General features: G+C 45.3%; 111 protein-coding genes (1 of these 111 cut by a window edge). 93 read left to right on the top strand and 18 right to left on the bottom strand.

Annotated features, from left to right (window positions below):
* Nucleotides 1-114 precede the first annotated feature (114 nt).
* From GWK09_RS07930 to GWK09_RS07785, 30 genes are all read left to right on the top strand, one after another.
* A complete protein-coding gene (locus tag GWK09_RS07930; protein ID WP_163692444.1) occupies nt 115-1,263 on the top strand; it encodes an erythromycin esterase family protein in 1,149 nt (382 codons plus the stop codon).
* 135 nt (nt 1,264-1,398) lie between these two features.
* Nucleotides 1,399-2,664 (top strand): phosphatidylserine decarboxylase, encoded by a 1,266-nt coding sequence (locus GWK09_RS07925; protein WP_204260380.1) that lies wholly within the window; start codon nt 1,399-1,401, stop codon nt 2,662-2,664.
* A 160-nt stretch (nt 2,665-2,824) separates the two neighbouring features.
* Nucleotides 2,825-3,580, top strand: a complete 756-nt coding sequence (locus GWK09_RS07920; RefSeq protein WP_163692443.1) for a hypothetical protein — start codon at nt 2,825-2,827, stop codon at nt 3,578-3,580.
* Between the two features lie 206 nt (nt 3,581-3,786).
* A complete protein-coding gene (locus GWK09_RS07915; protein WP_204260379.1) occupies nt 3,787-4,893 on the top strand; it encodes a DUF6090 family protein in 1,107 nt (368 codons plus the stop codon).
* 137 nt (nt 4,894-5,030) lie between these two features.
* Nucleotides 5,031-5,309, top strand: coding sequence for a DUF6958 family protein (locus tag GWK09_RS07910; RefSeq protein ID WP_163692441.1), 279 nt, complete (start codon nt 5,031-5,033; stop codon nt 5,307-5,309).
* Between the two features lie 147 nt (nt 5,310-5,456).
* Complete coding sequence (locus GWK09_RS07905) at nt 5,457-6,614, top strand: alpha/beta hydrolase (protein ID WP_163692440.1); 1,158 nt, start codon at nt 5,457-5,459, stop codon at nt 6,612-6,614.
* Nucleotides 6,615-6,689: 75 nt separating this feature from the next.
* Entirely contained in the window at nt 6,690-7,790 is a 1,101-nt protein-coding gene (locus GWK09_RS07900) for a serine hydrolase domain-containing protein (protein ID WP_163692439.1), read from the top strand.
* Between the two features lie 313 nt (nt 7,791-8,103).
* Complete coding sequence (locus GWK09_RS07895) at nt 8,104-9,219, top strand: Fic family protein (protein WP_163692438.1); 1,116 nt, start codon at nt 8,104-8,106, stop codon at nt 9,217-9,219.
* A 64-nt stretch (nt 9,220-9,283) separates the two neighbouring features.
* Nucleotides 9,284-10,156: a tetratricopeptide repeat protein gene (locus tag GWK09_RS07890; protein ID WP_163692437.1), complete on the top strand. Its 873-nt coding sequence runs from the start codon at nt 9,284-9,286 to the stop codon at nt 10,154-10,156.
* Between the two features lie 279 nt (nt 10,157-10,435).
* Entirely contained in the window at nt 10,436-11,200 is a 765-nt protein-coding gene (locus GWK09_RS07885; protein ID WP_283401214.1) for a hypothetical protein, read from the top strand.
* 296 nt (nt 11,201-11,496) lie between these two features.
* Nucleotides 11,497-11,901 carry a DUF4440 domain-containing protein gene (locus GWK09_RS07880; protein ID WP_163692436.1) on the top strand — a complete coding sequence of 135 codons (405 nt, stop codon included), beginning with the start codon at nt 11,497-11,499 and terminating at the stop codon, nt 11,899-11,901.
* A 163-nt stretch (nt 11,902-12,064) separates the two neighbouring features.
* Complete coding sequence (locus tag GWK09_RS07875; RefSeq protein WP_163692435.1) at nt 12,065-12,571, top strand: nuclear transport factor 2 family protein; 507 nt, start codon at nt 12,065-12,067, stop codon at nt 12,569-12,571.
* Nucleotides 12,572-13,348: 777 nt separating this feature from the next.
* Nucleotides 13,349-15,418 carry an adenylate/guanylate cyclase domain-containing protein gene (locus GWK09_RS07870; RefSeq protein WP_163692434.1) on the top strand — a complete coding sequence of 690 codons (2,070 nt, stop codon included), beginning with the start codon at nt 13,349-13,351 and terminating at the stop codon, nt 15,416-15,418.
* 770 nt (nt 15,419-16,188) lie between these two features.
* Nucleotides 16,189-16,731, top strand: a complete 543-nt coding sequence (locus GWK09_RS07865) for a hypothetical protein (RefSeq protein WP_163692433.1) — start codon at nt 16,189-16,191, stop codon at nt 16,729-16,731.
* 243 nt (nt 16,732-16,974) lie between these two features.
* On the top strand, nt 16,975-17,511 hold the full coding sequence (locus GWK09_RS07860) for a hypothetical protein (RefSeq protein WP_204260378.1): 537 nt from the start codon (nt 16,975-16,977) through the stop codon (nt 17,509-17,511).
* A gap of 282 nt (nt 17,512-17,793) precedes the next feature.
* Nucleotides 17,794-18,321 carry a DUF4199 family protein gene (locus GWK09_RS07855; RefSeq protein ID WP_163692432.1) on the top strand — a complete coding sequence of 176 codons (528 nt, stop codon included), beginning with the start codon at nt 17,794-17,796 and terminating at the stop codon, nt 18,319-18,321.
* Nucleotides 18,322-18,542: 221 nt separating this feature from the next.
* Complete coding sequence (locus GWK09_RS07850; protein WP_163692431.1) at nt 18,543-18,824, top strand: type II toxin-antitoxin system RelE/ParE family toxin; 282 nt, start codon at nt 18,543-18,545, stop codon at nt 18,822-18,824.
* Nucleotides 18,825-18,835: 11 nt separating this feature from the next.
* Nucleotides 18,836-19,138, top strand: coding sequence for a HigA family addiction module antitoxin (locus GWK09_RS07845; RefSeq protein WP_163692430.1), 303 nt, complete (start codon nt 18,836-18,838; stop codon nt 19,136-19,138).
* Nucleotides 19,139-19,425: 287 nt separating this feature from the next.
* Nucleotides 19,426-19,986 (top strand): helix-turn-helix domain-containing protein, encoded by a 561-nt coding sequence (locus tag GWK09_RS07840; protein WP_163692429.1) that lies wholly within the window; start codon nt 19,426-19,428, stop codon nt 19,984-19,986.
* A gap of 199 nt (nt 19,987-20,185) precedes the next feature.
* On the top strand, nt 20,186-20,902 hold the full coding sequence (locus GWK09_RS07835; protein ID WP_163692428.1) for an MBL fold metallo-hydrolase: 717 nt from the start codon (nt 20,186-20,188) through the stop codon (nt 20,900-20,902).
* Between the two features lie 202 nt (nt 20,903-21,104).
* Complete coding sequence (locus GWK09_RS07830) at nt 21,105-21,254, top strand: hypothetical protein (protein ID WP_163692427.1); 150 nt, start codon at nt 21,105-21,107, stop codon at nt 21,252-21,254.
* Between the two features lie 172 nt (nt 21,255-21,426).
* The gene (locus tag GWK09_RS07825) at nt 21,427-22,200 is read left to right on the top strand and encodes a tetratricopeptide repeat protein (protein ID WP_163692426.1); all 774 of its coding nucleotides are present in this window, start codon (nt 21,427-21,429) and stop codon (nt 22,198-22,200) included.
* Nucleotides 22,201-22,470: 270 nt separating this feature from the next.
* The gene (locus tag GWK09_RS07820) at nt 22,471-22,887 is read left to right on the top strand and encodes a hypothetical protein (protein WP_163692425.1); all 417 of its coding nucleotides are present in this window, start codon (nt 22,471-22,473) and stop codon (nt 22,885-22,887) included.
* Nucleotides 22,888-24,113: 1,226 nt separating this feature from the next.
* Entirely contained in the window at nt 24,114-24,674 is a 561-nt protein-coding gene (locus tag GWK09_RS07815; RefSeq protein WP_163692424.1) for a P-loop NTPase family protein, read from the top strand.
* Nucleotides 24,674-25,570, top strand: coding sequence for a GNAT family N-acetyltransferase (locus GWK09_RS07810; RefSeq protein WP_163692423.1), 897 nt, complete (start codon nt 24,674-24,676; stop codon nt 25,568-25,570). Before GWK09_RS07815 ends, GWK09_RS07810 begins: the two co-directional genes overlap by 1 nt.
* Before the next feature lie 193 nt (nt 25,571-25,763).
* Nucleotides 25,764-26,699: an alpha/beta hydrolase gene (locus GWK09_RS07805; RefSeq protein WP_163692422.1), complete on the top strand. Its 936-nt coding sequence runs from the start codon at nt 25,764-25,766 to the stop codon at nt 26,697-26,699.
* A gap of 182 nt (nt 26,700-26,881) precedes the next feature.
* A complete protein-coding gene (locus tag GWK09_RS07800) occupies nt 26,882-27,790 on the top strand; it encodes a retropepsin-like aspartic protease (protein ID WP_163692421.1) in 909 nt (302 codons plus the stop codon).
* A 185-nt stretch (nt 27,791-27,975) separates the two neighbouring features.
* On the top strand, nt 27,976-28,407 hold the full coding sequence (locus GWK09_RS07795) for a hypothetical protein (protein WP_204260377.1): 432 nt from the start codon (nt 27,976-27,978) through the stop codon (nt 28,405-28,407).
* A 279-nt stretch (nt 28,408-28,686) separates the two neighbouring features.
* The gene (locus GWK09_RS07790) at nt 28,687-30,111 is read left to right on the top strand and encodes an amidohydrolase family protein (RefSeq protein ID WP_163692419.1); all 1,425 of its coding nucleotides are present in this window, start codon (nt 28,687-28,689) and stop codon (nt 30,109-30,111) included.
* 226 nt (nt 30,112-30,337) lie between these two features.
* Nucleotides 30,338-30,817: a hypothetical protein gene (locus tag GWK09_RS07785; RefSeq protein ID WP_163692418.1), complete on the top strand. Its 480-nt coding sequence runs from the start codon at nt 30,338-30,340 to the stop codon at nt 30,815-30,817.
* An 84-nt stretch (nt 30,818-30,901) separates the two neighbouring features.
* On the opposite strand, the gene GWK09_RS07780 is transcribed toward GWK09_RS07785, so the two are convergent.
* Both GWK09_RS07780 and GWK09_RS14955 read right to left on the bottom strand, forming a co-directional pair.
* Nucleotides 30,902-31,918, bottom strand: coding sequence for a hypothetical protein (locus GWK09_RS07780; protein ID WP_204260376.1), 1,017 nt, complete (start codon nt 31,916-31,918; stop codon nt 30,902-30,904).
* An 83-nt stretch (nt 31,919-32,001) separates the two neighbouring features.
* Complete coding sequence (locus tag GWK09_RS14955) at nt 32,002-32,268, bottom strand: hypothetical protein (RefSeq protein ID WP_204260375.1); 267 nt, start codon at nt 32,266-32,268, stop codon at nt 32,002-32,004.
* Nucleotides 32,269-33,163: 895 nt separating this feature from the next.
* Between GWK09_RS14955 and GWK09_RS07775 the strand changes: the two genes are divergently transcribed.
* From GWK09_RS07775 to GWK09_RS07655, 26 genes are all read left to right on the top strand, one after another.
* On the top strand, nt 33,164-33,691 hold the full coding sequence (locus tag GWK09_RS07775; protein ID WP_163692417.1) for a hypothetical protein: 528 nt from the start codon (nt 33,164-33,166) through the stop codon (nt 33,689-33,691).
* Between the two features lie 420 nt (nt 33,692-34,111).
* Nucleotides 34,112-36,172, top strand: a complete 2,061-nt coding sequence (locus GWK09_RS07770) for a FlgO family outer membrane protein (protein ID WP_163692416.1) — start codon at nt 34,112-34,114, stop codon at nt 36,170-36,172.
* Between the two features lie 283 nt (nt 36,173-36,455).
* Nucleotides 36,456-36,974, top strand: a complete 519-nt coding sequence (locus GWK09_RS07765; RefSeq protein WP_163692415.1) for a hypothetical protein — start codon at nt 36,456-36,458, stop codon at nt 36,972-36,974.
* A gap of 170 nt (nt 36,975-37,144) precedes the next feature.
* A complete protein-coding gene (locus GWK09_RS07760; protein WP_204260374.1) occupies nt 37,145-37,648 on the top strand; it encodes a RidA family protein in 504 nt (167 codons plus the stop codon).
* Between the two features lie 202 nt (nt 37,649-37,850).
* Nucleotides 37,851-38,618, top strand: a complete 768-nt coding sequence (locus GWK09_RS07755; RefSeq protein ID WP_163692414.1) for a DUF6090 family protein — start codon at nt 37,851-37,853, stop codon at nt 38,616-38,618.
* A 147-nt stretch (nt 38,619-38,765) separates the two neighbouring features.
* Complete coding sequence (locus tag GWK09_RS07750) at nt 38,766-39,332, top strand: hypothetical protein (RefSeq protein WP_163692413.1); 567 nt, start codon at nt 38,766-38,768, stop codon at nt 39,330-39,332.
* Between the two features lie 152 nt (nt 39,333-39,484).
* The gene (locus GWK09_RS07745; RefSeq protein WP_163692412.1) at nt 39,485-39,922 is read left to right on the top strand and encodes a hypothetical protein; all 438 of its coding nucleotides are present in this window, start codon (nt 39,485-39,487) and stop codon (nt 39,920-39,922) included.
* Between the two features lie 141 nt (nt 39,923-40,063).
* The gene (locus GWK09_RS07740; protein WP_163692411.1) at nt 40,064-40,573 is read left to right on the top strand and encodes a hypothetical protein; all 510 of its coding nucleotides are present in this window, start codon (nt 40,064-40,066) and stop codon (nt 40,571-40,573) included.
* A 121-nt stretch (nt 40,574-40,694) separates the two neighbouring features.
* Nucleotides 40,695-41,231 (top strand): DUF2975 domain-containing protein, encoded by a 537-nt coding sequence (locus GWK09_RS07735; protein ID WP_163692410.1) that lies wholly within the window; start codon nt 40,695-40,697, stop codon nt 41,229-41,231.
* 3 nt (nt 41,232-41,234) lie between these two features.
* Nucleotides 41,235-41,438, top strand: coding sequence for a helix-turn-helix domain-containing protein (locus tag GWK09_RS07730; RefSeq protein WP_163692409.1), 204 nt, complete (start codon nt 41,235-41,237; stop codon nt 41,436-41,438).
* Between the two features lie 112 nt (nt 41,439-41,550).
* On the top strand, nt 41,551-41,946 hold the full coding sequence (locus GWK09_RS07725) for a VOC family protein (protein WP_163692408.1): 396 nt from the start codon (nt 41,551-41,553) through the stop codon (nt 41,944-41,946).
* Nucleotides 41,947-42,063: 117 nt separating this feature from the next.
* A complete protein-coding gene (locus GWK09_RS07720; protein ID WP_239530764.1) occupies nt 42,064-42,540 on the top strand; it encodes an ester cyclase in 477 nt (158 codons plus the stop codon).
* 80 nt (nt 42,541-42,620) lie between these two features.
* Entirely contained in the window at nt 42,621-43,028 is a 408-nt protein-coding gene (locus GWK09_RS07715) for a nuclear transport factor 2 family protein (protein WP_163692407.1), read from the top strand.
* Nucleotides 43,029-43,180: 152 nt separating this feature from the next.
* Nucleotides 43,181-43,702: a GNAT family N-acetyltransferase gene (locus GWK09_RS07710; protein ID WP_204260373.1), complete on the top strand. Its 522-nt coding sequence runs from the start codon at nt 43,181-43,183 to the stop codon at nt 43,700-43,702.
* 214 nt (nt 43,703-43,916) lie between these two features.
* Entirely contained in the window at nt 43,917-44,543 is a 627-nt protein-coding gene (locus GWK09_RS07705) for a Crp/Fnr family transcriptional regulator (RefSeq protein ID WP_163692406.1), read from the top strand.
* Nucleotides 44,544-44,620: 77 nt separating this feature from the next.
* A complete protein-coding gene (locus GWK09_RS07700) occupies nt 44,621-44,830 on the top strand; it encodes a YgaP family membrane protein (protein ID WP_163692405.1) in 210 nt (69 codons plus the stop codon).
* Between the two features lie 154 nt (nt 44,831-44,984).
* Nucleotides 44,985-45,446, top strand: coding sequence for a hypothetical protein (locus GWK09_RS07695; RefSeq protein ID WP_163692404.1), 462 nt, complete (start codon nt 44,985-44,987; stop codon nt 45,444-45,446).
* Between the two features lie 362 nt (nt 45,447-45,808).
* Entirely contained in the window at nt 45,809-46,261 is a 453-nt protein-coding gene (locus GWK09_RS07690; protein WP_163692403.1) for a YybH family protein, read from the top strand.
* Nucleotides 46,262-46,298: 37 nt separating this feature from the next.
* Nucleotides 46,299-46,457 carry a hypothetical protein gene (locus tag GWK09_RS14950; RefSeq protein ID WP_204260372.1) on the top strand — a complete coding sequence of 53 codons (159 nt, stop codon included), beginning with the start codon at nt 46,299-46,301 and terminating at the stop codon, nt 46,455-46,457.
* Nucleotides 46,458-46,590: 133 nt separating this feature from the next.
* Nucleotides 46,591-47,085, top strand: coding sequence for a hypothetical protein (locus GWK09_RS07685; protein WP_163692402.1), 495 nt, complete (start codon nt 46,591-46,593; stop codon nt 47,083-47,085).
* Nucleotides 47,086-47,120: 35 nt separating this feature from the next.
* Nucleotides 47,121-49,193: a CocE/NonD family hydrolase gene (locus GWK09_RS07680; protein WP_163692401.1), complete on the top strand. Its 2,073-nt coding sequence runs from the start codon at nt 47,121-47,123 to the stop codon at nt 49,191-49,193.
* Nucleotides 49,194-49,258: 65 nt separating this feature from the next.
* Nucleotides 49,259-49,585 (top strand): VOC family protein, encoded by a 327-nt coding sequence (locus GWK09_RS07675; protein WP_163692547.1) that lies wholly within the window; start codon nt 49,259-49,261, stop codon nt 49,583-49,585.
* Between the two features lie 365 nt (nt 49,586-49,950).
* On the top strand, nt 49,951-50,691 hold the full coding sequence (locus tag GWK09_RS07670) for an ion transporter (RefSeq protein WP_163692400.1): 741 nt from the start codon (nt 49,951-49,953) through the stop codon (nt 50,689-50,691).
* Between the two features lie 79 nt (nt 50,692-50,770).
* Nucleotides 50,771-51,727, top strand: coding sequence for an alpha/beta hydrolase family esterase (locus tag GWK09_RS07665; RefSeq protein WP_163692399.1), 957 nt, complete (start codon nt 50,771-50,773; stop codon nt 51,725-51,727).
* 134 nt (nt 51,728-51,861) lie between these two features.
* Nucleotides 51,862-52,317 (top strand): hypothetical protein, encoded by a 456-nt coding sequence (locus tag GWK09_RS07660; protein ID WP_163692398.1) that lies wholly within the window; start codon nt 51,862-51,864, stop codon nt 52,315-52,317.
* A 2-nt stretch (nt 52,318-52,319) separates the two neighbouring features.
* Nucleotides 52,320-52,514 carry a helix-turn-helix transcriptional regulator gene (locus tag GWK09_RS07655; RefSeq protein WP_163692397.1) on the top strand — a complete coding sequence of 65 codons (195 nt, stop codon included), beginning with the start codon at nt 52,320-52,322 and terminating at the stop codon, nt 52,512-52,514.
* Between the two features lie 8 nt (nt 52,515-52,522).
* Here GWK09_RS07655 and GWK09_RS07650 read toward each other — a convergent pair whose 3' ends face one another.
* Nucleotides 52,523-52,801, bottom strand: a complete 279-nt coding sequence (locus GWK09_RS07650; protein ID WP_163692396.1) for a hypothetical protein — start codon at nt 52,799-52,801, stop codon at nt 52,523-52,525.
* 146 nt (nt 52,802-52,947) lie between these two features.
* On the opposite strand from GWK09_RS07650, the gene GWK09_RS07645 reads away from it, so the two are divergent.
* The 3 genes from GWK09_RS07645 to GWK09_RS07635 are packed head-to-tail and all read left to right on the top strand — an operon-like array spanning nt 52,948 to nt 54,789.
* The gene (locus GWK09_RS07645; RefSeq protein WP_163692395.1) at nt 52,948-53,310 is read left to right on the top strand and encodes a fructose 1,6-bisphosphatase; all 363 of its coding nucleotides are present in this window, start codon (nt 52,948-52,950) and stop codon (nt 53,308-53,310) included.
* Nucleotides 53,311-53,320: 10 nt separating this feature from the next.
* Nucleotides 53,321-54,190: a hypothetical protein gene (locus tag GWK09_RS07640; protein ID WP_163692394.1), complete on the top strand. Its 870-nt coding sequence runs from the start codon at nt 53,321-53,323 to the stop codon at nt 54,188-54,190.
* A 56-nt stretch (nt 54,191-54,246) separates the two neighbouring features.
* The gene (locus GWK09_RS07635) at nt 54,247-54,789 is read left to right on the top strand and encodes a DUF4287 domain-containing protein (protein WP_163692393.1); all 543 of its coding nucleotides are present in this window, start codon (nt 54,247-54,249) and stop codon (nt 54,787-54,789) included.
* A 54-nt stretch (nt 54,790-54,843) separates the two neighbouring features.
* Here GWK09_RS07635 and GWK09_RS07630 read toward each other — a convergent pair whose 3' ends face one another.
* Nucleotides 54,844-55,548, bottom strand: a complete 705-nt coding sequence (locus GWK09_RS07630; RefSeq protein WP_163692392.1) for a hypothetical protein — start codon at nt 55,546-55,548, stop codon at nt 54,844-54,846.
* A 175-nt stretch (nt 55,549-55,723) separates the two neighbouring features.
* Between GWK09_RS07630 and GWK09_RS07625 the strand changes: the two genes are divergently transcribed.
* Nucleotides 55,724-56,686: an aminodeoxychorismate synthase component I gene (locus tag GWK09_RS07625; RefSeq protein WP_163692391.1), complete on the top strand. Its 963-nt coding sequence runs from the start codon at nt 55,724-55,726 to the stop codon at nt 56,684-56,686.
* A 49-nt stretch (nt 56,687-56,735) separates the two neighbouring features.
* The gene (locus tag GWK09_RS07620) at nt 56,736-57,248 is read left to right on the top strand and encodes an aminotransferase class IV (protein ID WP_204260371.1); all 513 of its coding nucleotides are present in this window, start codon (nt 56,736-56,738) and stop codon (nt 57,246-57,248) included.
* A gap of 17 nt (nt 57,249-57,265) precedes the next feature.
* Here GWK09_RS07620 and GWK09_RS07615 read toward each other — a convergent pair whose 3' ends face one another.
* Complete coding sequence (locus GWK09_RS07615; protein WP_163692389.1) at nt 57,266-58,834, bottom strand: glycoside hydrolase family 32 protein; 1,569 nt, start codon at nt 58,832-58,834, stop codon at nt 57,266-57,268.
* Between the two features lie 81 nt (nt 58,835-58,915).
* Between GWK09_RS07615 and GWK09_RS07610 the strand changes: the two genes are divergently transcribed.
* Genes GWK09_RS07610 through GWK09_RS07585 form a run of 6 tightly spaced genes read left to right on the top strand, consistent with a single transcriptional unit; the run spans nt 58,916 to nt 63,260 of the window.
* Complete coding sequence (locus GWK09_RS07610; protein ID WP_163692388.1) at nt 58,916-59,443, top strand: rhodanese-like domain-containing protein; 528 nt, start codon at nt 58,916-58,918, stop codon at nt 59,441-59,443.
* Nucleotides 59,427-60,047: a TIGR04282 family arsenosugar biosynthesis glycosyltransferase gene (locus tag GWK09_RS07605; RefSeq protein ID WP_163692387.1), complete on the top strand. Its 621-nt coding sequence runs from the start codon at nt 59,427-59,429 to the stop codon at nt 60,045-60,047. The genes GWK09_RS07610 and GWK09_RS07605 overlap by 17 nt, the downstream gene beginning before the upstream one ends.
* Nucleotides 60,044-60,859 (top strand): purine-nucleoside phosphorylase, encoded by an 816-nt coding sequence (locus tag GWK09_RS07600; RefSeq protein ID WP_163692386.1) that lies wholly within the window; start codon nt 60,044-60,046, stop codon nt 60,857-60,859. Before GWK09_RS07605 ends, GWK09_RS07600 begins: the two co-directional genes overlap by 4 nt.
* Nucleotides 60,856-61,821, top strand: coding sequence for an arsenosugar biosynthesis arsenite methyltransferase ArsM (gene arsM, locus GWK09_RS07595; RefSeq protein WP_163692385.1), 966 nt, complete (start codon nt 60,856-60,858; stop codon nt 61,819-61,821). The genes GWK09_RS07600 and arsM overlap by 4 nt, the downstream gene beginning before the upstream one ends.
* Nucleotides 61,822-61,831: 10 nt before the next feature.
* Nucleotides 61,832-62,560: a DUF547 domain-containing protein gene (locus tag GWK09_RS07590; RefSeq protein WP_163692384.1), complete on the top strand. Its 729-nt coding sequence runs from the start codon at nt 61,832-61,834 to the stop codon at nt 62,558-62,560.
* The gene (locus GWK09_RS07585; protein ID WP_163692383.1) at nt 62,547-63,260 is read left to right on the top strand and encodes a TIGR04283 family arsenosugar biosynthesis glycosyltransferase; all 714 of its coding nucleotides are present in this window, start codon (nt 62,547-62,549) and stop codon (nt 63,258-63,260) included. Before GWK09_RS07590 ends, GWK09_RS07585 begins: the two co-directional genes overlap by 14 nt.
* 3 nt (nt 63,261-63,263) lie before the next feature.
* Here the strand turns inward: GWK09_RS07585 and GWK09_RS07580 are convergent, their stop codons facing one another.
* Complete coding sequence (locus GWK09_RS07580) at nt 63,264-64,268, bottom strand: glycoside hydrolase family 113 (protein WP_163692382.1); 1,005 nt, start codon at nt 64,266-64,268, stop codon at nt 63,264-63,266.
* A 106-nt stretch (nt 64,269-64,374) separates the two neighbouring features.
* On the opposite strand from GWK09_RS07580, the gene GWK09_RS07575 reads away from it, so the two are divergent.
* The 15 genes from GWK09_RS07575 (at nt 64,375) to GWK09_RS07505 (ending at nt 80,604) form a co-directional block, all read left to right on the top strand.
* On the top strand, nt 64,375-65,733 hold the full coding sequence (locus GWK09_RS07575; protein ID WP_163692381.1) for an NAD(P)/FAD-dependent oxidoreductase: 1,359 nt from the start codon (nt 64,375-64,377) through the stop codon (nt 65,731-65,733).
* Between the two features lie 5 nt (nt 65,734-65,738).
* Entirely contained in the window at nt 65,739-67,319 is a 1,581-nt protein-coding gene (locus GWK09_RS07570) for a 4Fe-4S binding protein (RefSeq protein WP_163692380.1), read from the top strand.
* 46 nt (nt 67,320-67,365) lie between these two features.
* Nucleotides 67,366-68,055 carry a glycosyltransferase family 2 protein gene (locus GWK09_RS07565; protein ID WP_163692379.1) on the top strand — a complete coding sequence of 230 codons (690 nt, stop codon included), beginning with the start codon at nt 67,366-67,368 and terminating at the stop codon, nt 68,053-68,055.
* A 1-nt stretch (nt 68,056) separates the two neighbouring features.
* Entirely contained in the window at nt 68,057-69,541 is a 1,485-nt protein-coding gene (locus tag GWK09_RS07560) for a cellulose synthase family protein (RefSeq protein ID WP_163692378.1), read from the top strand.
* Nucleotides 69,542-69,679: 138 nt separating this feature from the next.
* Nucleotides 69,680-71,044, top strand: a complete 1,365-nt coding sequence (locus GWK09_RS07555; protein ID WP_163692377.1) for a mannosyltransferase — start codon at nt 69,680-69,682, stop codon at nt 71,042-71,044.
* A 215-nt stretch (nt 71,045-71,259) separates the two neighbouring features.
* Complete coding sequence (locus tag GWK09_RS07550) at nt 71,260-71,874, top strand: GNAT family N-acetyltransferase (RefSeq protein WP_163692376.1); 615 nt, start codon at nt 71,260-71,262, stop codon at nt 71,872-71,874.
* Nucleotide 71,875: 1 nt separating this feature from the next.
* Nucleotides 71,876-73,087, top strand: coding sequence for an argininosuccinate synthase (locus GWK09_RS07545; protein WP_163692375.1), 1,212 nt, complete (start codon nt 71,876-71,878; stop codon nt 73,085-73,087).
* On the top strand, nt 73,080-74,054 hold the full coding sequence (gene argC / locus GWK09_RS07540; protein ID WP_163692374.1) for an N-acetyl-gamma-glutamyl-phosphate reductase: 975 nt from the start codon (nt 73,080-73,082) through the stop codon (nt 74,052-74,054). Before GWK09_RS07545 ends, argC begins: the two co-directional genes overlap by 8 nt.
* Nucleotides 74,055-74,079: 25 nt before the next feature.
* Nucleotides 74,080-74,874 (top strand): pyrroline-5-carboxylate reductase, encoded by a 795-nt coding sequence (gene proC / locus GWK09_RS07535; protein WP_163692373.1) that lies wholly within the window; start codon nt 74,080-74,082, stop codon nt 74,872-74,874.
* 1 nt (nt 74,875) lies between these two features.
* The gene (locus tag GWK09_RS07530; RefSeq protein WP_163692372.1) at nt 74,876-76,003 is read left to right on the top strand and encodes an aspartate aminotransferase family protein; all 1,128 of its coding nucleotides are present in this window, start codon (nt 74,876-74,878) and stop codon (nt 76,001-76,003) included.
* Nucleotides 76,000-76,941: an N-acetylornithine carbamoyltransferase gene (locus tag GWK09_RS07525; RefSeq protein WP_163692371.1), complete on the top strand. Its 942-nt coding sequence runs from the start codon at nt 76,000-76,002 to the stop codon at nt 76,939-76,941. The genes GWK09_RS07530 and GWK09_RS07525 overlap by 4 nt, the downstream gene beginning before the upstream one ends.
* Nucleotides 76,938-77,717 carry an acetylglutamate kinase gene (gene argB / locus GWK09_RS07520; RefSeq protein ID WP_163692370.1) on the top strand — a complete coding sequence of 260 codons (780 nt, stop codon included), beginning with the start codon at nt 76,938-76,940 and terminating at the stop codon, nt 77,715-77,717. The genes GWK09_RS07525 and argB overlap by 4 nt, the downstream gene beginning before the upstream one ends.
* A complete protein-coding gene (locus tag GWK09_RS07515; protein ID WP_163692369.1) occupies nt 77,714-78,802 on the top strand; it encodes a M20 family metallo-hydrolase in 1,089 nt (362 codons plus the stop codon). Before argB ends, GWK09_RS07515 begins: the two co-directional genes overlap by 4 nt.
* 13 nt (nt 78,803-78,815) lie before the next feature.
* Nucleotides 78,816-80,099 carry an argininosuccinate lyase gene (gene argH, locus GWK09_RS07510; RefSeq protein ID WP_163692368.1) on the top strand — a complete coding sequence of 428 codons (1,284 nt, stop codon included), beginning with the start codon at nt 78,816-78,818 and terminating at the stop codon, nt 80,097-80,099.
* 70 nt (nt 80,100-80,169) lie between these two features.
* Nucleotides 80,170-80,604 carry a BLUF domain-containing protein gene (locus GWK09_RS07505; RefSeq protein WP_163692367.1) on the top strand — a complete coding sequence of 145 codons (435 nt, stop codon included), beginning with the start codon at nt 80,170-80,172 and terminating at the stop codon, nt 80,602-80,604.
* A 6-nt stretch (nt 80,605-80,610) separates the two neighbouring features.
* On the opposite strand, the gene GWK09_RS07500 is transcribed toward GWK09_RS07505, so the two are convergent.
* Genes GWK09_RS07500 through GWK09_RS07485 form a run of 4 tightly spaced genes read right to left on the bottom strand, consistent with a single transcriptional unit; the run spans nt 80,611 to nt 84,501 of the window.
* Nucleotides 80,611-81,453: a pseudouridine synthase gene (locus GWK09_RS07500; protein ID WP_163692366.1), complete on the bottom strand. Its 843-nt coding sequence runs from the start codon at nt 81,451-81,453 to the stop codon at nt 80,611-80,613.
* A 51-nt stretch (nt 81,454-81,504) separates the two neighbouring features.
* Nucleotides 81,505-82,410: a geranylgeranylglycerol-phosphate geranylgeranyltransferase gene (locus GWK09_RS07495; protein ID WP_163692365.1), complete on the bottom strand. Its 906-nt coding sequence runs from the start codon at nt 82,408-82,410 to the stop codon at nt 81,505-81,507.
* A 10-nt stretch (nt 82,411-82,420) separates the two neighbouring features.
* Nucleotides 82,421-83,359: a mevalonate kinase family protein gene (locus GWK09_RS07490; protein ID WP_163692364.1), complete on the bottom strand. Its 939-nt coding sequence runs from the start codon at nt 83,357-83,359 to the stop codon at nt 82,421-82,423.
* 47 nt (nt 83,360-83,406) lie between these two features.
* Entirely contained in the window at nt 83,407-84,501 is a 1,095-nt protein-coding gene (locus tag GWK09_RS07485) for a diphosphomevalonate/mevalonate 3,5-bisphosphate decarboxylase family protein (RefSeq protein WP_163692545.1), read from the bottom strand.
* Between the two features lie 97 nt (nt 84,502-84,598).
* On the opposite strand from GWK09_RS07485, the gene GWK09_RS07480 reads away from it, so the two are divergent.
* The 3 genes from GWK09_RS07480 to GWK09_RS07470 all read left to right on the top strand — a co-directional run bounded on the left by GWK09_RS07480 (nt 84,599) and on the right by GWK09_RS07470 (nt 87,435).
* On the top strand, nt 84,599-85,072 hold the full coding sequence (locus GWK09_RS07480; protein ID WP_163692363.1) for a TspO/MBR family protein: 474 nt from the start codon (nt 84,599-84,601) through the stop codon (nt 85,070-85,072).
* Between the two features lie 130 nt (nt 85,073-85,202).
* Nucleotides 85,203-86,699 (top strand): glycerol kinase GlpK, encoded by a 1,497-nt coding sequence (gene glpK, locus GWK09_RS07475; protein ID WP_163692362.1) that lies wholly within the window; start codon nt 85,203-85,205, stop codon nt 86,697-86,699.
* 10 nt (nt 86,700-86,709) lie between these two features.
* Entirely contained in the window at nt 86,710-87,435 is a 726-nt protein-coding gene (locus tag GWK09_RS07470; RefSeq protein ID WP_163692361.1) for an MIP/aquaporin family protein, read from the top strand.
* 7 nt (nt 87,436-87,442) lie between these two features.
* On the opposite strand, the gene GWK09_RS07465 is transcribed toward GWK09_RS07470, so the two are convergent.
* Together GWK09_RS07465 and GWK09_RS07460 are read right to left on the bottom strand one after the other, a co-directional pair.
* Nucleotides 87,443-88,729 carry a BaiN/RdsA family NAD(P)/FAD-dependent oxidoreductase gene (locus GWK09_RS07465; protein WP_163692360.1) on the bottom strand — a complete coding sequence of 429 codons (1,287 nt, stop codon included), beginning with the start codon at nt 88,727-88,729 and terminating at the stop codon, nt 87,443-87,445.
* Nucleotides 88,729-89,409, bottom strand: a complete 681-nt coding sequence (locus GWK09_RS07460) for a glycerophosphodiester phosphodiesterase (protein WP_239530747.1) — start codon at nt 89,407-89,409, stop codon at nt 88,729-88,731. The genes GWK09_RS07465 and GWK09_RS07460 overlap by 1 nt, the downstream gene beginning before the upstream one ends.
* A 258-nt stretch (nt 89,410-89,667) precedes the next feature.
* Here GWK09_RS07460 and GWK09_RS07455 point away from each other — a divergent pair, with 258 nt between their 5' ends.
* Entirely contained in the window at nt 89,668-90,096 is a 429-nt protein-coding gene (locus GWK09_RS07455) for a hypothetical protein (protein ID WP_163692358.1), read from the top strand.
* A gap of 17 nt (nt 90,097-90,113) precedes the next feature.
* Here GWK09_RS07455 and GWK09_RS07450 read toward each other — a convergent pair whose 3' ends face one another.
* The 5 genes from GWK09_RS07450 to GWK09_RS07430 form a co-directional block, all read right to left on the bottom strand.
* The gene (locus GWK09_RS07450) at nt 90,114-92,000 is read right to left on the bottom strand and encodes an alpha-amylase family protein (protein ID WP_163692357.1); all 1,887 of its coding nucleotides are present in this window, start codon (nt 91,998-92,000) and stop codon (nt 90,114-90,116) included.
* Nucleotides 92,001-93,827 carry a glycoside hydrolase family 13 protein gene (locus GWK09_RS07445; protein ID WP_239530745.1) on the bottom strand — a complete coding sequence of 609 codons (1,827 nt, stop codon included), beginning with the start codon at nt 93,825-93,827 and terminating at the stop codon, nt 92,001-92,003. It lies immediately after the preceding gene.
* Nucleotides 93,828-93,914: 87 nt separating this feature from the next.
* A complete protein-coding gene (locus GWK09_RS07440; protein WP_163692355.1) occupies nt 93,915-96,224 on the bottom strand; it encodes a glycoside hydrolase family 65 protein in 2,310 nt (769 codons plus the stop codon).
* Between the two features lie 3 nt (nt 96,225-96,227).
* Complete coding sequence (gene pgmB, locus GWK09_RS07435) at nt 96,228-96,884, bottom strand: beta-phosphoglucomutase (protein ID WP_163692354.1); 657 nt, start codon at nt 96,882-96,884, stop codon at nt 96,228-96,230.
* A gap of 178 nt (nt 96,885-97,062) precedes the next feature.
* Nucleotides 97,063-98,100: a LacI family DNA-binding transcriptional regulator gene (locus GWK09_RS07430; protein ID WP_163692353.1), complete on the bottom strand. Its 1,038-nt coding sequence runs from the start codon at nt 98,098-98,100 to the stop codon at nt 97,063-97,065.
* Between the two features lie 346 nt (nt 98,101-98,446).
* Here GWK09_RS07430 and GWK09_RS07425 point away from each other — a divergent pair, with 346 nt between their 5' ends.
* The 4 genes from GWK09_RS07425 to xylA all read left to right on the top strand — a co-directional run bounded on the left by GWK09_RS07425 (nt 98,447) and on the right by xylA (nt 106,171).
* Nucleotides 98,447-101,572 (top strand): SusC/RagA family TonB-linked outer membrane protein, encoded by a 3,126-nt coding sequence (locus GWK09_RS07425; RefSeq protein ID WP_163692352.1) that lies wholly within the window; start codon nt 98,447-98,449, stop codon nt 101,570-101,572.
* An 18-nt stretch (nt 101,573-101,590) separates the two neighbouring features.
* Complete coding sequence (locus tag GWK09_RS07420) at nt 101,591-103,216, top strand: RagB/SusD family nutrient uptake outer membrane protein (RefSeq protein WP_163692351.1); 1,626 nt, start codon at nt 101,591-101,593, stop codon at nt 103,214-103,216.
* Nucleotides 103,217-103,359: 143 nt separating this feature from the next.
* Nucleotides 103,360-104,835, top strand: coding sequence for a xylulokinase (locus GWK09_RS07415; RefSeq protein ID WP_163692350.1), 1,476 nt, complete (start codon nt 103,360-103,362; stop codon nt 104,833-104,835).
* 10 nt (nt 104,836-104,845) lie between these two features.
* Nucleotides 104,846-106,171 (top strand): xylose isomerase, encoded by a 1,326-nt coding sequence (gene xylA / locus GWK09_RS07410; RefSeq protein WP_163692349.1) that lies wholly within the window; start codon nt 104,846-104,848, stop codon nt 106,169-106,171.
* Between the two features lie 52 nt (nt 106,172-106,223).
* Here xylA and GWK09_RS07405 read toward each other — a convergent pair whose 3' ends face one another.
* Entirely contained in the window at nt 106,224-107,876 is a 1,653-nt protein-coding gene (locus GWK09_RS07405; RefSeq protein ID WP_163692348.1) for a solute:sodium symporter family transporter, read from the bottom strand.
* A 183-nt stretch (nt 107,877-108,059) separates the two neighbouring features.
* Between GWK09_RS07405 and GWK09_RS07400 the strand changes: the two genes are divergently transcribed.
* The 3 genes in view from GWK09_RS07400 to GWK09_RS07390 are tightly spaced (each overlapping or abutting the next) and all read left to right on the top strand, a layout consistent with a single transcriptional unit that may run on beyond the window.
* Complete coding sequence (locus GWK09_RS07400; RefSeq protein WP_163692347.1) at nt 108,060-111,374, top strand: VCBS repeat-containing protein; 3,315 nt, start codon at nt 108,060-108,062, stop codon at nt 111,372-111,374.
* Complete coding sequence (locus tag GWK09_RS07395) at nt 111,371-114,727, top strand: VCBS repeat-containing protein (RefSeq protein WP_163692346.1); 3,357 nt, start codon at nt 111,371-111,373, stop codon at nt 114,725-114,727. The genes GWK09_RS07400 and GWK09_RS07395 overlap by 4 nt, the downstream gene beginning before the upstream one ends.
* Nucleotides 114,720-115,343: the start of a VCBS repeat-containing protein gene (locus GWK09_RS07390; RefSeq protein WP_163692345.1), read on the top strand. The gene runs 2,634 nt beyond the window's last position; only the first 624 of its 3,258 coding nucleotides appear in the window; it begins with the start codon at nt 114,720-114,722; the stop codon falls past the right edge of the window. The genes GWK09_RS07395 and GWK09_RS07390 overlap by 8 nt, the downstream gene beginning before the upstream one ends.

Genomic DNA, 115,343 nt, shown 5'->3' with positions numbered 1-115,343 from the left:
CTAGGTCACTGCCGACTTACGAAAATTCCAGCGGAATTTTCTATCTGTGATTTGTTTGCTAAATTCATTGCTTAACCACGCAACTAGTCATACACAAATACGTTGGCAACAATAATGGGAAAAACAGTTTTACTACTCTTATTATTTTTCTCTTACCAGATCACAAATTCCCAAATTGATGCAGGAATTTTTGAATTGAATTCATTAAACAAATTGTTAACGGAAGAAGTCAAGAAAATTATCAACAATAATGTCAGTAAAAATGAAACTGTATTTCTAGGAGAAGCCGTTCATTATAGCGGCTCTGACTTTCTAGCTAAAGCCGAGTTTGTCAAGTATTTGGTAATTGAGCATGGATATAAAGACATTGCATTTGAAAGCGACTTTTTCGCTTTATTATTTGACCATGATAAACAGAATTTATATCGAATGTGGAGCAAATCAAGCCAATGTAAAGAGCTTTTCGATTTCCTTAAAAAAAAAGAGGTGACAATTTGGGGATTTGACAACAGAATATACAGTGATTATTCCTACATAAATTTCACCAAAAAATTAGACCAAGAACTTAGGAAAGGTAATAGTCGGTTAAATGAAGACTATGAAAGACTTGCCAAAACCCTTATCCGGAATCAATACAACAGCAGGAGACTTATCACCAAACAAGAGATAAAATTTTTAGTTGATTACACTGATCAACTTCTCAATGACCATTTGATTTATTCCAATGTTTTGTGGGTCCAAATTTTAAAAAGTTTTAAGAGTGCAATAACACTATATACCCTAAATGATATCTATTCCGACAAGAAAAGAATAGCCCTCCGTGATAAACAAATGGCTAAAAATCTTGATTTTTTAATTCAACACAATGCACATAATAAATTCATTGTTTGGCTTGCTAATGGTCATATGTCAAAATCAAATGACAAAATAATGCGTGAACAGACCATGGGTTATCATTTTAGGCAATTAAATCCTAATTCATCTTATCATATTGCTGTAGGCTCAATCCATTTAGCACCCAGAACCAAAGAAAAAATTACAAAAGCCGAAGAAAGTGACAAATCAATTCTATTTGCTCTCCCGTCTGTAAATAAAAACTATTTTATAGATTCGAAAAAAATAATAAAGAACAACCCTGAACTTAATAATAAAGTATTTAACGATTTATCTATTTTCAATTTAGAGAGTAGCAAAACACAAATATTAAGTCATTTTGATGCTCTAGTATTTATCGGATGTGGAGAAGAAGTGAAATATGATTAACAACTTACTGTTGCCAACAACGGCTATAACCTGCTTACCGGCAGGTTTACATGCCTTAGGTATGCAGTGCCGGAACCGTTGGCATTCATCACTTAGGTCGAAAAAACCTTAATTGACCAACCTAATTTTCTATTCATGAAAGAACCTCAATACATTTTCCTCACTCTTATAGTTTTCTTTCTATCGTTCTCCTGCTCATCACCGAAAGAAAAGATGACATACGGAAAGGCCACCCAAGAGTTGATAGCGCTATTGGAAAGTGATCCGAATCTAAAATCCTTGCTTGAATCTTCGATTCAGAAAGCCAAGGAAATAAATCCTGACAGGAATACAAACCCTGCTCAGAGCCTTGAAGAATACTATGAATTGGTAAGCTGGGTAGAAACAGGAATGCCTTGGGCAGTGGTTAAAAAGGAAGTGTATCCTGAGATTTTTGATCATATTTTTCAGGGCTTTTGCACTTTCTACTTCCTCATAGATCAACCATTACCAGAGCTGGAAAATAAAGGGTTGGTGAATAACTCCCTGCAGTACTATGAACCTTTCGCCAAATGGCTTATTCGCTTTAATAAATCATGGGGTTCCTACCTCGATACTGAGGATTCATGGAATGAAGAAAATTATCAACTCGCTTTAAACGACCCAACCTTCGGACTGCAAGAGGGGTGGTACGAAGATCCTGCAAATTGGAAAACCTTTAACCAATTCTTTGCTAGATATCTCAAGTCCCGGGAAATGAGACCTATTGCGAGCCCTGATGATAATTCGGTAGTCGTTTCATTTGCAGATTCACAGCCCATGGGAGTCTGGGGCATTGACGAAAATTCGTACTTGATAGACCCCGATGGTGTTCCTGTAAAGTCAGCCACTCTTAAATCCATATCAAGACTTATTGGTGAGGAGAGTCAATACAAAGAAGCATTCGCCTATGGCACCTTTACCCATTCTTTTCTAAACGTGAATGATTATCATAGATATCACTTTCCTGTAAGCGGTACTATAAAAGAGTCAAGAATTATAGAAGGTATAAACCCAACCGGTGGACAACTCTGGTGGGATGAAGAAAACAAGAGATATGCCTTTAACCCAGCCGCCAAAACAGGTTGGCAATCCATTGAAACAAGAGGATGTGTAATTGTTGAAACTCCGGAATACGGCCTTGTTGCATTATTGCCAATAGGGATGGGCGTTGTTGGATCTGTGAACTTTGAAGAAAACATTACTCCCGGAACAGAAGTGTCTAAGGGCGATATGCTGGGCCATTTTGCCTTTGGTGGCTCAGACTTCATTATGATCTTTCAAGAGGGGGTCACCTTCACTTTAGACGCGCCAAAACAAGATGATGGATATTCATACAAACACCTATTAATGGGAGAACGCTTAGGTTATTTATCTAAATAGAAATAACGAAATGCCAACACTGTGTATAACTAATCACAGCTTAAGTGTTAAAACTAAAGCATCGAGATAAAAAACAGGTCAGGGCAAAAGCCAAAGGTTCGTGAGTAAAAGTCCGTCACTACTCATACACTAGACCGTTGTAACACATTTAAGAAAATCAATGAACCGAAGAGAAATTAATAAAGCTCTTTTAGCAACTGTAGCGAATTATGCTTTGATTGACTCTCTTTTTGCGTTCAATGCTTTTGGAAATAGCATTAAACCAATTACAGACCATTGGGCAATTAGACTTCATGAATTTTGTTCTGATTTAAAGTCAGCATCAATTACTACAACTCAATGGCAAGAACAAATTTCGAAACTATATGGCAATATTAATTTAACCGAAATTTTGAAGTTTATAGATTTTGAAAATCTGATCAAAGGCTTTCAATACCCAGAACTTGGAGTAAATACTAAACCTGTCAAGTTTCCAAAACTTGCAGGACTTCCTGAAAAAACTGTGTTTGTAAAAAAGGTTTTCGGAATGAAAAAAGACCGAGCAATTATTCCTCACGGACATAGTAATATGGCTTCTGCCCATTTAATTTTAAATGGCGAAATGCACTTGCGACACTATGAGAAAATAAGGCAAGAAGATGAAAACCTAATAATAAAGCCGACTATTGATAAAATCGCTAAAATTGGAGATAACTCATCCATTTCGGACGAAAAAGACAATGTCCATTGGTTTGTAGCAAAAACCGAAACCGCATTTTCATTTGATGTTATTATGCTCGACCTGAAAAATAAACCTTATGACATTCACAATTTGGATATTTATGAAAAGCAAGATTTGAGTGATGGAACATTGCGAGTGCCAATTTTGAAACTTGAAAATGCTTTGAATAAATATGGAAAGGAAACGCATCATTAGGATAAAAACGTGTAACAACAACGGTTATGGTTCTTCGCCCTCAGAGGTCTGGGATTATTTGCTATTTTGTAGGGATTAACAAAAATTAAACGAAAGGCCGACGCCTCCAGGCGCCCTGCCTGCCGGCAGGTTTACATGCCTTAGGTATGCAGGGCCGAGACCGTTAGCCTTCATTACTACTTCACTTAAGCTACGTGGCAGGTACTATGAACAATCATCAACCAATGATAAAATTCTTTAGAAAAATCAGACAAAACCTAATGTTGGAAAATAAAACCTCCAAATACCTGGCATACGCCCTTGGTGAAATTGTCCTGGTGATGATAGGTATTCTTTTGGCACTGCAAGTCAATAATTGGAATGAAAAAACAAAATCTATCGCTAAGGAAAGGGTTATTCTATCAAGCTTATTGAAAGATTTTGAGACCAATTCAAATAATCTTCAGGCCTCATTGAGCCTATATTCTGCTGTTATTCCCTCATTGGACAGGAAGTTAAAATATATAGGAAGAAATTCCGATGAGTTCGACCAACAAATAAAAGATGATATAATCGCCGTACCCGTTTGGTTTCCAAAATTAGTGAACGGAACACTTAATTCACTTTTGTACTCAGATCAATTAGGAATAATTCAAAATAATGACATAAAAAAATTGCTTATTGATTATCCTTTCGATTTGGACGCCAATCTGGCCCTTGTTGAACAGTTTAGACTTATGCTAGAGGAGAAGCACCAGCCGCTGGTGGATTCCTATGTTTCCCTTCTGGATTATTCTAGTATAAAAAAGGAATATCCTGAAGCATCTTCGAATGCCAAGTCCTCAGACTACATTGGTTTATTAAATGACACCAGGTTCCAGAACCTACTTATTAGAGAGAAACAGCTGATTAATCGATATATTAATTTAACAACCGAATTTTTAAATAGGACCAATTATATTATAGACCTGATTCGTGTAGATTTAGAGCTGCCTTTAAAACTAGAGCGACTTATAAATTCTGATAAATCGATTGACGAGGTGGTTGAAATAATTAAACAGCAAGATAAAGATGCTCCTGTTTATGAAATTTCTGAAGAGATAATCAATATTTTGGGTTATAAATTAATGGAAGATAAGAAATATAATGAGGCGCTAAAACTGTTTAAACTCAATACAGAATTGTATCCGGATGCATGGAATACATATGACAGCTATGGTGAATGTTTGCTAGAGTTAGGAGATAAAGAAAATGCCAAAAAAGCGTATCAAAAATCATTGGAGTTAAATCCAGACAACGAGTATGCTATAAAAGCGCTTTCAGAATTAAAATAACGAAAGGCTAACAACGTGCTTAAAACATAGCCAGTAAGGACTTTCCGGGAGGTTCGTGCAAACCTGACTATCAGCAGACAAGCGCTACGTTTTATGTACAAACCGTTAGCGGTCATTGTTAAAACTTCTTTAGTAAGATGAAAGATGAATATATACAAACACTTCATCCAATTGAAGGAAAAACTAATAAGCGAATTTCGCTCAAGAAGTATGAAATAATTAAGGATAATATACTTTCTATCTTGGCCGAATCTGAACTGACCCATACTGAGCTTATGGAAGAATTGTACTCACGCGTTAAAGACAATTTTGATGGAGGTGTACAGTGGTATGGCGAAACTGTTAAACTTGATCTGGAGGCTAGAAGAATCATTAAGCGCACAGGTAAAAAGCCTGAAAAATATAAAATTATATAACAACCTACCACTAAAAAAGGCTATAACCCATCGCCAACAAAGGCTTGGGAAATTTTCCTACTTTAGAGTTTATTAATCAATCCGGGGTTGGTCTGTCAATCGAGGCGCCGGGCCATAGCCGGAACCGTTGTGCATAATTAAGACCAGATGAAAAATCTAATTTATATACTTTGTTTTTTATCATTTATTAAAGTAAATGCTCAAGATGCTGTTCTCGATACATTAGTTGATATTGGTGGATATAAAATGCATTTTAGTATTTTAAAAGGCAATGACAATGTCATTCTTTTCGAATCTGGAGCAGGAGATGATGGTTCTGTTTGGGAAGGAATGGGTTTAACAGTTCACGAAATTACAGGAGCTACTGTAATTTCTTATGATAGATCTGGATTTGGAAAAAGTGAGTTAAATCCTAATCACAAAAAGGACGATCAATTTGGAATCCTTAATGGTGTAATTGAATTGGAACTTGCTTTAGAAAAAATCGGATATTTTGACAATCTGATTCTTGTTTCTCATTCCTATGGTGGATTTTATACTACTCTATTCTCTTCAAGAAATCCAGATAAGGTTCTTTTTAATGTTAGAGTCGATGCCAACTTAGCCAATCAATACACAGAAGAAATACTTGTTAAAGCAGAACAAGATAATTCCGTTCATCAATTAAAGGATATTCATCTAGGTCAATATTATTTAGGGATCAACTTCGCCAATACTGTACGCTTAATGTGGAACACTGAATACCCTAGTTCCATTCCAGCCATAGACTTGGTATCACCAATTCAACGCCATCATACTGACAAGGAATGGGAATTATTATTGCAAACGCATCAAGACTTTGTTGATACTCAAACTAATCGAACAGGAATAATTGCAAATGGAAGTGGCCATTACATCTTTCTTGATAATCCTGGATTAGTTATTAATGCCATTGTAAAAGCGTATTGCTTAACCTTATCTGATTCTATTGAGGTAGCCGGAATTTTGGAAAGAGCATTAAACAATTCAATGGAACAATTAATCTCATTAAAATCTGAAGAATACAATTCGCGAATCACTGATACATATTCTATCCGTCAGGGATATGCCTTGATGAAAAATGATGAATTAAGCAAAGCTGAAAAAGTACTCCAGCTGAGTACGGAGTTATACCCAAATAGTTCATCGGCTTATGAATATTATGGAAAAGTTCTGTTGCTTCTTGAAAGAAAACAAGATGCCATAGAGGCATTAGAAAAAAGTATTGAACTAGACCCGAAGAATGTCTCAGCTCAAAGAGAACTAAGACGAATTAAGAATGAATAACGATGCACAACAACATATATATATGCCATTAAAACGGCTCATATACAAACCGTTGGCATTCATTAAAAAAAATAGATGAGAAACTATCTTTGGATAACATTCTTAACGTTAGTCTTTCACGACGGATATGGACAAATGGATGCATCAGTCAGGATAGGGACAGAGAAAACCCATCTTACGGAAAAGCAACTACAATTGATTTCTGATTGTTTTGACGTACTCCCGAATCAAGCACAGTTATCAATAGCATTAATTGAGAATGGAAACGTAAATTATTGTGGGTTCAAAAAAGAAAAAGATGCGATTCTGTCCATTGAAAATTCAGGTAGCGTTTTCGAAATAGGCTCCCTTTCAAAAGTTTTCACCGCCACGTTACTTGCCAATTTCATATTGGACAAAAAAATAGGACTCGACGATAACATTAACAAGTACCTTAACTTTTCACTGAAGGACAACGTCGAAATTTCTTTCAAGCAGTTGGCTACCCATACATCAGGGCTGCCCAGGGTGCCCATTAGCCTGAGCTCTCCTGATCTAAGTTTGGAAAATCCGTATAAGGACTACGGAGAAGAAGAATTGAGACTATATCTTACCGAAAAGCTACAACTTAACAACGAACCGGGAACAAAGTCCGCTTATTCCAATCTGGGTTTCGGTCTACTCGGTTATCTATTGGAGCAGATTGATAATACCTCTTATGAAGATTTACTAAGGACCAGGATATTCTCCAAATACCAAATGTCCAACTCAACCACAATTCGTGATCAAGTGCAGGAAATACTGATAAAGGGACTCAATGATAGTGGTGATAAAGTACCGAATTGGGACATGGCCACCCATATCGGCGCCGGAGGCATATTATCCAATGTAGATAATCTTTCAAAATTTGTCCTTGCCCAGTTCGATGATAAGAACGAAGAATTGAAACTGACCAGGGCTAAGCATTTCAAAGTAGATGACAATTATTCAACGGGGTTGGCGTGGGGCATTATCACCATGGATTCAGGTGAAGTTTGGGACTGGCATAACGGAGGTACAGGCGGGTATACGTCTTCGATGATATTGAACACCAGAACTAAAAATGGTATAATAATCCTATCAAATATATCCGCTCTTGGTAAATTGACCGCTAACATTACCGGATTAGCTCCTAAATTGATGAAAACAATTGAATAAAAATGAAATGCCAACAACGGCTATAGCTCCGCCTGAGGCGGAGCCATAGCCGGAACCGTTGTAGATTATTTCAAAATAATACGTTGATTATTAGAATTGAGCAAAATTGATAATCAACACTCCTTGACAAACATTTATTCACACCAAACACCTTTGTCTATCACTTTATAAAAAATATGATTCACAAATAGTTTTAATGTGCACCCGTGTACTTCAAAACATCTTGACATTCGCATTTTCCATATTTTGATGCTCTAATTGATTTGTTAATCACATATATTACTATTTTTACATCAAATTAAATAGATGAATTATGGATTTTGATAATGCAGTACAATATCATTACGAAAAATTTCCTCCTTCAAAACTTGATTTTGGTCAAATAGTAAACCCACTGATCAAAGCTACAGATGCCTTAGCTAGATACGACCAAATGCTAAAGAACATGCACAATAGTGAAATCTTGCTAGCTCCGTTAAGAAATCAAGAGGCAGTAATTTCATCAAGAATGGAAGGCACCATTAGTACAATGGATGAAATACTCAAGTTCGAAGCTGATAGTGAAAATGATACAGAGGAAGCTAAGAATGTGAGGTCTGAGATTTTTGAAACGATTTTATATCAAAGAGCTTTAATAAATGCTCAGAAAGCGATGAACGATGGGTATCCTCTATCACAACATTTAGTAAAGACGATACACCAACAATTACTTTCATTTGGAAGAGGAGCACAGAAATCCCCTGGTCAATTTAAAATTGAACAGAATTACCTAGCTGATAAAATAAAACAGAAAGTTTTATTTGTCCCTATAAGTCCTGAAAAGCTAAATGATGGGTTGGAAAAACTATTTGAATATATAAATAATAGCGATGATCCAATATTAATTAAGACAGCTTTGATGCACTTAGAGTTTGAAGCACTACACCCTTTTCAAGATGGTAATGGAAGAATAGGAAGAATGCTCATTACCCTACTACTTTGGTCTACGAAAACAATTTCAGAACCTCATTTTTATATAAGTGGGTATATGGAAGAAAATAAAGACGAATATATTGACACAATGAGGAATGTTTCAGAAAATAATGATTGGGAAAAATGGTGTGTTTTCTTTTTAAACGCTGTTGAAAAACAAGCAATTAGAAATCTGGAAATAGCCGAAAATATTAAGAACCTATATGAAGAAATGAAGCATATCTTTTCTGATACTTTGTCTTCTAAATGGAGCGTTAATGCTCTAGACTATATTTTTACAAACCCAATATTTAGAAATAATCGATTTACATCAAAGAGCGGAATTCCTGGACCTACTGCAGCAAGATTCACTAGAATGTTACTGGAAAAAGAACTTATTAGAACTCTAGAAGAAGCATCCGGAAGAAGACCTGCTCTATATGCTTTTGAGCCATTACTAAAATTAGTGAGAGTATAAAAACAATCTACAACAACACCTAAACTGCATTAAAACGCAGTTTAGCCAAACCGTTGCAAACAATATGAAAAGAACACTCTTACTTTTATTATTAGTTCCATTTGTAGGATTTGGTCAAACGAAATATGACCAATACGATGCATTGATATCAGAAGCAAACAAACTGAAGAGAGAGGGTAATTATGACCAAGCAATTAACAAATACAAAAGTGCCTTAGATATCTTGATTCCGGATAATAGTACACCATTTTTTGATTTAGCGGATTGCGCTTTGAAGCTGGACAAAAATGATCTGGCAGATATTTGGATCAGAAAAGGAGTATCTCAGGGTGGAGCGCAAATGAAGTATTTGAGAAAATACAAGGGTTTTAGTGATATTCAAAATGCAGATTTCTACAATAAAATCATTTCGGACTATAACTCATTAAGGCAACAATACTTCTCGACCATTGAGAATATTGATATCTATTTGGAAATTGAGGAGTTGACAGCAAGAGATCAATTTGTACGGAAAATAGATGACTATATCAGTGGACGAACTGAAGAAGATATTGAAAACGCAATGAAAGGGTTACAAGAAGCGAGGAAAGATAATGACTCTGTAGCAGCAAAGAAGTATCGTGATCTGCTTTTCCCTAAGCCTAATAAAGAATATCAGAGATTACAAAATGAAATAATGCGCAAAGTGGACTCCTTGAACGTTGCCAGACTCATGGAGATTACTAAAGAATACGGATGGCAGGAAAGAGCTTGGATAATTCTATGGCATCAAAGGGGGGTTCACGATGAGGATAATTATGTGTGGAATTATTTTCGACCACTGATAAATAAAGAAATTGAAGAAGGCAAAATAAGTCGGAGTTTTTGGGGGCCTTTTGACCAGTTCAAAAAAATGATGAAAACCGGAGAAATGGGTATTATCCAAGTTGAAGAATAAGAGATAGTGAATAGTACTAAATACTGTTCGCAACAACGGCGATGGGCCTGCCTGCCGGCAGGCAGGCCCATCGCCGGCCAGGGCTTGGGAAATTTTCCTACATTAGGGTTTATTAATCAAGCCGGGGTTGGTCTGTCCTTCGAGGCGTCGGGTCATAGCCGGAACCGTTCCCTGCTATTTTCACAATTAATGACTCGCTCCCTCATTTTGTTTCTTTTAGGCTTTACTTCCCTGTGCTCCGCACAGACAAACTTAAAATCTAAAGCAGAATACACATTGGTGGATGACAACGGAATCATCATTGAAAAATTTGACTCCACAGTAACCGATGAAAACAAGTTCACCAGAAACAATCTCATTTTTAGGGAAGGCGTTTCTTTTCATTACAAGTTCGAGCACTTAGACAAGGATAATCAAAGGAACTTCTTCACATACATGGATAGTCTTTCCTATTGGCATTTTGTTCCAGAGACCGAAGTTGATAATAACACTATCCAAAAAGTTATTATCTCAGTTAAAAAAGGACTGCAAGGATTTGATAAGCACATTCCAGATTACAGTCAAACCATCATAGGTTATTCGTATCCAACCCAGAATAATTATATGGGCTCAATTAGCAGTGCATCCGGGGTTATTGAGAATGAAGCCAATGTATGGATGCACCCGCCTAGGGATCTCTACTTTGAGATATTGGAGTTAAATCCTTTTCCATTCATCAAAGCTCCCTATGAAATTGGCACAAAATGGCAGTGGTCTTTGAAGATCGGTGATCATTGGGCAGATGGCCGTTGGAAGCTATGGTCAGGTACAATTGAGAATAAATATGATTATGAGATAACTGACCTTAAAGACATTGAAACACCATTTGGAAAATTAGAATGTTTTGTGATTGATGGTTCCGCAAACAGTAGAATAGGGGATACTCATCTTAGGGCGTATTTCAATGAAACGTATGGGTTTGTGCGTTTGGAATACACGAATATAGATGGGTCCAAAACGAATTTGTTACTAGATCAATTCATAGATCTGTATAACGGCAGGTAACAACGGCTATGGTTCTTCGCCCTCAGAGGTCTGCACTTATTTCCTATCTTAGTTTAAACAAATCTGGTTCGCTGAGGCCTAGGCACTCGAGCGCCGTTTCATACCTTAAGTATACAGGGCCGGAACCGTTGGCATTAATTCTAGAAATGAAGCTTTTGATAAAATGTTTTTTCTCTCTGTTGCTATTGGGATGTCAAAACGACATTTCGAAAAAAAATAATGCTAAAAGTTCGGAATACGCTGAGCTCAGTTCTAATAAAAACGAAACTGACAACATACTCCATACTATTAAATCCATGGACAGCTTATTCTTTGATATTGCCTATAACCAATGTGATACCCTATTAGGAAGAAATTTAATTAGTAAGGACTTTGAGTTTTATCATGATAAAGGTGGACCACTGTTAAATACCAGTGATGAATTGGCTTCCGAAATCATGATTGAAGATTTAAGTTGGATAGGCAAACAGACTTTCAGAAAACTTGTAATTGAGGAAATGGAAGTGTTCCCCCTCTATGAAAATGAAAACCTATATGGAGCTATTGAAACAGGCCATCATCAATTTTTTAAAGTCGTGGATGCCAAACCAACCGAATTAACGACTAATGCAAAGTTCATTCATTTGTGGATATTAGAAAACAACAATTGGAAATTGAAAAGAGTATTTAGCTACGACCATCAAAGTGTGATAAAAAACTAATACCAACAATGTATAACCGAATTTACGGCGTCCCGATAGCTATCTGGACGACTAGGTCCGTATCCACTTGGAATTGCTAACGTCTGTGCTAAACCGAAAATTAACGCATTTTAACCCGTAACTGACGGTTATACGAGACCGTTGTGGTTAATAATTACAAACAATGAAACTGAAATTGACTTTACTTCTTATTTTGGTAATAGGTTGTGGTAGCGTACTTTTTTCTCAAGACTCAATAAGGGAACTAGAGGAAGTAATATGGACTATTGTCGAGAAAAGAAATTCAACTTGGAAGGATAATGATTTTAAAGGTCATAGTGAACTTTGTCATCCAGATTTTATGAGATGGATATCTGATAGTGATGAATTCTTAACGATAAATAATTTGCGTGAATTTTGGGATTCTTCTAAGAAAGATATTAAGATCTTGAAACTTGATGTAAAAAGAAAAGCAATTCAATTTTTTAATCAGGAAAATCTTGCTGTTGCTCATTACGAAATTTATGAAGAGATAGAATATACAGGAGAAGACTATAAAGAGGAGAATTACGAAATAAAAAAGGGTGAAAAATTTAAAGAGATATGGCGTTTTAGCGATTACTACGTAAAAGAAGGCGCAGTATGGTTATACGTAGGAGGAAATAAATTGGAAATGCTTAAAAATAATTGACCGATTCGAAATAACTAACCACAACAACGGCTATAATTCAGCGGTTTAATTATTCCTCGTCAGAAATTCCTACATTTAGATAAAACATAAAAGACTCATAGTTTCGCATGGGATAATCCCGCCGAGAAAATAGCCAAAACCGTTGTAAAACATTTGAATAAACTCATTAACTTTTGGGATAGATGGCTCGGTAAGGAAGTTAATTGGAATGAAAAATTGGTTTCCGTCTATCGAGATCTTGGTGTATCCCATGCCTGGCGGCATAAATGGCCAGCGCATTTGATCACAGAAGTAAATTCTGAGGATGGATATATTCACCTAGAAAACTCGAATGAAAAGATAATTCGTGTTAACGCTGATTCTCTTTCACTCTATAACATTCTAAATGTTATAGATAACTCGAGATTCAAAAATAAATTCGGAGATGAATTTCAATCAACTATTGAATCCTGGAATTTCACTCTTACTAAGGAATCTACTCAATACTTTCTAGTAATTAGAACTACGCTAAAACCAAAAGATCAAAATAGTCGGAAAAGAAAACGGATGTATCATAAAATGAACGCTCGTGTGTCGAAGGAATTTATTTTGAACTTAGTACGTGAGACTTCTTGAAAACGTTTTACAAAAACGGCTATGTTTCATCGCCGGCCAAGGCTTGGTAATATTTTCGTACATTACTAAAGACCTGTTAGTGCCTGGAGCGGTATGCCCGAAGCGTAGACAGTTGATGGAATTGTAACATTTCTATAAGGCATTTTATCTCAAGATGATAAGATGAAAGAAACACGAAAATTAAATACGATCCTCCTGGCCGACATCGCCGGCTACACTGCGATGATGCAAGAGGATGAAGCAAGAGCCTTGGAATTGCTTCAGATCTTTAAAAAAATACTCGGAAATCATGTAGCAAAATTTGAAGGGCATATAGTGCAGTACTACGGTGATGCCTGTATCCTGTCATTTGACAGTACTACCCTGGGTGTTCAATGTGCCATTTCTTTACAGGTTGAATTTCGGGAAAATAATCTTCCCATCCGGATAGGGATGCACCTGGGAGAAGTTGTATTTACAGAGAATAATGTATTTGGTGATGGAGTCAATATCGCTTCCCGGATCGAATCTATGGGAATTCCGAATTCTGTACTTATCTCCGGTTCCATCAGGGACCAGATCAAAAACAAAAATGAGTTCAGCCTCAAATCCCTTGGTTCTTTTGAATTCAAGAATGTCAATGAGCCATTAGAGGTTTTCGCCTTAGAGAATAAAGGCCTCTCCGTTCCCGAAAGGTCCAAAATGGTGGGAAAATTCAAAGAGCAAAGTCGTAAGCCAAAAAGATTATTGAAGTTCGCAGGAGTACTGGCCATTCTGATCACAACTTTTTTCCTCTTCAATTATTTAACAGGAAATGAAGCTACAGCTAAAGAAAACTCAATTGCCGTACTGCCTCTGATCAATTTGAACAACACGGATGAATTCGAATATTTCTCCGATGGGGTAACCCAGGAGATTATTGATGAGTTGGCAAAGATCAGTTCGATAACGGTTTCGGCTTTCACTTCTACTTACCAATATAAGAACCAGACAATGCCACAAAGAGAAATTGCAGAAGAACTGGGGGTAAAATATTTGATTGCGGGTAGTTATCGCTTATTCGAAGAAGATAAACGGATCAGGCTTTCTCTAGAGTTGATAGACCCTTTCACGAAAGAGCGGATATGGAATAATACCCTCAATGAAGAAATGAGCAACGCTCAAATGATCCAACTATCTGTAGCGCGGAAAGTAGCAGAGAATCTCAATATAGAATTGACTTCTGCAGAAAAGAGTGATCTGGAAAATCCAAGCACAAAAAATGGAGAGGCGTTTAGGTTATATCTGCAGGCAAAATCGGAGATCAATAAATTAAGTCCTGAGGGTTTGGAAAATGGAACGAGATTTTTGGAGGAAGCGATCAAATTAGATCAGAATTTTTCACAAGCCCATACACTATTAGCCTGGAGATATACGGCTGGTGCTTCTGCAGACTTTGTACCTGGGATTAAAAGGAGTACATCTGAGTCTGTGGCACTGGCCATGCCTTATATCGAAAAAGCGCTTGAAAATGATCCCGAAGGGTCAGATATTTTTCTGGTACGGGCAAATTTGAAACTCTATTCCCAGAATAAAATAGAAAACGCAAAAGAAGATGTTGAACGCGCGTTCAGGATCAGTTCCTGGCCGCGAATTCCCACCAATTATTGCATATGCACGGCTGTTTCTGCATTTATCGCCTCCCGTGAATTGGACAGAGCCAAAGAAATCGCAGAACAGGCGAAAGACATAGATCCGGGCCATGTCCTATATGATTGGGATCTGGGAAATATCGCAATGAAGGAGGGAGATTATCTGCGGGCTAAATTCTATTATGGCTTAAGTGTCGCTAAAGCCGATATTCCCTTTTTCAACACTTTCTTAGGGTGGAGTCTTTACTACAATGAGCAATATGAGGAGGCCCTTAAATATCTCACCAAAGCCTATGATAATTCACCTTTAGCTGCCAGATGGAATGTAGCTTCTTTATCAAACACTTATTTTAAGATGGGAGATAAGGAAAATGCCGATAAGTATTTGCAGGAATTACTGGACAGAAGTTCATCCGGAGAACCTCATCTAAATCTATTTATCGCTGATATCCTTTTAGAAAGAAACGAAAAGAACAGAGCTTTGGATTATCTTGAACAGGGGGTCTCTAATTCCGACTTTGGTTTTGCAGTTTTTTTAAGTTTGATACCAAAATTCAAAACACTGCAAAATGAACCAAGATTTCAGGAAATACTTACGAAGATCCAATCCCCCGGAATATAAATTCTGCCGAAAGTATTTGATCCCTTATGAATGTTCATACCTGTAAAATAAGTCAGGTAATTATACCTGCCATCTGGCACTTTACTATTTTTTACATGACGGTAGATTTACATGCCGCAGGTATGCAGGGACAAAACCGTTGTAATCCATTTTTCTATGAGGATGTTGATCTCTCTTGTAATTGTAATTTTAGTTTCTTGGTTAACTACTCAGACAGGCAACGAAAAGCTAGTTGGTAAATGGCAATGTTATCATGAAGATCTTGAAGACGACACGACGACTGGCAGGGACATTTTTACGGATCAAGAGTTTGAATTTTCGTGTAATGGGATGATTATTCAATTAAACTCTGATCTAACAGGATGGGAGGCATTAGGCGAACAAGAATTTGTGTATAAACTAATTGACTCTATTTTGAGAATGGGATCTAGGTATTATGTTGTAGAGTTGTTAACCGAAAAGCAAATGATCCTGAGAGATCATGACCCAGATAGTCTTTCATTATTTTATTATCGAAGAAAATATAATCGTATAAAGTAAACCCATTACAACAACACCTTGGGTTTTTCGCACTCAGAAGTCTGGGTTTATTTGCTATTTTAGGGATTAACAAAAACAATACCGAAGGTCGGTGCCTGCAGGCGCCCTGCCTGCCGGCAGGTTTACATGCCTTAGGTATGCAGGGCCGAGACCATTGGCATTCATTATAGTCACTAGAATAGGGACAGAATTCTTATTGAAAAGAAATATAAAGTGAAGCAACTAATTTAATGGAAAACGCTGACCAACTACTAACACTTATACAAGTTGCCATTGCCGTTGCGGGTTTTGCAGGTATTATCGGTACATTTCAGTTTAAAAAAGGGGAAATAATTAGGAGAGGAGATGCGGTGGGATTAGCTGTTGTGGTAAATACTGGACTAATGAGCGCTTTTTATTCAACTTTACCCTTATTGCTGATGAATTTCGACATAAATGAATCAACAGTATGGGCGATTAGTAGCGGTATGACGTGTATTATCTATGCTTATTTCTCTATTGACATTGCAACTCGACTCAAGAATTTCAAGACGTATAAATCTTTCAATAAAATAATAATCTATTTATTATTCGTAGTTGGGTTTCTAATTATAGCAATAAATTTTCTTAATGCTTTTAATATAGTGTTCAAAAGAGAATTCGGGCCATTTTATATTTCCTTGATCTATTCACTTGGTTTAGTTTGTTATATGTTTTCCCGTCTGTTACTTCGACCAATCTGGAGAACCCTGCGAAAACAAGAGTCCGAAAATTTAAACAAAGACGATGCATAATTGAATTTTCGTATAATTTATTGGTAGAGTATCAGAGTTGCCAGAATATCGGAATAAAAAATGAAATGCCAACAACGGCTATAGCTCCGCCTCAGGTAGAACGGCTCATCGCCGTCAAAGGCTTGGTAAATTTCCCTACATTAGAGTTTATTAATCATTCCCGGAGAGGTCTGCGCAGTGAGGCGCAGGACCATAGCCAGGACCGTTATGCTTTATACCGACCGATAATAATCGACAAACCTCATGAATACAAAAAATGATACTTTCGGCATTTTTTTGTTGCGGATAACCGCCCTACATGTCATCACCTATTTTATTGTTGGAATAATAACAATGAATGCCTTTGATTATGGAAGTGTTTTCTCCTCTGAAAATCTTGTAACATTCATGAAGCCCATAAATTCACCGTGGGTCGCTTTAGGTCCTGGTTTACAAATTTTTAGAGGTGCCATCTTTGCTGCGGTACTTTGGCCATTTAGAACAATATTCCTGAATCAGGAACGTGGATGGTTAAAACTTTGGATGCTTTTTATCGGATTGTCTATTCTGGCCACATTCGGACCTGCGATTGGTTCTATAGACGGAATGATTTATACAACAATTCCCATAAGCAAACAATTATTGTTTCTTCCGGAGTTGGTTATTCAATCCTTTCTGTTGTCATTCCTTTTATTTTATTGGTACAAAAAACCAAAAAGAGTGTTTACAATTATTTCGATCCTTTTAGCCTGCATAATCATACTTCTAAGTATTGCAGGATTTTTGTCATTAATTATGTGATTGAAGTACAAAGCGCAACAACGGCTATAGCCTGCCTGCCGGCAGGCAGGCCCATCGCCGGCCAAGGCTTGGGAAATTTTCCGACTTTAGGGTTTATTAATTAAAACTGGAATGGTCCGTCCATCGAGGCGTCGGGCCATAGCCGGAACCGTTAGTGGCAATGGTCCCACACTGCTATGCCAAAGCTTGATTTTTGATACTTGAAGGGCATCAAATAGATACCTTTATACACTTTGTTACAAATTAAGCCTGACTCTCGTCTTATCAGAAAATATTCATTTCATGATACCATACAAAAATCTCCCAATTAAAATTGGAATGGTGCTAGGCGCAACCTTAGGCATAGTGGTGATAAGCATTGGCATCATACGATATAAAACAGGTATGATTGTTCGAAACGAACAAACACTAAACTATGTATATTGGACAATATTTGCCTTGTCTGTATTTTTTGCCGTGTACCGATTTAGAAAACTTGACCCTTCCTCTTTTGCATTGCGTAGAACAGTGAAAATTGGCCTATTAGCCGGACTCTTGAGTGGGGCATTATATACAATCTATATTATAATCCTTAACAATTATATTGTTCCAGACCTTTCTTCTCAAGTAGTCGAGTATTATAACCAGGAGCTTGCCTCAAATAGCTCCGAATTATCTAAAGAAGACATTATAGATTCAATAGCCGTGACAAAATTAAACCCAGCTATCAGAGGCTTTATCTACATTTTCGTATGTATGGCTTTCGGAACCTTGTATTCTATATTGAGTACCATAGTACTGAAGCGATTCCGTATGTTCCGAATTAAATAAAATTTAAAACTACTGCCACTAACACCGGCTATAATTCATTGCAGCTTTATCACTAAATTTAAACCTATTAACCATTAACACGGTCCGATTTCTCCCGGACAATTTCCGTTGGAAATGTCCGCAACGAAATCATAGCCCAACCGTTAGGCAACATTTTCCAGCATTCTTTCGTAAACCGAAATAAATACTTACCTTTAACGTTAGTAACGTAATACGTGACTATGATCATTTCTTTTGGCTCAAAACAGACCGAACAGATTTGGAATGGTTTCCGAGTCAAAAAAATGCCCATTGAGATTCAGAACGTAGGTAGAAGGAAATTAAGGATGTTGAACAATTCACAAGATATCGCAGACCTGAGAATTCCACCTTCAAATCGACTCGAAAAACTGAGTGGAAATCTTAAGGGCTTTTACAGTATCAGAATAAACAACCAATGGCGGATAATTTTCAAATGGCACAAAGGAAACGCAAGCGAAGTGGAAATTGTTGATTATCATTAAAAATGACCGATATGGAAAAGTTAGCAAATGTACATCCTGGTGAAGTTCTACAATTCGAATTTCTGGAACCTTTGGAAATATCAGCATACCGACTTTCGAAAGATCTGAAGATTCCACAAACAAGGATATCAGAAATAATTAAAGGAAATCGCCGAATCACTGCAGATACAGCACTTCGGCTAAGTAAATATTTTGGGAATTCTGCAAAGTTCTGGCTTGGACTTCAAGATGATTATGACATCGAAAAGGAAAGGGACGAGAAAAAAGATGACTTTGAAGAAATTCCAAGGTTTGAAAATAAAAATGTCGCCTAACAAGGGCTATAGCTCCGCCTGAGGCGGACAGGCTCATCGCCGGCCAGGGCTTGGGAAAAATTCCGACTTTCGGGTTTATTAATTAAAACTGGAATGGTCCGTCCATTGAGGCGCCAAACCATACCTGACTGCGGCAGGTTTACATGCCTTAGGTATGCAGGGCCGGAACCGTTTTACAAATATTCACAGTTACACCCAGGCGACATTTCAAATTGTCGTGATAATGTCGTGTCAGAGCCGCTATCATTTCTGGTCATACTTCTTAAATTTGGGAGAAACACCGTGTATTGGAAAATTTAGGAAACTTACTCAAAGAAGCCCGTCAACATAAAGGTTTAACGCAGGAAGAACTCGCAGACCGTACGAATATCAATTTGCGTACTATTCAAAGGATCGAGAATGGCAAGAACAAGCCTCGCTTGAATACAGTCCGTTCTCTTGCGGGAGAACTGGGCATCGAACTAGACTCAATAGCAGAACACCTAGCCATGACCAAAAAGAGATCTATCGGAGATCTCGTTGCAGAAGGTTTTTTTCTGCTAATTCTAAACTTTGTCTTGATGGGTATTTTCGGATATCTAACGTTAGATTCCAACGCCAATCTTAACAGTAAATTCGCTGCAGTTCTTTTGAGTTTTCTGATTCCAATTTTCATCGTCTATCAAACCAAAAGCATGAATAATCTGGAGAGAACTTTAAAGTACGGAGTAGGCTTTCTGCTGTATTTTATTTTGGTCATGGTTCTCCACGGATTTATTGTCGGTTTTGGCAGCCTACTTTTTCCTTGCTTTGCTATCGCACTAGCTACTCTTTATTATGGGAAAAGTCTCGTGAGTATATCAGAATAAATACGTTGTACAACAACGGCTATGGTTTATCGCCCTCCGGGGTCTGGGATAATTTGCTATTTTAGGGATTAATAAAAATAATACGGAAGGCTGGCGCCCTGCCTGCCGGCAGGCAGGCAAACCATAGCCGGAACCGTTATTACCTGCAATGCGAAGAGCAACTTAATCTTGCTGAGTTTAAACTAAAATGGAATGAGAATTGGCAACAGATATTACTTGGTTCCCAAATTCTTGGATACGGCTGCGAATTAACAAGAGAATAGTCTATTTCGACCCAGCCTATTTGAGAACATATTTCTCTAAATATTCTGACAAAACTGAGTTTTCAAAATGGCCAGATCCAATTGATGGATTGCCTAATGGACTTGAAAAAGCAGATTTCATATTTATCACACATCACCATAAAGACCATTGTAAAAAAGAAACAACAAATCGACTAGCAAATCAAAGCACACGAATTTTTGCGCCAAAAAGTTGCCTAAAAGAGCTAGGTAGCAAATTCACAATTATAGAACCGAAACAGGAGATTGAAATTGAACACAATATCAAACTGAGCATTGTTCACGCATATAATACTGAACACGGAACATCAACGAGAAAGCAACATAAAAAAGGACAGGGAGTAGGATTTATTCTTACCATAGATGGATTGAAATTCTACCATTTGGGAGATACTGACTTCCTAACCGAAATGGAATCCCTTGAAGATATTGACATTGCGTTTGTTCCAATGGGTGGGAAATTTACAATGAACATTAACGAAGCGGTAGAAACCACCTTGTCAATCAATCCAAAAACTGTTATTCCTATCCATAACCTTGGACAAGATTTTAAACAGTTTGAAGAAAGACTAAGAGCAAAAACTCAAAAAATAAAATGTATAATTCCAATAATCGGAAAAGCAATTAAAATATGAAAACACAGCAGGTAACAATGGCTAAGGCTCATCGCCCTCAAAGGTCTGGGATTATTCGTTATTTTAGGAATTAACAAACAAGACGGAAGGCTGGCCCCTCCAGGCGCCCTGCCCGAGGCAGACAGGCAAACCATAGCTGGAATCGTTGGTATACATTTAAATTACTTCATTCATTTAATATTTTAATTAGATATTTAAGAGTATGAAAATTTCGAAAAGAGACATAAAATTCTTCCTATTTGGAGCATTAACTATGTTTTTGATTGTTTTGATCTATGAATGGGATGATTTTAAAAGAGGTTTTAAAGATGGATTTGAAAAAGGCAGAGCACAACAGGAGGTAACTGAATAAAAACGTAAGCCAACAACGCCTATGGTTCACAGCCTCCTTAGGTCTGGGATTATTCACTATTTTAGGGAATAACAAAACAAGACGCATAACTGGCGCCTCCGGGCGCCTTGCCTGCCGGCAGGTTTACATGCCTTAGGTATGAAGGGCCGGAACCATTGTACTGCATTTTAATATGAGATCTTACCCAATTGTTTTTATCGCAATATTCTTTGTTTCTATTTGTTCTGCGCAATCTGATGAGCTAATGAGCCTTTATCAGCAAGGCAATTCCTATTACAACGCAAATAAATTCGAAAAAGCAATACCACTATACACACGCTTTATTGAAGCTACAGATGAGCCTCGAATAATAAAAAGAGGCCTCATTAACCGAGGACTTACTTATTCAAAAATGAAAGAATATGATAAAGCGATTGCAGATTTTACCGAAGCCATCCGTATTGACAGTACAGACATGGCCTCTTTTGTAGATAGAGGCCTGGCATTCTTTCAAGCTCAACGCTACGAAGAGGCAACATTGGATTTCAAATATGTAATGGCCAAGGGCAGTGATAAAAAAATGAGTGAAAACTCTCTTTATTGGCTGGCTCTTATTAACTATCAACAAGGAAATCCGGAATCAACTATTGCATTTTGCGATCAATTTCTTAATTCGAATCCGTCAGATGCTGAAGTAATCTTTCTTCGTGCCTCTGCATATAGCCTAACAGATAACTTAGAACTGGCAATTAACGATTATTCTAGAATAATAAAAGATTACCCCAAAGCATATCAGGCTTATGCTAATCGAGGAGTGGCCAAAATAAATCTCCTGACTTCAAAGGGGAACCTAACACCTTCAAGAAAAGAAACAAAAAGTGCATGTGAAGATCTTAGAAAGGCTAAGGAGCTGGGTGATAACTCAGTCGATGATATGCTTTATATCTACTGTGAAACAGGTAATTAGTAAAACGTAGTTCAACAACGCCTATGGTTCATCGGCTCCAGGCGCCCTACCTGCGGCAGGCAGGCAAACATAACCGTTGGTAATAATATGAATGATCGAGATAAAGAGAATAAATCACACCAAGGTGAAATCATAGCAAACCTATTATGGGCTGCTTTCGGAATAATCGGAGGAATAAGTTACTTTTCAAAAGGTGAATACTGGATTTGTGGAATTATGTCCTTAATTGGCGTTTTCTATGGTTACAGACTAATTAAATCAATTACGTAAATGAAAAGAATATACTTTGATAAAATGGATAGCCGGTCAAAAAAAGTGTTGGCTATTCCAATGATCATATTCCTTGGTATTTACATTTACTCAGCTTTCAACAACCGTGGTTCTGTGCTTCAATCGGTTTCTGGAATTATCGGTTTTGGATTTTTTATTTTTCTAATGAGCAAGCAATTCTTTTTTAAGAATTATGTAGGCTGGAATAGAATGGGATTAATTATCAAATTGAATTCCTTCTGGCCAAGGAATATCAACTTTGGAGATATTAAATCTTATAAAATTGAAAATAATCGTTTGCATATTCTAAGAAAGAATGGTTCTGAATTTAATTTCAATTTAGAGAATATTGGAGTTGATGATGAGAATAAAATACGAAACATTTTAAATGCAAATATTTTTGCCAACAACGTATAACCGAAATTAAAACTGACGGTTATACGAGACCGTTATGTACCATTTATTTTTTTGGAGATTTATGAATAGAAAAAACCTTAAAGCGGCATTTATTCTTTTTGTACTTGCCATGGTCATTCTCTTCCTCTACTATGGCTTAGAATTCTCTAAAGACTATGGTTGGCAAGTCACTACTTTCATTCTGAACGATAAAGCAAAAATTACGGGAGGTCTGATTCTTCTCAGCTATCCAATTTATAGAATCCTCAAAAGAAGGGCACAACCGTGAAAAGTCATAGAACAACGGCTATAGTTTTGCGCCTGCCTGGATTTGGTTTTTTTTCTATTTTAGGTCTGATAAAAAACAAAACCGGAAAGGCTGGCGCCTCAAGGCGCCCTGTCTCTGGCAGGTTTACATGCCGAAGGTGCAGGGCCGGAACCGTTGTGCATAATTTTATATGGAGCGTCCTATAATCGAACAAGAAAGGACATTGTTTACAAAGACAATAGTGATCTCTGCTTACACTTTACTCCTGGGATCTGCTCTTCTACTTGTATTCAACTACAAGCAAATACCAGAGCAAGTCTCAATTTTTTTTAATTGGCCAACAAAGGAAAATGGGTTAGCGAACAAGGATGTTTTGTGGGTCATTCCTATTATCTTTAGTGTAATCTCATACTTTTTATTCAAGCTTGCGAATCGCCCATGGATATTAAACTATCCGGTTAAAATTACCATGGAAAACGCCAGATCTCAATATTCAAATGCATCCCTAATGTTGAGAATTCTGAGTCTATTGGTAGCTTTCACATCAGTTGGCTTAATTCTGGGGTCTGTAACGGTTCCGAATAGTCTTTTGAATGATTCGGTTAAAATGTTTTATTCTGTTCTTCCTTATATTTTTTTTGGATTACCCTTTTTCTTTGCCTTTAGATTATTTGTAAGAGGAAGGAAATAAAACTGTGCACAACAACGCCTATAACCTGCCTACCGGCAGGTTTACATGCCTTAGGTATGCAGGCCCATCGCCGGCCAGGACTTGGGAAATTTTCCTACTTTAGAGATAATTAATCAATAATGGAAAGGTCCGGACATCGAGGTATCCCTCTTGTCGACGGGCACCCGAGCCATAACCACCTGCCGGCAGGTTTACATGCCTTAGGTATGCAGGGCCGGAACCGATAGATGAAATTCACCTAACAAAAGTCACCCCTGGCATATAGACGAAGCTTAAAGGAAAAATAAAATGATCTACATCATCAGTGGGACTTCGAGATCGGGAAAAAGCATACTAGCTCAAAAATTCATGCAAAAGCAAGGAATTCCCTATCTATCGATTGACTGGCTGGTGATGGGGTTTACCAATGGCATTCCTGAATATGGCATCCATGACAAATTATGGCCCGATGAAATTGCTGAAAGACTCTGGGATTATTTGAAGGCGATGCTTGAAAGTATCATATGGTCTGAATCCGACATAGTCATTGAAGGTGAAGCTGTACTTCCCGAATTAATCATTGATTTCCTAAAAAAATATCCGAGTCTGATTAGAGTATGCTTCTTAGGCTATGCACACGTTAGTGTTCAGCAAAAAGTAAAAGAGGTATATGAATACCATCGTGATAAAAAAGACTGGCTGACGAAAGAACCAGAGCAGTATGTCGAAGACCATATTCGCAACATGGTGGAATACAGTAAACGAATTGAAAAAACGTGTGGTCAGTACGGACTAAGGTATTTTGATACGTCAAAAAAATTTACAAAAGCTTTGGATCAGGCAATGGAATACTTGCTAAAAGAAAAATGATGGAATACGTTGAACTGTGTGACATTCGATTTGGCTTTACCAAAGACTATAAACACGACCACAACCTCAGAAGAAGCTTCAATCAATTAACTGAGGTCACCTTTGGATTCACCCTGGAAGACTGGTACCGAGAGGGGTTTTGGGGGGATTATTATATCCCATATTCGCTGTTGCATCGCGACCAGGTAATCTCTAATGTTTCCATAAATAGAATTGAATTTGATTTCGAAAATGAGCGAAAAGTAGGTATTCAGATTGGGACGGTTATGACAGACGAAAAATACCGTCATAGAGGACTTAACAGGTTCATCATGGAACGAGTAATGAACGAATGGAAAGACCATGCTGATTTTATCTATCTCTTTGCAAATGATACAGTCCTTGATTTCTATCCAAAGTTTAATTTCCAGATCGTAGAGGAATATCAACACTCAAAAAAAATAGACACACAAAGCACTTCTACATCCTGGAAGAAACTGAACATGGAAGATCAGACAGATCTGGCATTCCTAACGAAAATGGTTAAAGAGTCGGTTCCGATATCACAGATATCTATGAGAAACAACGCCTCACTGATCATGTTTTACTGTAAGTCATATAAGAGAAATAGCGTTTTTTATGTAGAAGAGCTCAATGCAATAACCATCGCACACTTTGAAGGTAACACCTTATACCTGGATGATGTGTTCTCAATAAAACCTCTAGACATCAATGACGTAATCCAGGCCATGGCTGATGAAAGCATTACTCAAGTAGCATTGGGATTTACACCTTTGGACGAGTCGGGATTTGAAAAGCATTTATTAAAGGGCACAGACACACTTTTTATGCTGAAGGATACGTATGACTTATTCACAAATAAACACTGGATGTTTCCTGTATTATCCCATGCCTGAATCGATCTCGAATGCTGTAAAAACTTCCAATAAACACTATCACCCATGAGCTAACTGAGCTATTTGCAATGGCCGGTATTATCCAATACTTTTTAGATATTTGAAAGGTCTACGCGACTCAGGCCAACTTACTGATGATCCTTAGGCGTTGTATGTCATCATTAATAACAACTACCTACTGAGAATTATATTCATGAAAAACAAGTACTCATTTTATACAATTCTTGTTTTCATAACCGGTATATGTAATTTTTCATGCTCTAATAAAATGAAAGAAGAAATTAAAATTGACCCAATTGTCAACCTCAATTTAAGTGCTAGTATCATACCTGACATCACTTATCACATTGTAGATGATTTTGAAATAAAATTAGATGTCATTGCTCCACGCATTTATCTTGGAAAAGACCCATGGTACAAATATGAAGGAAAGAAAAGACCAGTTTTATTGTTTATGCATGGAGGAGGTTGGATGGCTGGAGATAAGGCTGCATCAACAATTGATTTAATGCCATACGCGGCTCGAAAATGGGCCATTGTAAATATTAATTATCGATTAGCCGATGTTGCAAAAGCACCTGCTGCCGTAGTGGATGCGAGAAAAGCGTTAGAATGGATCTATGAAAATGCAGACGAGTACTATTTTGATACCAATAATATTGTAGCCGCAGGAGAATCTGCCGGTGCTCACCTTGCTTTGATGACCGGTCTTTTAGAAAAGAATGATTCTTTATGTGGCAATAAATATGTAGTTGAAAATGATTACAAAGTAAGTGCCATAATTAATTGGAACGGATCTTCAAATCTAATGTTCCAGGAATTTAGGGGTCATCCATGGCTAGATCCTGAAGATAATTTTGAAATAGCTTCAAAGTCTCTGTCCCCGATTACTTATCTAGGCCAAAATAGTCCTCCTATTATTTCTGTCCAGGGCACTCAGGATCCTTTTGTCCCCATTGAAGGATCTGAAAAACTCCATGAATTGTGCAAAGAGTTTGGAATAAAAAATAAGCTGGTCAAAATTGAAGGTAAAGGACATGGCAATTTTAGTGCCGAAGAACGAACTTTCATCTATGATGAAATATGGGATTTTTTTGACGAGATTGGAGTGAAAACTTCAGGGGAATAATCCCGAACGCACAACAAGGACTTTAGCCCATCCCTATGAAAGGTCTGCGCTTATTTCCTATCTTAGATAAAACAAATCTGGATCGCTGGGGCCTAGGCACTCGAGAGCCGTGTCATACCTGCCTGAAGCAGGTTTACATGCCTTAGGTATGCAGGGCCGGAACCGTTATGCATACTTTGAAAATGACCAAATACTCTATAGTATTCTTATCAATTTTTGCCTCATTTCAAGTCACATCACAGAACATAATCGAATCTGTTCCAATCCACCTTGTAGAAAATTTAATTTTCCTGGAAGTGACGATTAATGATAATGAAAATCCTCTGAATTTTCTTTTTGATTCAGGGGCAGGCATAACAGTTGTCGAAACTAAAGTGGCAAAACAGCTTGCATTAAATATAAATGCAGAATCCAAAATCGCGACTTCAGGAAAGACTTTATTGTCCAAGGAATCCACATCAAACATCCTGAAAATCGGTCGAAAAATTAAGTTAAACAACATTGATTTAATCTTGATGGATTTAAATCATTTGAGCGAGTATTTAAATACAAATGTCGATGGTGTCATTGGCTATGACCTACTCAAAAAGTTCATTACAGAAACGAATATTGACAGAGGAGAAATTATTTTTTATGATCCTCTTTCGTACACATACAAAGGAAATAGTGACCCCGTAAAACTAACCACCTTGGAATCCAACTTATTTGGTATAATGGTAGATGTAATTCCGAGAAATAGAGATGAACAAATCTCTCTGAATTTCGAGATTGATACAGGTGCCGACAATTTCTTGTCATTTCATAACAAAACAGTTAAAGAACATCAATTAATCAATGGGAATAAAAAACAGCATTTTAAAAAAGGATTTGGAGCAGATTCAACAATTACGTCTAACATAAGTAGCAAGGTTAAATCTGTATCATTTGGCGGTAATAAATGGAGAAATGTTCCGGTGATGTTTGAGGTTGATCCGATAAATAAACGTGATAACAGTTTGGCAGATGGCTTAATTGGACAAAGACTTTTACTTGATTTCAACATTATTTATAACCTAGATAAAAGGGTCGTATATTTTGAAAAAAGAAAATAAGCTATGTGCAACAATGGCTATGGTTAATTGCCCTATGAGGTCCGGGTTTATTTGCTATTTTAGGGACTATCAAAAACAAGACGGAAGGCTGGCGACTCAAGGCGCCCTGCCTGCGGGCAGGTATACATGCCGAAGGTATGCAGGGCCGGTACCGTTGGCAGTTATTAAAAAAAATACGTGTGAACTTGAAATCGAAAATCCTGGCAATTACCCTTTGTTCAATCATTTGCAGTTGTCAGACTTACTTCATACCTATTGAATCTTTCAGAGGTCAGTTTTCCGAGATTGATTCAACATCATTGATCATGGTAAGGACTCGGGGGCCAGCAGGTGATATTGCAGAGTATCTTGCAAATCCAATTGATCAAATAAGTTGTATTGATAAGAGCGGGAATCCTGTAAAAGTAAAAAACAGTCCTTCAATCGAATCGAGGATAACCACTGAAGATGGAAAAAGAACCATCTTCTACTTCGATAGATTTGTAGTTCAAAATGATACCCTATATGGTCACCGCTCCAGATTCCTTGGGATGGCTAAAGCAATCCCGCTGGGAAATATCACCAAGATTGAAATTCAGGATGGGAAAAAGGACTTCAAGTATGTAAAGAAAAAATGATAACAACTGCCAACAACACCTATACTTGCACCAAAGGCGAACAGCATGATTGCTCTTCGAGGTCTGTGCTTATTTCCTATCTTAGTTAAAACAATCTGGTTCGCCGGGGCCTGCCCGCCAGAGGCCGGCGCGGCGCACTCAAGCAACAAACCTTAGCCAAGCGCGTTGCCAGTCAGAGGTGAGACTAGGTTAGTTCACAATTGACAGGTGACATCTTACTGATCATGACTTGGACACTATTATGTTAACAGACAACTGATAGACTGAAATAAACCAATTATGAAAAAAATCATTACTCTTCTCTTTATTTTACTGTTGCCGTTATGTGTAGTGTGCGGACAGCCGTTTTCCGAAGAAGTAACTAAATACATAGAAATCCAAGAACCGGTTATTGCACTAAGAAATATAACTCTGATAGACGGAACAGGTGGACCGGTTAGAACAAATCAAGACATTGTTATTACCGGAGACCACATAACCGCTATAGGCGATTCGGGGAAGATTAATATTCCGCCTACCGCAAAAGTGATTGATGGCAGTGGTAAAGCCGTAATTCCGGGTCTTGTTATGCTGCATGAACACTTATTCTATGCCAAACCTTTTGAAGGAGCTTATAAGGCAGTTCACATGACTAATACTTTCCCGAAAATGTACTTGGCAGGAGGCGTGACAACCATGAGAACTGCGGGTAGTATTGAAGCAAATACCGATTTGAATATCAAAAATCTTATTAATCAGGGAAAAATGGTGGGTCCCAATATTGACGTATCCACACCTCACATAGAACGACAAGGTTTTATCCCACAGTTACAATCGCTCTACGGAGATGAAAGCATTGAAAACTGGATAAATTATTGGGCAGATAAGGGGGTCACTTCGGTAAAGGCCTACAATAATATCACCAAGGACGATTTGGAAAGGATCATCAAAGCCGCTCATTCAAGAAACATGAAAGTGACCGGACATTTATGCTCTATTACCTATCGGGAAGCAGCCGATCTTGGTATTGATAACCTTGAACACGGGTTTGCCGCATCCTCTGATTTTATACCTGATAAAAAAGAGAATGAGTGCGACAACGGTAAAATTGCCCAATCCTTATTGAATCTGAATGACAACGACCCGGAGTTGAAGAATTTAATGGAGCACCTGATTAAAAAGAATGTTACAATCACCTACACTCCAAACGTATTTGAACCTTTCAATGAGAGGGAGATTGTACCTGGAGGCGGTGATGTGGCCATGGCCCCGTTTTTACTGGAGCAAATAAAAGGCATATACGACCAGTATGCCAATTCAAAATACGATTCCCTGGAATATAAGGGCTTTAAAAATGATATGAGGAGAATAAGGCGATTCCACACAATGGGCGGTAAAGTTGTAGTTGGAACAGACCCGACCGGAGCCGGAAGGACAATTGCTGGTTATTCTAATCAACGGTTGATTGAATTGCTGATCGAAGGTGGATTTAATATTGAAGAAGCAATAAAATTGTCGACACTCAATGGTGCCAATTATCTTGGAGTTGCTGAGGAAACGGGAAGTGTTGAAGTCGGTAAAAAAGCAGATCTAATTCTCATAAATGGCGATCTATCAAAAGATGTTTCTAATATCAGGAACATGGAAATTGTATTTAAAAATGGGGTAGGTTTCAGTTCAGGCAAAATATTTGAGTCGGTGAAAGGTAAACTCGGACTTGATTAAACGTTTTAGCCATGACTGATTAAAAGGAACAAGTTGGCAACTGTCGGGGGGCAAAGATGAAGGATGCAAATAAAGTGAGAACAAGACCCAGAGAGTCACAAACTAATTTGAAGTTAGTTTTTATAATTTGTTCGGCTACATAGACAAGAACTTACTTCGAAAATCACAGCCGTCATAAACACCGGTCGTTGTGCTTCATTATAAAAAACCGAATTGACTTTTAAAATTGATTAGAAAAGAAATTTTTTGGTTAATAGGAACTTTTGGAATTGTGCTAGTATTAACACTAGTTCTTTTGGGACCTGACGCCTTTAAAACTGACACCACTTTCGATATCAATATTTATGATACATATTTTGTTATTGCGAATATTCAGATGGTTCCTCTACTAGGTGTATTCACTTTTTTCATTGTCTATCTTTTCCGAACTATAAAACGGAATTTTAAGAACTATACGGCCAATGTAATACTCATCATTGCCACGATATTGTTCATAATCGTTCTTGGAAAGACAATTGGTATTTTGGATTTTTTCAGTAACCCATCAAGTAATGCCGAATTCAAGGAGGATAAGAATCCCGTTGGAGATGCTTTGAGCATCTTATCGAAAATTATGTTTATTCTACAAACAGGGCTTCTTGTATTATTGGCATATTGTGGTTTCAAAACAGGCCAAAATTACAGGGCAGAAAAAAATAACCCCTAAGCACAACAACGGCTATAGCCTGCCTGCCGGCAGACAGGCCCATCGCCGGCCAGAGCGTGGGAAATTATTCTACATTAGAGTTTATTAATCATTCCCAACAAAATTGGCCCTTCCAAAAAATCTTCGATTGACGAAGTTATTGAGATTAGAACCAAACCGATAATTAAACCCAAATCTGGTATCGATGTTATAAGCTGAGGGTAAGGTTACCCTCCCGCTCAAAATATCCTGTTCGGTGAAGTCTCCTGCTGCCAGATAAATCTGGTCCTTTACGTAGTTGGCTTCTGCCCTTACATAAAAAGAAAAATTCCCAGTGATACGGACTTCTGCTCTGATATTCAAACCTGTGGACCAAAAGCTAAAATCATCCAGATAATTTCTAACACGATATCCCACCTCCAGGTTTCCCCAACGTCTATTTAGCCCCAGGCTGGCTCTCAAACTATGGAGAACCCTGGTCTCTTTAAGAACATCGTTAATCGTTTCTTCGACATATCGATTATTCCTGAGTTCAATCCCATAGTTCACTCTTAGAAATCTGGAATTCTGCACGGATTCCGGAAAAAAATTGTACTCAACAGCTGGTCTGAAACTGATCTGAAACTGATAATTAAGTCGGGTATTCTGACGTCCTGCAATATCATATCCATAAGACCATTGGGGGGAGATAGACTTCACAAGCTGATGACTGAATCCAAATTCTGATACATCAAAATTATTCCTGACTTCATCGATGATCTGGTTGCCGTCTCCATCGAGAACCGGATCGCCATTCTCATCAACTCTTGGTACTTTTTGAATCGTTCTTCTAAGCCTTTCATCTATTCTCCCGGATAGGGATATTTTCCATTCATCCGTGATACGGTCAATGTTGATGTTTCCGCCAATATTGATTTCACTGCTCAATTCCTCTAATTCAATGTTGGCGTCACTCCCCACATTGAAAACCCAGTAATTCCAGGGATCGACGCTTTCCTGTATGGAATCTTCACGAATGCCAGAGTCAGTCTTCATATTGATTTCGATATCCTCTCCGGCTTTGGTTTTCGCAACGTACGGAGCTAACCCTAATTTGATAAACCGGGTTAGTTTTGCCCGCACTTCAAAGTCGGTGTCGGTCTGTTTGTTATCTACATAGAGGGTGTCTCTTCTCCCCGCATGTAGGTTTTGCTGACCAATAAAAATCAGTTGATATTGTTTTCCCCTCCCCCAGATCTGTTTCTGTTAATCAGCAGAAAGACATCGGCCTTTTGATTATCCCGGTAGAAGTCAACGGCCGTAATTTCCGTTCTGATATAATCCAGATCACAGCCTCCATCCCACTCTTCACAGCCATCGATAAACACCCCGAGTTTATTGGGAAGATTGTTATTATCAACCAATGTTTGACTGATTGCAGGAGGATGTAAGGAAAAAAACCCCAGAATCAATAAAAATAATATTGTTCTCATTTGATTAGAGTTAAATCAAGTTGATAGCACTTATTGGTACTATATTGAATGCAAGTGGTCAAAGCTAAAATTGCGTGTTACCGTGATTGCATGAAAAGAAGTGAACACTTCACATGAGAAAGCAAAGAAGATGAGTGTCAATTCTTTGCCAGCGACAAAGATAAGTAAATGCCGTTTCTTTCCTGCATCTGAACATAAAGGAGTCTTAAATAACCCCGATTATTCCTGCATAGAATACTTTTTAAGAATAACTTGAAAATGCTGAAATCACGTACGAAGTAAAGTAAAGAATGTGGCTAACAAAGAGCTATAATCCATAGCTGCTTTTTTACAAGTTTGGACTGGGACAAGAGATGGAATTCATTCGTAGAAGGTTATAAAGAAATTCCCCCGGCAATCAAGATAGCAGAATAGTTTTATTGCGAGAACTTTGTAAAAGAATTCCAATCACTAATTGTCCTATTGGTAAAAGAGAATGCAGATGGATTGATGAAAGCAGATTAAAAACGCTTGGTAACGACGGTTCCGGCCCTGCATACCTAAGGCATGTAAACCTGTCGGCAGGCAGGAAAAGCACCGTTTATTAAATAGAGAAGTATCTTTCTGACCGCGTTTACCATCTGACATATATGTTGTAATACGAGTAAGGAGTTTTACAGTCATCATAGTCTTACCCGCAGGGCTCTACAATTTTTATTCCCGGTCTAAGTATTTGTTTATGTGTGATTTAAATCGTACTTTAAGAAGATTATTCCCCTCAATTCTTTTTTATCAATCACCTGCAATTTTTCACAAATCTATTTTTATAGCTTTTTGGAAATAGTATTTCCTGCTTCAAACAGGAAATCAAAGATTAAAAGCAAACACAATAATTACCAACCTAAACCAATTAATTATGAAAAATCGATTTGTAATTTTATCCTTATTGGCGGCAACTCTGTTTGCCTGCACAAGTGATTCAATGAGCAATGACGATCTTGATTTGATGAATCAGGAGGTCAAATTAAAAGCGGCGGTAGAACGTCCTTTTAAAATAAAGAAAATTGAAGGCACTTACAGCTTTTTTCCAGGTGATGGTGAATCATGCGCAGCCTTGGCCCTAAATGCTATTGGCGAAGGAACTATAACACATCTTGGACGGAGTACCATGTTAGAGGAATGGTGTTCTGAGAATCCAGGTGACCTTGGTATTAGATCCATCACGATCACAGCAGCGAATGGTGACGAATTGAGAGGCTATCATAGTTCAATTGAATTTATTGGTGCCAATCCTACCGTTTTTGTAGAAACATTGAACTTCGACGGGGGAAGCGGACGGTTTGAAAATGCCACGGGTGTATTCATCGAAACTGTTATCGTCTTCGAAGACTCCCCATCTAGTGGGACATTTATCATGAGCGGCGAGGGAACGATCACCTATTAAATTAGCGTACTGCATCTAAAGGTCATTCCAGGCACTAGTTGCCTGGGATGATTTTTTTATGTCACGGCTTTTTTACCTATGAACATATTTCAAGCGAACTCCTTTCGGCAAAATGCGACTCATTAGATCAACATCGTAATCATCTGATTGGATCATAGAATTTGATGTAATTACTACGTCTAATGTATATTAACAACGCCCATAAAACCTCACTCTCCCAGGACAGCGCATATTTCCTATCTTAGTTAATACCAAAATCTAGTTTCCGGTGCCTATGCACACCGGCATTGGGTCATAACCGTAACAGTTGGCAGCAGTAAAATAGACATCCGATTTTAAATGAAAGCCATTTATTTACTCTTTTCTAAATTTAATAGCATTATGATTGAAATGTGCTAACTTAAGGGGGTTGTACTGCATATGAACAAATTAATCAAAGAGCTAAAGAGAAGGAATGTACTCAAGGAAACGGTGGCTTATCTGGTCATTGCCTGGCTTGTCCTACAAGTATTTTCAACTGTACTCCCCATTTGGAATGCACCCCTTTGGGTTTTACAACTCATCACTATTACCCTCGTTTTAGGATTACCCCTTTGGATGTTCTTTTCATGGCATTACCAAATTACACCCTCCGGAATTATAAGGACCAAGAATTTAGTTAATGAGACAAAGAGTTCAAAAGGTAACAGGATCTTAAATATTGTCATCATGGCTGCCCTGTTGGCAACTATCGCTTTAATTTGGATCAAACCTGGTGTTTTTACGTCAGTTTCTGCTGATAAATTATCTATTGCTGTACTTCCATTTACAAACTTAAGTGATGACCAAAAAAATGAATGGTTTAGTATGGGTGTTACAGAAGACATATTAACACATCTATCAAAAGTAAGAGGATTACGTGTAATCTCACGAACATCGGTTATGCAATTCAAGAACTCCGGCAAATCCATACCTGAAATAGCCAAAGAACTTGATGTTGAGTACATTGTGGAAGGCAGTGTTCGCAAACAGAACAACCAAGTGCTAATTACTGCTCAGCTTCTAAAAGCCAACGATGAACATCTTTGGGCGGACAACTACAATGAAGATTTATCAGATGCCTTTAGGATCCAGCAAGAGGTCTCACAAAAAATAGTAAAACAACTTAGGATATTCATTTCTCCTGAAGAAGAAAAGGCATTAAATACAGAAACAACCACCAATATTTTGGCGTCGGAACTCTTTGCTAAGGGGCGGAGCATAGCAGATAACAGAACTCGAGAAAACCTCGAAAACAGTATCGAGTTGTACAAAGAAGCGATAAAATTAGATCCATTGTTTGCAGAGGGTTATGCCGAAATTGCCAATGTCTATATGCTTCTTCATATTTATGGCGATTTGAGCAAAGAGGAGTCTGCTAAACAGGCCAATTTATATATTAATAAAGCCTTAGAGATCAATCCGAATATTTCCAGACCTTATAGTGTTAGAGCTATGCTGCTTATTAGAGACGGGGATTGGCAAAGGGCAAAGATAAATTTTGAAAAGGCGATTGACATTAACCCAAACGATGCAACAGCACATCATCATTTTGCTCTTTATTGGCGGGAAAGACCCGACCCGGATGCACAAAAACTATTAGAGCATATAACGGCAGCCTATAAGCTGGATCCGCTTTCAAGACCTTTGAATCAGACGAGGTTTATGGCGCTTTTAACATATGATCAGACTGAGGAAGCAAAAATCTATTTAGAAAAAATCAGATTTATATTAAAACCAGAGGAAATTATTGAGGCCGAAGGCTTATTGAACAGTGCCATCAAAAAAGACCTGAGAGAACTAATTTATTCCTATGAAAGAGCCTTAAAGAACGATCCTGATAATCTTTCTCTACTTCAAGCATTGAGTAGATTGTACAGGGGTATTCTGTTAGATCGAACTAAGAGCCTTCACTATTCTAAACAAGTATTTGACATTGATTCTACAAACCCAGGTTATATTGTGGATAAGCTAAATACCTTGTATTATCGGAAGCAGTTCGAGGAAGCTGATAAGATATTAAGCGATGATGCGTTGATGGATTTACTGCATCCAATACAAAAAATAGTAATGCTCCATAATTATTATGCTTTCCAGTACGATTTCGAAAGGGCCTATCAATATCTGGAGCAAATAAAACCAATTAATCCTATAGTTTATTATTCGAATAAAGCATGGTTGTTTTCAAAAAAAGGCGATTCGAAAACGACCTACGAAGTCTTTAACAGGCCCGGATTCACCCTTATGGATCATTCAAAAGCACTCTGTTTTGCCCATTTAAACGAGACCGATTCCTTGTTTCATTATTTGAATAAGATCTCAAATTATGCCAAACTTGATTTTAAGAACCACAGTCTAATGGAGATCAATGGGAGTACTGCAATTGATCCTTACAGAAATGACCCACGTTATACGGATATTATGAAAAAGAACTACTTTCCGATTGACGCCGTATCAAACTGATTATGAATATGATTAATATGTTCAAAAAGCATGTGCATCAATCTCAGTGAGAAAAGCGATTACCGTAGGTATTGCCGATAGCCCACGGAGCTAGATAAATTTTCCTACATTAGGGTTTATTAATTATTCCAAGTTTGGTCCTGCTAGTAAGGCACCAGACCAACCTGCCATGCTTGCGGCAGGTGAACCGTCACGTAAGGTCGGAACCCTTAGGCAACCTATGAAGAGAGTCTGTTTTTTAGGAATCTGTTGCATTCTTTTGACGACAAAGTCAATTTGCCAAATGACCTCAAACACCTATGAATATGAAATGGATCGGTTGCTGTCTGCAGGGGGTCCTGATTATTATACTACACTAAAGGAGGCTATTTCAGAATTTGAGGATGCATTGATTAGGAGTAGTATCATACCGGACAATTCTTTTAAAAGCTATGTACAGCTTTTACATGAAATAGAGAAGGGCTATGAATTTAAGTTGGAAACGGCGTTTGATCCTGATGGCACCCTTGAAAAAATGGGGTTCGTATTAGAATCAGTAATGCTATCGTCTGAGGGTATCATGATCGCAACGAAATACTTGAACATTGACACCTCAAAGAGTTTTAGGCTTAATCTAAAAGTCTCTGAACTTATCGATGATGGCCAACTGCTTAGTCGTTCAAGGGTCGCTGGATTATACCTGGAGGTTTATGATGCCCTTGACTTTGAATTTCCATTAATTAAATCGAAGATTTGCAAGTTCCTGGATCCCAATACGGACAGTATCATCCATATCTATGTGGATAAACCTAAAGGAGAGTAAATACGTTGTCTAACAACGGCTATAACTCCACCAAAGGCGGAAAGGCTCATCGCCGGCCAGGGCGTGCTAAATTTTCCTACATTAGTCCTTATTATTCCTGAGGTGATCTGCAAATTAAGACACCATACCATAGATGGAGCTGTAACATACATTATCCTAGTGCTATAATCATGAGAGATTTAAAGAAGTTACCCTTGCTGACATTGCTTTTCTTGATGAGTTGTAATCCAGGACAGAAGGAGAAAAACAATGATCAAAAAACAATGAATGACCTTGTTAGGGAGAAACAGGCTCCGGTTTTTACCCCATCTGAACTTCCATATCCTTTCTCAAGCACAGTACAAGTGGGAGACATACTCTATCTTTCAGGGGAGATCGGCGTTACAGATAATGGTATGGGCGTAGTGCCGGGCGGAATAGTACCCGAAACCCAACAGATGTTCAAACGGATCAAAGCTACACTAGCAGGGCACGGACTAGGCTTAGAAGACGTATTTAAATGCACGGTAATGCTTGCTGACATGTCGGAATGGCAAGATTTCAATGAAGTTTACGCAGATTATTTCGAGGCAGGCCGGTACCCTACGCGCTCGGCAATGGGTGTAGGTGGTCTTGCACTCGGTGCACGCGTGGAGATGGAATGTTGGGCCTACAATCCTTCACCCAAAAAATAAAGGATTTGACATGGGGGGGGTATTAATAATCGCATGCCCGCATCAGCTCTAATCCATCGCCGGCAAGGACCTTGGAAATTTTCCTACATTAGGGTATATTGATCATCTCTGGTATGGTCTGTCCATCAAGGCGCCCAGCCTAAAAGCAGGCATACGGGACATATCGGAACCGTTGTGCTTCATTTTGACAAACCGCTTATCAATGATAAAATTCTTTAGAAAAATCCGACAGAACTTGCTTTCGGAGGGAAAAACTGGAAAGTACCTAAAATATGCGATTGGTGAAATTACGCTTGTAGTTATTGGGATATTGATCGCCCTTCAAATTAACAATTGGAATGAAAAGGTAAAGCTAGATTCAGAAGAACGAGTTCTTCTCACTAATTTAAAGATATCCTTCGAAAGGAAATTAGAAGAACTTGAAGATAAAAATGACGGAAGGAGAAAAAACATTGAAAGCATTAAAAGACTACTTGAAATTATCGCTTCAGAAGACAAGGAAGTATCCAACTCGGAAATGTTCAGCTATAAGCTAGACCTGTTTATTTGGTATGCGGTTAATGAAGAGTTTAGCGTGATCGATATGCTCTACAGCTCAGGAAAGATCAACACCATTTCAAACGATTCCCTTAAGTTTAAACTGATTGAGTGGCCAGATAAAATGGAGGAAATGTTAGAAGAGCAAAGAGTTGTTCAGGACTTAGTGACACAAGAACTCAATCCTTTATATAGAACTTATGTTTCATCCGCAGATTTTCTATATAGTTTGTCACAAAATAATTTAGCCGAAGAAAATAAGATCCATAGTCCCTTTCCCAGTGACTTTAAAGGACTGCTAAATGATAGGCGCTTTGAAAGTTTAATCACCGAGAAATTGCTCTATTTAAGAACCAATATTGCTGACACCCAGGTATTGATAGAGGATTCAAAGATGATTTTAGAACTCATTGAGCAAGATTTAAAAGAATAACGCAAGCATGATAATGCTTGTCACGCATCGCTCTCCGAGGTCTGCTCTTATTTCCTATATTAGTAATCAAACTATTGTCAGATAAGCTTATTGGACCCTAACTCCTTGCCCGTCTGTTACAGGCAATATCAGACCATGAGACATCATATGAAAAAAACCATCCTATCTCTCTGCTTACTCCTGCTCTTAACCAACTCGTGTCAAAAGCGATCTTCTGAACTTGATGAGATTATAGTAGAATGCTACGATAAAACCTATCAGGAGGCAGGATATGACATGAAGTCCATCATCGATGACTATGAGAAGGAATTGGTCAAAAAAGGTATCCTGAAAGACACTACCGGCAAGAGCTATCTGGAGGTGCTGCAAAAAATATCCTCGGATAAAGATTTCCGTATTACGGTTCAGTCTTTCACGGAATACGACCCCTTTTTTAAAGTGGATAACGAAACCAAATTAGCCATATTTCAGTGTGAGAATAGGATGATCGAATCCTTAAAGGAAAAGGATCCCAAATGGCGAACCCTGTCTAATCCAACAGATTCTGCCGGGAATATGGGAAACCCGAAGTTGGGGTATGTATCACTGATGGAAAATATGTCGGATGAGGACCTCAACTCGTATTACTTCCGATTAAAAATGTTCCACATTTTTGATGGGGTTAATTCGCAGTTCAGAGATCGGTCCTCCATGCCTGCAAAGGCAGCAGATTAAGTTCTATTCGATTTCTGAAGGTGCTTACACCCGGACTTATTCAAAGATCTGGGCATATTCCCTATCTTAGTTAAAACAGGAAAGGTTTACCAGGTCATCACACACGGAAAGAGAGGCAGGCATGAGCGGTACCTTAAGCAAATAGATTTCGTATGAAAATAAAATACACCAAAAAAAGACTTCGGGTGAATCTTATTCTTGGCCTTATATGGTTGGTTTTGGGTGTTTTAAAATGGGGCTTTGATCACTTTGATTTCTGGCTCGACTACTACCCTCTGGTGCTGGCTTTTCTCTATTTAGCACTTTATCTTTTCGAACTACAGAATCAATATCTGAACATCGTTGAGGATCTAATTAAAAAGAATTATCCTTTCGGCAAACAGATCCACCTGCCCGACGTTACCAGGATTAAAAAATATGCAGGCGATTACATCCTGCTCACCGATAAAAGCAAAATGAAAATTGATACCCAGATCATCGATCCGGATTGCCTGAAGAAGTTGAAAAGAGTACTTGCCGACCTAAATCTATCGCCGGATAAAACTCCTTTTACCACCAGCGTACAGTACACTTCCCTTTCCAAGTCTTGAGCTTTTGTATTATCTTTTTGGAGATTAAACAAGGTTCTGGAAACCGGACATTAGAGTGGAGACACGGGTAGCGAACGTGCCGGACATACCAAAGACCATATACAAGCTGAAAATGCACATTTTAAGAAGGGATCCGGCTTTATGTCTAAGGATTTGATCACATATCTGACAGGTGGGGATCTTAGGTCGATCGCAAAAGTGGAAGAGCTATTGCCCCTGGTAAGAACACAATCGGACTTTGACGAATTGTTTAAATTTCTGTACTCAAAAGACAGACTCATCGTGATGCGCACGGCAGATGCCCTGGAGAAATTAACGACACAAAATCCTCGATTCTTATTCGGCCACAAGGAAGATATACTCCACTTCATAGACACGGCCAGGGATAAGGAATTCAAATGGCATTTGTCTTCCATGGTATCCCGCCTCAAGCTGACAAATGATGAGTTACAAAGGGTGTGGAAGGAATTGACAAAATGGGCAAAGGACAAAAGGGAAAGCAGGATCGTAAGGGTACATTCCATCCAGTCCCTTTTTGATCTGGCAAAACAAGATACTGAGCTCCAGAGAGATCTTAAAAAGACGGCAGTGGCATTAAAGAAGGAGAATATCCCGTCCATTCAGGCTCGCCTTAGGATACTGGGAATGTAGAAAACCCGAATCTCAACCCAATAGTAGCGATTTATCAATTAATTTTGTTTTTAAATATATTTTTATTGTTTATCAATATATTTTTGCTGATATTTGGCATATCAATTTAACAATCAACATCATGTCCAACACCACCAATCTCATCTTTACCGGGCTGAAAATCGTGTCCTGGATCATTTTTATCGGCCTCTGCATTGATGCAGGAGGATTGATCATCAACTTCATTTTCGGGCTCATAAACCCGGAACTCGTCGGGAGTCTTTACCAAAAATTAGATCTCAGGGCATTGCAAGAACAGAACCTGTGGGTATTCTTTGGGATGTATGCATTTGTGCTCTTCGTGGCTATACTTAAGGCCCATTTGTTCTACATCGTGGTAAGACTCATTCAGAAAGTAGATCTCACCAGGCCATTTAACAGCTACGTATCAAAACAGATCACAAGGATCTCCTATTATGTCCTATCCATTGGACTGATCAGCCATATCGCCCGGCAGACATCCAGAAACCTCGAGTGGTACGGATATGAGCTTGACAAGCTAGGTCAGTTCTGGGTAGACAGTCAGGCCTATATTCTGATGGCATCTATCCTGTATCTGATCGCCTTTATCTTTAAAAAAGGGATGGAACTTCAGATGGAAAACGACTTAACCGTATAAGAGATGCCAATCACCGTGAACCTGGACGTCATGATGGCAAAACGAAAAATGTCGCTCAACGAGCTGTCAGAAAAAGTTGGAATCACCCTTTCCAATTTATCGAACCTGAAAACGGGCAAAGCCAGAGCCATACGTTTTAGTACGCTGGAGGCCATCTGTGAGGCACTCGACTGTCAGCCCGGAGATATCCTGGAATTCAGCGACTAAACTACTTGAAATCGTCCTGGCGACCGCCTGCACAGGTCTGGATTATTTGTTATCTTAAGGTTGAAAAAAACGCGGTTGCCGGAACTCCGGCTACACAGAAAAACAACCAACCATGAAAGTTACAATCATCAGCATTCCCGTACGCGACCAGGAAAAGGCCATGAAATTTTACACAGAGAAACTAGGATTTTTAGTAAAGAAGGATGAGCCTTTAGGAGGTGGAAACAGATGGCTGACCCTGGTTTCCAAGGACTGGGAAGACGGACCCGAACTCCTGCTGGAACCCGGGCCTAATCATTTTGAACCCTGTAGGGTATACCAGGACGCCTTATTGGAAGCCGGATATCCCTATACACAATTTGACGTGGACAGTGTGGATGCGGAATACGAGAGGCTGACCAAGCTCGGGGTAGATTTCAGTGTGAAACCCACGAAAATGGGTAATGTAAAATTCGCCGTGTTGAATGACACCTGTGGTAATAACATCCAATTGGTTGAGTACTTGTAAATAGATCACCGGCAAACCAAAGCTGAAACTTATGACTATCCAAGGACTGGACATAATTCCTATCTTGCTTAAAAGTATTACCATTAGATTTAAACGAATCAACCAAAATAAAGGAATATGAAGAAAGCTGCCTTACTGGTTACCGGAATTGTGTTCGTGATAATGCTGGCCATAATGGGATGTAAGACCGAGAGATCAGACTACGATAAAATGGTCGAATTCGGCCAGGAATATACCGAGGCGTGGAACAGCAAGGTGCCTGAAAACATGGCTTCCTTTTATGCAGAGGACGGCACGCTCACTGTCAATAAAGGAACACCGGCTGTGGGAAGGAAACAACTGGCCGAAACCGCCCAGTCCTATATGGAGGCCTTTCCTGACATGCACCTGACCATGGACAGCCTGACCGTGGCAGATGGGAAATACCGGTATTACTGGACCTTCAAAGGCACTTACAGTGGGCCGGGCGGCAATGGAAACCGGGTGGACTTCAGTGGGTTCGAGGAGTGGACCATGAACGAGGAGGGACTGGTACAGACGTCGGTCGGCACCTATGATGCCGAGGAATACCAGAGACAACTTGCCGGTAAGTAAAGGTTGCCTTTTGGAGTATTTAATTCCGATCATTTTAGCTACCTTTTCAGTAAATTTTCAAACCGATTAAAACCAACCCTATGACCACAGCACAAAACATCCGGATCATCGACTCTGTCTACAAAGCTTTTTCAACCGGCGACATGCCTACCGTCCTGGGTGCCATGCACCCTAAGATCGAATGGAGGGAAGCCGAAAGCAATTCCCTGGCCGACGGCAACCCCTATATTGGGCCAGATGCCGTTCTACAAGGGGTATTTGCCCGCCTGGGTGAAAGACACGAGTTCTTTGGACTCAAGGATATTGCACTCCACGGGATGGATGACCACAAGGTCCTGGCTACCCTGAGGTACGACGCCAAGGTAAAAGCCACTGGAAAAGGCTATAATGCTCAGGTAGCACACTTATGGACCCTGGACGATCAGGGAAAGATCATCGCTTTTCAGCAATTCGTGGATACCAAAAAACTGGCGGATGCCGGAGCGTGAATTTTAGATGGCCTTCATCTGTCGGCGGCACTGTCTTTTTGTGAACCAGGATGAATTCTAATATCCTGTCTTAGATATAAAACATGTACTCCCTCAGTACTTTGGTGGACAGGGATAGCTATTTCTCATAAGATCGAATTTATCATTCTAACATGATTGAAGTAAAACTCCGATCCTGGCGCATTTCAGATCTTGAGGACCTGGTCATGTACGCTAACAACTGGAAAATTGCCAGGAATCTGACGGATCAATTCCCATATCCGTACACCAAAAAAACAGGAAGGGAGTTCATAGCATATGCCACGGGTGAAGGCCCGAATCACATCTTTGCCATTGAGGTCGACGGACAGGCCGTAGGCGGGATCGGCATCCACCCCCTGGGAGATATCTTCCGAAAGAATGCCGAACTGGGGTACTGGCTGGCGGAGGATTTCTGGGGGAAAGGGATCATTACCCGGGCAATCGGACAGGTGGTTGAATTTACCTTCAAAAACCTGGATATTGACCGCATCTTCGCAAGGCCCTTCGGCTCCAATATGCCCTCCCAAAGGGTCTTGGAGAAAAACGGCTTTGTACTGGAAGCCCGGTTCGAAGGTACTATCCTCAAAGGTGATGAACTGCAGGATGAACTGTTGTATGCTCTCCGGCGCAAGGATTGGAATCCAGATGAATAGACCTGGCAGCGAAATGGAAAATAGAGAAATTAAAGACCTGCAATAAACAACCACGATGAAGAAAGAAAACAGGAATCCCCATCGTATGGGCGAAGATCTGGATCAGCATCTCAGATTTTGTTCGAAATGGATTTTTGTTGAAATCCTTTTGGACCGGATTAACGTCGAGAGAATGGATAAGGACCTGAATATGGAGTCGTAAATGATATAATAAATGGAATTTGACAAAAATCTGCTTTCGTTCTTAAGCGGGGAATTGATCGATGAAATCATAAAGGGATCCGACCTTAAGGAGATCCCTGCAGGCACCGAGATCCTGCGGGAAGAACAATACGTCAAGGTGTTGCCTATCGTAGTGGAAGGGCTGGTAAAGGTCTATTCGCGTTTTGAGGATCGGGAGCTCCTGCTCTACTACATCGAACCTGCACAAAGCTGTGTCATGACCTTTTATGCCTCCCTGCAAAACACTCCCAGCAAGGTATTTGCCGTTACGGAAGAGGATTCCAGGATATTGCTCATCCCTGTCCGGTATTTGCCCAACTGGCTTAAAAACTACCCCGAATTCAATACCCTGTTCTACCATCAGTTCAACCTGAGGTATACGGAACTCCTGGATACGATCAGCCATCTCCTTCTCGATAAAATGGACAAAAGGCTGTACGACCACCTGAAACGAAAGATGGAGCTCACCCAGGGAGATGCCGTCAGGATGAGCCACAGTCAGATCGCCAACGAGCTGGGTACGGCCCGGGAGGTTGTGACCAGGGTACTTAAAAAGCTGGAGGTCGATGGAAAAGTGGTACAGGAGCCAGACGGCATTCGGATCATTGACGAGTGGTGACCACGGTCACTGCACAGGTCATTCACATTGTAAATCTTTGTAGGGCAATAGTGCAACAACCTTAAAAATACAATGCGATGAAAAAAAATATGGGATCAGCAGACAGGATCATAAGGATCATCATTGCTGTTATCATCGGCGTTCTCTATTACACAGGAACTATTTCAGGAACCTTAGGGCTGGTTCTCATCATTCTTGCGGGTGTTTTCCTGCTGACGAGCTTTGTCAGTTTTTGCCCTCTCTATGCCCCTTTTGGCATTAGCACCTGTGCAGTAAAAGAAAAATAGACCGACTCAAGTTCCATCTTCAGTCCAGGTCTGCTTTTGGCCGGCTTTTCTACAGTCTCCTATCCAGTTGCGGTTTATAGGGATATCCCTTTAAACCGCTGCTGTACAGGGAATAACAGGGATCTAGTTGCCCTAAAATGCATAGCTTTGTTGTATGCGTTACGCATCTACACAGTATAATTATCTCGCTCTTTTGCTGACCCTGTCAGCGGGGATTTTCTTTATCCGGGTATACCTCTCGGCCCTTGCAGAACCTCCTTCCTATAACTCGGGTCCAAACTTCCTGATCACCTCCCTCATGGTCATCACGGTGGGATTCCTGTTTTCCTTCGTTTCTCTTAGGATATTGATAGACGAGCACTTTTTGCAGATCCGAATGATGTTCGGCCTATTCAGGAAGAAATTGGTTCTTGGTGAGATCTCCTCAGTACAGATCGTAAGGAATCCCTGGTATTATGGCCATGGCATCCGAAAATGGTTCTGGCCGCGCATGTGGATCTACTCGGTCCGGGGATCGCATGCCATTGAGATCAGCCTGAAAAATGGAAAAAAGTACAGGATAGGCACAAATGAACCGGAAATGGTAAAGAGAAGTATTCTGCAATCCACGTTGTGATCTGACTGCGATAACTCTGCTGTTTATGTTCACTTGCAGGTTCATATTTCCCCCTTCGGACACCGAATTACTTTCCCCATATTCATTCCAAGGGATGGCGCTAAAAGGACCCCTGGTAATGTCTATTAGTGTGCAAAACTGACAAAACGCGGAGTTGATCAAACGCATACCCAAGGTGAGGCCATAGGGCCTGATCAGTTTATTCATCAGAGTGCTCATCAGGAAATACAAGTCAGACACTACTTTATATGTGCCTGGAAGTCAGATCATTTTTTAATGCCATTGAACCAGGATATAGCGCCTAATTCCTTATCTTTTATTTTCAGTTCGATGCCCTGATTTCAACTAGTAAGGCTTTAACCATGAATATAAAATTCCCAACCTACCTCCTGTTACTTTTTATTTTTGCATCCTGTGGTGAAAAAACACAACAAGGGTCTACTGATCAATGGAAACAGGAGATCATCGAGACCGAAAAACGCTTTGCCCAAATGGCAGCAGAAGAAGGGATCCGGGAGGCATTCCTGTCCTTTGCCGCCGAAGATGCCGTACTGATGCGCAATGATTCCCTCGTAGTGGGAATAAAGGCCATTACCGAATACCTCAATACCCAGGCACCGGCAGACAGCAACATGAGCCTGGAATGGAAACCGGATTTTACGGATGTTTCCTCTTCAGGTGATCTGGGATACACCTATGGGAAGTTCATATTTTCCATGGCCGACTCCACAGGAAATCGCGTGGAGCGAACCGGTGTATTCCATACGGTCTGGAAGAGACAGGAAGATGGGACCTGGCGGTTTGTTTGGGATTGAATCTTACTTCTAAGCTACATGAAAACAAAAACAGGAAATGGATAAAAGGAACCTCGGGAAAGGAATGGCCATAGGGATCGCCATAGGGACTGCCATAGGGGTGGCACTGGATAATATCGGGGTATGGATCGCCATTGGTCTGGCGTTTGGTGCAGGATTGGGAAGCCGTATGAACAGAAAAAAAGAGGATGATTAAATAGACCTGATCCTAAATGACCAAATAGCTAAAGAACTTAAAAATGAACTATTATGATGACCTTGTTTCTTTCGGAGCTTTTGATTGATAATCCAACGATCGCCTGTCAGGTGATCAAAAAGAATGATCTGCCATGAGGAAAATGCTGCTCATGCTCCTGGCTTTTTTTGTCCTGTCCTGCAATCAGGTTCGGAAAGAAAGCCCTGTTAATGGTGAGGTTCACGAGCAGGAATCTAAGGAAAAGGGTAAGTTTGACTGGCTGCTCGGAAAATGGGTGCGCTCTAACGAAGAGGAAGGCCTGGCTACCTATGAATTCTGGGATAACGGCCCTGGACCTGGATACCAGGGCCTTGGTTTTACCCTCAAAGCGGGGGATACTATTTGGCAGGAAACCATGAGCCTCGAAAAAGAGCTCGAGGAGTGGGTATTAGTGATCGTTTCTCCGGGTGAAAAGGAGCCCGTGAAATTCCGGATGACCTCACAGTCAGACACCACCTTTACCTGTGAAAACCCTTCGATGGATTTTCCCAAGAAGATCAGCTATCGGAAGAAAGAAGGCGGATTTATGGCTTCGGTCTCAAATTTGGAAATGGAAATTCCCTTTGAATTTAAATCTGCTGTGGAATAATGGGATCATACGACCTCAAATGAAGGGATAACATCATGTATTATAGAAAAAGTTTTCCTTTTATCCTTTTACTTGCGCTCCTGTTCATGAGTTGCGGTCCGGATCAGGAAAGAGAGGTACCTGCCATTCGCGAACTCTTTATTGAAATGCCGGACGGTGTAAAACTGGCAGCTGACCTTTACCTCCCCCCTGATTACGATCCTTCCCTTCGCTACCCGATCATTCTGGAATACCTACCCTACAGGAAAGACGAGCAACGGGCCTCCCGCTATGGGGTGTTCAACTATTTTGTACAGCGCGGATATCTCGTAGCCCGGGTAGATATCAGGGGGACTGGCAGAAGTGATGGCGAAATCGTGCCTTATGAATACAGTGAACAGGAGCTCGATGACGGTGAGGAGGTGATCCGCTATCTTTCAGGATCCGATTTCTCCAATGGGAATGTGGCAGTCTTTGGTATCTCCTGGGGTGGCTTTAATGCCCTTCAGCTGGCTATGAGAAAACCACCGGGACTGAAGACCATCGTATCTCTTATGTCTACAGACGACCTGTATGAGGACGATGTACACTATATGGATGGCATACTGCACGTAGACGCCTATGAGATCGGAAGGGATATGGATAATGCCTTTCCAGCCTCACCTGATTTTGAACTGGATTCAGCTTACTTTCACGACAGATTCCTTTCCGATCCCTGGTTCCTGAAATATAAAAAGCAGCAAGGCGACGGCCCATTCTGGAACCGGGCTTCCCTCGATGGGAACTACGACGGCTTTACCATGCCCACCTTCCTGATCGCCGGTCTGTATGATGGGTACCGGGATCTGGTAGAAAGGTTCTTCAACCAAACCCATGGCCCGAAAAGGGCCATCATCGGGCCCTTTAACCATACCTGGCCGCATACGGCGGATCCCCCTCCTGCCGTGGAGTGGAGAAAAGAGGTGGTAGACTGGCTAAATATCTGGATGCTACCACCTACCCGGGATCAGCGACAAAAAGAGTACCCGGAACTTATTTTTTATCAACGGGACTATCATATTCCAGGAACCGAGCTTGGGAACATCCCCGGAAAATGGAAGGTCGTGGATTCATGGGATCAATTTAAAAGGGACTCCCTGGAACTCAGACTCGTCTCTGAGGGATCCCGACTCAGCGAACAAATGCCCGGGGACATTCGCGGTGACACCTTGCAAAGCCTTGCCTCAGATGGAATAGAAGGGGGTGGACCCGTGATGTGGTGGGGCGACTGGCCGCCAGACCAGGCTGCTTTTGACAAGAAATGCCTGGTATACGACCTGGAGGTATCTGAGGAAATTTCGATCACCGGCTACCCAAGGCTGAAGCTATGTGTGCAATCAGAAACGGATCATGTCAATTGGGTCGTTCGACTCAATGACGTGGCCCCTGACGGAAGGAGTACCCTGGTCACCGGCGGTGCCTTCAACAGCACCCATCGGGTCTCCGCCTCATCACCGGGGCCAAGTCCGGTTGGGGAGGTCTATTGTATGGAAATCGACCTGCATTGGACCACCTGGAATTTTCAGCCGGGTCACAGGCTGAGAATAGCGATCAGCAATGCACAATGGCCGATGTTCTGGCCTACCCCTTCCTTAGGTCGTAATCTGGTCTTGACCGGGGGCACGGAAGGGAGCCGCCTGCTGCTGCCGTTGATGCCTGAAGGAGCAAAAGATGGCTATGCATGGGAAGAGATCTCTCCTGATCCGGAACTCCCGGAATTCAAGAGACTGTCGTCCGGAACCTCATCCGGGTTTGCCGAGGTGAGCCGGGTAGCATATGACTCTATTACACGTATCCGAAGTGTGATCGCGATCAACCAATGGGAGGAAGCCTTTCCCTGGGGGGTCTACGAGAATCATGAATCCATCACTCACCGCACCTCAGATCTCGATCCGGCAAATACTTCTGTAGAAGCGGGCTACGACGTGGTCATCCGGTTGCCCAACCGGACCATCGCCCTGGAAACACAACTCAAGTTCTCAAGTGATGCTGATAGTTTCTACTATGATTATCGAAGGGCTATCAGGGAAAATGGCACGGTATTAAAAACAGCAATATGGAACGAACACATTGGCCGGGATCATCAGTAAACAGGACTAAATAAAATCGATCACAAAGCCAATTGAAGACTTATTTATCATGAAAAAACAACCACATCGACTACATTGAATTCAAGGCTCAGGACCTGGAAAAGATCAAGAACTTTTACAGCCGGGTCTTTGGCTGGGCCTTTACCGATTACGGTCCTGACTATGTCTCCTTTTCCGAAAGCGGCATAGCCGGGGGATTCGAAAGACAAAAAGGACCAGTGGTCAATGGAGCGCTGGTGGTCCTTTACCATGGGGACATGGAGTCTGTCCACACCGAGGTGATCAAGGCAGGTGGAAAGATCTCAAAGGATATATTCAACTTCCCCGGAGGGAGGAGGTTCCATTTCCTGGACCCCGCCGGCAACGAACTCGCAGTCTGGTCTGATAGGTAAATTCATCGAAAAACAATACTCAAATCAGAGACGGGAAAATCACTATGCCTCATAACCACCTCCCTGCTCTGTAGCTCCTGTGGGCAGAACAAGCAAGAATCCTATTCCTCGCTCTGGGTGCAGGTATCGGAAGCCGATTGGAGAGAGATCAGAAAGCCGACAAAGAGCAATAGGATGTATGGACCGATCATTTGGGACTCCGCATAAACAGGTGACGGTACATTTTTCCCAGTACTTTCTACAATTCCAATTAGGATCTGAGAGCCCAAAGGATCGGGCCAAACAGATATCGATTGAGGGCCTTTTGACTTCCAATGGTTTTTAGTTTTATTTTAGGTCCTATAATCCTCAAAAGAAAGACGGCCATGAAAGAAAAACTGCGCCTCCTGATCGACGACAATTCGACCCGCCAGGGAAAGATTTTTGACTACAGCATTCAATTCCTGATCATTGCCTCCCTGATCGGCTTTGCGGTGGAGACCCTGCCCAACAATGATCCGGTAATGCTGGAAACTCTATATTCCTTTGAGGTATTCTGTGTTATTGTCTTTACGGCAGAGTATCTCCTTCGCATCTTTATAGCGAGGAACCCCTGGAAGTATATCTTCAGTTTTTATGGGATGATCGACCTGTTCGCCATCCTTCCTTTCTACCTCACCAAAGCTTTCGATCTCAGGGCTTTGAGGGCATTCCGCATTTTCAGGATCTTCCGCGCCCTGAAACTGATCCGGTACAACCGGGCGATGCAGCGCATACATATCGCAGCCAAACTGGTGAAAGAGGAGATCGTGCTCTTTTTGATCATCACAGGGATCTTTACCTATCTCACCTCCTGCGGGATCTATTTTTTTGAGTATGAAGCCCAGCCCGAGGTATTCTCCTCCATCTTTCACAGCCTGTGGTGGGCCATCGTTACCCTAACCACTGTGGGATACGGAGATGTGTATCCCATCACCCTGGGAGGAAAGATCTTCACCTTTTTTGTCCTGATCATAGGTGTGGGGGTGGTGACCGTACCGGCCGGACTCGTTTCCTCCGCTGTTTCCAAGGCGAGGCAGATACAGGAAGATAAGGAAGAACAAGAAAATGCGATTGAAGTTAGTTGAGACTCCTCTGCCAATATACAGCCCCAAATGGTTCTGGAAAATAGCTTCCTATGGCATGGGATTTGTAAGATGTTAAGGGATGTTATATAAATTTTCCTTTGCAAAATTTCTCATCCTGGCTGCCTTTGGCAGTATGGGAACTCTCTTGGTTTCCAGTACTATGGGCGAAGGCAGGGATATCATCCGCCATAGCCTGACCTGGCAAAACCGGGAACGTACATACTGGATACACCTACCCCCTGAGGCCAAAATGGGAGGTGCTCTTCCCGTGTTGTTTCATCTTCACGGTGGGGGTGGCACCGGGAAAGGCACGGTTAGGCTCACCTATGGGAGGTTCAATGAATTGGCAGACCGAGATGGTTTTATCGCGGTCTATCCGGATGCTATCGCAAAAAACTGGAATGACGGCAGGAAAGAACACTTAAAACCCGAAAACATCGGGGTTGATGATGTGGGTTTTATCACGGCCATCATTGAACGCCTGAAAAAAGAATACCCCATCGATACGAATAGGATCTTTACGACAGGAATGTCTAACGGTGGATTCATGAGTACTCGATTGCTCTGTGACCGGGCCGACCTGTTCCGTGGAGGCGCTATTCTTACCGCAACCCTATCCGAGGGTTACTATGGAGAATGTAACCCTTCTCAGCCGGTTGGCGTTCTTGTGATGAACGGCACCGATGATCCTATTGTTCCCTACGAGGGAGGCGAGATCAAGCTATTCGGCAAAAGCAGAGGGAGTATTCTCTCCCATGAAGATTTTGTAAAATTCTGGAAGGAAAAAAACGGCTGTCATGAAGAACTCCCTCCTGAACATCTCACTGACCGCATGCGATGGGATGGCACTTCTGTGTCTATTCGAAATTTTGAGGGATGCCGGTCAGGAGGAGACCTGAAAGTATACGATATCAAGGGTGGTGGGCATACCTGGCCAGGCGGAAGGCAGTATCTGGGAAAAAGGATCATTGGCCATACCAGTCGGGAAATAAACGCCTGCGATGAAATATGGGAATTCTTTCGCTCCCTTGATTAATTCTTCCCTCCAATAAAGTTATTGATTCCGGTTTCAGTTAACTCTCTTTTATACATTATTTTTTACTTTATGTATAATATATTTTACATTATGTAATGTTTTTTATACTTTTGATAAATCTAATCTTGTATAACATGAAAAATTATCTCTTTCCCAACCGGTTCAAAACCATCTCCGGGTGGATCTTCTACCTCTCCCTCATTATCGGTTCTTACCTGTGGTTCACCGATCAGTTTGACGACCTGCTGGTGGTGCCTGTACCCGACCTGTTTGGCACAGACGATTTTCTGCGTCCGAATGGCATCTGGATACATAACGGCATCCTGGATGAGTTGCTCACGATCATCATCATCGTGGCCGGGATCATCCACAGCTTCAGCAGGGAGAAGGTCGAAGACGAACTCATCTCCAAACTACGCCTCGACTCCCTGATCTGGTCATTGTACGTCAATTACGCCATCATGATCCTGGCGACCCTGCTGATCTTTGGCCTGTCCTATTTCCACATCCTGGTGTTTAACCTCTTTACGATCATCCTCTTCTTCAACCTGAGGCTGCGCTATTCCCTCCACAAACACTACGCTTCCTGATTATGAAAAATACTATCAAAATACACAGGGTTACTCACGATATGACTCAGGAAGATCTGGCGAACCGGCTGGATGTTTCCCGACAGACCATCAACGCCATAGAGAACAACAAGTACTTCCCCTCCCTTGAGCTGGGATTAAAACTGGCCAGGATCTTTAAGTGCAGCGTAGAGGATCTCTTCAGCCTGGAAGTTTGACTGGGGTATCAGGAGGTCTTTTTGGTTGGTGGATTCATCTTCCCGGACATGGCTGCCCAGGCAATGACGATACCGAGGGGGATATTTATTGCCATCGCACCGATCCCTTTGTCTTCCCAAAGGTGCAAGGAGCCCTGTACGATCAGGAACAACCCGTAAAAGGAAAAGAAATACTTTCTGATCTTTACCATTTTTTCCTCTGGGACATTCCCCATTTTGGTGGCCAACCATCCCAGGACGGCGACGACCAGAAAGACCAGGAGCATGATCCCTAAACCTTTGACCATAGAATTATAACAAGGAGTTGATAACTAAAAATATGTATTCCCCTGAGCTCTGGCAAGGTCTTCTTAAATTTTCTATATTTGAGTGTATAGTGAAAATGACCTGTTTTACTTTTTAAAGCCTATTGCTTTTCAAATATGAAGACCGCATGACCAACGAAGAAAATTTTACCCTCCACAACACCCGAAAAACCGATCTGGAGACCGCCTCCAAAATAGAGCTCATCAAAAACCTGATCTTCGGAGAGAACATCCAGGCCTATGAGTCGGAGTTCGAACTCCTGAAAAAGGACATCATCAGCAAGAAAAAACAACTGGAGGAACTCATAGAGGCCGTTCGCACGGACCTTAGAATGGCCATCAACGATGTGTCTACAGATGTCAATATCCGGATCACGGAACTGGAAGACAAGATCGAGGATCGCTTCGAATCCCTGGAAAAAGAACAGTTAGACGCCCAAAGCCTGGGCGACCTCCTCATTGAACTCGGCAAAAAGGTAAAGAACTCCTAGACCGGAACCCATGGCCACCAGCACCAAAAATCAGGACAAATTAGAACTGCTCAGGGACATCCTTCTCCCCGGGGAGCACAAGGCCCTGGAACAACTTTCTGAGCGCATCCTCCGAATGGAGAAACAGGAACTGCAGCAAAATGAACTGATCAGGAAGCTGGATGCCGAGCTGAGCCGCAAGATGGAGGAGGTCAAAAAGGAGAGTGAGGAATCCCTGAGAGGACAGGTACTGCAAGTGCTGAAAACTGAAATAGAAAAGGACCCGGCCACTGTGGCGGCCATCTTCGCACCCCTTACCTCAGCCTTACTTGAAAAGGAAAAGGCTGAGAGAAAAAAGGAAAAAAGAGACAGAAGGTCGGCCCCGGCAAGGAATTTAAGCCGCGGCTGGAAGAACTTTACTGGTCTCTTCAGGTCGGCCTCTTCCACAAAAAAGGCAGAGAAACAGCTCAAATCCGCAGTCATTGTTCAAACCCTGGTGATCGACCGAAAATCTGGAAATTTAAAGGCCTCTTTCCAGGAGAACGACATCGTGGACGAATCGAAGATCTCTGTCATCTGCGGGGTGATCAACGACCATATCCAAAAGCACGCTCTGGGACAGCATCAGCATTTGTCTATCCTGCCTTATGGCCCCTATCAGATCTACGTTCAGGGTTTTATAAAGCATTACGTCGCCCTGGTCATCACCGGAAGGAAGGAAATGGACTGCAAGGAAAAAATGCAGGATATCATCTTTTCATTTTATTATGAATTCATGTCCAAGAACCTCGACCTCCTGAATGAGGGAAAACACGATCAGACCCCAAAAAAAATCATCAGCCGGACCTCCCTGGAAAAAGCGATGGACAAGCACTTCGGGTCCGGAGCCACCCCAATCTGATCTGGAAAGAATTCCTGTGTCTCCTTTCACATTCCATAACCCTTTAACTTTAAAAGATGGATAAAGCCCTACAGAGCATGATCGAAAATATGCCCTCCAAAACGGGAAAACCGCTTGAAGAATGGGTTAAGCTTCTCAAGACAAAATCGTTCACAAAACATTCGGAGGCCGTCAATTACCTTAAAAAAGAACACGGGGTCACCCATGGCTTTGCAAACACCATCGTCCACCTGTCTAAAGGGGAGGACACACCTACAGATAACCTGGTCGCAGGCCAATACCAGGGAAAAGAACACCTCCTGCCGGTATTTGAGAAAGTAAAAAACTTCGTTTCTGCCCTGGGGGAGGATGTTAATGTGGTCCCCAAGAAGACCACGGTGAGCTTTGTTCGTAAAAAACAGTTCGCCCTGATCAGTCCCGCTACCAAAAGCAGACTGGACCTGGGGCTTAAACTTCCGGGGTATCCCACCACTACCCGACTTGAGAATTCCGGGCCTTTTGGCACCATGTGCACCCATAGGGTCAGGCTGGAAAAACCCGAAGATATCGATCAGGAATTAAAGGACTGGTTAAGGGATGCCTATGCTCATGCAGGATAGGTACCGAAAGCCAAGCGGATATTTCGTTTATTAATTATCCTCTGAAGAAACTGTTTACCATTGACCCAGCAATAGTCGGGTTCCGGATCTGATCATTTTGGCCCCGCCATTGGTCTCCCGGAAGGTGTTCCATGCTTTGTCCCTGGCCGTTCTTTCGGACTCAGTGAGAACGGCATTGGATCCACCCATGGCGCTTTTAAAGTCTTTGTATCCTGTAATGGCCCAATGTGAACCCCCATCGGGCCCTATGCCGGTAGTAAAGCTTCCGTACATATTCATCCACCCCTTCCGCAAGGCCGAAGTATGATACTTTTCGTATGCGCTCCTGAAGGCATCGGTATTGTCTACCTGTACGATGTAGTAGTTTTGGACGGGGTATTGGGCGCTCATATCGCCCCAACTTCTCTGAAGGGTCCCCATGGCTGCACTAAAACCTTCTTCTATATGCTGGTTCATCCGGGTGAGGAATAACATCCATTCTTCTCCCCCGTCTGAGGAATACTGCGTCCCCATGGCATCCAGGGATCCGGAGAATACGATCCCGTGTGTGAAATTATTTCCGCTATCCCTGAAATGATTTTCCCAGAGGGAAACGGTGACGCCTTCGATCTTATGGGTTGAAAAATAGTCCGAGATCAGCCCCAGGACGGCACTTTCATGTTCGGGTTTCACGGTGAAGTTGTAAGTGGTAAAATACCCCTCCTGGGCCAGGAGGGTGACCGACATAAGGAATGCCAGGGCAAAAGTTAGTTTTTTCATTGTGGTTGGTTTTAATTGAGCCCTTAAGATATGAAAAAAGTCGATCAATCTCTTTTGGCCCCCAGGTGTTTCCCCTATACAAGTCCACACCATCTTTGACAAGGGGCATCCCGGAAAGTTGATATGTTAAAAATCACCCTTTTCTAGTTCGATTTATTTTCTTTGTTCGCCTGAAATGGAAAAGACACCTATTCAACATACTATCAATGATTGGGGCAGACGAGGAATACCTTTTTTGTTTATCATTGATTTTGAACAGGAAAAGCCATTGGCATGGCCTCTGTCCCAGGTCCCACAAAACGTACTCTACAACTTCAACGGTAAAACCAACTCATCCCGTATTCGCCAACCCCTTCCCGAAGTACCATACTTTGTCAAAAACCCTGTTTCACTCGAAGAATACCGTACGAAATTCGATGCGGTCATAGGGGCTCTTAAGCAAGGTAACAGCTATCTGCTGAACCTGACCACATCCACCTATGTAGAAACCAACCTGGAACTCAGCACCATATTTTCCAATGCCAATTCTAAATACGCGGTTTGTATTGAGGATCAATTTGTCAGTTTCAGTCCGGAAACCTTTGTGAAAATTCAGGGAAACTACCTCTACACCTATCCCATGAAAGGCACCATAAATGCCGATCTTCCCGAAGCTCAACACCGAATTATGAGCGATCGAAAGGAAGAAGCGGAACACGCTACCATAGTGGATCTCATGCGCAATGATCTGAGTCGGGTCGGCAGGGAAGTCACTCTGGTCAAATACCGGTATTACGAGGTGTTGAATGTACAGGGTAAAAAGATCGGGCAGGTGAGTTCTGAAATACGGGCTAAGCTGCCACAGGACTTCGCCAGCAATCTCGGAGATATCTTGTATTCACTTCTGCCTGCCGGATCCATCTCTGGGGCTCCTAAACAAAAAACGGTGGAATTGATCCGGTCCATCGAAGCTGAACCGAGGGGATATTATACCGGGGTCGCTTTCTATTTCGACGGGAAATCCTTGGACAGTTGTGTGCTCATTCGATTTTTGGAAAAAAACGGGCAGTTTAGAAGTGGTGGAGGGATTACGGCCCAAAGTGTGCTGGAAAGTGAATATCAGGAAATGATCGACAAAGTATATGTGCCATTTTATTGAATCCATACGCGTCCAAAACGGGGAAATGCCCTTGCTCGATCTCCATCAAATGAGGTTGAATAGAACGATGGAACACCACGGAAGTGCTAGTTTTGATTTGAAGGACTCCATTGATGTCCCCTTAGGAGCGCGCAAAGGGATCTACAAATGCCGGGTGACCTATTCAACTCAGGGTTTAGTCCGCACGGAATTTATAGAATACAAAAAAAGAAGGGTGGTTTCTATCTCACCTGTGAATATTGGGGATCGTGTCTATTCTTTCAAATACGGCCAAAGAAACTGGATAGAGGAGCTCTTAAAGCAATCCGGGACCGATGAGATCATGATGTGCCAAAACGGTCGGATTACGGATGCCTCCTATGCGAATCTGGTCTTTTTTGACGGAACCAGGTGGATAACACCCGCTGAGCCTTTATTGAAAGGTGTGAGAAGACATCAACTGCTGCTCGATCAGGTGATTGTTGAAGAGGACCTGCGACTGGAAGACCTCTGTCGGTTCTCTCATGTTAAATTGATCAACGCCATGATGACCTGGGAGGAATCTCCCGTTCTTACCCTGTAAATCCCGTCATGATCTCCTCAAGGATTTTTCCAAATACCGGCAACCGTAAATACTTCCAAGGTATCGATCTCCAACCGATCAGACATGCCGTTCTCTATTGAGAATTCTGAGTACGGTACTGTGGGGAAGACCTGGGCCGTCATGGCATACTGTCCCTTGTTTATAAAGATCTCAATGGAAGAGGCGTCGATAAAAAGGTCGAATTCCAGGATATCCCCCTCTTGGTGGTTCAGCGGCATCTGCTGTATTTTGCCAAAGGATTCCTGAAAGTCCACAATACCGCTCCTGGATCGGTCCAGGCTGAAGAGCCCTTCCTGTGAGTCGAGCTTCATGACTACCTCTTCCCCTGAGTCGTTCCTCAATACAAAAGTGAGGTCTTCCAGAGCGGTCTTAAAATATAAACTGGTCTGGCTACCGCTTTCCAGACCGATCTTTTCTTCGGCTCCACCGTCGATCTTCAGGTCGAGATCGCTTTCTTTGGTGAGCAGCTCCCCTACCCTGCCGATCGGGTAGTTTACCAGGGTGTAATCCCCGTTGAATTTCGCCAGGCTCAGGGTCCTGGGCAGGGTCATGGCGCTGCGCCACACCTCGGTAGGCGTATCCCTGGCATAGTCCCAGTTGCTCATCCAACCAATAAAGATCCTCTCACCGCCTGGTGTATTGTTGTAGGTCACCCCGGCGTAATTATCCGTACCCCTGTCGAGCCACTTCGCCTCCCGCTGGTCAGAGGTAAAAGTGATCCCGTCAAAATCCCCTACAAAGTATTGGGTTCCGCTTCCCCCATTGGGAGCTCCAGGGTTGATGCTGATCAGCAGCACCCATTTCCTCTCATCGGTGCCATCTACCTTTAGTTCGAAGAGATCCGGGCATTCCCATACTCCGCCGTGGGCTCCCTGGTCTTCTCCAAACCGACTCATATAGGTCCATTCGAGAAGGTTGTCCGAATGGTAAAGCCTGAGGTGATCTCCGGCCACCAATGCCATTACCCAGTGTTCCATAGCCTCATCCCAAAAGACTTTGGGGTCCCTGAAATCCTTGAATTCGGAATTGAGCAATACGGGGTTGCCTTCATAGACCGTAAAGGTCTCCCCGTTGTCAAGACTGTAAGCCACCCCCTGGGTCTGGTAATCATTGCCTCCCGCTTTTTCTTTCTCCATATCGTGGTAAGTGAACACGGCTACCAGGGGAGGGTTGTCCTTCGTACCCAGGCCCGATGTGTTCTCCGTATCCACCACCGCACTTCCCGAAAAGATCAGACCGTTCTTATCCGGATAGAGGGCGATGGGCTTGTTCTCCCAGTGAAGCAGGTCGGTACTTGTGGCGTGCCCCCAATGCATGGGGCCCCATACGATATCCTCCGGATAGTACTGATAGAACAGGTGATAGATCCCCTGGTGATACACCAGCCCATTGGGATCGTTCATCCATTTCTCAGGCGGACTGAAATGGTACTGAGGACGAAAGGGTTCTTCGTATAACCCGATCTCTTTAGCAGTCGCTGGTTCGGGTTTCGGGGTCTGCCGGCAATGATAGCTCAGGAGTACACAGGTCACTATCAGCGTATAAATGAGGGTTCTTCTTTCCATATTCCTAAAATACACTAAAATTCGATTTCCACCTCCGGGAGGATTGTTTTCGGATCCTGCCCAAAGTCCTATCTTTGTCCTATGCGCAAGACCTGCCTGATCATCGGATTCATACTCACCCTAACCACGACTATGGCGCAGCGAACATTGGAGAAGGTCATGGAGAAATTGTCCGGGGATGAGGTACCCCTGGTTTCCGTAACCGAAGTAAAGGTGAACCCTGCTTTTATACGCCTCGATGCCCGGGAATTGGAAGAATTCGAGGTGAGTCACCTCCCTGATGCACTGTTTATCGGTTACGAGGATTTCGATGCAGAAAAATTTACCTCAACCTATCCAGACAAAAAGGCTACTTACGTGGTGTATTGTTCCGTGGGGATCCGATCGGGTAAGATCGGCAGAAAGCTCCTCAATAGGGGATATACAGATGTGAGAAACCTCTCCGGAGGGATTTTCAAATGGGTGGAGGAAGGGAATCCGGTGGTAGACAGGGATGGGAACGTCACCCAAAAAGTACATGCCTACAACCGCTTCTGGGGAATGTTGTTGAACAAAGGGGAAAAGGTCTACGGACCGGAAGATCAGAAAGAGGATGAAGGCAAAGAATAAGGATCTCCTGATCATTTTCACGCGGAACCCCGTACCCGGAAAATGCAAGACCCGACTGGCAGCCTCGGTTGGGGATGAAGCCGCCCTGGAAATCTATCTTTTCTTACTCAGGCATACTGTAGCGGTTACAACCCCGTTAAACGCAGATAAAAGGGTGTATTACTCCGATTCGATGGGAGTAAACGACCTTTGGGACGAGGAGGTCTATTCAAAGCACGTGCAGGAAGGAGCAGATCTCGGCCAGCGCATGGCGAGGGCCTTTAAAAACGGCTTTTCGGACGGATATAAGAACATCATCATCATAGGGAGTGACCTGTTCGACCTGAATACGGAAGACCTGAACAAGGCCTTTGAGGCTCTTAAAAAGTCGGATTACGTCCTCGGTCCGGCCCAGGATGGGGGGTATTACCTTTTGGGGATGAAGCACTTTAAATCTGAACTATTTGAAAACAAGGCCTGGGGCTCTTCCAGGGTACTGGAACAAACCCTGGCCGACCTCAAGGAAGAGGCCTGCATACTCCTGCCTCCCAAGAACGACGTAGACGTATTGGAGGATATTTTGGACAATCCGGCATTTCTGCCCTTTATAAAAGACAAGATATGACACAGAAACAACTCGATGAATCCACCCAATACCTGAGGTCTAAAGGATTTGACCAGCCCGAGGTCGGGATCGTACTGGGTACCGGGCTCGGCAAGCTGGTGGATGAAATAAAGAATCCCGTAGTGGCCCATTACCACCATATTCCTTTTTTTCCGCTGGCCACGGTGGAATTCCATTCGGGCAAACTGGTCTTCGGAACACTGAAGGGAAAAAAGGTAGTGGTCATGCAAGGCCGTTTCCACTTATACGAGGGTTACGAATTCACAGATGTCACCTACCCCATCCGGGTCATGCGGCAATTGGGTATAAAAAGACTGTTTATCTCCAACGCGGCAGGCGCCATCAACCTCCAATTCCGGAAGGGTGACATCATGCTGGTGGAAGACCACATCAACCTGCAGGGAGGGTCTCCGCTCGCCTTTAAGAATGTGGCGGAATTCGGTGACCGGTTCGTGGATATGAGCGAACCTTACGATCCTGATATGCGCAGGAAAGTGGAACAAATAGCCACCGAACACGGGATCTCCCTGCAAAAAGGCGTGTATGCGGCCGTAGTGGGTCCTCAGCTGGAGACCAAAGCCGAATATCGGATGCTGAAGATCCTGGGAGCGGATGCTGTGGGAATGAGTACGGTACCCGAAGTAATTATTGCCAACCATTTACGACTACCTGTCGTAGCGGTATCTGTCCTAACGGACGAATGCGATCCGGATAACCTGGAGCCCGTCAACGTTTCAGAGATCCTGGAAGTCGCCGGTAAGGCAGAACCAAAAATGATCACTTTATTCACCGAATTAATATCCATGTTATGAGTTATCTAGAGGCGACAAACGACCTGTACAAACAAGCAGCCCTCACCCCTGATGTGGGCCTTTGCTGCACCACTAACCCGGTATGGCAACTCCCCGGCCTGTCAATTCCTGTCGTCATGCAGGAAATGAACTACGGTTGCGGGAGCACGGTTTCAGCTTCTGACCTGGTCAATGAACCTAAGGTGCTGTATGTGGGAGTCGGCGGGGGAATGGAACTCCTTCAATTTGCCTATTTCTCCAGGCAGGTCGGTGGGGTGACCGGAGTGGATGTGGTAGATGAGATGTTAGAGGCCTGCAAGAAAAATTTCAGGATCGCTGAGAAAGAGAATTCATGGTTCAAAAGCGAATTTGTCAACCTCCTGAAAGGGGATGCACTTAACCTTCCCATAGAGTCGGAAAGTGTGGATGTGGCCGCTCAGAATTGCCTGTTCAATATCTTTAAGACCGAAGATCTTAAAAAGGCCGTGGCCGAAATGTATCGCGTGCTCAAACCCAGGGGGCGACTGGTGATGAGCGATCCGGTCTGCGAACAACCCATGAATGATGCCCTGCGCAACGACGACCGTCTCAGGGCCCAATGCCTCAGCGGGAGTATTCCGATCAAGGAGTACGTAAAGGTCCTTACCGATGCCGGATTTGGGACCATAGAGATCAGGGCGAGGAAATCCTACAGGGTGTTATCTCCCAATCATTATCCTACTGAAGAGTTGATCCATATCGAATCCATAGAGATCGCGGCTATCAAAGACCCCATGCCGGATGACGGACCTTGTGTATTCACCGGTAAAACGGCCATCTATTTTGGGGGCGAACCCTATTTTGACGATACGAAAGGTCATGTCCTGTTACAGAACCAGCCTCTGGCCGTATGTGATAAAACGGCAGCAGCCCTCGCAGAACTTTCCGACGAGATCCACATCAGTGAAAGCACCTGGCATTACGACGGGGGTGGGTGCTGCTAAAACGAAGCCTATGCGGTACTCCCTTCTTTTTTTCCTGTTATGCTGGATATCGGCTCCTGCTCAGACCTCAAAAAAGGGCGATGATCCTCAGGTACTCGACCACTCGGCCTGGGATAAAATGTTGCAGGAGCATGTAACCGAGGTTGGCGACGTGGACTATAAGGCCTTTCTGGAACGGAAATCGGACCTTGAAGCCTATCTGGATTACCTGGGCAACCACAAACCAGATTCTGAGGCCTCCCGGTATGAAGCCCTGGCTTTTTACATCAACCTTTACAACGCCGCCACGGTTCATTTGATCCTTGAAAACTATCCTCTGAATAGCATAAAAGACATTGAGAATCCCTGGGGGCAAAGACGGATCCGCCTCGCAGGAGATAAAATCTCCCTCAGTAAAATTGAGCATGGCATCCTGCGCAAAATGAATGAGGCCAGGATACATTTCGCGATCAACTGCGCTTCCGTGTCCTGCCCCAAACTCAGGAACCGGGCCTTTACCGCCTCAGGAATGGAATTGGAATTGCAACAGGCGGCCATGGATTTCATCAACGACCCAAGCAAGAACCGCGTCTCGGAAGATGATCTGCAGCTCTCTGCTATCTTCAAGTGGTACAGAGGGGATTTCATGCAGAAGAGGAGCCTGGTGGCCTATATACAGCCATTCACAAAGACTAAGATCAGGGAGACCGCACGAATCTCCTATCTTCCATATGACTGGGATCTGAATGAAAAAAAGTAGTTCTCCCCAAATAAGCATCATCATCCCGGTTCTCAATGAAGAGGAGAACCTGAAAATACTTATCCCTTTCCTCAGGAATCGCGCAAAGGAAGCGGATCTACTTGAGATCATCGTTGTGGACGGGGGCAGTTCCGACACCTCCGCTGAACTCGCCCTTTCCCTTGGCGCTAAAGCTATCTCTTCTAATAAAGGAAGGGCCCTGCAGATGAATGCAGGGGCCGGGGAGGCCCGAGGAAGGATACTGTATTTCCTGCACGCAGACAGTTTCCCTCCCGAAAACTTTGACGAACTGATACAGCAGGCGGTGGAAAAGGATACCGATGCCGGCTGTTTTCGTTTGAAATTTGACAGCCAAAGCCTCTTCCTGGGATTCTTTGCCTGGTTTTCCCGCTTTAATTTCCAGATCTGCCGCGGAGGGGACCAGTCCCTTTTTATCTCCCGTTCCCTCTTTGATTCCCTGGGAGGCTTTAACGAAGCGTACCGGGTATACGAAGACAATGAGTTTGTGGGGCGGATCTACCGCAAGGCGAACTTCAGGGTACTCCCGTTCGACCTGCTAACTTCAGCCAGGAAGTATCGCCTGAACGGAAGGTTCAGGCTGCAGTACCATTTCGCATGTATCCATTATTTGTATTTCAGAGGAAAAGGTCCCGAAGTGTTGTACGCCTATTACACCCGGCATATCAGACAGGTCCGGTAGAGGTCAGCGGTAGAGTTTAAAGAAGGTGCTGATCACTTCCTGCGCAGGTTTATTCTGAGGGGTAAATCGATTGTCCTGGGGGCCTCCAGACCTGTCGTGGTTTATAAACCATTTCCAGACAAATCCCCCTGCAAACCACTTCTCATCCCAAAAGGACTCGAAAATGGCCTTTTTGGCATTCACCTGCCCTTCGAGGTTCACGGGTCCCTCATCCCTGTCCATCAACCATGGTTTTTTCGCGGTGTAATCCATGCTTCTGTACCCGAATTCCGTGAAGAGTACGGGGCGGTCTAATTGCTCAGACAGGGCCGCGATCTTATCCTTCCAGGGTCTCCATCCCTCTTTGAGCTCTTCGACCGTGGGGGTCTTCGATTCTGACAGAGGAAAATAGGCATCGATCCCGATATAGTCCAGGGATGCCCAAAAAGGGGTGCGTCCGTATTCATCCCAGTTAGCGGCATAGGTCAGTTTCCCCTTGTACCTCTCCCGTATCTTCCGGATCAACCCGGTCCAGAATGCAGGACGCTGGTCTACGAACCGCTCGAGTTCGGTACCTATACAAAAGATCTCTGCTCCCGTCTCCTCGGCCAGGCTGGCATAGGTCAGTATAAAGTCTTCATAGCTCTTCTCGAGTTGCTTCCAGTTTTCTTCCGAATCCATTTGGAGTTCTCCGGTAAAGACCCCTCTCCATATCCAGATCTGGGGTTTCACCATGACGCGGATTCCGTTCCTGTGGAGGAGTTCAATGTACTGCTTGGCCCCCATCCGGGTCTCCCCGTACCATTGCCGGTCCGTATCAAAAATGATATCTGGTGAATTCACCTCCCGGATAAAGCCGAAAGGCATCACTGCAGCATGTCCGGCATGGATGTTTTTCACAGGGGCGATGTGTGCCTCTGTCGCCCTGTCCCTGGAGGCCACAAAACTTATCCCGTTGATCTTGCCTACGAATTGACTGCTACAGGAAATTTGCAGCAACACCAGCCATAGCAGACAAATATTTCTCATAGATGAAAGTCTGATTCCTCCCAAAGCTACAAATTTTTAGAGCCCACGGATATTGAGGGGCTGTTAAGTTCTTATCTTTAATCCGACTGAACGTTAAAATCCAAGCATGTCCACAGAGACGATAGCCATCATCGGGAACGGTATTTCCGGGATCACGGCTGCCAGGCACATACGGAAATTGTCAGACAGGCGCATCGTTGTGATTTCTGCAGAAAGCGAGTACTTCTTTTCCCGGACGGCCCTGATGTATGTCTATATGGGGCATATGAAGTTCGAACACACCCAGCCCTACGAGAACTGGTTCTGGAAGAAGAACAGGATCGAACTGGTCCATGACCGCGTGGAAAAGGTGAACCCTAAAAGGAAAGAACTCCTCCTGAAAAAGGGAAAACCCATTACATACGATAAGCTTATCATCGCCACCGGTTCCAAACCGAACAGGTTCGGGTGGCCCGGACAGCATCTGAAGGGAGTTCAGGGGCTTTATTCCAAACAGGAACTGGAACAACTGGAGGCAGACGCCCCGGACAAGGAGGCCTGCCACAGGGCAGTGATCGTGGGAGGAGGACTTATCGGCATCGAACTGGCCGAGATGCTCAGGAGCCGGGAAATACCAGTCACCTTCCTGGTAAGGGAAAGCAGTTTCTGGAATGGGGTATTACCTGAAGGGGAATCCCAGATGATCAACGAACACATACGGGAGCACCATATTGACCTGCGCCTTGGTACCAACCTCGCAGAGATCCTTTCCGATGCGAATGGCAGGGCACGGGCGGTGGTCACAGACAAGGGAGAGACCATACCCTGTAATCTCGTGGGGCTTACCGCAGGGGTTACCCCTAACATCGATTTTCTCAAAGGCTCGGGAATAGCTCTGAACAAAGGGGTCCTTGTCAATCGGCATCTTGAGACCAATATAGCGAACGTCTACGCCATAGGCGATTGTGCAGAACAGGAACATCCGATAGGGGAAAGAAGGTCGGTGGAGGCGGTATGGTATACCGGCAGGATGATGGGCGAAACGGTCGCTTATACTATTTGTGGTAAAAGAAGGCCGTACAACCCGGGGCATTGGTTTAACTCCGCCAAATTCCTGGATATAGAGTATCAGACCTATGGATGGGTGAAGAGCGAGCGTTCCCGGGGCGAGGATGAAATGCATTTCCACTGGCGGCATCCTGAGGAAAAGATCTGTATCACCGCAGCTTTTCGCACCTCTGACCGAAAGTTTCTCGGGATCAACACCTTTGGGATCCGGATGCGGCACCATGTACTGGATCGATGGCTGAGTGAAGAGCGGTCCGTCGACTACGTCATGGAACACCTGAAAGATGCCAATTTCGATCCTGAATTTTACAGACCGTACGAAAAGGACATCATATCTCATTACAACAAGACGATGGGTACGCAGATCATCCCAAAGAGAAAAAGCTGGATGAGAATCCTGAATCAACCTTCAAGCTAGGATCCATGAAGACTTTAAAGCAAACAGGGCTTGTACTATTCCTGATCGGTCTGGCGGTCTTTTCCGCCCTTCCCCTTCTCGGGACCTTCTCCCTGACTTCTTCCGACCTGGAAAAATGGTCACAAGCCAGAGGTACCAAGAGCGAACTCTTTGCAGAGGCCTTACAGCAGGAGGTCGCCGGCAAAACCTTTCAGGGGATGCAGGAACTTTCCCCTGTGGTGGCCGAGGCCCTGAACGAAGTCAATACCATCCATCGGAAGAACAAGGAGTACGATAAGGTGATCTACACCAAGGCAACGGATATGGCCGCCGAGATCGGAAAGCAGGCCGGTACTGGATTTATTGCGGAGAACAAGGGCCTGATGTGGTGGGCCACCTTTGGCCTGGGCATCCTGGGCGCCCTGATGTTCATCCTCCCCAATGTGGTTTTGCTGGGAAGTAAAGGGATAAAGAACAATGGGATCTACCACCGCAATGCCACCAATCGCGGCTGGATCGCCTGGGTGGTCTTTTTCTACCTCATCGCCTTTTACCTCGTCCTGTACTTCAGGCCGCAATACGCCGTGAACTGGACCTTCCTGGTAGATCCCATAAGCGAAACTCTGAGCGGTAACCCTGCCGGGCACTGGTTTGTCTACGGCTTTATGTACTGCACCGTCATGGTAGTCATGGGGGTAAGGATGTACATCAAATACAGGCACAACCGCTACCAGATGATCCGGACCACTTCCGTGCTCTTCTTTCAGATCGTGTTCGCCTTTCTGATACCCGAGATCATGGTCCGTCTGCAAATGCCCTATTACGATTTTAAAAACGCCTTCCCCCTCGATTACGACTTCTTTTTTCAGTGGAACCTTCGCTCCCTGATCAACAGCGGAGGGATTGGTATTTTTATCCTGGTCTGGGGGATAGCCCTTACCTTGATAGTCGTACCAGTGATGGTCTACTTTTTCGGCAAGCGCTGGTACTGCTCCTGGGTCTGTGGCTGCGGAGGCCTGGCGGAGACCCTGGGGGATCCCTACCGCCAGCATTCGAGCAAGACGCTGCTCTCCTGGAGGATAGAACGGTGGATCGTGCACGGGGTACTGGTCTTTGCCGTGGGCATGACCCTGATGACCCTCTACAGTTTTTTCTCAGATACGGGGACCGTTCTGGGGATCAAAACATCCGGGGTGCAAAACACCTACAGCCTGCTAATCGGATCTATCTTTGCCGGGGTCATTGGGACCGGATTCTACCCCATCTTCGGCAACAGGGTATGGTGCCGCTTTGGCTGCCCGCTGGCGGCCTACCTCGGACTGGTACAGCGTTTCAAATCGCGGTTCAGGATCACCACCAACGGTGGGCAGTGCATTTCCTGCGGGAACTGCTCCACCTATTGCGAACAGGGAATAGACGTGAGGGCCTATGCCCAGAAAGGTGAGAACATCATCCGGGCCAGTTGTGTGGGCTGCGGCGTCTGTGCGGCCGTCTGCCCGAGAGGCGTATTAAAACTTGAGAACGGACCCGTGAAGGGAAGGATCAACCCTACCGAGATCCTCCTGGGAAACGATGTGGATCTGATCCGGCTGGTCAAGGAAAAATGAAAGAAATGAGCTTATCCGCATCCCTCAAATCCCTTAACAAAACTTAATGGAAGAGATCGTTGTCATCATACCCGCCTTTAACGAGGGAAATTCCATAGGCAAGGTGGTCGGGGAAATACCGGATGTGGTCTCCGAGATCATCGTGGTGAACAACAACTCCACTGACCAGACAGCAGCTGAAGCCAAAGCCGCAGGTGCCACGGTTCTCCTGGAGGAAAATATGGGATATGGGTACGCCTGCCTCAAGGGAATTAATTATTTGCAAAATCGATCCAAAACACCCACCATCGTCGTATTTATGGACGGGGATTATTCGGACTATCCGGAGGACCTCCACAAAGTGATCAGACCGATCCTGGAAGGAGATGTGGATTTTGTGATCGGAGCCAGGACCGGCGCATTGCGGGAAAAGGGTTCCATGACGCCCCAGCAGAGGTTTGGAAATGGATTGGCCACGTTCTTGATGAGAGTGATATACGGTTCGAAGTTCACGGATCTCGGCCCTTTCAGAGCCATTCGATATAAGGCCTTACTGGCCCTGGAGATGGAGGACAAGACCTATGGCTGGACGGTGGAAATGCAATTGAAAGCACTGAAAAAGAGGATAGCATATACCGAAGTACCAGTGCGTTACAAGAAAAGAATTGGCATCTCAAAAGTGTCTGGTACTGTAAAAGGTACTATATTTGCCGGCATAAAAATCCTGGGTTGGATATTTAAATACAGCATAAAATAAAATGGGTTTAACAATCGCTTACATTATTATCGGAATTTACAGCCTTGCGCTGGTACTGATCTTCTTCTACAGCCTTGCACAGCTGAACCTGTTGCTGAATTACCTCGGATTCAAGAAAACACAGGACGAGGCCCCGAAGTTCAACCTCATGGACCCCAAGGAGATTCCTTCGGTCACCATTCAACTTCCCATCTACAACGAAGAATACGTCGTGGAGCGCCTGCTCGACAATATCGCGAAGATCGCCTATCCGAAAAGCAAGCTGGAGATACAGGTGCTGGACGACTCTACCGATGATTCCGTTCATCAGACCGCTAAGCGCGTAGCAGAATTGCAGGAGAGCGGACTCGACATCAAACACATCCGGAGGGAGAACCGCCAGGGGTTCAAGGCCGGGGCCCTGAAAGAAGGGCTGAAGATGGCAAAAGGAGATTTTATAGCCATCTTTGACGCTGATTTCCTCCCGGATTCCGACTGGTTGAAGAAGACCGTTATCTATTTCAAGGACGAAGAGATCGGAGTGGTGCAGACCCGATGGGGACACATCAACCGGGATTATTCCATCCTGACACGCATCCAGGCCTTCGCCCTCGATGCCCATTTCACCCTGGAACAGGTTGGCCGAAATGCCAAAGGGCACTTTATCAACTTTAACGGTACCGCTGGTATCTGGAGAAAAGAATGTATCCTGGACGCAGGTAACTGGGAAGGTGATACCCTTACAGAGGACCTCGACCTCAGCTACAGGGCACAGCTCAAGAACTGGAAATTCAAATACCTGGAGGATGTGGAGACCCCTGCTGAACTTCCGGTGGTGATCAGTGCGGCCCGTTCTCAGCAGTTCCGATGGAACAAGGGAGGAGCCGAGAACTTCAGAAAGACCGTGCTCAACGTCATCACCGCCAAGAACATTCCTTTTAAGACCAAGTTCCACGGGGTGATGCACCTGCTCAACAGTTCCATGTTCCTTTTTGTGTTCCTCGTTGCGATCCTCAGCATCCCTATGTTATACATCAAGAACATGTACGGGCATTTAGGATGGATCTTCGAGGCCACCAGCTTTTTCATCGTATCCACGATCATCCTGTTCATTTGTTACTGGTTCACCTATAAGAGTATACAAGGCAGCAGTTTTGATAATTTCATAGACTATATCAAGCTGTTCTTTACCTTTTTCTCAGTGGCCCTGGGCTTTTCCCTTCACAACACCGTGGCTGTTCTGGAAGGCCATATGGGCAAGCGAAGCGAATTTGTACGTACGCCGAAATTCAATATCAACAGCCTTACGGACAGCTGGAAAGGAAATAAATATCTTGCCACAAAACTATCTCCGAACATGATCCTCGAATTTGGCCTGATGGTATATTTCCTGTTTGGGATGTACAGTGCGATTCCGCTGAATGATTTTGGGTTGTTCCCATTCCATTTCATGCTTTTCCTAGGCTTTGGATTTGTGTTCTTTAAATCCTTAACGGCAAAGGCCTAAGGAAGCCAAAAACTTTAATTAGCCTCCAATTAATAGAAGATGAGGAGTCTCTGTCAGCAGATAGAGGCTCTTTGTTTTTTTATAGGTATTCCTCTTTTTTTTGTGTTATTTGCAAGGGCCAACTACCCCCTTTAAAGCATGTCTAACGCCTTACTTAGGTACTGGAATCTCCATAGGGTCTCCCTCCTGATAGCCCTGCTTTGCGGTTTGCTGTACTACGCCTTCGGGTACCATCTGCTAAGGTCAGAATTCACAAAACTATGTGTACTCTATGCAGCCTTGTTCTTCCTGTGCTACAAACTGATACAGTTTGAGAAGTGGAATTTCCGGTTGCTCCTGGTCCTGGGATTGCTCTTTCGCATAGTGTTGTTGTTTTCTATCCCCAACCTCTCCCAGGACTTCTACAGGTTCCTCTGGGACGGACACCTGGTCCTGATAGGGGAGAACCCATACCTCTATACCCCGGATGGACTTATGGAATCTTCAGGTGCCCTGATACCCATGGGAGATTCCCTCCTGAGGGGCATGGGGCCTTTGAGTGCGGCAAATTTCAGCAACTACCCCCCTCTGAGTCAGCTTCTGTATGCGGTATCGGTATGGCTGGGCGGAGGAAAAGTACTGGGGTCCCTTATTGCGATGAGATCGATCCTCCTGCTGGCAGATGTGGGAATCTTCTATTTTGGCCGGAAACTATTAAAACTCTTCAATAGATCGCCTCATCTGATCTTCTGGTATTTTCTCAATCCCCTGGTCATTATCGAACTGGGTGGGAATGTGCACTTCGAGGGAGTGATGTTGTGCTTCCTTCTCTGTGCACTCTACCTGATCCACTCCGGAAAATGGGTGCCTGCGGCCCTTGTCCTGTCCCTCTCTATTTCCGTAAAGCTAATACCCCTGATGTTCCTCCCCTTGTTCTTCAAAACCTTTGGGTTGAAAAAGGGGTTGATGTTCAACATATTGGTCATCCTGGGGGTCGCCCTTACCGCCCTTCCTTTCTACCACCCACAATTTTCAGGGAACTACCTGGCCACCCTGTCGCTCTGGTTCTCGAACTTTGAATTCAATGCCAGTATTTATAATGTGGTAAAACACCTTGGAAGTACCATGGACCTGAAGCCCTGGGAGTTGATCAAGACCTACGGGAAGATATTTCCCTTTCTCGTGATCGCCTGGGTAGGCCTCCTTTCTTTTCTGCGTGGGAACAGATCCCCCCAGGATCTTGCGCTTTCCATGTTGCTCATCCTTACCCTTTATTTCTTTATGAGCCCTACGGTACACCCCTGGTACATCATTTCCTTGGTGGTATTGTGCCTGTTCACTGATTTCAGGTTCCCCCTGATCTGGTCTGCAACCCTCATCCTGAGTTATTCAGCCTACAGGACGGATCCGGAAGTAGTGGAATCCATGGGCTTCCTGGTCGTTGAATATTTGTCGGTATATGCCTTCCTGGTCTACGAATTGTTCAAACATCGCAGCTTTATTTGGCTAATTCCCAAAAATTAGGCAGTAAATAAGGCACTTTCAATTTAATTTGTACATTTGAAAACGATGAAATTGAAAGAACACATATTTTTTATTCTCTCTGCTTCCTGCGCATTGAGAAATTTTGTGCCTTCTCGCCGTCGCCCGTAAGGGTGTACTTCTCTCATGGAAATAGGTGAGTCCATTTCCGCAACGACCTTCAAGCTTTTTACATTTTTCGACTAATTTTAACAGCAATGGATATTGTAATTGCTAACGAATCCCATATTAAATACGCGACCCTCATCAGTGAGACCATCTCGGAATCTGCCAAGATCAGGGGAACAGGTATCGCTAAAAGAACCCCCGAGTACATTATCAAGAGACTCGTGAATGGCAATGCCGTCATCGCTCTGGACGGGGACCGTTTTGCGGGCTTCTGCTATATTGAGGTATGGGGGCACCAGAAGTTTGTAGCCAATTCGGGGCTGATCGTCCATCCCGATTACCGGAATCAGGGCCTTGCGAAGAAAATCAAGAAAGCCATCTTTGACCTCTCCCGTAAAAAATTCCCGGAAGCAAAGATCTTTGGGATCACTACGGGGCTGGCCGTGATGAAGATGAATTACGAACTGGGGTATAAACCCGTCACGTTTTCAGAACTCACGGACGATCCGGAATTCTGGAAGGGTTGCCAGACCTGCAAGAATTTTGACATCCTTACGCGGACCGAGAGAAAAATGTGTCTCTGTACAGGGATGTTGTACGATCCGGCCAGTTCTAATCACGACAAAAGAAAAGTGAACAGCAAGACCTTTCAGCGTTTGAAAAGCATTAAAGAACAGCTCTTGCTCAAAAAGAAGAAAGCCTGATATGAAAACTGAGAATACGAAAAAGAAAAAATTGGTACTCGCCTATTCCGGTGGCCTGGATACCTCTTACTGTGCCATGTACCTGTCAAAGGAACTGGGGTACGAAGTCCACGCTGTCAGCGTCAATACCGGAGGTTTCTCTGAAGATGAGCTTGAGGATATCAAAAAACGTGCTTTGGAGTTAGGTGCACATTCATACAATGCTATTGACGCCGTCCAAAGCTTTTACGAAAAGGTGGTGAAATACCTGATCTTCGGCAATGTACTGAGGAACAATACATATCCGCTCAGCGTAAGTGCCGAGCGCATCGTCCAGGCCATGGAGATCTCCGCATACGCCCGAAAGATCGGAGCGCATGCCATCGCCCACGGTAGTACGGGGGCCGGCAACGACCAGGTTAGGTTTGATATGATCTTTCAGATCGCCTCGCCCGAGATCGAGATCATCACCCCTATCCGGGACCAGCAATTATCAAGGGAAGAGGAGATCACCTACCTCAGGGAAAACGGAGTAGATTATTCCTGGGAAAAGGCCAAATATTCTATCAACAAAGGCCTGTGGGGTACTTCAGTAGGAGGGGCCGAGACCCTCACCTCGGGGAAGGGACTCCCCGATGAAGCATTCCCCAGTCCATTAAAGAAGGAAAAACCTGAAGATGTCACCCTTACCTTCGACCGGGGGGAACTGAAAGCGATAAACGGACAGGCAGGTGATCCAGTAGACAACATCCGGAAACTGGAGGCCATGGCCTCTGCCTATGCCATTGGAAGGGACATACACGTGGGAGACACCATCATCGGGATCAAAGGACGCGTGGGGTTTGAGGCGGCAGCACCCCTGATTATCCTGAAGGCCCATCACCTTTTGGAGAAACACACCCTCAGCAAATGGCAGCAATTCCAGAAAGAACAACTCGGGAATTTTTACGGGATGCTCCTGCACGAAGGAAATTATCTGGACGAGGTAATGAGGAATATAGAAGCCTTCCTGAAAGATACACAGCGCCATGTGAGCGGTGAGGTGTTTGTCACCCTCCACCCCTATCGATTTACCCTCAACGGAATCCGGTCGGATTTTGACCTGATGGCTGCCAAATTCGGCAGTTATGGCGAAATGAACCGTGCCTGGACGGCCGAAGATGCCAAGGGGTTCATCAAGATCCTGTCTAATCCCGGCAAGATCGCTAACCAGATAAACACAACCCATGATTAAAGCAGGTATCATAGGAGGATCCGGATATACGGGGGGAGAGCTTATCAGGCTTTTGCTCCACCATCCGCAGGTCGAGATCAATTTTATCTACAGCACCACAAGGGCAGGAACCAGGGTCTCAACCACACATACAGACCTGCTCGGAGTGACCACGCTGGAATTTACGGATAAGGCAGACCCGGACACCGATGTGGTGTTCCTCTGCCTGGGCCACGGGAATTCCCGTAAATTCCTGCAGGAGCATCCCTTTTTTGAAAAGACCAGGATCATCGATCTCAGCAGTGATTTTCGCCTGAAAAAAGACAGTGCCTTCCAGGGAAGGAATTTTGTGTACGGGCTGCCCGAACTTTACAGGGAAGAGATCAAAAATGCAGGCAATATTGCCAATCCCGGCTGCTTTGCCACGGCTATACAATTGGCATTGCTCCCTCTGGCAGCCGCGCAGTTGCTCGGCGATGAGGTCCATGTAAATGCCACCACGGGATCTACCGGTGCGGGGGTCAGCCTCTCACCTACTACCCATTTCAGCTGGCGGGAAAATAACATGTCTCATTACAAGGCATTTACCCACCAGCACCTCAACGAGATCAATGAGAGCCTCGCTTACAAACAATCCCGCAAAGGCAAGCTGTGGTTCGTCCCAAACCGGGGGGATTTTACCCGGGGAATCTGGGCAACTGCCTACACGCATTTCAAAGGGTCCCTGGAGGAAGCTTATGCCCTCTATGGCGATTACTATGCCCAGGCCCCCTTTGCACAGGTCTCACCGGAGCCAATCTCTTTGAAACCCGTGATCAATACCAATCAATGCCATTTGCACCTGCACCTTCACGAGGGAATGCTACTGATCAGCTCTGCTATTGATAATTTGCTCAAAGGCGCCAGCGGACAGGCGGTGCAAAATATGAACCTCATGTTCGGTCTTGACGAAGAGGCAGGACTGAGGCTTAAGTCGATCGTACACTAACACAACCTAACTCGAAAATATACATATGAAAATAGCGATCATAGGAGCAGGCAACCTGGGGATTTCCATAGCCAAGGGCATTCTCCACAGCAACGGGGCCACCACCATGTTCCTGACCAAAAGGCATACTGAGTCGATCAGGGAATACGAAAAATACGGCAACGTGACCGTCACCTCGGATAATGCAAGGGCCGTCAGGGAGTCCGACATCCTCATCTTTGCCGTACAGCCGGGGCACTTTGAAGCCATCCTCCACGGGGTAAAGGACCTGTTGACCGATAAGCACGTGGTCATATCCACCATCACGGGTTTCAGCATACAGAAGATAGAGTCCGTTATAGGGAAAGAGGCCTATATTATCAGGAGCATGCCCAATACGGCCATTTCCGTGGGCCGTTCCATGACCTGTATCTGCAGCAATGCCATGGGAGCCAAACGCATTGAACTCGCCAAGGCGATCTTTAATCGCATGGGTCATTCCATGGAGATCCCGGAATCCCAGATGCAGGCCGCAACGGTAATATGTGCCAGTGGCATCGCCTTCTGGATGCGGTTGATCCGGGCGACCACCCAGGGAGCCATTCAGCTCGGATTTGATGCCAAGGAGGCACAGGAACTGGCCATGCACACCTGCAATGGGGCTGCCTCCCTGCTTATCGAATCGGGCAACCATCCTGAGGAAGAAATCGACCGGGTGACCACGCCTATGGGCTGTACCATTGAAGGTCTCAATGAGATGGAACACCAGGGGCTCAGTTCCTCCCTGATCCGGGGGATTGTCGCCTCTTTTGAGAAGATCACCCAAATAAGAAAAGGGTAGCATGGAATTGTTCGACGTTTACCCCCTTTACGATATAACACCCGTCTCCGCCAAAGGACTAATCCTGACGGACGACCAAGGAGTGGAGTACCTCGACCTGTATGGGGGGCACGCGGTGATCTCCATAGGCCACGGCCATCCCCATTATGTGAGTCGCATCAAGGAACAGCTCGACAGGATCGCCTTCTACAGCAACGCAGTCCAGAATCCCTTGCAGCAGCAGCTAATGGAGAAGCTAGGTTACCTTTCAGGATGTGATGAGTACCGACTATTCCTTTGTAATTCCGGAGCCGAGGCCAATGAAAATGCCCTGAAACTCGCCTCCTTTCACACGGGAAGAAGCAGGGTCATCGCTTTTCACAACAGCTTTCACGGACGTACTTCCGCTGCGGTGGCAACGACCGATAACCCCGGAATCAACGCCCCGATCAACCGCCAGCAACAGGTCACCTTCCTCCCTTTTGAAGACGCCACCGCCCTGGAGGCAGAAATGGCGAAGGGGGATGTGTGCGCCGTTATCCTGGAGGCCATACAGGGCGTAGGCGGACTCGATGAGCCATCGACTGCTTTTTACAGGGAAATATCCCGGCTTTGCAGGGAACACGATGTGGTCCTTATCGCCGATGAGGTACAGTCGGGTTTCGGGCGGAGCGGGAAATTCTTCGCCTTTCAGCACCACGGTATTGAACCCGACATCATTTCCATGGCCAAAGGGATGGGAAATGGGTTTCCTGTGGGTGGCATCCTGATCCATCCGAAATTCAAGGCATCCCACGGCTTGCTGGGGACCACCTTCGGGGGCAACCATCTGGCCTGTGCTGCCACCCTGGCCGTACTGGAAGTCCTGGAAAAAGAACAGCTCATGAAGAACGCTGAGGAATTAGGATCCTATTTTGCAGCATGCGCTGCCAGGATTCCTGAAGTAAAACGGGTGAAAGGCAGGGGGCTTATGCTCGGGCTGGAATTCGGCTTTGAGGTGGCCTCTTTGAGAAAAAGACTGATCACCAAACAACATATCTTTACAGGAAGCGCCAAGGACAAAAGCGTTCTGCGTATCCTCCCTGCCCTGAATGTGAGCAAGGATCACCTGGATCAATTTTTTAATGCATTAAAAAGGGAACTGGCATGAAGCACTTTCTCCATGTAGACGATATAGATTCAACCGCATCCTGGTTATCCCTTGCGGCAGAATGCAAAAAAGAACCTTTTAAATTCGAAAAGAAAGGAAAGGGCAAGGTACTGGGACTTCTGTTCTTCAACAACAGCCTCCGGACCCGACTCAGCACACAGAGAGCGGCCTACCACCTGGGAATGCACTGTATGACCATGAATATCGGCAATGAGGGCTGGGCTCTGGAATTCGAGGACGGCACCATCATGGACCAGGGCAAGGCCGAACATATCAGGGAGGCAGCCCGGGTCATTTCACAGTACTGCGATGTCCTGGGGGTACGGGCATTCGCTTCCCTGAAAGACCGCGAAAAAGATGAAGCGGAACAGGTTCTCCACGGTTTTAAAAAGTACGCCACCATCCCCATCCTGAACCTGGAAAGCGCCACCGGCCATCCCCTGCAAGCCCTGGCAGACCTCATCACCATCACAGAATATCAACAAACGACCAGGCCCAAGGTGGTGCTTTCCTGGGCACCCCATCCCAGGGCCCTGCCCCAGGCAGTGCCCAACTCCTTTGCGGGGATCATGAAGAACAACCCTCAGTTCGACTTTTCCATCACCCATCCAAAGGGCTATGAGCTCAATCCCGAAATAGTCAGGGATATTCCCGTTTTCCACGACCAGAATGAGGCCCTGAAGGACGCTGATTTTGTATATGTCAAGAACTGGAGTGCCAGCAGGCCCTATGGAGCCGTTTTATCTGATGACCCCCACTGGATGATCACCCGCGAAAAATTGGGAAAGGCCTATTTTATGCACTGTCTCCCTGTTAGGCGAAACGTGATTGTCGAAGACGCTGTACTGGACAGCAGCAATTCTCTGGTCATAGAACAGGCCAACAACCGGACCTTTGCGGCCCAGGTCGCACTGATGAAAATATTGGAATCCCTATGAAACCCGCTTTATCCGTCATCAAGATCGGTGGCAACGTCATCGAGAACAAAGGGGAGCTCACTCGTTTCCTGAGACTCTTCCACAAGGTAGAAGGCCCCAAGATCCTCGTCCACGGAGGGGGGAAAGAGGCAACCCGCCTCGGGGAAAGACTCGGGATACGTACGACCATGGTCAATGGAAGACGCATCACGGACAAAGGGAGCCTGGAGGTGGCCATCATGGTGTATGCCGGGCTCATTAACAAGTCCATCGTCAGTGAACTGCAGGCCATGGAATGCAATGCCATCGGTCTTAGCGGTGCGGATGCAGGGATCATCCGGGCTGTGAAAAGACCGGTAGTACCCATTGATTTTGGCTTCGTGGGCGACATCGTTTCTATTCATACAGATGCCCTGCGTACCTTTCTGGAAATCGGCCTGGTACCTGTTTTCTGCGCCCTTAGCTGCGATAAAGGCGGACAAATGCTGAATACCAACGCAGATACCATCGCATCCGAGCTTGCCATCGCCCTCAGCAGGGATTATCGGACCACTCTATACTATTGCTTTGAAAAAGCGGGAGTGCTCTCTGATATCGGAAATGACCTTTCCGTGATCCCCCATATCAACAAGCAATCTTACTACAGCCTGATACGGGAAAAAACCATAGGTGAGGGGATGCTCCCCAAACTGGAAAACTGCTTCCACGCCCTCGACCATTCGGTACACAAGGTCTGTGTGGGAAATATCGGCATGCTCCGACCAAATCCATCAGCCTATACAACCCTTACCCTATGAAGCAAGAGATCTCCTCACTCACAAAAGACGCCATAGAGTTGCTGAAAAAGCTGATCGCAACGCCTTCCTTCTCTTCGGAAGAGAACCATACGGCCCTGCTTCTCGAAGGATGGTTCATAGAAAGGGGTATTCCCCACAAACGGCAGGAGAACAACGTGTATGCTTTCAACAAGTTCTTTGACAAGAACAAGCCCACCCTGCTCCTGAATTCTCACCACGACACGGTCCGCCCCAATACAGCCTATACCAGGAATCCTTTCCAGCCTTCCGTGGAGGACGGAAAATTATTCGGTCTTGGAAGCAATGATGCCGGGGGGGCACTGGTATCTCTGATCGCCACTTTTACCTATTTCTACGAAAAGGAAGGACTAAGCCATAACCTCATTATGGTTGCCTCGGCTGAAGAGGAGAGTTCGGGGCCCAATGGCCTGAATTCCATGCTGGAGATACTGCCTCCTATTGATGTCGCTATAGTAGGTGAACCCACCCTGATGCAACTGGCCATCGCAGAAAAAGGGCTGGTGGTCTTCGATGCCGAGGTCAGCGGGACCCCTTCACATGCCGCGCATCCCAATACAGACAATGCCCTCTATAACTGCATAGAGGTCCTGGAATGGTTCCGGGATTTCAAATTCCCGAAAGTCTCCGAAGTCCTGGGGGAGGTTAAACTCACGGTGACCCAGATCCAAGGGGGAAGTCAGCATAACGTAGTCCCTGCCGGGGTGAACCTGGTCATTGATGTTCGGGTAAATGACCGGTATACGAACCAGGAGGTGGTGGAAATACTTCAGGAACAGGCACCTTGCAAATTAAAGCCGAGGTCACTTCACTTGAATTCATCCTCCATTCCTAAGGATCACCTTCTGGTACAAAGCGGCATCGCTTTGGGGCGGGAGACCTACGGTTCACCGACCCTTTCTGATCAGGCTGCGCTCAGTTGCCCCTCCCTTAAAATGGGACCGGGTGACAGCAGGCGATCGCACAGTGCGGATGAGTACATTTTTGTCTCTGAGATCGAGGAAGGGATATCCCTTTACATCAAATTACTCCATGGGTTTTTGTTCGCAAAGATCCCTAAACCTTAAAGACCAGCTTCTTATGAAATTATGGGAAAAAGGATTGAAAACAGATCAGAAGATCGATCGATTTACAGTGGGAAATGACCGGGAACTCGATCTGTTGCTGGCCAAATACGATGTAATTGCCTCCAAGGCACATTGCCGTATGCTACAGTCGATCGGGCTGCTTGAGAAGGAAGAGGGTGAGTCCATCCTGGCGGAACTGGATGCCATTGCCCTTACGATCGAGGCTGGGACCTTCACAATTGAAGATGATTTTGAGGACATGCACTCCAAGATCGAATACCTGCTCATTCAAAAACTGGGAGATACTGGAAAGAAGATACACACCGCCCGCTCCAGGAATGACCAGGTGCTGGTAGCCATTCAACTGTACATCAAAGAAGAAATAAAAACCCTGAAACGCCAGGTCCTGGATCTGTTTGACCTGCTTATCGGGCTGGCCGAGACCCATCATAAAGTACTATTGCCTGGATACACACACCTGCAGGTGGCCATGCCTTCCTCTTTCGGGCTGTGGTTCTCTGCCTATGCCGAGAGCCTGGTAGATGATATGATCCTGCTCAGGGCCGCTGCAGACATAGCCGATCAGAACCCCCTGGGAAGTGCTGCGGGCTATGGGAGTTCCTTTCCCATAGACAGGGCTATGACCACAAGCGAACTCGGATTTAGCACGCTCAAATACAATGTGGTGGCCGCACAAATGGGGAGAGGGAAGGTGGAAGTTAGTACGGCAAGAGCCATGGCCTCTCTTGGGGGTACCCTGTCTAAGCTCGCTATGGACGTTTGCCTGTACATGAGCCAGAACTTTAATTTTATTTCCTTTCCCGACGACCTTACTACCGGCAGCAGCATTATGCCACATAAGAAGAATCCGGACGTGTTTGAGCTGGTCCGTGCCAAATGCAATGTCATCCAGGCACTTCCCAATGAGTTGTCCATGCTCCTAACCAACCTGCCCAGCGGGTACCACAGGGATTTGCAACTGACGAAGAACAGCATGATCCCGGCCATTCAGGAGTTAAAGGCCTGTCTGGATATCATGGCCTTCAGCCTGAGTAAGATTGAAGTGAAGAAAGATATTTTGGACGATCCGAAGTACGACCTCCTGTTCACAGTAGACGCCCTCAATGAGCTTGTAAAAAAGGGCATACCCTTTCGCGATGCCTATAAACAAGTTGCTCTCCTTGTAGAAAAAGGCGAATTTCAATCTCCGAAAGCCGCTGTGCACACCCACCTGGGCAGCCTGGGGAACCTCTGCCTGAAGGAGATCCGTGAGAAGATGCAGCGATTTTCAAAGTAAATTATCCTGAGGCATCTGGATTTTCTTTTATCTTTAGGTCAGTAACCACCACCAAAAAAGGTAACCGTCCATGTTCAGTCTGGTATATCGGTCAGTAGCAAAACCGAATTTCACCCTGGACCAGATCCAGTTAATGCTTGAAAGGGCAAAAGAGAACAACCGAATCCTTGGAATCACGGGTTGTCTGCTTTACCACCACGGGGAATTTATCCAGTACCTGGAAGGAAATCAATACAAAGTGCTTACTCTTTTTGACAAGATCAAGGCAGATCCACGTCATAAAAACGTGGAATTGCTGAGTTTTGAGGTAAGGGAAAAACGCGCCTTTGCCACCTGGGATATGGCCTTTGAGAATTTCTACGGGGAAAACGCCCAGATCACCCATCTCAAACTTATGGTCAGGGAATATTTGAAAGAGAAACCGGTAAGTCAGGATGAAAATCCCGCAGGGGCCGTATTCTGGGATACTGTGGGCAGTTTGCTGGATGCCAGGCCTTCCCTTTAGACCGGTCTACTGAATCATTCCCAGGTTGATGACCTCCTGTTGGGTAAGATGCCTCCAGTGGCCTCGAGGCAGGTCTTTCTTCGTAAGGTTGGCAAAAACCACGCGGTCTAGTTTAATCACCTCATACCCCAGATGTTCAAAAATCCTCCTTACGATCCTGTTCCTGCCGCTGTGGATCTCGATTCCCACTTCCTTTTTAGGGGCGTTGTTCAAATAGCTTATCTCATCGACCTGAATAAGCCCGTCTTCCAGCATGATGCCTTCCTCTATCCTCCTGAAATCATCAGCCTTGAGGTTTCTGTTGAGCTCCACGTGATAGATCTTCCTGATCCCGTACCTCGGGTGGGTGAGTTTCTTGGCCAGGTCTCCGTCATTGGTGAAGAGCAGCAGTCCGGTGGTATTTCGGTCGAGCCTGCCAACAGGGACGAGTCTCGACTTGGAGGCATTGCTGATGAGTTCCATGACCGTTCTTCTCCCTTTTTCATCCCGGGTGGTGGTGATGAAGTTCTTGGGCTTGTTTAAAAGAACATATTCCTTTTTCTCCGGATTCAGCAGTCGGCCGTCAAACCTGACCTCATCCGTGCGTTTTACCTTAAACCCCATCTCAGTGACAGTCTTTCCATTTACCGTAATATTCCCTGCAGTAATATACGTATCTGCTTCACGGCGTGAACACACCCCTGAATTGGCGATGTATTTGTTCAATCTGATAAGGTTTGGATCCGGGGCCGGAGCGTTCTCCTTCTTTTTCTTGATAGGCGCATTACCCCTGGCAAAACTCTTCCGCCTGAAATTTCCATCTCCTCTTCCCGAGAATTTTCCTCCTCCACTGTTATCGAATCTGCTCATGGTGTAATTTTTATCAAAAATAGCAATTTGCTTCCGGTCTCAATGCCGGGATCATAGGATTCGGTTCAGGACCAGGTCCACATTGATGAGTAGGATGCTGAATACGCCGGATACAATAATGAATTTGAGTATGTTATGAAGCCATACATAGTGTTTTTTGGAAGTCGACTTCCACATCAGAACGAGAAAGACCACCAGTAATACGACCGCCATAATAAAATAGAGGTACATGTACCCCACATCGAAGATCTCTATTAAAAGAAAGGCGGGCAACAGGGCCAGTACCACAAGAAGGGATATCGTGATCTTCGAATAACGGGTACCGAAAAGAACCGGGATAGTCTTGTAATCGAGCGCCATATCACCTGCTATATTCTCCATGTCCTTGATCATCTCCCTTGAGAGGATCAGCAGAAAAAGGAACATGGCATGGACAAAGATGACGGCCTCAAAATTCCTGTAATAAACGAAAACGGCAAAAAAGGGGGTGATAGCCAGAGTGGCCGATACCAGGTTGCCAACGAATGGGATTCTCTTGAGTTTATGGGAATACAGCCAGATCCCGAAGATATAGGCGCCGAAAAACAGGACAGCGCGAAAAGACACATAGCTGGCGAATATCACAGAAAGAAAGTTGAGCACAAAATAAGTACTCAGCTTGGTTCGCTGACTTACCAGGCGGTCGAGCATGGTTTTTCTCGGTTTGTTGATCAGGTCCTTCTCAGAATCGTAAAAACTGTTGATGATGTATCCGGCGGCGATCACCAGGGCGGATGCCAGTACGATCACAAATAGGCTCAGGTCGAATACCACCTTTCGCAAGGGAAGATCGGGCGCCATGATATAGATAGCGGCGAGGTATTGAGCAAGGACGATGACCAGTACGTTGTATCCCCTTACAATGGAAAACAGGCTCAGCAGCTTTAAAAGCAGGAGCTTGTTCTTTCTGCTAAGCATAAAAAGGGGTTTAGAAGTTGTATACCACTTCCAGTCTGTGTCCCTCAAGGGTTTTTCTGGCCTTATCAATATCCTCGGTGAACCCCAGGATATATCCGCCACCCCCCGAACCGCAAAGTTTCAGGTAATAGTCGTTGGTTTCTATCCCTTTTTTCCAAAGTTCATGGAATTGCTGAGGGATCATTGGCTTGAAATGATCGAGCACTACATGTGATAATTGTTTCAGGTTCCCAAAAAGGGATTTGATGTTCCCGGCAAGGAAATCCTCGACACAGGCATCTGTATGCCTTATGAATTCCTCTTTGAGTACCGTCCGGAACCCTTCGTGCTTCATCTTCTCCATAAAGATCTGTACCATAGGTGCTGTTTCTCCCGTCATTCCGCTGTCCAGCAGGAAGACTGCACCTTTCCCGTTGATGTTTTGGGACGGGATGCTGGTCGACTCTATATTGTCCTGGGAGTTGATAAGGATAGGAAGGCTCAGGTAACTGTTCAGGGGATCGAGACCTGACGATTTTCCGTGAAAAAAGGATTCCATCTTCCCGAAAATGGCCTTGAGGTGCAAAAGCTTTTCCCTGGTGAGATTTTCTAAAACGGTGATCTTGTCCTGGGCGTATTTATCGTATATGGCGGCAACCAGGGCACCACTGCTGCCAATGCCATATCCCTGAGGGATGGAGCTGTCGAAATACATACCTCCATCGAGGTCCTGCTTTAAGGCCTCGATCTCGAACTGCACCAGTGAAGGATCTTCCTGCTGCATCTCTGCCAGATAATTCGCAAATTTTTTGAGACTGTCGTTCGACTTTTTGGCGGCCTCCGAGAGAGGGTGCTCTGTTTTGAGGGCCCCCTTAAAAAAGTTATAGGGTATAGACAGACCTTTAGAATCCTTGATGATTCCGTATTCCCCGAACAAGAGGATTTTAGAATAGAAAAGAGGTCCTTTCATAATTTGCTGTATTACCGCAAGTTAAAGGTAGTCCTAATTTGCAGATATCAAATAGCCGACTCCAGTTTTTTTGCACCAGGCCCTGAGGCGTCGCAAATATACTGTCCCTTTTCACAATACGCAACAAGCTCATTCTTAATAAATTGCAAAACTTTATCGGCACTTGTCCCTGGATAAAGCAAATGGACGTTGGCGCCCGCATCCAGCGTAAAACAGACAGGCACCTGAGTAGACCTTCTGAATTCCCATATTTTCTCGATTATTGCCAGGGTATTGGGCTTCATGAGGAGGTAATAGGGTACACTGGTCATCATCATGGCGTGAAGGCTCAGGGCCTCGCTCTCCACGATCTCGGCAAAGCGATGCAGGTCTCCATTTTCCAGGACCTCAGTCAGTGCTGAAAGATTGGAATGCGCCTGTGAGAAGCGTTGGGATGCGTACTGATGTCCATTCATAAGGGAGTGCCCGGCCGTGCTGCTTACGGTCTTTTGTCCTTTGTGAACCAAAAGGATCGTATCCCTGGTATCCCGGAATACTTCGTGAACGGGACCTGAATAGGCCGTACCGAAAAGATCGGATCCCCCCGTCAGTTTTTCGTGTTCACCCCAGCTCACCAGGGGCCCTTCAATACTCCTGCAAGCGCTGCCGGAACCCAGTCGGGCCAAAAAAGACGCCTTCCTGAGAAATGCTCCCTCAGACATAGAGGGTATCAGCTTTCGTTCCATCTCTGTGATGCAGAGTGAGAGGGCCGCCATACTGCTGGCGGAGGAGGCGATACCGCTGCTGTGCGGAAAACTGTTCTCTGTGCTGATCTTGAGGTTGTATTCCCCTAGCCATGGCGAATAGGGCAGGATTCGCCTGAGAAATGTAGCTATCTTGGGGTTGAAATCGGCCCGTGGCTTCCCTTCGAAAAGCAATTCAAAAGTCGGCATTTTGTCCCCGGAAACCTTCTTCTCAAATAGGGTTGTGGTATTGGTATGGGAGGCTGAAAGGGTAAAGCTCAATGAGGGATTGGCAGGGATCTGCCCTTCGTACTTGCCCCAGTATTTTACCAGTGCGATATTACTTGGCGCCCTCCAGGAAGAGATCCACTGGTCTTCTAGAACCTCGGTGTTTGCAGCAATGAACTCCCCTTCTCGCATGAACTCCAAAATTTCTTGCAAAGATAGGTCTTAGGGAGAATCCCCCTAACTCCAATCAAAATAAATTCCTATTTTAGGACTTTGAGCATTGATCCCGATGAAGAAAAAAGCAACCTATATCAGTATTGCCGTGATCGTTTGCCTCCTCATTGGCTTCCTTTCGGGTTTTGCCACCCAGAGTTCGGTAGAAAGCTGGTACGTAACGCTCGAAAAACCCAGTTTTAATCCCCCTAACTGGATCTTTGCCCCTGTCTGGACCTTCCTCTATATCACCATGGGCATCGCCGCAGGCCTGGTCTGGGCCAAAGGATTTTATCATATTTGGGTGAAGACCGCCCTTTACTATTTCGGCTTTCAACTGCTATTCAATGCTTTGTGGAGCATCGTGTTCTTCGGACTCCGCGAACCTTTCTGGGCTCTGGTGGTGATCTTGATCCTTATCATCCTTATCCTGGCGACCATCAAATGGTTTAAGATCGTCAGCAGACCTGCTGCCTATCTGCTGCTCCCCTATCTTCTTTGGGTATGTTTTGCCATGGTACTGAATTTTAATATCTGGATGCTCAACTAGCCTTATTCCCCTTGAACGGATATTCTGCGTACATCTTCCCGTTCAGCCTTCAGGTCAGTTTGTGGAAAACAAAATAATTCTGTTACATTTAAAGACGGAGAACGAAAAGAACCAAGTAGAACTGAAAAAAATGAAAAAATACATCTTGGCCTTAGATCAGGGTACGACCAGTTGCAGGGCATTGATCTTTGACAAGAAAGGGGTCATCGTGTCTTCTGCCCAAAAGGAATTCACCCAGCATTTTCCCCGGTCGGGCTGGGTAGAGCACGACGCCCTTGAAATTTGGGAAACCCAGGCCGAAATGATGAAGGAGGCTGTAGACTCCAAAAATATTTCCCCCTCTGACATTGCCGGGATTGGTATCACCAATCAGCGGGAGACGGTCGTGGTCTGGGACAAGCATACGGGCAATCCGGTCTACAATGCCATTGTATGGCAGGATAAAAGGACGGCCCAATATTGTGATCAACTCAAAAAAGACGGGCTTTCTAATCTGATACGAGATAAGACCGGACTTGTAATAGACGCCTATTTCTCAGGAACGAAAGTCAAGTGGATCCTCGACCATGTGGAAGGTGTCAGGGAAAAGGCCGAGGCAGGTGATTTGCTGATGGGCACCATAGATTCCTGGCTGATCTGGAAAATGACAGAAGGATCTCTGCATATTACCGATGTCACGAACGCTTCCAGGACTTTGTTCTTCAATATCAATACCCTGGAATGGGATGATGAATTGCTCGCCCTATTGAATATCCCCAGGTCCATGCTGCCCGAGGTGAAGCCCTCCAGTGAAGTATACGGCCATACCTCTGCGCGCTGGCTGGGAACGGAGGTTCCCATTGCAGGAATAGCAGGAGACCAGCAGGCGGCTCTCTTCGGCCAGATGTGCACAAAACCCGGGATGGTCAAAAATACTTATGGAACGGGCTGTTTTATGCTGATGAACATAGGGGAAAAACCCATCATCTCTAAGAACAACCTGCTCACCTCTGTGGGGTGGCAGATAGATGGGAAGACCCATTACATTCTGGAAGGGAGCATATTCATCGCGGGAGCCGTCGTCCAATGGCTCAGGGATAGCCTGAGGATCATCGAGTCTTCGGGCGAGGTGGAGAAACTCGCCTGCACGGTCGACAGTTCAGAAGGGGTCTACTTCGTCCCTGCTTTTGCCGGACTTGGAGCTCCCCATTGGAACCAGCACGCCAAAGGCAGCATTTTCGGACTTACCAGGGGAAGCACTTATGCCCACATTGCGAGGGCAGCCATAGAATCCATCGCCTACCAGACCATGGATGTCCTTAAGGCCATGGAGGCCGATGCCGGGATCGACATAAAAGAATTGCGTGTAGACGGTGGGGCAACGGTCAACAATCTCCTAATGCAATTCCAGGCCGACGTTCTGGACACGGTCGCTGTACGGCCAAAGATCGTAGAGACCACGGTCATGGGTGCGGCCTTTCTGGCCGGTCTTGCGGTGGGATACTGGTCTGGTCTCGAAGAAATCGAGGCGATTTGGGAAAGTGAACGCAGGTTCATCCCTGCGAAGGAAAGGACCGCTATAGAAGAAGGGATCAAGGGATGGTACAAAGCTATTGGTGCCCTGGAATACTGGACAAAAGAGAATTAATTATACGTATATGACACCATTTGTTGCAGAATTAATTGGTACCGCACTCCTGATCACTCTGGGATGCGGCGTAGTCGCTAATGTGATCCTCAAAGGGACCAAAGGAGAGGGAGCTGGCTGGCTGGTGATCACAACTGCCTGGGCATTTGCCGTCTTTGTAGGGGTGGTCGTTGCCGGACCTTATAGCGGAGCCCATATCAACCCGGCTGTGACCCTTGGCCTCGCTGTGGCCGGTAGCTTCGACTGGGCGGAGGTCCCTTCCTATCTGCTTGCCCAACTCTTAGGGGCCATGACAGGGGCCACTCTGGTGTGGCTCATGTACAAAGACCATTTTGACATCACGGATGACCAGGGAGTGAAGTTAGGGGTTTTCTCGACCATCCCTGCAATACGGAAATATCCCTCCAACCTGTTCAGCGAAATACTGGGGACCTTCGTTCTCGTCTTCACGGTGCTCTTCTTTACGGATGCATCCATGCTGGCCACGGAAGAAGTAATCGGATTGGGTTCTTTGGGCGCCCTTCCCGTCTCCCTTCTGGTTTGGGGAATTGGGCTAAGCCTGGGTGGCACTACTGGTTACGCCATCAATCCCGCCAGGGACCTGGGACCCCGACTTATCCATGCGATCCTTCCTATCAAAGGCAAGGGAGGTTCGGATTGGGGGTATTCCTGGGTTCCCGTTTTAGGACCGGTCATAGGCGGGGTAGCGGCCGCCGCACTTTATCTCGTACTCTAAAGGGGATTCATTTCTCTTCGGAAGTGATCGCGTGGGCAGCCATATACGCTCCTGTCCAGGCATTCTGAAAATTGTACCCTCCGGTGATCGCGTCGATATTCAGGACTTCCCCGGCAAAATAAAGGCCACGGTGTAGCTTGCTCTCATAGGTCTTGAAATTGACCTCTTTGAGGTCTACTCCCCCGGCAGTCACGAACTCTTCCTTAAAAGTGCTTTTACCCTCTACCAGGAATTCTGAGGCGGTCAGCTGACCCGCAAGCGACTGTAATTGCTTTTTTGTGAGCTCAGCCCACTTCTGTTCAGGTGTGATCCCTGTGGAGAGCACCAGTTTTCCCCAGAGTCGTCTGGGGATCTCCACCGGACAGGTCCGGTAAACCGTGCGCTTCCCTTCTACATCCTTGACCTTTTCCAGAAAAGAATACATACCGTGCTGGTGGTAATCCGGCAGCCAGTTCACCCGGATCCGGAACCGGTAATTGTAATCGTGAAGGAGGCGGGCACCCCAGGACGACAATTTCAGGACGGCAGGTCCGCTCATTCCCCAATGCGTGATCAACAGAGGGCCCTCAGCCATCAAACCTTCAGATCGCTTCGAAGTGGTCTTGATCACTTCGGATATCCTCTTACCCGGGAGCTCCCTCGATACCAGTTCTATCCTTGCCGGGGTGCTTAAGCCCTGCAACCCATCTATTCTCTCGTCTTTTATATTAAAAGTGAACAGGGAGGGAACCGGATCGATCACCCGATGCCCCAGCGTTTTGAGTATATTCCACATTCGCTGGCTGTTCCCCGTGGCTACCAGAAGATTCTTGCAGATAAAAGATCTCGATTGGGTTTGTACCTCCCAGGCCCCTTCGCCTGTCGGGTCCTCCAAAGGCGATATCTTGATCACGGGAGTGTTTTTTATTAGTTCAATTCCTGATGTTTTGACGCAATCCATAAAGCAATCGATGATCGTCTGGGAGGAATCGCTGACAGGGAACATCCTTCCGTCCTCCTCCACTTTAAGCTTTATGCCCCTTGATTCAAAGAAATCGATGGTATGCCTCGGCTGATAATGATTGAAGGGACCTCGCAATTCCTTTTGACCTCTGGGATAAGCCTTGGTAAGTTCGGCGGGATTGAATTCGGCATGGGTCACATTGCAGCGTCCGCCACCGGAGATCCTGACCTTACCCAGGACCTGCTTGCTTTGCTCGAGAATAGCGACCTTTAGTGAAGGGTTCGCCAAAGCCACGTGGATGGCTCCGTAAAAACCGGCTGCGCCTCCTCCTACGGCGATAAGGTCATACATCATTGGGCCCTTTCGGGGAAATTGGTGAAGACACCATCCACTCCATATTTCCGCATAGCTTCAATATCCTCCTTTTCATTGACCGTCCATGTATAGACCTTGAATCCCGCCTCATGAAGGGCTTCCACATTTTCGGCAGTAACATTCCTGTAATTGGGGTTGATGGCGACCGCTCCCAGTTCCTTCGCTACTGATATGGCTTCCACTGGATCCGATTCGGTAAGTACGGCAATGGCGACATTCGGATTTAGGTTCCTCATGCTCCTGAGCTCCTCCCAGTTAAAACTGGAGATAAGAAAGTCTTCCGGCTTCCATCCTCTTTCTTTGATGTAATACTCCATGATGAAATTCACCCGGTCCGAAGTATTGGCCCCCTTGAGCTCAATATTCAGGGGTACACGGTGGTCTACCAGCTTCAGGACGTCCTGCAGCATCGGTATCCTGTGGTTCCCTTCTAGAATTACTTTTCTCAGTTCAAAGTAATTCCAGTCCTCGATAAAACCTCCCGCATTGCTGAGCCTTTCCAGTCTTTCGTCGTGGAATACCACGATCTCGCCGCTTTTAACGCGGAAAACGTCGATCTCGATCATATCCACCCCCAGATCCAGAGCTTTCTGTACGGACGCCAGCGTATTCTCTGTTTCGTGTCCCATGGCTCCTCTGTGACCAATGACTTTCATATTTCGACCTGTTTCACTGCAGCCAGCTACAGTGCAAAAGACTATCAGGATAAAGATCCTCTTCATTTCTGTTCAATTTCATTTACCCAAAAATACAATTTGCCCTCGATTATCCTTCCTGAGAGTTTTATAATATTTTCTTGTAATTTATTAAGACTTACGTTACTGATTATCTTGTTTATATGCTAATTTTTTTCATTTTTCATATTTTATATTTAATATCTTTGATAGTACAACAACCCATTAACAAACAAAACTATGTTTACAAAACAAAATCTTCTGGCCACCGTAGTAGCTGCCGTGGCCATGTTCGTGCTGGGCTTCCTGATCTGGGGCGTGGCGACTGTCGATTTTTTTGAAGGGCACACTCTTACCGATGCGATGAAGGAAGAACCGGATTTCCCCATGCTGATCCTCTCCAACCTCATTGCCGCCTTTGCCCTGAGTTCAGTTTACGGGAAATGGGCGAGGGGATACCACAGCTTCGGGGGCGGTTTTCAGTTCGGTCTCTGGATTGGGGTCTTCGTCGGTCTGGGAATGGGACTCCTTTGGTATGCCACCTCGGAGTTTATGGACCTGACCGGACACCTTGTGGAGGCAGTTCTGGATATCGTGTATTACGGTATTATCGGTGCCGTGATCGCCCTTATGTACAAGGCCACACATCCAAAGGAAGGACAGGCCTGATCATTTCGTAAATAAATTCAATCCCTTAATTCAAAAATAAAGGACTGCAAAGGGGCGAGGCCAATCTCAAACAGGCCTTGCCCTTTTTCTATCCTGAGTTCCGTCCTCACCTCTTCGTAAAGTCGATCGAGCAGCGTATAGGTCTTCCCCTCCTGCAGTCCCCAGGCACCCACTAAAGAGGGTGGGACCTTCATCTCAAGTTCGTAATCGCGTTCTGCGTCAAAATTTACAAGGATCAGCCATCGCTGCCCATCCTTCCAGCGAACAAAGGAATACACCCTGTGGTCGTACCCCGGAGTGTGGTCCTTGTTGTGATAATGGATGTCTTCGTAAGCTCCCAGAAGAGCCGGGCTTTTGATGGTCAGGTTCAGGAGTCGTTTATAAAAATCCCTCAACGCTGCCTCTTCTGCGGTTAATTGCCCTCCGTCAAAGGCTTTGTCGTTCATCCAGCGCTGGTGATGTGGCACCCCTATATAATCAAAGATCGACGTTCGGGAAGGACTTCCAAATCCTGCATTTTCAGCTCCGGGCTCCCCTACTTCCTGTCCGAAATAGATCATGGTCGGCGAAGTACTCAGGGTCGCCGAGACCACCATGGCCGGTTTTCCTCTTAGGGCATCCCCGGCAAATTCCGGGCTGGGGATACGCTGCTCATCGTGGTTCTCCAGAAAGTGCAGCATATGGTGCTCGATATCCATCATACCCCGCTGTACGACCGGGATGTGGTCCGTCCATCCATGTCCCTGCATGATGTGCTTCAAGCTGTCGTAAAGTTCTACCTTGTCATACAGGTAATCCATTTTCCCTTTGAAGATATAATCCCTGTATAGGGATGGATTGTAAACTTCCGCCAGCAACAGTGCCCCGGGAGTCTTTTCCTTGATATGGGAATTGAGGTAACTCCAGAATTCGACCGGAACCATTTCTGCCATATCATACCTGAATCCATCGACGCCCATGTCCAGCCAATACAGGGCGATATCCCTGAACTTGACCCAAGAATCCGGGACGGATTTGCCTTTCCAGAAATTGAGGTGCTCACTGTGATCTTTCGACCCGGAATCCTCCGGTAAAAGATCGAAATCATAAGTACCATCGGGTCGTACCCCATAGTTGATCTTAACGGTCTCGTACCAGTCATTGAAATCGGGTTGTGAAAGCCTAGACCCGTTTCCCGTCCATTTGGCTGGATCTTCGGCGAAATAATGGTCTACCAGGGGATGGGGATCCCCCCCGAGAGGCTGATAGCCATTTTTCCACTCTGGTACCTGAAAAGGTGTGCCGGGGATATAGTAGAAATTATTGTCCCTGTCGTATTCTGATGAGGTATTGTCTGAAGCACCGAAAGGCTCTTTTCCTTCGGGGGTGGACGCCCCTTCGTAACGTCGGGCCACGTGATTAGGTACGATGTCAATGATGACTTTCATTCCCGCCTCGTGGGTACGTCCTATCAACTGTTTGAATTCCTCCAGCCTTTTTTCGGGGTTGTCGGCCAGATCGGGATTCACGTTGTAATAGTCCTTGACCGCATAAGGCGATCCGGCCCTCCCCTTGATCACATCGGGATCATCACGGGTAATCCCGTGTTCGCTGTAGTCCGTTACCAGGGCATGGTGGGGCACACCGGTATACCAGATATGGGTGATCCCCAGGTCCCGGATCTCCTGCAGGGCCGTGGGAGTGAAATCTGAAAACTTCCCAACGCCGTTCTCCTCCAGGGTTCCCCATGGCTTGTTGTTCGTATTCGTATTCCCGAATAACCTGGTGAATACCTGGTAGATCACGATCTTTCCTTCTCCTTTCATGTGCATTCCTTCTTTTTTGGCCACCTCCCTTTCTTTGTGTCCTGTACAACTCAGCAACAGGGCGTTAAAAACTAAAGCTATGGCCAGATTTTTTCTCATCTATCCTCCGTTGGCAAATAAAAAGACTCCCCTTTTTTCCAGGGTCAGGGCAGTCCCTAGCACCAAACTCTTGCCACTGAATACCTCCCTGAACTCGCGATTTTCAATGTTCATTTCACGGAATCTGTCTAACTGCAAGGTCACCGGACTCTCATTCTTGTTGAGAATGAGAATGACTATTTCTTCATCCGCGTACCTGAAAAGCACGTAAATCCCATTTTCCGGGCTGAAATGCCTGGTATTACCTGCGTGGATCACCTCCTGGTCTCTCCTGAACCTGGTGAGGGTCCTGACAAACTGCTGCATCTCCCTCTTCCTTGTATCCAGTCCCCTGCCTGTAAAAGCATTTACCTTGTCATCGGGCCAGCCTCCCGGAAAGTCCTTCCTGATCCTGCCGTGATCCCCGGGCTTGTCCGTGTTTTCCATCAGGATCTCAGTACCGTAGTATATCTGTGGAATACGGGGGGCTACCATGATAAATGCAAGCGCCATTTTGGTCAGCTCCACCTCTTCGGACAATTGTGTAAAAAGCCGGTCCATGTCGTGATTGTCCCCGAAGAGCATCATGTCTTTGGGAGAGGCGTAGTGAAAATCATTGGCCAATCCCTCGTATAACTTAATAAGACCTGTGTTCCAGTTTTCCTCCTCTGCAAGGGCATCTATCAGGGTTTGCTGCAGGGGGAAATCCATGGTGCACTTCAAGTGGGATTCATACCCATCCCGATTTCGGGCACCTGACTGCCAATACCCGACTACCAGAGGATTGTAGCTCCACTCTTCCCCTACTATGGAAAACGAGGGGTATTCCTTCATGATGCGTTCTGCCCAGCGGGCCATAAAATGCTTTTCCGGATAGGGGTAGGTATCCTGCCTGATCCCACCCAACCCAAGGGTCTCGATCCACCAAAGGCTGTTCTGGATCAGATAGTTTGCCAGGAAAGGATTGTCCTGGTTGAGGTCCGGCATGGACGGTACGAACCACCCATTGTCCATGATCTCCCTGTCGTGATCCGAAGCGTAGATATCCTGGTTTACGGTTCGCCTGTGGTTGGTCACCGTGATCTCACGACCCTCTTCAAACCCTTCCTGATAATGGATCCAGTCTGAGAATGGCAGGTCCTGCATCCACCAGTGGGCAAGGCCGCAATGGTTATTTACCTGATCCATGATGACCTTGATCCCTCTTTGCCTTGCTTTGTAAGTGAATTCCTTATACTCCTCCAGGGTGCCGAATCGGGGGTCCACCTTGTAAAAGTCGGTGATCGCATATCCGTGGTAGGATTCCCTGGGCATGTCGTTGATCAGAAGGGGACTGGGCCAAATGGCGGTAAAACCCATGTCTTCAATATAATCAAGATGGTTGATCATCCCCCTAATGTCCCCGCCGTGGCGTGCGTAATCCTGTTTTCTATCGACCCTCTTCTCCTTGAGGGTGGGATCGATATCGTTAGACGGGTCTCCGTTGGCAAAACGGTCCGGGGTGATCAGGTAGATCACGTCCTCGCTGGAAAACCCCACAAATTCTTCGGGTACCCTCTCCCTTTTTTTAAGCAGATAAGGCACACTGATTTCGGGATCCCCTTCTTTTCTGAAGACCAGATGGATCTCTCCTTCAGGGGTGTTTCCAGGAATTTCCAGATCGAGAAAGAGGTAATTGGGGCTGTCTGCCCGGTGGCTCTTCACCACCTTGATCCATTCTTCCCGTGCATGTACGGTATAATTACCGATGCCTTTTCCCTTAACCAACAGTTGCAGAGTGGAGTCCCTGAAACCCGTCCACCAGTTAGGAGGTTCTATTCGCTCAATCTGGGCATGTGCGATGCTCATCGTCATAAAGAGGATAGAAATTGATAAATATAAAATCGGGGGCATGGACAAAATGTCCTTGCGATCCAGATGCCCCCGATTGTACATTTACTTGGCCGTGGTTTTGGAAACCGGCTGCAATACTACTCGCTCCCCGTTGAGTCGGATAGACATCTCGTGGTCGCCCTCGAGTTCAAAATGGGCCCCTGACTTGTCGATATGCACCTTGAGGATCCTGTTCCTGAAATTGATCTTAAAGGAGTAGGAATCCCATTCTTCAGGGATCCTGGGGCGGAAGGACAACTTATCGTTCCTGATACGCATCCCGCCAAAGCCTTCGACAATACTCATCCAGGTTCCGGCCATGGAGGTAATATGGAGACCTTCCTCTACCTCCTTGTTGTAATCGTCGAGGTCGAGCCTGGAGGTGCGCAGATAGAACTGGTACGCCTGTTGCATCCAATCTAGTCTCGCAGCCTGAATGCTGTGGACACAGGGTGACAGGGATGATTCGTGCACCGTGAAGGGCTCGTAAAAATCAAAATGCTTTTCCAGATCCTCAATTGAGAAGTGGTCTTCGAAGAAATAGAACCCCTGCAGTACATCGGCCTGTTTGATGTAGGGGGATCTGAGGATCCTGTCCCAACTCCATTTCTGGTTGATCGGCCTCTGGGTCCTGGGGAGGTCGGCCACCGTCACCAGTTCCTTGTCGAGGAATCCGTCCTGCTGTAGATAGATTCCCAGCTCTTCTGAGAAAGGAAAGTACATGTGGTCTGCCACCTTCTTCCATTCATCCGTCTCTGCCTTTTTGAGTTTGGTATAGCCCGTGATCCTGTCGTAGTCTTCCTTGTATCCGGTTTTGACCTTTTCGAGTTGTTCCAGTGTGTACTGGATACACCAACGAGCGATATAATTGGTATACCAGTTATTGCTCACGTTGTTCTCGTACTCATTGGGGCCTGTGACCCCCAGGATGACGTATTTGTTCTTCTGCTTGGAAAAGGTGGCCCGTTGGTGCCAGAAACGCGCTATCCCGATCAATACTTCCAGCCCCATCTCCGGGATGTAGGAGTAGTCTCCGGTGTACCGGTAGTAATTGTAGATCGCAAAGGCAATAGCCCCGTTGCGATGGATCTCCTCGAAGGTGATCTCCCATTCATTGTGGCACTCCTCCCCGTTCATGGTCACCATGGGATACAGGGCAGCACCGTTGTTAAAGCCCAGTTTCTTAGCGTTCTCAATGGCTTTTTCCAGATGATTATACCGGTACTTTAAAAGGTTCCTGGCTACGTGGTGATCCTTGGTAGCCATGTAGAATGGGATGCAATAGGCCTCCGTATCCCAGTAGGTGCTTCCCCCGTATTTCTCTCCGGTAAACCCTTTAGGGCCAATATTGAGTCGGGAGTCTTTCCCGGTATAGGTCTGATTCAGCTGAAAGATATTGAACCGTATACCTTGCTGCGCTTTGATATCCCCTCCAATGGTAATATCACTCATTTCCCATATTCCGGCCCATGCCTTTTTCTGTGCTTCCAGCAGTCCGTCAAACCCCTTGGCCTGGGCTTTGTCCAACACCTTTTTGGCGGCACCTACCAGGTCGCCGTTCTTGTGGTTCCGGGAAACCGTATATCCCCCATATTTATAAAAGGTAACCGTCGTTCCCTTATCCACCTTCTGTTCGTATCCATGTCCAACCCACAGCTCCCTTTCTTCCGTACCCATAGGCTTGCTTTGTGTCATCCCCTTGTACTCCAGATGACATTCCATAAAGGTACAGGTCTCAAAATTCGTCTTCATGGTATGAGCCTCAATAAAGGCCTGGTTGCCATCGGAGGCTACTCTGGTGGTATTCCAGAATTTGTCGTCCCAGTTACTGTCCTCATTGGTGATCCCGCTGTCCAGGAAGGGAGAGAAGGTAATAGTAAGGTCATCTCCTTTCGGTGTGACCTCATAGCGGATGGCTCCGAGTTCATCGAGTTCGAGGCTCAGGAAGCGGGTCACCTTAACGTCAATGGTCTTGTTGTTCTTCAAATAGGCCGTGAAGCTGCGCTGGTACCAGCCTTCCTTCATGTTGAGTTCCCTGCGGAAATTCTCCACGCGGGTACAGGTATTGAGATCGAGGGCCTCCCCGTCCACGAGGACGTGTATTCCGATCCAGCTAGGCGCGTTGATCACTTTGGCGAAATACTCCGGGTAACCGTTCTTCCACCAGCCTACCCGGGTCTTGTCAGGGTAATAGACCCCGCCTATATAACTGCCCTGAAATGTAGGCCCCGAATATTGCTCTTCGAAATTCGCACGTTGACCCATGGCTCCATTACCCAGGCTGAAAATGCTTTCGGAGGACTTTACATTTTCTCTTTCAAATCCTTCCTCTATGATCGACCAGTTGTCTGGTACAATATAATCCTGATTCATAATCTATAATTCTGCTAGTTCTTTAATAAAGTCGAGATCGATCTCGGTAAAATCTTTAAAGACATACTTTGCCCCTGAAAGGGTTTCCGGGTCTCCGATTCCGATGCTGGTCATGCCGGCAATATTGGCGGCCTCTATCCCCGCGATAGCATCTTCGAACACAATGCAATCCCGGGGAGGCAGCTTCAGATCACCTGCCGCAATCATGAAGACTTCGGGGTCCGGTTTCGCCTTGCTTACCTGAGTTCCATCTACAATGGTGTTAAAATAAGGAATTAGTCCCACTTTTTTCAATATAGGACGGGCATTTTTACTGGCAGATCCCAAGCCCATGGGGACACCGTGTGCTTTCAGGAAATTGAGTACCTTGGGGACGTCAGGGAGCACCTCATCTTCCGTCATCTTTTCAATGTATTGCAGGTAATCCTGGTTTTTCTCTGTCAGCCAGGAATCGAATTGTTCCCTGGAGACCTTCAGGTTGCCCCATTCCAGGAGGATCTCCAGGCATCTTTTCCGGCTCACCCCTTTAAATTGCTCATTTTGCTCTTCCGTAAAGGGGATACCCAGTTCGTCAGCCAGGTGTTTCCAGGCCAGATAGTGGTATTTAGCGGTGTCGACGATGACACCGTCCAGGTCAAAAATAAATCCTTTGTGATGCATTCCTGAATAAGTGGTTTCAAAAAGGTTATCCATTTCCCGGGTAGGGAATATGGAGGGCTGATATATGCACGGCCAATATACGAAGATGTCCGAATACCTGAATAGTGCGCAAGTCGATTGCTTTTAAAGGTTTCTCGTACGTACCTATACCTTTATATATAGCAGGATTGTATAAGCCCTACTTCAAAGAGCCCAGGGTAGATTCCCGTTCCACTAAAGTCGCACTGATAATCCGGGTCTGAAAGATCTCTTCCTCTTCCTGGTCGTGATCGCGTTCGATTTTTTCGATGAGCATCCTCGCTGCGGTTTCACCCATAAGCTCCCCGTGTTGGTCCACTGAGGACAACGTAGGGGTAGATAGGCGAGAGAGGATCCCGTCCGTGAAACCGATAAAGGCAATATCATCCGGAACGCGTTTTCCGGACCTTTGTACGATCCCCATGCATTTTACCGCAAAGATCTCATTGACGCAAAGCACGGCATCAATCGATCTGTTCCGAAAGAACTCCTCACTTTTCTTTTCATTATCCTTTTGGTAGGGTAATTCCAGGATCATATCCTTGTCGATCGGCAAATGGTGTTCTTTCAGTGCGCGAAAATATCCCTCTGCCCTTTTGGCGCTTACGTTCAGATAGCCTTCTGTGGTCACCAGGGCGATCTTCCTGCGGCCTGAAGCGATCAGCTTTTTAACGGCCTGGTAAGCAGCTTCCTCATCATTGATGATGACCTTATCGCATTGCACGTCCTCTGTAACTCTGTCGAACAGAACAAGAGGAATCCCCTGTTCGGTCACCTCCTTGAGGTGGTTGAAATCGTTCTTGAGCTGGGTTTCCCCGGCCAGGGCCATGATAAAACCGTCAATGCTGCCATTGGCTAGCATTTCCATATTGATGACCTCCTTGTCAAAGGATTCATCCGAAACGCAGACGATCACGTTGTATCCCTTGTTATTGGCGTACTGCTCAATGCCCCTGAAAACCGTTGTAAAAAAATGGTGGACGATGTCAGGGATGATCACGCCTATATTCTTGGTCCTTTTGTTCTTTAGGCTGATCGCAATATTGTTAGGCCGGTAGTTGTAGAGTTTGGCAAAGGCCTGGATCTTCTCCTTGGTATCCTGTCCGATCTCCTCACTGTTCTTGAGCGCCTTGGATACCGTGGAAATGGAAACATCCAGTTCCCTGGCAATGTGCTTTAAGGTGATCTTGCGTTTCAATCGGATCTGTTCTCTATTACACGATATTTAAAGGTACATAAAGCCGTGTTAAAAAATCGGCTTTTTTAACACTTTCAGGAGGGAAGTATTCTTCTCGAAATCAATATTTTTCGGAGGCCGCAATGAAAAATTATTATATTTGTTTCGAATTCGATAATTAAAACACCCCATAATTAGGATATATTTGGAACGTGGAGGCTTAATTTGTTAAATTGCCATGTTTTAAAAAGTTATCAACACGAAACCGTTTTCGTATACGGTGGTGTCCCGTGTTTTCGAATATTAACATTTTTTTTATATATGTTTAACGCTTGAATTAAATTAACTAAACTTAAATTAACTCTTTATGAAGATTACACTACTAAAAGGTCTTATGCTGTTTGGAGCGATCTTGAGCTTCGGATTGGTTAAGGCGCAAGATGTATCAGGTACTGTTTCTGATGCCAATGGTCCTCTACCGGGGGCAAGTATTGTAGTTCAAGGCACTACGAATGGTACGCAGACAGACTTTGATGGTAATTACAGCTTAAGCAACGTAGGCAGCAATGCTGTTCTCGTCTTTAGCTACATTGGGTACAAAACACAGGAGATCGCCGTTAACGGACGCTCCACGATCAATGTGGTCCTTGAGGAAGATGCCCAGGCATTGGACGAAGTGGTGATCATCGGTTATGGTACCACTACCGTGAAGGATGCAACGGGAGCCGTGACAGCCGTTTCTTCTGAAGACTTTAACGGAGGTGTGATTTCATCTCCAGAACAATTGATCCAGGGTAAGACTGCGGGGGTAAACATCCAGCAGACCAGTGGTGAGCCTGGTGCAGGTATCCAGGTCAACATTCGTGGATCCAACTCGGTAAGGGGTGACAACAATCCGCTCTTCGTTGTGGATGGAGTGCCTCTGGCCGGTGGAAGCACCTCTCCAGGAGGTGACACGGGTAACGGTGGTAGTGCAGTTAGAAACCCACTGAACTTCCTTAACCCTTCTGATATTGAAAGCATCAGTATCTTAAAAGATGCCTCTGCAACAGCCATTTATGGATCCAGGGGTGCCAACGGGGTTGTAATCATCACAACTAAAAGCGGTAAGGGCAGTTCCGGTGGAAAAGTGGAATTCGCTTCTTCCCTGAGCATCGCCACCCCGGCTAACCGTTATGATCTTCTAAACAAGAATGAGTTCCTGGATGCTGTTACGCTTTATGGAGGTAACGCATCTGCCGTTAATTTTGGTGGCAATACCGATTGGCAGGATTTCATCACCCGTACGGTAGCTTCCCAAAACCAGAATGTTTCCTATTCCAACAACTACGGAAAAGGAAATATCAGGGGTACTTTCGGGTATCAGAAGCAATTCGGTGTGGTTGAAAAGACCAGCCTGGAAAGGATAACAGGAAGATTGAACTGGACACATCGTTTCCTCGATGACAAACTGACCCTTGGTCTTCAGGCCACGATCTCCAGGGTAAATGACGAAACTGCTCCCTTGAGTGGTGGGGCCGGTTTCCGCGGGGATATCCTGGGAGCCAGCTATTCTGCGAACCCAACCTGGCCTTCCAGCTCTACATTTAATGACGGAGGAACTCAGATCAAGCCAGCTAACTACCTGGCCAATACGCAGAACCGCACGAATACCAATAGGATCCTCGTGAACGGATCTATCGATTATAAGTTCACTCCTGAGCTGACCGGTAAAATCAATATGGGCTACGATAAGTCTGAAGGGGAAAACACCTCAGTACTTTCTGGAAACCTGTTGAGCTTCACGGACATATCCGGACAGGGTTTTGGTGTTTACAATACGTTGGCTCGAGAGAACCACCTTTTGGAAGCCACTCTGAATTTCAAAAAGGATTTTGGCAATTCAAACATCGACGCCCTGGTTGGATACTCATTCCAGGATTTTAATGTTAGCGGAAGGAATGCGCAGGGTCGCGGATTCTCAACCACAGACCTCAATGAAATGGGAGCAGACCTAAGAGCTACTGTGAATGGAGCTGCCCAAACTATTGACGGAACTTACCAACAATATTATTACGGATCCAATACTACCGGACTGATCGTAAACAGGATACAGCCTATTGTGGTTGCTGGTGAAAATATTGGTTTTGGCTTTGACAGACTGGTACAAGGTATGACCGCAGACAAATTTAACAATACAGATGAGCTGCAGTCTTTCTTTGCTCGTGTCAACTACAGCCTGAATAATAAATACCTCTTCACCGCCACTATGAGGGCGGACGGATCTTCCCGTTTTGGTCCTGAAAACCAGTACGGATATTTCCCTTCCGGTGCCTTTGCCTGGAAGCTCAATGAAGAAGGATTCCTGGGAGACAACGTATCTACCATGAAGCTCCGTTTAAGTGGTGGTCTGGTGGGTAACCAGGAAGGCCTGGGATACGGTAACTTCGTGGCCCGTCAGCGTTTTGGAGGGTTAGGCGTTCAAGGTAACTACCAGGTCAACCAAAGTGGTTTGAATATTGTGGCCACGGATGTACCAGATCTGAAGTGGGAAGAAACCCTTAACCTGAACGTTGGTTTTGATTTCGGTTTCAACTCAGACCGCCTCTCAGGTAGTATCGATGTGTACCGAAACAAAACCAGCGATGTATTGCTGAGGACTCCCCCTGCTGCTCCAGCAGTGGATCCATTCCAGTTCGGTAACGTAGATGCTTCCATCCTGAACCAGGGTATTGAGTTTGCGATAGGTTACGATTTTGTACAGACCCAGAATACCACGTTCTCTGCTTCTTTCAACATCGCTTACAACGATAACGAGGTACAGGATTTTGCCAGTGCTATCAATACAGGTGAGATCAACGGTCAAGGTCTTTCAGGAGCTTTTGCCCAGCGATTTGAAGCAGGAAGGTCACTGTTCTCTTATTACATGGCTATCTTTGAAGGCTTTGACAGCAATGGATTCCCAGTATACCGCGATGTCGACGGGAATGGAGTGGGTGACCCCATTGCAGACCAGACCTTTGTAGGTGAAGATGCACTCCCCGATATCACATCAGGTCTTTCTCTGAATTTCAGGACTGGAAACTGGGATGCTGCGGCTTACTTCTCAGGTCAATTCGGCTTCTCTGTGTACAATAACACAGCCAACGGATTCTTTACCGGAGGATCCATCAACAACGCGCGTAACGTCACACAGGATGTGGTTACGAGTGGTGAGAACGGCGGTGCTTCTGCCGATGTTTCTACGAGGTTCCTAGAGAAAGGAGATTTTGTGAGGATGCAAAACGCAACCCTTGGGTACAATGTGCCTCTATCGGGTGACGGTCTTTTCAAAACCTTGAGGCTTTCCGTAACCGGTCAGAACTTGTTCCTCATTACGGATTACTCCGGACTCGATCCTGAGATCACCGTTCCAACGGGCGACCTTGGATCAGGGGTTCCCACAAGGGGTATTGACTGGGCAGGATTCCCGAACCCAAGAACAATAACATTTGGATTAAATGCTTCCTTCTAATTAAAAAAATTGAATATCATGAAAAGAAATCAATTCAAAATTTATTTTCTAACCATCGCCTCCGTGATAGGTCTGTCTGCCTGTACGAACCTGGAGATAGAAGCTACTGATTCCATCATCAGTGAGGGCTTCCAGGGACTAGCAGACCCGTCTTCTGCAATTGACGGACTCTACAGTTCTTTAGGGGGGCAATATGGTGACCAGGCGAATTTCTTTGCCTTACAAGAAGTAACCACAGACGCTGCCCTGGTACCGACCAGGGGAACTGACTGGGGGGATAACGGTCTTTGGAGGGTTCTCCACAACCATTCCTGGAATGGGGAACACGCCTTTATCGGTACTGTGTGGAACCAGTTCAACGGTAACCAGCTGGGAGCCTCTCGAGTCCTGGATTCCAGAAGTAACCCCTCTGCCCAGAATATTGGAGACGCCAGTTTTATCAGGGCATACAGTATGTGGGTGATCCTGGACAATTACGGCCAGGTGCCTTTCAGAGACACCAGTTTGCCAAGTTCTTCCCTGCCGGAAGTCCTTACAGGACAGGCCGCTGTCGACTTTATCCTGGCTGATTTGGATCAGGCTATTGCTAACCTGCCAACAGTGGCTGCCGGAAGTGGTGCCACATTGAACCGCGCCAGCAAGGCCGCTGCCCGCTATCTCAAGGCTAAAGTGTTGCTGAACAAACACATCTATCTGGGTGGAAGCCCCGATACCGGAGACATGAACCAGGTTATCGCCCTGGTTGATCAGATCGCTGACGACGGCTTTGCCCTGCAGGCCGGGTTCTTTGATCTTTTCCGTGATCCTGCCACTACAGGTGGCAACACTGAAACCATTTGGTCTCTGTCTGCTTTAGCTACAGGGAACAGGATCTTTAACGGTCTGCACTACAACTCTACTGCTATCAGTGGAGGTGGTTGGAACGGATTCAGCACTCTGGCTGAGTACTACGATCTTTATGAAGGAGATCCCAACAGCAACCGCGCCGATGTCAATGGCAATCCGCTGGATGGACAGGAAGAAAGAAGAGGTGGTGTTCCATCCGCTGGTAAGCCTTACACCGGAGAACCAGGAACCACTGACAATGGAGGCCTTGAAGACGGTTCCAATGTTGGATTCGGATACCTGATTGGGCAGCAATACGCCCTTGACGGGACCCCGCTGACTGACAGGGCCGGTGCTCCATTAACCTTCAAAAGAGATTTTGTGGATGGTACAGGAGCTTCCAGTTTCATCAACAACGATGAGACCACCGGGATCCGTGTAATGAAATACAACCCTCGTTATGGCGGTGGATTTGCCGGACACGAAGTCGTATTCCGATATGCAGACGCACACCTGATGAAGGCAGAAGCCATGTTGCGAAGTGGAGGAGATCCAACAGCCATGGTAAACGAACTCAGAGTTCTTAGGGGAGCAACCCCACTCGGCTCTGTAGGAGCGCAAGAACTTATAGACGAAAGAGGGCGCGAATTGTACCAGGAAGTATGGAGAAGGAATGACCTTATCCGCTTCGGTCAATTCACCAGAGACTGGTTATTTAAAGAGTCCAGTGAAATTGGAAATGCAAATAGAAACCTATTCCCAATTCCGCCTGCTCAGTTATTGGCCAACCCGAATCTGGTACAGAACCCAGGTTACTAGATTATAATTCAGGATAAATTAAAACCCCGGCAAATGCCGGGGTTTTTTCTTAGGCTACTCTCGTACACACCGTAAAACCCTTTCAATTCATTTGCCCTTTCATTGGGAATATCCTACCTTAAGGTCTCACAGTTATACCCCCTATGTATTACCTGGGATACGATATAGGCAGCTCCTCAGTAAAGGCAGCTATAGTGGAGTGTCACACGGGAAGGGTCTTGGGTCTCCGCAAAGAACCGGAGGAGGAAATGACTATACTTAGCCCCTATTCCGGTTGGGCAGAGCAGAATCCGGAAGATTGGTGGATTCATATTGTACACGCTACTCAAAATTTACTTCAGGCTCACAAAATAGATCCCCAGCGTATCACAGGGATCGGGATAGCCTATCAGATGCATGGGCTGGTATTATTAGATGCTCAGGGCAAATTATTGAGAAATGCCATCATCTGGTGCGACAGCAGAGCTGTTTCCATAGGAGACAAAGCCTTACAGGATCTTGGACAGGATTTGTGTGCCCACAGCCTTCTCAATGCCCCGGGTAATCTTACCATTTCCAAGCTTAAATGGGTCAAAGACAATGAACCGGATCTCTATGCTAAGGTTAGATACGTTCTTCTGCCCGGCGACTATATTGCTTACAAACTGACCAATACCATCAATACAACTATCCCAGGATTATCAGAAGGAATTTTTTGGGATTATCAAAAAGGTGAAGTCGCTTCATGGCTGATGGAACACCTGGGATTAAAGACGGAATCCCTGCCTCCATTGGTGCCCACATTTGGCCAACAAGGAAAGGTTTCGCGAAATGCATCAGAAAATGTCGGTCTCGCGGAAGGAACACCCGTGTTGTACAGGGCGGGAGACCAGCCGAACAATGCACTCACCCTTTCTGTTCTCAACCCAGGAGAAGTGGCCATGACCTGCGGTACTTCCGGGGTCACTTATGCTATAGTTGATCATATGAATGGTGAGGAGATTTCACGAATAAATACATTCGCCCACGTCACGTATACCAGAAAAACACCGGTTCTAGGTAAATTGATCTGCCTCAACGGCGCCGGAATCCTATACCGATGGTTAAGGGACAACTTGGATATAGAGAGTTATGAAGAGATGAACCGACTCGCAGAATCAGTGCCTGTTGGATCCGACGGTCTGTTGATCCTCCCTTTTGGCAATGGGTCGGAACGCTTGCTTTTTAACAAAGATCTGGGAGCGCGTATCATTCACCTCAACCTTAACCGCCATACCAAAGCACATATGTGCAGGGCGGCCCTCGAAGGAATTGCTTTTGCTTTTGTTTACGGTATAGAGCTGCTCATGGACGAGGGTCTTAAGCCTGAGGTGTTTCGGGCCGGTTTTGACAACCTGTTTCAGTCGGCCGTTTTTTCATCAACCATCAGCACCCTGATCGGCCACCCCATAGAATTGTACAACGCTACGGGGGCTGTTGGTGCAGCCCGGGCCTGCATCATCCCCGAAAAAGGGATCACAAACTATAGCAGGCTGTTAACCGATAACGATCATCGGGAGACTGTATATCCGTTACAGGAACCCTCCCAGGTCAGGGATGCATACACAGCCTGGAAATCAACTCTCGTTAATGAACTCTAATTATAAAAAAATGGCAGTAATTGGTAAGGTAGAATACTTTAAAGGCATCGACCATATCCCTTATGAAGGAAATGGTTCAGATAATCCCCTGGCGTATAAATACTATGATGCAGATCAAAAGGTCGCCGGCAAATCCATGAAGGACCACTTTAGATTCGCGGTAGCCTATTGGCATTCCTTCTGCGGACAGGGCACAGATCCCTTCGGAGGCGCCACTCAGAACTATCCCTGGGACCAGCTTGCGGATCCGCTTGAGGCCGCCAGGGCAAAAGCCGATGCGGCCTTTGAGTTTATCACTAAAATGGGATTTGCCTATTTCTGCTTTCACGATTTTGATCTGATTCAGGAAGGAAATAGTCTGAAAGAATCCGAATCCCGTCTTCGGCAGATAGGGGAGTATATATCTGAAAAACAAAGGGAGTCTGGCGTAGGGGTACTATGGGGAACGGCTAACCTGTTCTCGCATCCCCGCTACATGAATGGAGCGAGTACAAACCCTGACTTTAGAGTTGTAGCAAGAGCCGGAGCACAGGTCAAATTAGCATTGGACATCACCATCGCCCTTAAGGGTGAGAATTATGTTTTTTGGGGAGGGCGCGAAGGATATATGTCGCTCCTTAATACAGACATGAAACGCGAAATTGATCATATGGGTCAATTTTTGGTAATGGCACGGGATTATGGCAGAAAAAATGGTTTTAAGGGGCAATTTTTTGTGGAGCCCAAACCCATGGAACCCATGAAACATCAGTACGATTTTGACGCCTCAACCGTCATTGGTTTTCTAAAGGAATACGGATTACAGGACGATTTTAAAATAAACCTTGAATTTAACCACGCCACGCTTGCCAATCACACCATGCAACATGAAATGGCTGTGGCTGCCTCTCATAATATGCTTGGAAGCCTTGATGCAAATAGAGGGGATTATCAGAACGGATGGGATACCGATCAATTCCCAAACAATCTCTACGAGGTTACCGAAGCCATGTTGGTTTTCCTCCAAGCAGGTGGACTCCAGGGAGGGGGTATTAATTTTGACGCCAAAATACGGCGCAATTCTACTGATCCTGCAGACCTGTTCTACGCCCATATTGGAGGAGCGGATATCTTTGCCCGGGCACTTCTCACCGCTGACAGGATCCTCAAAGAAAGTCCTTATGAAGCCTTGCGAAAGGATCGTTATGCCTCATTTGATACGGGCAAAGGGAAAGCCTTCGAAGCCGGTGGATTATCCTTTACGGACCTCTATGAACTGGCACTTGAATATGGTGAAGTACCTCCGAAAAGCGGTAAACAGGAACTGCTAGAAAACATCATCAACCAATACCTGTAATTAAATAGAATCCTTCCGCATTCAGTTAGAGGTCAACCGCAAGCAACCGGTCTTACTTTGCAAAATAGATATAAATACCGACCACTATCAACACAATCGCCAACCCGGCCTGTTTTACATATCGGTAAGGGGTGATCTCCACTTGCTTGGTATATTCCTGGACATAAGGCGTAGGTCTTGGTTTGAATTTACCGATCAGCAGCATGATCCCCATATTGGCTAAAAACAAAATAGCCATTACATGGAGATAATGCGGATAGGCATCAGCCTGTATGAGCCCCAGCTCGGCCGGATCGGTGATCCCCTGGGCCATTGCTTCCTCCATTGCGGCATCGACGTACCTGGGTTGAAGCCAGAACTGTGAAATGATATACAGTAAGGACCCTGAAATGATCCCAATCTTGGCCGCTATGGCAGGTACCCGCTTCGTGGTATACCCGATCACGATGATGGTAAGGATAGGAATACTGTAGATGCCGTTTATCTCCTGGAGATAATTGAAGAGGCTTCCCGCATTTGCGATCATGGGGGCTATAAACATGGCGGCCAAAGCCAGGATGATCCCAAAGATCTTCCCGTACCGTACCACCGTTTTTTCGGGCGCGTCCTGATTAATATGCTGCTTGTAAATATCGATCCCAAAAAGGGTTACAGAACTGTTCAGGACACTATTAAATGAACTCAGGATAGCCCCGAAGAGCACAGCCGCAAAAAAACCGATCAGGGGCTTGGGCAATACAGCCCTTACCAGCTCCGGATAGGCCAGGTCACTTGAGGCAAGTCCACCTTCGAAATAATGATAGGCGATCATCCCCGGTAACACGAGTATGATAGGCCCCAGGATCTTCAGGAAAGAAGCGAGCAACATCCCTTTTTGCCCTTCTGCCAGGTTCTTGGCCGCGAGCGCACGCTGTATGATCTGTTGATTCGTACCCCAGTAAAACAACTGAACCAGCATCATCCCGGTAAAAATGGTGGAAAAGGGTACTTCCTGCCCCGGTTCCCCTGTGGAGTCGAATCTCTCCGGATTGGTCGCCATAAGGGTCTCCAAACCCTGAAATACACTGCCGTCGCCTATAGCCATCAAACCAAATACAGGAATGAGAATACCTCCCAGAATTAGGCCTATGGCGTTGATACTATCAGAGACCGCCACAGCCTTGAGTCCGCCGAAAACAGCATAGATAGACCCCACGATCCCTATTCCCCAGATACAGATCACAAGGGCCGTCTTATCGGAAACATTCAGCAATTCCGGCACATTGAACATCCCACTGATGGCCACGGATCCGGAATAAAGGATAACCGGCAACAGTACCACTACATATCCCGTAAGAAACAGAGCGGAGGTGATGGTCTTCGTAGAAACATCAAACCTTTTGGCCAGGAACTGGGGCACCGTGGTAAGACCTCCTTTCAGGTAACGCGGTAACAAGAAGATGGCGGTAACAACTATGGCAATAGCCGCCAAAGTTTCCCAGGCCATAACCGAAAGTCCGTCCTTATAGGCACTCCCATTCAGGCCGACGATCTGCTCCGTGGAAAGGTTGGTCAACAAAAGAGAACCCGCTATGACCCCTGCCGTAAGGCTTCTTCCCCCGAGGAAGTATCCATCCGAGGAGGTTTCATCTGTAGTCCGTGTTGCAAAATAAGAAATGATGGCCACCAAAGAGGTGAAGCCGACGAAGGATAGTATACCTATCATAACCTGGTTAGTTTGTTCGTTTGATCCTTTAAATATATCGGATTATTTATAAAATTATCCAGCAATTAAATATTATTAATTTTTCCATAACCTTTTTAACGCTTCCCCAGGCCAAATGTAGACGGGCCTGCCTTCCATCTTCCTCAGGGAATGAGTATCTTGAGGCCCGTTTTCAGGTGAATAATGAGAAAGATCTACGGGTACATTTTTGGACTGAGTCTGCTGGCTTACGGATGCGACAAAACCCCTCCCAGGCAATTCGTTTCCCTGGAGGCATCCAGGACCGGGGTCGACTTCCGGAATACACTTTCCGAATCCCCGGAACTCAATATCCTGAATTACCTCTATTTCTATAACGGGGCAGGCGTTGCTGCCGCAGATTTCAACAACGACGGACTCGTTGACCTCTACTTTACCGCCAACCAGGCGGAAGACCAACTCTACCTCAACCTCGGAAACCTCAGGTTTAAGAATATTACAGCCGAGGCGGGGATCGCGAATACAGGAAACTGGACTACCGGGGTGACCCACCTAGACATCAATCACGACGGCAGGCTGGACATCTATGTCTGCAAGGTGGGAAATTACCGCTCTATCCGGGGAAAGAACCTCCTTTTCGTCAACCAGGGTATAAATGAAGAGGGGATACCTGTCTTTCAAGAGGACGCGGCATCCTATGACCTGGATTTCAGGGGTTTCTCCACCCAGGCCTCATTTTTTGACTTTGATCTGGACGGAGATCTCGATCTGTTTCTTCTAAACCATTCCGTCCATCCAAACCTCACTTATGGCAAAGGGTCACAACGCCAGCAACCCGACCCTGCTTCCGGGGACAAACTCTTCCGCAATGACGATGGGAAGTATACAAACATTTCGGAAGAGGCCGGGATCTTCCAGGGGAGAATCGGGTACGGCCTGGGGATCACAGTGAGCGATCTAAACAGGGACGGATATCCGGACCTGTACATAGGAAACGATTTTTTTGAGAACGACTATGTATACATCAATCAGGGGGACGGGACTTTCAAGGAACTCATCACCTCAGACGACCGGTCTTTGGGACACACCAGTCACTATTCCATGGGAAACGATATCGCCGATATCAACAATGACGGGCTCACCGACATCGTCTCTCTCGACATGCTTCCGGAAGATCTGGAGACCTACAAGACCTCAGGCCTGGAGTTTCCTTACCCGACCTACCAGTACTATCTGAAGAACGGGTACTCCCCCCAGTACATGCAAAACACCCTGCACGTAAACCTCGGGAACGAAACGTTTAGTGAGATCGGACAACTCTCCGGAATCGCTGCTACCGAATGGTCATGGAGTGTTTTGCTGGCCGACTTCGACAATGATTCCTACAAGGACCTCTATATCACCAACGGGATCAAAAGAGCTACTAATGACATGGATTTTATCAGTTTTATAGCCAATGAGTCCATTCAAAAAAGATTGGAACAAGGGATGTCTGCCGAGGATATGAGTTTTATTGAAGAGATCCCCCAGATAAAAGCTGCCAATTACTTCCTTAAAAACGAGGGCGACCTCTCCTTTGAAGACGTTACCAATTCCTGGTTCGAAAAACGCCCGTCCTACAGCAACGGAGCAGCTTATGCCGATCTTGACAATGATGGGGATCTGGATTTGGTGGTCAACAACGTGGATGAAACGGCCTTTGTCCTGGAGAACAAAGGTGTAAAAAATAATGATCATCACTTCCTTAAACTCGACCTAAAAGGCGAGGGAAAGAATCCCTTCGGAATAGGGGCCGTAGCCGATCTTTATATCATGGGTGAGATACAGACCCGGGAAAACTACCCAACCAGAGGGTTCCTTTCGGCTATCACCCCTACCCTCCACTTTGGTCTGGGGAAAAACACGAAGATCGATTCCTTGCGCATCCGATGGCCGGGCGGAAAAACACAAGTGTTAAAGAACCTGCCTGCAGACACCACCCTGACCCTGTATGCGTCGGGAGCCATCACTCCTATTCCGAGCCTGACTTCCCCAATGCCCGCTATTGCGTTGAGTGAAGCGGAACTCACCCTGGGTTATCGTCACCGGGAGCCGGCTACCCTGGAGTTTGAACGGGATCCGCTAGTACCCTTTGCAAACACCAATGAGGGTCCGGCTATTTCAGTTGTGGATATTAACAAGGACGGAAGGGAGGATCTCTTTGTCTCCGGAGCCAAAGCCCAGCCATCCCAACTCTTCCTCCAGACGGAGACGGGAAGCTTTGTCGAAACCCAAAGGGAACTATTCGAGGTTGATGCCCTGAGTGAAGATGTCTCACAGGTCTTTTTCGATGCCAATGGAGATGGTTGGGAAGACCTCCTGGTGGTGAGCGGGGGAAATGAATTTCCCGGTGGAATAAGGCTTCAACCTCGCCTGTATATCAATCATCAGGGAGAGTTGAAGAAAGATCCGGATCAATTCAAAGGGATCTGGATGCACGCCTCCAAGGCAGGCGCCCATGATATCGATGGTGACGGAGACCTGGATGTCCTGATCGCCTCAGACCAGATGCCCCTGCAATTCGGGTCCACCTCCACCCAGTTTGTTTTCCTGAATGACGGCAAAGGTAGGTTTACCCATGCCCGGGATGAGCGTTTCGCCTCCTTTACCTCCCTGGGCAGTGTAAAGGATTTTGTCTGGGCCGATGTGGACCGGGACGGGGAAGAGGACCTGATCACCGCAGGTTACTGGGAACCCCTGACCGTCCTGATTAACCAGAAGGGAACCCTCCGAAAGCTGGAAAATACTGGGCTGGAGAAAACCCATGGATGGTGGAATACGGTAAGAACTGCCGACTTCGACGGAGATGGGGATCTGGATATTGTTGCTGGAAACTGGGGGCTTAATACCCGTCTCAAAGCTTCGCTTTCAAAACCTATAACCCTATACAGGATGGATTTTGACGACAACGGGACCATAGACCCCGTGGTCACCTATTTCGAAGGAAAGGAAGAGACCCCATTCGCTTCCAAGGACGAATTAGTTAAGCAACTTCCCAATCTCAACAAGAAATTCCTTTCCTATACATCTTTTGCCAAGGCAGGTCTCAACGACCTGTTCCCGGCTAATGCCCTGTCGAAAGCTCAGAAAAAACAGCTCTATGAGTTAGGGACCCTGTATTTCTCCAATGACGGTAAGGGCAGGTTCAGCAGGAAGGAATTACCGGTCCTGGCTCAGGCGAGCAGTACCCACGATATCCTTATCTACGACCTGAATGGGGATGGATTCAAAGACCTGCTGCTCGTTGGAAATACCTATGAAATTAGCACCCAATTGGGTAGGATGGACGCATCACATGGTTTAATTTTGCTAAATGATCAAAGAGGGAACTTCCGATGGCAACCTACCCCGGAAATCGACATTTCCGGCCCCGCCAGGTGCATTGTAAAAATAAAGATCAACGGTACAGACCATTTTGTGATCGGCATCAACGATGATCATCCCATATTTTTAACGACTAACAAGGAGAAAGTACTATGAGAACAAAGAATGTAGGACGGCTGCTTATTTTGGGTATGACCCTTTGGCTCGCGGCCTGTACTTCTGAAAGCGGGAAGAAAGAGGCGGCCGAGGAAGCTGCCCCGACGCTCTTTTCCCTCCTCCCCTCTTCGAGAACGGGTATAGATTTTGTAAACGTGGTGGAAAATCAGAAGAACTTCAACATCTTTAAATACAGGAACTTCTACAACGGAGGTGGGGTCGCCATCGGCGATATCAACAACGACGGCCTGCCCGATATCTACCTCACGGGGAACATGGTCAGCAACAAACTCTACCTGAACAAAGGGGGGCTGAAATTCCAAGACATTTCGGCCTCTGCCGGGGTGGAAGGAAGCAAGCCCTGGTCTACCGGAGTGGTAATGGTCGATATAAACCAGGATGGGCTGCTCGATATCTATGTCAGCAATGCCGGGAATATGGAGGGAAACAACCACGACAACGACCTCTACATCAACAACGGGGACCTTACGTTTACAGAGAGAGCGGCAGAGTACAACCTTGCCAAAACCGGGTTCTCTACCCATGCCTCCTTCTTTGACTACGACAAGGATGGCGACCTGGATGCCTATATCCTGAATAACAGCAATATTCCCGTGAGCAGCCTTGGATACGCCGCCCAGCGGGAAGTAAGGGCCCAGGACTGGGAAGGTGTACCCGATATTTTCAGGGGTGTAGGCGATATGCTCCTCAGGAATGATGACGGAAAGTTCGTGGATGTAAGCGAGCAGGCAGGGATCTACGGGAGCCTGATCGGTTTTGGTCTCGGCATCATGATCACGGATATCAACAAGGACCTGTACCCCGATATCTATGTCTCCAATGATTTCTATGAAAGGGACTACCTCTATATCAATAACCGGGATGGTACCTTCACAGAAGACATCAAGGGCTGGACCTCCCACCTTTCCCTTTCTGCCATGGGCATCGATATGGCCGATATCAACAATGACGGGCATGCCGAGATCTTTATCACAGACATGCTCCCGGAGGCAGATGAACGTGTTAAATCGGTCATGGAATTTGACGGGTACGATGTCTTTCGTCTGAAACAGGAAAAGGATTTTTACCAGCAATACATACAGAACACCCTCCAGTTGAACAACGGGAATGGCTCCTTTTCTGAGATCGCCTACTTCAGTGGGGTAGATGCGACCGACTGGAGTTGGGCCGGGCTCATGTTCGACATGGACAATGACGGGTTCCGGGACATCTTCGTGACCAACGGCATCAACCACGATCTTACTGACCTCGATTTTGTGGATTTCTTCGCCAATGAGATCATCCAGAAAATGGCCCTGACCGGGCGTAAGGAATCCATCGATTCCATCATCAACAAAATGCCCATCAGGCCACAACCCAATTACGCATACAGGAACAACCGGGACCTCACATTCTCCAATGCCAATAAGGATTGGGGGTTTGAGTTACCCACCATGTCGAATGGTGCCGGCTATGGGGACCTAGACAATGACGGGGACCTCGACCTCGTTGTAAGCAATGTCAATATGGAGGCCTTCCTTTACGAGAACCATACGGATTCCATGACGGAGAACCATTTCATCAAACTGAAATTCCAGGGGCCCGAAAAGAACAAATTCGCCATCGGGACCACGGTGAATCTCTACCTCGGGAATACCGTAATCTTCCAGGAACTGATCCCCTCCAGAGGATTCCAGTCCTCCATGGATTACATCATGACCATCGGCCTTGGCAAAACCTCTAAGATTGATTCTCTGAGGGTGATCTGGCCTGATGACAGGACCCAGAAGCTTGCGGACATCGCCTCAGACCAGACCCTGTTGTTGAGCTATGATCAATCGGAAGGTACGTATATGCCCCCAAAGCCCGAACGTATCATTCCGTTGCTGCAGGAGGTTCCCAACAATACCCTGGCGGCACATCAGGAGAACAATTACAACGATTTTGATTACGAAGGCCTGATCTACAAATTGCTATCCGAAGAAGGCCCGGCCCTTGCGATCGGTGATGTGGACGGGGACGGAAATGAAGATATCTTTCTGGGTGGAGCCTCGGGTCAGCCCGGTACCCTCTACAAACATCTGGGCAATGGAAAAGTACGTCCCCTGTCGGAAAGTACATTCCTCGAAGACCTGGGATATGAAGATACCTCGGCCTCCTTTTTCGACGCAGATGGGGACGGCGATCTGGACCTAATGGTGGGTTCAGGAGGAAACCAGGTAGGGGAGGAACTCTCGTACCGCAACAGACTTTATGTCAACGATGGAAAAGGCAAATTTTCACGTTCTGAAGTGCCTTTGCCTTCTGCTTATAAAAACACCTCTACCATAGCCCCTTACGATTTTGACGGGGACGGGGATGTGGATGTCTTTATCGGTTCCAGGAGTGTGGTGGGTACCTATGGGGTAGATCCTGACCACCTGTTCCTCGAGAACAATGGAGATGGGACCTTCCGTGACGCCACAGAACGCCTGGCCTATGACCTCAGGGATGCCGGTATGATCACAGATGCCACCTGGGCAGACATGGACGGGGATGGCCGAAAGGACCTGGTCACGGTCTCAGAATGGGGAACTCCAAAGATCTTCAGGAATTCCGGAAGGCGCCTTTCCAAAATGTCGACCGACCTCGACCGCATGGACGGTTGGTGGAACGTGGTGGAAGTCGCGGACCTCGACAATGACGGGGACAACGACCTGATCCTTGGCAACCAGGGTGCTAACCTGCACTATAAGCCGGAAGCAGATAAACCCATGAAAATATGGGTGAATGATTTTGACGGGAACGGTACCATTGAACAGATCGTGACCATGCAGGAAAATGGCAGGGACTACCCCTTGCATCAGAAAAAAGAGCTCACTAATCAGATCGTATCCCTGAAGAAGCAAAACCTCAAGGCCTCTGAGTATGCCAGGCGGAGTATTGATGAGCTCTGGCCTCCGGGGGTCATCCAAACTTCGATCATGAAAAAATCCTCCATTTCGGAGTCGGTCATCGCTATCAATGAAGGAGGGGGGAAATTCACCACCAAGGTCCTTCCCACCAGGGTGCAGCTGTCCTGTGTTTGCGGGATCTCCTGCACGGATATCAACAATGACGGGTATCTGGATCTTATCATGGGAGGAAATAATTTCGAATTCAAACCCCAGTACTCCAGGCTGGACGCCAGTTATGGAAATGTGCTCCTCGGGAACAAGGACCTCGATTTCCACTGGGAGGACTACACCAGAAGTGGATTCTTTATACGGGATGAGGTTAAACACCTGGGACAGTTCAAGGACCGAAATGGCAGTTTATTCCTGATCGCAGCGATCAACGATTCCCAACCTAAGATCTACAAAATCAATGAATAGGATTGTCATTCTTATCGGCCTTCTACTACTCCTGCTCAACTGCAAAAAAAAGGAGGGGGATCTCTTTTCCAATCCCCCATCCGACGAGACAGGCATCACCTTCAGCAATACGCTCACGGAGACCGATGACCTCAACATCCTCGATTACCTCTACTTCTACAATGGAGGTGGGGTTGCCATAGGCGATATCAACGGCGATGACCTTCCGGATATTTACTTCTCGGGCAATCAGGTGAAGAACAAACTCTACCTCAACAAAGGGAACCTCACGTTCGAGGATATAACCGATAAGGCCGGTGTAGGGGGCAATAGTTCCTGGAATGCGGGAACGGTCATGGGAGACGTTAACGGGGATGGCCTCCTCGATATCTACGTCTGTGCGGTAGTAGGGATCAACGGATTTAATGGTTATAACGAACTCTTTATCAATAACGGGGACCTGACATTTACCGAAAGTGCTGCCCAATATGGGCTGGATTTTGACACCTTCAGTTCCAACGCGGCTTTTCTGGACTACGACCTGGACGGGGATCTGGACCTCTACCTCCTCAACCATGCCGTGCACACCCAGGAATCCTTTGGCAAGGCAGACCTGAGGTATAAACGCGATTTCCAG

This window comes from Muriicola jejuensis, assembly GCF_010671595.1.
Taxonomy (GTDB): domain Bacteria; phylum Bacteroidota; class Bacteroidia; order Flavobacteriales; family Flavobacteriaceae; genus Muriicola; species Muriicola jejuensis.
This window is presented reverse-complemented; position numbering and strand designations above follow the sequence as displayed.

Bases quoted from the DNA above. Each gene is read 5' to 3' on its own strand.
- GWK09_RS07930 (WP_163692444.1), top strand. From the start codon at position 115: ATGGGAAAAACAGTTTTACTACTCTTATTATTTTTCTCTTACCAGATC.
- GWK09_RS07925 (WP_204260380.1), top strand. From the start codon at position 1,399: ATGAAAGAACCTCAATACATTTTCCTCACTCTTATAGTTTTCTTTCTA.
- GWK09_RS07920 (WP_163692443.1), top strand. From the start codon at position 2,825: ATGAACCGAAGAGAAATTAATAAAGCTCTTTTAGCAACTGTAGCGAAT.
- GWK09_RS07915 (WP_204260379.1), top strand. From the start codon at position 3,787: ATGAACAATCATCAACCAATGATAAAATTCTTTAGAAAAATCAGACAA.
- GWK09_RS07910 (WP_163692441.1), top strand. From the start codon at position 5,031: ATGAAAGATGAATATATACAAACACTTCATCCAATTGAAGGAAAAACT.
- GWK09_RS07905 (WP_163692440.1), top strand. From the start codon at position 5,457: ATGAAAAATCTAATTTATATACTTTGTTTTTTATCATTTATTAAAGTA.
- GWK09_RS07900 (WP_163692439.1), top strand. From the start codon at position 6,690: ATGAGAAACTATCTTTGGATAACATTCTTAACGTTAGTCTTTCACGAC.
- GWK09_RS07895 (WP_163692438.1), top strand. From the start codon at position 8,104: ATGGATTTTGATAATGCAGTACAATATCATTACGAAAAATTTCCTCCT.
- GWK09_RS07890 (WP_163692437.1), top strand. From the start codon at position 9,284: ATGAAAAGAACACTCTTACTTTTATTATTAGTTCCATTTGTAGGATTT.
- GWK09_RS07880 (WP_163692436.1), top strand. From the start codon at position 11,497: ATGGACAGCTTATTCTTTGATATTGCCTATAACCAATGTGATACCCTA.
- GWK09_RS07875 (WP_163692435.1), top strand. From the start codon at position 12,065: ATGAAACTGAAATTGACTTTACTTCTTATTTTGGTAATAGGTTGTGGT.
- GWK09_RS07870 (WP_163692434.1), top strand. From the start codon at position 13,349: ATGAAAGAAACACGAAAATTAAATACGATCCTCCTGGCCGACATCGCC.
- GWK09_RS07865 (WP_163692433.1), top strand. From the start codon at position 16,189: ATGGAAAACGCTGACCAACTACTAACACTTATACAAGTTGCCATTGCC.
- GWK09_RS07860 (WP_204260378.1), top strand. From the start codon at position 16,975: ATGAATACAAAAAATGATACTTTCGGCATTTTTTTGTTGCGGATAACC.
- GWK09_RS07855 (WP_163692432.1), top strand. From the start codon at position 17,794: ATGATACCATACAAAAATCTCCCAATTAAAATTGGAATGGTGCTAGGC.
- GWK09_RS07850 (WP_163692431.1), top strand. From the start codon at position 18,543: ATGATCATTTCTTTTGGCTCAAAACAGACCGAACAGATTTGGAATGGT.
- GWK09_RS07845 (WP_163692430.1), top strand. From the start codon at position 18,836: ATGGAAAAGTTAGCAAATGTACATCCTGGTGAAGTTCTACAATTCGAA.
- GWK09_RS07830 (WP_163692427.1), top strand. From the start codon at position 21,105: ATGAAAATTTCGAAAAGAGACATAAAATTCTTCCTATTTGGAGCATTA.
- GWK09_RS07825 (WP_163692426.1), top strand. From the start codon at position 21,427: ATGAGATCTTACCCAATTGTTTTTATCGCAATATTCTTTGTTTCTATT.
- GWK09_RS07820 (WP_163692425.1), top strand. From the start codon at position 22,471: ATGAAAAGAATATACTTTGATAAAATGGATAGCCGGTCAAAAAAAGTG.
- GWK09_RS07815 (WP_163692424.1), top strand. From the start codon at position 24,114: ATGATCTACATCATCAGTGGGACTTCGAGATCGGGAAAAAGCATACTA.
- GWK09_RS07810 (WP_163692423.1), top strand. From the start codon at position 24,674: ATGGAATACGTTGAACTGTGTGACATTCGATTTGGCTTTACCAAAGAC.
- GWK09_RS07805 (WP_163692422.1), top strand. From the start codon at position 25,764: ATGAAAAACAAGTACTCATTTTATACAATTCTTGTTTTCATAACCGGT.
- GWK09_RS07800 (WP_163692421.1), top strand. From the start codon at position 26,882: ATGACCAAATACTCTATAGTATTCTTATCAATTTTTGCCTCATTTCAA.
- GWK09_RS07790 (WP_163692419.1), top strand. From the start codon at position 28,687: ATGAAAAAAATCATTACTCTTCTCTTTATTTTACTGTTGCCGTTATGT.
- GWK09_RS14955 (WP_204260375.1), bottom strand. From the start codon at position 32,268: ATGAGAACAATATTATTTTTATTGATTCTGGGGTTTTTTTCCTTACAT.
- GWK09_RS07775 (WP_163692417.1), top strand. From the start codon at position 33,164: ATGAAAAATCGATTTGTAATTTTATCCTTATTGGCGGCAACTCTGTTT.
- GWK09_RS07770 (WP_163692416.1), top strand. From the start codon at position 34,112: ATGAACAAATTAATCAAAGAGCTAAAGAGAAGGAATGTACTCAAGGAA.
- GWK09_RS07765 (WP_163692415.1), top strand. From the start codon at position 36,456: ATGACCTCAAACACCTATGAATATGAAATGGATCGGTTGCTGTCTGCA.
- GWK09_RS07760 (WP_204260374.1), top strand. From the start codon at position 37,145: ATGAGAGATTTAAAGAAGTTACCCTTGCTGACATTGCTTTTCTTGATG.
- GWK09_RS07755 (WP_163692414.1), top strand. From the start codon at position 37,851: ATGATAAAATTCTTTAGAAAAATCCGACAGAACTTGCTTTCGGAGGGA.
- GWK09_RS07750 (WP_163692413.1), top strand. From the start codon at position 38,766: ATGAAAAAAACCATCCTATCTCTCTGCTTACTCCTGCTCTTAACCAAC.
- GWK09_RS07745 (WP_163692412.1), top strand. From the start codon at position 39,485: ATGAAAATAAAATACACCAAAAAAAGACTTCGGGTGAATCTTATTCTT.
- GWK09_RS07740 (WP_163692411.1), top strand. From the start codon at position 40,064: ATGTCTAAGGATTTGATCACATATCTGACAGGTGGGGATCTTAGGTCG.
- GWK09_RS07735 (WP_163692410.1), top strand. From the start codon at position 40,695: ATGTCCAACACCACCAATCTCATCTTTACCGGGCTGAAAATCGTGTCC.
- GWK09_RS07730 (WP_163692409.1), top strand. From the start codon at position 41,235: ATGCCAATCACCGTGAACCTGGACGTCATGATGGCAAAACGAAAAATG.
- GWK09_RS07725 (WP_163692408.1), top strand. From the start codon at position 41,551: ATGAAAGTTACAATCATCAGCATTCCCGTACGCGACCAGGAAAAGGCC.
- GWK09_RS07720 (WP_239530764.1), top strand. From the start codon at position 42,064: ATGAAGAAAGCTGCCTTACTGGTTACCGGAATTGTGTTCGTGATAATG.
- GWK09_RS07715 (WP_163692407.1), top strand. From the start codon at position 42,621: ATGACCACAGCACAAAACATCCGGATCATCGACTCTGTCTACAAAGCT.
- GWK09_RS07710 (WP_204260373.1), top strand. From the start codon at position 43,181: ATGATTGAAGTAAAACTCCGATCCTGGCGCATTTCAGATCTTGAGGAC.
- GWK09_RS07705 (WP_163692406.1), top strand. From the start codon at position 43,917: ATGGAATTTGACAAAAATCTGCTTTCGTTCTTAAGCGGGGAATTGATC.
- GWK09_RS07700 (WP_163692405.1), top strand. From the start codon at position 44,621: ATGAAAAAAAATATGGGATCAGCAGACAGGATCATAAGGATCATCATT.
- GWK09_RS07695 (WP_163692404.1), top strand. From the start codon at position 44,985: ATGCGTTACGCATCTACACAGTATAATTATCTCGCTCTTTTGCTGACC.
- GWK09_RS07690 (WP_163692403.1), top strand. From the start codon at position 45,809: ATGAATATAAAATTCCCAACCTACCTCCTGTTACTTTTTATTTTTGCA.
- GWK09_RS14950 (WP_204260372.1), top strand. From the start codon at position 46,299: ATGGATAAAAGGAACCTCGGGAAAGGAATGGCCATAGGGATCGCCATA.
- GWK09_RS07685 (WP_163692402.1), top strand. From the start codon at position 46,591: ATGAGGAAAATGCTGCTCATGCTCCTGGCTTTTTTTGTCCTGTCCTGC.
- GWK09_RS07680 (WP_163692401.1), top strand. From the start codon at position 47,121: ATGTATTATAGAAAAAGTTTTCCTTTTATCCTTTTACTTGCGCTCCTG.
- GWK09_RS07670 (WP_163692400.1), top strand. From the start codon at position 49,951: ATGAAAGAAAAACTGCGCCTCCTGATCGACGACAATTCGACCCGCCAG.
- GWK09_RS07665 (WP_163692399.1), top strand. From the start codon at position 50,771: ATGTTATATAAATTTTCCTTTGCAAAATTTCTCATCCTGGCTGCCTTT.
- GWK09_RS07660 (WP_163692398.1), top strand. From the start codon at position 51,862: ATGAAAAATTATCTCTTTCCCAACCGGTTCAAAACCATCTCCGGGTGG.
- GWK09_RS07655 (WP_163692397.1), top strand. From the start codon at position 52,320: ATGAAAAATACTATCAAAATACACAGGGTTACTCACGATATGACTCAG.
- GWK09_RS07650 (WP_163692396.1), bottom strand. From the start codon at position 52,801: ATGGTCAAAGGTTTAGGGATCATGCTCCTGGTCTTTCTGGTCGTCGCC.
- GWK09_RS07645 (WP_163692395.1), top strand. From the start codon at position 52,948: ATGACCAACGAAGAAAATTTTACCCTCCACAACACCCGAAAAACCGAT.
- GWK09_RS07640 (WP_163692394.1), top strand. From the start codon at position 53,321: ATGGCCACCAGCACCAAAAATCAGGACAAATTAGAACTGCTCAGGGAC.
- GWK09_RS07635 (WP_163692393.1), top strand. From the start codon at position 54,247: ATGGATAAAGCCCTACAGAGCATGATCGAAAATATGCCCTCCAAAACG.
- GWK09_RS07630 (WP_163692392.1), bottom strand. From the start codon at position 55,548: ATGAAAAAACTAACTTTTGCCCTGGCATTCCTTATGTCGGTCACCCTC.
- GWK09_RS07625 (WP_163692391.1), top strand. From the start codon at position 55,724: ATGGAAAAGACACCTATTCAACATACTATCAATGATTGGGGCAGACGA.
- GWK09_RS07620 (WP_204260371.1), top strand. From the start codon at position 56,736: ATGAGGTTGAATAGAACGATGGAACACCACGGAAGTGCTAGTTTTGAT.
- GWK09_RS07615 (WP_163692389.1), bottom strand. From the start codon at position 58,834: ATGGAAAGAAGAACCCTCATTTATACGCTGATAGTGACCTGTGTACTC.
- GWK09_RS07610 (WP_163692388.1), top strand. From the start codon at position 58,916: ATGCGCAAGACCTGCCTGATCATCGGATTCATACTCACCCTAACCACG.
- GWK09_RS07605 (WP_163692387.1), top strand. From the start codon at position 59,427: ATGAAGGCAAAGAATAAGGATCTCCTGATCATTTTCACGCGGAACCCC.
- GWK09_RS07600 (WP_163692386.1), top strand. From the start codon at position 60,044: ATGACACAGAAACAACTCGATGAATCCACCCAATACCTGAGGTCTAAA.
- arsM (WP_163692385.1), top strand. From the start codon at position 60,856: ATGAGTTATCTAGAGGCGACAAACGACCTGTACAAACAAGCAGCCCTC.
- GWK09_RS07590 (WP_163692384.1), top strand. From the start codon at position 61,832: ATGCGGTACTCCCTTCTTTTTTTCCTGTTATGCTGGATATCGGCTCCT.
- GWK09_RS07585 (WP_163692383.1), top strand. From the start codon at position 62,547: ATGAAAAAAAGTAGTTCTCCCCAAATAAGCATCATCATCCCGGTTCTC.
- GWK09_RS07580 (WP_163692382.1), bottom strand. From the start codon at position 64,268: ATGAGAAATATTTGTCTGCTATGGCTGGTGTTGCTGCAAATTTCCTGT.
- GWK09_RS07575 (WP_163692381.1), top strand. From the start codon at position 64,375: ATGTCCACAGAGACGATAGCCATCATCGGGAACGGTATTTCCGGGATC.
- GWK09_RS07570 (WP_163692380.1), top strand. From the start codon at position 65,739: ATGAAGACTTTAAAGCAAACAGGGCTTGTACTATTCCTGATCGGTCTG.
- GWK09_RS07565 (WP_163692379.1), top strand. From the start codon at position 67,366: ATGGAAGAGATCGTTGTCATCATACCCGCCTTTAACGAGGGAAATTCC.
- GWK09_RS07560 (WP_163692378.1), top strand. From the start codon at position 68,057: ATGGGTTTAACAATCGCTTACATTATTATCGGAATTTACAGCCTTGCG.
- GWK09_RS07555 (WP_163692377.1), top strand. From the start codon at position 69,680: ATGTCTAACGCCTTACTTAGGTACTGGAATCTCCATAGGGTCTCCCTC.
- GWK09_RS07550 (WP_163692376.1), top strand. From the start codon at position 71,260: ATGGATATTGTAATTGCTAACGAATCCCATATTAAATACGCGACCCTC.
- GWK09_RS07545 (WP_163692375.1), top strand. From the start codon at position 71,876: ATGAAAACTGAGAATACGAAAAAGAAAAAATTGGTACTCGCCTATTCC.
- argC (WP_163692374.1), top strand. From the start codon at position 73,080: ATGATTAAAGCAGGTATCATAGGAGGATCCGGATATACGGGGGGAGAG.
- proC (WP_163692373.1), top strand. From the start codon at position 74,080: ATGAAAATAGCGATCATAGGAGCAGGCAACCTGGGGATTTCCATAGCC.
- GWK09_RS07530 (WP_163692372.1), top strand. From the start codon at position 74,876: ATGGAATTGTTCGACGTTTACCCCCTTTACGATATAACACCCGTCTCC.
- GWK09_RS07525 (WP_163692371.1), top strand. From the start codon at position 76,000: ATGAAGCACTTTCTCCATGTAGACGATATAGATTCAACCGCATCCTGG.
- argB (WP_163692370.1), top strand. From the start codon at position 76,938: ATGAAACCCGCTTTATCCGTCATCAAGATCGGTGGCAACGTCATCGAG.
- GWK09_RS07515 (WP_163692369.1), top strand. From the start codon at position 77,714: ATGAAGCAAGAGATCTCCTCACTCACAAAAGACGCCATAGAGTTGCTG.
- argH (WP_163692368.1), top strand. From the start codon at position 78,816: ATGAAATTATGGGAAAAAGGATTGAAAACAGATCAGAAGATCGATCGA.
- GWK09_RS07505 (WP_163692367.1), top strand. From the start codon at position 80,170: ATGTTCAGTCTGGTATATCGGTCAGTAGCAAAACCGAATTTCACCCTG.
- GWK09_RS07500 (WP_163692366.1), bottom strand. From the start codon at position 81,453: ATGAGCAGATTCGATAACAGTGGAGGAGGAAAATTCTCGGGAAGAGGA.
- GWK09_RS07495 (WP_163692365.1), bottom strand. From the start codon at position 82,410: ATGCTTAGCAGAAAGAACAAGCTCCTGCTTTTAAAGCTGCTGAGCCTG.
- GWK09_RS07490 (WP_163692364.1), bottom strand. From the start codon at position 83,359: ATGAAAGGACCTCTTTTCTATTCTAAAATCCTCTTGTTCGGGGAATAC.
- GWK09_RS07485 (WP_163692545.1), bottom strand. From the start codon at position 84,501: ATGCGAGAAGGGGAGTTCATTGCTGCAAACACCGAGGTTCTAGAAGAC.
- GWK09_RS07480 (WP_163692363.1), top strand. From the start codon at position 84,599: ATGAAGAAAAAAGCAACCTATATCAGTATTGCCGTGATCGTTTGCCTC.
- glpK (WP_163692362.1), top strand. From the start codon at position 85,203: ATGAAAAAATACATCTTGGCCTTAGATCAGGGTACGACCAGTTGCAGG.
- GWK09_RS07470 (WP_163692361.1), top strand. From the start codon at position 86,710: ATGACACCATTTGTTGCAGAATTAATTGGTACCGCACTCCTGATCACT.
- GWK09_RS07465 (WP_163692360.1), bottom strand. From the start codon at position 88,729: ATGTATGACCTTATCGCCGTAGGAGGAGGCGCAGCCGGTTTTTACGGA.
- GWK09_RS07460 (WP_239530747.1), bottom strand. From the start codon at position 89,409: ATGAAAGTCATTGGTCACAGAGGAGCCATGGGACACGAAACAGAGAAT.
- GWK09_RS07455 (WP_163692358.1), top strand. From the start codon at position 89,668: ATGTTTACAAAACAAAATCTTCTGGCCACCGTAGTAGCTGCCGTGGCC.
- GWK09_RS07450 (WP_163692357.1), bottom strand. From the start codon at position 92,000: ATGAGAAAAAATCTGGCCATAGCTTTAGTTTTTAACGCCCTGTTGCTG.
- GWK09_RS07445 (WP_239530745.1), bottom strand. From the start codon at position 93,827: ATGAGCATCGCACATGCCCAGATTGAGCGAATAGAACCTCCTAACTGG.
- GWK09_RS07440 (WP_163692355.1), bottom strand. From the start codon at position 96,224: ATGAATCAGGATTATATTGTACCAGACAACTGGTCGATCATAGAGGAA.
- pgmB (WP_163692354.1), bottom strand. From the start codon at position 96,884: ATGCATCACAAAGGATTTATTTTTGACCTGGACGGTGTCATCGTCGAC.
- GWK09_RS07425 (WP_163692352.1), top strand. From the start codon at position 98,447: ATGAAGATTACACTACTAAAAGGTCTTATGCTGTTTGGAGCGATCTTG.
- GWK09_RS07420 (WP_163692351.1), top strand. From the start codon at position 101,591: ATGAAAAGAAATCAATTCAAAATTTATTTTCTAACCATCGCCTCCGTG.
- GWK09_RS07415 (WP_163692350.1), top strand. From the start codon at position 103,360: ATGTATTACCTGGGATACGATATAGGCAGCTCCTCAGTAAAGGCAGCT.
- xylA (WP_163692349.1), top strand. From the start codon at position 104,846: ATGGCAGTAATTGGTAAGGTAGAATACTTTAAAGGCATCGACCATATC.
- GWK09_RS07405 (WP_163692348.1), bottom strand. From the start codon at position 107,876: ATGATAGGTATACTATCCTTCGTCGGCTTCACCTCTTTGGTGGCCATC.
- GWK09_RS07400 (WP_163692347.1), top strand. From the start codon at position 108,060: ATGAGAAAGATCTACGGGTACATTTTTGGACTGAGTCTGCTGGCTTAC.
- GWK09_RS07395 (WP_163692346.1), top strand. From the start codon at position 111,371: ATGAGAACAAAGAATGTAGGACGGCTGCTTATTTTGGGTATGACCCTT.